The sequence below is a fragment of the Paenimyroides aestuarii genome, assembly GCF_024628805.1.
GTDB classification, from domain to species: Bacteria; Bacteroidota; Bacteroidia; order Flavobacteriales; family Flavobacteriaceae; genus Flavobacterium; species Flavobacterium aestuarii_A.
The window spans coordinates 1,497,858-1,613,200 of the sequence record NZ_CP102382.1 but is presented as its reverse complement, the minus strand read 5'-3'; the positions used below and the strand labels follow the sequence as shown (position 1 = coordinate 1,613,200).

Genomic DNA, 115,343 nt, shown 5'->3' with positions numbered 1-115,343 from the left:
TTTTAACGATGCAAATATACGAATATGACTACTTTAATTAAAGTTTATTCGCAAATTTGCCAAATATATTTTTATTTTTAACTAAATTTCTTTTTTTAATAATTTTATATGGATGTAATTACTTATTTTTCAACTAATCAACACAATCTAAGCACCAACAGTAGAACGTTAGCAATGAATTATATTTTAAACGAGCAAATTGCTGCTGCTGCTTTTTTGAACGTGATTTACAGTGTGGATGCTAAGCAAAAAATTGTATTGTATCATGCATTGGATATGTTGGTGGAACGCCATATTGATTATTTGGATCAAGCTTTGGATTTGTATTTGCAACGGGCTTTAGCCGAAACCCATGAATCGAACAAACGCTGTATATCGCGGACCATTTTTCATCAATTAAAAAACAACAAAAACCTTTATAATACCGCACAAAAAAAGCAAATTATCCACACCATGTTCGATTGGATTATTCTGCCATCAGCCGTGGCAACAAGGGTAAATGCCATTCATATTCTTTATTTTTTGGTGGATGAAGAAGATTGGGTTAAAGAACAGTTAATCGCACTTATTGAACAAAATTTGCTGTTGCAAGAACCCTCTTTTTTAAGCAGAGGCAGAAAAATACTAAAGCTGTTGCAGAAGAAAAAAACGCGTATTTAGCATTTTTGCTGCTATTGATTTAAAATTTTTTTGAAAGCAAAAATCCTTTCCGTGCCACTATTTTGCAACTAGCAATGTACCATTTTCTCCAAAAAAGCACGAATTTTACAGCATGTACAGCAACTTTGCTATCAAAAAATCTTAGCAAACCTTTTTTAAAACCGCACACACAAAGAAAAGTAAAGAAAAAACAAACCAAAAATAAAAAATACTTTTTCCTACTCTTTTTTTTATATTTTTGTATGTACATTAAAAGCTCAATAAAAAAATTTAACTAGAGTTTTTTTTATTTAATATGGATGCAATACCCCTGAGTACCTTATCAATGGTTATGGCTGACAGTTTATCTGATGAAGTATCGGTCTGGAAGCTTATTTTAACTTTATTTTTAGTTTTTTTAAACGGATTTTTCGTTGCAGCAGAGTTCGCAATTGTTAAAGTTCGCGCTTCACAAATCGAAGTTTACAAAGGCATTAAATCTTCTTCTGCAAACGCAGCAAAAAAAATACTTACTCATTTAGATTCATACTTAGCTGCCACCCAATTAGGAATCACCTTAGCATCGCTTGGCTTGGGTTGGGTTGGTGAAAGTTCGCTTACACCGCTTATTTTAAAATTGTTTAATGTTCTTGGTTTTTCTGGGCCGGAATATGCAGCGGTGGCACACAATATTTCGTTCCCGATTGCTTTTGCCATTATCACCATTTTGCATATTGTTTTCGGAGAATTAGCTCCTAAATCATTGGCTATTCAATATCCCACACAAACAACTTTTGCTGTTTCTTGGCCATTGCGTATTTTCTATACGGTTTTTAAACCCGTAATCTGGACCATGAATGGTTTGGCAAACGTAATTCTTAGGGCCATTGGTATCACGCCGGTTCACGGGGGCGATATTCACACCGAAGAAGAACTAAAAATGATCATCTCTGAAAGTCAGGAAGGCGGTGCTATTGAACAAACCGAACGCGATTTGATTCAAAATGTGTTCGATTTTGACGACCGCCGCGTTATAAATGTATATACCTTAAAGAAAAACGTTTCTAGTTTAGATGTGCACACACCTATTAAAGAAGCGGTTGATTTTTGTATTTCCGAAGGATACTCGCGCTATCCGGTTTACGATGAAACGAAAGAAAACATTTTAGGTTTACTTTATACAAAAGATTTGTTTAGAGAGTTTACAAAAAATGGAGAAAATTTTACAATAGCCACTATCTTAAGGGAACCCATTTTCGTTTCGGAAACTACTTTGATTAAAAACCTTTTAAAGAAATTTCAGTTAGAACATTCGCAGGTTGCTATTGTAACAAACGAGGTGGGCGAATTTTCTGGCTTGGTAACTTTAGAAGATATCTTAGAAGAATTGGTGGGTGAAATTCAAGACGAATACGACAATGAAGAGCCGATTGTAAACAACATCGCCGACGGTATTTTTATTGTGAATTCGCACGAAAATATTTCAGACATCAATCGTTTCCTTCCTTATTTATTTGAAGAAAGCGAGCATTACGACACATTGGCCGGATTGATCTCGGAAACCCGAAACAACACTTCGGAAGAAGACATTCAAGAAGGCGATCATATTGATTTTGAATACTACACAGGAACTGTTTTAAAAATGTACCGCAATTCGGTGGAATCAATACAATTAGTCGTTAAACCAGAATTTATGGAAGAAAATCCTGTTAATGACAGCGAATTAGAATAAAACAAAAAAGCATCTCATTGAGGTGCTTTTCTATTTAAAATTTTTCTTCTTTTATTTGAATATGGAAACAGTATCTTTGTAGATTACGAATAAACAACTCAACAATTAAACAATAAAACAACAATGAATTATTTTTCATCGGATTTTAAATTAGGAATTTTAGGTGGTGGACAGTTAGGCAAAATGATGCTTACAGAAACCCGAAAATTTGATATTCAAACCTATGTTGTCGATCCAAGTACAGAAGCACCTTGCCAATTTGGAGCCACAAAATTTTTTCAAGGTTCGCTAACCGATTACGATACCGTGATGCATTTAGGAAATCAGGTTGATGTTTTAACCATCGAAATTGAAAATGTAAATCTAGAAGCTTTAGAAACCTTAGAAAACCAAGGCAAAAAAGTATATCCGTCGCCAAAAACCTTGCGATTGATTAAAAACAAAGGCAATCAGAAAGATTTTTATACTCAAAACAATATTCCAACTGCGCCTTACAAACGTTACAAAACACTACCCGCATTAAGAATAGATGTGGAAAACGGCGTAATACAACTTCCTTTTGTATGGAAAGCAACCGAAGGTGGTTACGATGGAAATGGTGTAAAAGTGGTGCGCCAAGCCATTGATTTGGAACATTTACCAGAAACCGAATGCATTGCCGAAACCATGATTCCGTTTAAAAACGAATTGGCGGTGATTGTGGCACGTTCGGCATCGGGCGAAATAAAAACCTATCCGGTGGTAGAAATGGAGTTTCACCCAGAAGCCAATCAGGTAGAATATGTGATTTGTCCGGCACGTATCGATGAAACTGTTGCAAACAAAGCCCGTGAAATTGCTTTGAAAGTTTCAGAAAGTTTCAACCATGTAGGCTTGTTGGCAGTAGAAATGTTTCAAAGGGCCGATGACGAAATTTTAGTAAACGAAGTAGCTCCGCGTCCGCACAATTCAGGTCATTATTCCATTGAAGCGAGTTATACTTCGCAATTTGAACAACACATTCGTGCTGTTTTAGATTTACCTTTGGGAAATACCGACAGTAAAGTAGCCGGAATCATGGTAAATTTAGTGGGCGAAGAAGGTTTTACAGGCGACGTTGTTTATGAAAACATCGAAAAAATCATGGCGATTGATGGGGTTACACCGCATATTTACGGAAAACGTGAAACACGTCCGTTCCGTAAAATGGGACACGTAACCATTGTCAACGAAAACATGGCCGAAGCCCGCAAAGTAGCCCAACAAGTGAAAGAAACTATCCGAGTGATTTCGAAGTAGTATTAAGATGGCTGTATTAAGTATTAAGACAAATCAGCATATTTTTAATTTGCTGCAAGGTTTCCAAAACCTTGTAGCTATTTCAAAATAAAGTGACACCTACAAGGTCTGTAAGACCTTGCAGGATAATCGTAAAGAATAAACAACGAAACAAATTGGAACAAGAACCACTTTATTTGATAGCTAGCCGTAAAAGACAATCGCCACATTTTTTATTGATCATTTTATAATGACCTTTTTAATAGTTTCGCTAGTTGTTATTTTTTTAGGTTCTAATTTTATGGAAGAAGATAATCCAGGTAAATTCATAATTACTTTATTTTCAATTTTGATTCCGGGTATGTTTTTATATTTTTCTAAAGATTCCATAAAAGGTAATAGCATAGGAAAATGGGCTATGGGAATTATGATTCGTGATGAAAGAAATCCTGATATAGTTCCATCATACAGCAAATTATTATTAAGAAACTTATTGCTTATTATTTAGCCTATTGAATTCATTGTACTTGCTACAAATAACAAAAAGAAAAGATTAGGTGATAAAATTGCACACACAATTGTTTTAAGAAGTACTAATAAGCTTTCAAAATTACCAAGAATCTTAATTATCATTGGTGCGATAATATCCTTCTTATTTCTTCTATTTTTTATCGTTGGTAATACCATGAAAAACTCTGGAGCATATAAAGTTTCTGTTGCAGAAATAGAAAAAAGCGAAAGAATAATATATGAAACCGGAGGAATAAAAGGTTATGGAATGATTCCTACAGGTAACATAAAATCTGTAAATGGTTTTGGACAAGCACAATTTGAAATTAAAGTTTTAGGAAACAAGCAAGATGTCATCGTAAGTGTTTATTTGGAAAAAGAACCTAATGAAGATTGGAAAATAATAGAAATGCAATAATGTCTGATTTTTTATTAACTTTAATGAAAATTTAATTTAAAATGAGTACTTCAGACTTACAACTAAAGCTAGAGATAATCAGCAGAATTACAGAATTAAAAGAAGTTCGTGTAATTAAGGAAATTAAAAAACTTTTAGATTTTGAACTAGAAGAAAGTCTGTATGAATTATCTACAGATCAAAAAAATCGCGTTGCAGAAGCAAGAAAGGAATATAGAAATGGCGATTACATTACTAATGAAGAAGCTGATAATGAAATTGACCAATGGCTAAAAGTAGATTTACAAGTTTTTAATGTATAAACTTTATATTTGCTGCAAGGTTTCAAAAACCTTGTAGCTATAGATTTCAAAATAAAGCGATACCTACAAGGTCTTAAAGACCTTGCAGGATGAAATAAAATATTAAAAAACAAATGAAAAAAAAGATTCTTAAAATAAGTTTATATGCTTTTATTTCACTATGTTCAGTAAACTTTTTGTTTCTATTATTTGAATTTTATGTTTATTCTCAGATTAAAGAATACCTTGAACTTTCAATAGGGTTTCCTTTTAAAATTTATTATCAATTTCAAGTAACTTGTTGTGATAGCTGTTATACATTACACCATAATTTTGAATTATTTAATTTAATGTATAATTATCTATTCTTTTGGATTATTGTATCTTTATATTTCTTTAAAAAAAAACAACAACAAAACCCTACCACTAGTAGGAATTCCCTTATGAGAAATAGGGGCTCAATATGAAAGCAGCGGTAGTAATGGGCAGAATTATAAATTTTAATTCGCTGCAAGGTTTCCAAAACCTTGTAGCTATCAGATTTAAAAAAAGTGATACCTACAAGGTCTTGCAGACCTTGCAGGATAATTGAAAAAAAGAAATTAAAAAAAGTAATAATAGGCAGCATTTCGCATGTGTCGTTAATGAAACAAGCCATAAGCATATTAAAAATGGTCAAAAAAATAGCACTTTTATTGGTTTTTATTTCATGTTCCGTTTGTGGGCAACAATCTAGATTAGATACTTTTAAAATCTATAGTACCGCTTTAAATGAAGATAGAGAAATAAGTATTTATCTCCCTAAGCACTTTAATGAAAATATAAACTATAATGTAATCTATTCTACAGATGGTCAGTTCATAAATGAACAGTATAAAAATAAACTGGATCATTTAATCGATTTAAAAAAAATAGAACCTGTCGTTATTATTGGTGTTCATTCTAACGAAACAGAAATTCCCAATAGTTATTTTGAATATCGAAATTATGAGTATTTAGAGAGTATGGGAATTGGAGAAACTAATACAGATTTATCTAATCGATTTAAGAATCATCTTTCTTTTTTTACTGCTGAAGTTCCGAAAGAAATAGAAGAAAAGTATCATTTAAAAGTGAAAAATAAATATTTCTACGGTGTTTCGAATGGAGCTGGATTTGGTTTTTATTTGGCGTGTAATTACCCCGATTTCTTTCAAAAATACATTTTATATTCGATAGCAGGAGCTGAATATCAAAATTTAAATTGGGAGTTAAAAAACTATCCAAATCTGACCCTTGCATACGGAGATAAAGAAAACAAACGATTAATAGAAAACATTAAGAATCTTTCTACTTTTTTAAATACCAAAGGATATAATCATACAATAAGAATGTATAATGGTGGTCATAATAGAAGTGATTGGTTAAATCAATTTAGTGAGGATTTAAAAGCATTATAAAACAACACCTACAAGGTTGCAAATACCTTGCAGAATAATAGAAAATAATAAACTAAACAAAAAATGAAAGTAGCAGTAGTAATGGGCAGCATTTCGGATATGCCAGTAATGCAGCAAGCAATAGACATATTAAAAGAATTTGGTGTGGAAACGCATGTGGATATTGTATCAGCACACAGAACACCAGAAAAACTAGTCGATTTTTCGAACAATGCACACAAAAACGGCATCAATATAATCATTGCAGGTGCAGGCGGTGCAGCGCATTTACCGGGAATGGTAGCCAGTATGAGTCCATTGCCAGTGATTGGCGTTCCAGTAAAATCGAGTAATTCTATTGACGGTTGGGATTCGGTTTTATCAATTTTGCAAATGCCAGGCGGCGTTCCTGTGGCAACTGTGGCATTGAACGGAGCAAAAAATGCAGGTTTGTTGGCCGTGCAAATTTTGGCAAGTCAAAATGCAACGTTATTACAAAAAATGATGGATTATAAATTAGGTTTAAAAGAAGCGGTTTTAAAAGCAGCTGAAGACTTAAAATAAAATAGAACTGCCTCAACGATTGAGGCGGTTTTTCACTTTTCTTCAAGAAGAAATAACTATTTTATCTGCACATTAGTCAAACGATCCCATTTTAAATTATTGAAAGATCCGGCGGTTTGTTTTACTTTGTTCAAGTGATAGGTTTTACCATTATCTTTCACAACAATTTCTTTTTCTGAAACGATATAGCCAGTGTTTTTATTCTGAAACGATACCGTTTTATGGGCTTTGTTGTATGTAAAACCTTCATCAATAAAAAGTTCCACCACATCTTCTGCATTGGTAAAAATATATGCCAAATGTTCGTCGCCATAAATACCCATTAAGTGCATTTTTTTGCCGTTTTCAAAAATCATAGTAAATTCAGGTTCATTTCCTTCGGCAAATTTCTGATAACCGCTAGTAACCATTTTACCATTTATGCGTTTTTGAACAGAATAATCTACCAAAAAACCCGAATATGATTCTTCAATAATCTCGATAGGAACCACCTGATTATTTTCTACTACATACGTTGAAAACTGATGCCAACAACAGCCACTTTTTGTCATGGTTTGCAATTGTTTTTTTTCATTGTCAACTGTAAACATTCCGCAGTAATTTGATCCTAATTCGGTAAAACTTTCATTGTACACAAAACCGTTTTTATCAGCCAGATAAATCTCATACGATGGTCCACCATAACAGCTATAATTTCCAACTCGTAATGCAATATCTTCTTTTCCGTCGAAATTAAAATCTTCGTAAATTAAAATGCTTTGTTCGCCATAAGGAATTTGTTGAACGTTTGATTTTACCTTAGAATATTCTACATCATATTCCGAATAAAAAGCAGGTTTAGAGAAGAACAACTTTCCACTTTTCTTTTGGTAGATATTCAATGTGCAATTGGTTTCCAGCTCCGAATTTTCTTGATGGTCATCAACAATAATTTTTCCGGAAAAATCATCCGAAAAATCAATCAAATCAAACGATTGTTGTGCCGTTGCAAAAAAGGGCATCAACAGAACTAAAAACAACATTTTTTTCATTTTTTCTTATATATAATTGAATAAAACAACCAGCAAAAACCACAATATCGGCACACTTTCCACCCAAAAAAGCGTATAATATTTCGTTCGATTGGGATGAGCAAAATAGGTAAAAAAAACAATTACGAATACCAAAATTAAATTAATCAACCATTGGTTTCCATAATAATTCACTTTTAAAAATTCTAGAAAATAAAACGGAATCAGCAATAAAACAATCAAATATTTAGTTTTTAAAACACCTATGGTTTGCGGAACGGTTTTCAAGCGAATATCATCGTATTTTAAATCGTTTATTTCAAAAATCAATATCAATATCAATGTAAGAATAAAGCGTTGCGAAAACTTAAAAACCACATCGGTTCCTATCATTTGGTCAGCGTTTACAATGGGCAGCAACGTTGTTACACCCGCCCAACACAACGACACGATATAAATTTTGATACCCGCTAAATTTCGCAAATTAGTTTTCGACTTTGCCACCGGAATTACATACAACACACATAAAAAAGCAAAGAATACTGTGAGCATTTGGGCATTAAAATTCAAATAGAAAAAGCTAATAGCTGCAATCAGCATACTTATTGCGCTTATTGCAATCACACTTTTTAAAAAAGGTGTCAACCGTTTTCTTTTGACAATTATTGGTGCATATTTAATAAAATTATAACTAAAAACAGTACCAAAAAAAACCAATGCAGTGACGGTAGCACTAAAAGAAAGGTAGCAAAAATAAAAAGTCATTTGCACCAAAGCAGTGGTTGCCAGCGCCACATGAAAACTTGCCTGCAAATACCAGTCAAAAAAACGCGTGAAATTTATAGTACTCTGTTGCTGCATAACTTGTTGCTGTTCACAAACTTTATTTCAATCTGCCGTAAAATTAATCAAATATTAGTTGTAATTTTGCTTTCTTTAAACACAACTCTAATTTTATTACTAGCAGATGAAGACAAATGCTTTTGCTTTGAGACACATTGGCCCCAGAGCAACCGACTTACAACACATGTTTAGCACGGTGGGTGTGAAAGATATGGATCAATTGTTATACGAAACATTTCCAGACAAAATTCGCTTAGAAAAAGACCTGGTTTTAGATCCTGCCATGACCGAATATGATTATTTGGCACACGCAACCGCTTTAGGAGCTGAAAATAAAGTATTCAAATCGATGATTGGTTTGGGTTATAACGAAGCAATTGTTCCAGCGGTAATTCAACGAAATATATTCGAAAACCCAGGCTGGTACACAGCTTACACACCTTATCAGGCAGAAATCGCACAAGGACGTTTAGAGGCTTTATTAAATTTTCAAACCACTGTTATTGAACTATCGGGAATGGAAATTGCAAATGCTTCTTTATTAGACGAATCTACTGCTGCTGCAGAAGCTATGGCTTTGTTGTTTGATGTTCGTACAAGAGATCAAAAGAAAAACAATGCCAATAAATTCTTTGTTTCTGAAGAAATTTTACCGCAAACGTTATCGGTTTTGCAAACACGTTCTACCCCAATTGGTATTGAAGTGGTGGTGGGCAATCATGAAAACTTTGATTTTTCAGACGATTTCTTTGCTGCCATGTTACAGTATCCGGGTAAATACGGTCAGGTACACGATTACGAAGATTTCATCAACCAAGCACATTCAAAAGATATAAAAGTGGCAGTTGCTGCTGATATTTTATCATTAGCGCGTCTAAAATCTCCAGGTGAGATGGGTGCCGATGTGGTCGTGGGAACCACACAGCGTTTTGGAATTCCATTAGGTTTTGGCGGTCCACACGCTGGTTTCTTTGCTACTAAAGAAGAATATAAACGATCAATGCCGGGTAGAATCATTGGTGTTTCGCAAGATACCAACGGAAACCGTGCATTGCGTATGGCGTTACAAACCCGTGAGCAACATATTAAACGCGAAAAAGCAACATCAAACATTTGTACTGCACAAGTTTTATTGGCTGTTATGGCAGGAATGTATGCGGTTTATCACGGACCAAAAGGATTGCGCCGCATTGCTAACGAAACGCACGCTAAAGCAGTTACTATTGAAACCGAATTAACCAAATTAGGTTTTGAGCAATTGAACGATGCATACTTTGATACGATTTTAGTAAAAGCAGATGCAGCAAAAGTGAAAGCAGCTGCCGAAGCAAAAGAATTCAATTTCTATTATGTTGATGCAAATACGGTTTCAATTTCTGTAAACGAAACGATTTCAATCAATGATATCAATACGGTGATCGGTATTTTTGCCGAAGTAGCCGGAAAATCATTCACAGCAGTTACCGAACTTTCTCAAGAAGCTTTGATTCCTGTGAAATTAGAAAGAACCTCAGCATTTTTAGAGCATGAAGTGTTCAACACCTATCATTCAGAATCACAGTTGATGCGTTATATCAAAAAACTAGAGCGCAAAGACTTAGCATTGAATCACTCTATGATTTCTTTGGGTTCTTGTACCATGAAGTTGAATGCAGCAGCAGAAATGTTGCCTTTAAGCAACCCTAGCTGGAATAACATTCACCCATTTGCTCCGGCAGATCAAACCAAAGGTTATTTAAAAATGTTGCATAAATTAGAGCAACAATTAAATGTAATTACTGGTTTTGCTGGTACTACGTTACAACCAAACTCTGGTGCGCAAGGTGAATACGCTGGTTTAATGGTTATTCGCGCGTATCATGAATCTCGTGGCGAAGGTCACAGAAACATTGCGTTAATTCCTGCTTCGGCTCACGGAACAAACCCTGCATCGGCAGCAATGGCAGGTATGAAAGTGGTTGTTACCAAAACCACCGCAGAAGGAAATATCGACGTGGAAGATTTAAGAGCGAAAGCAGAATTGCACAAAGACAATTTATCTTGTGTAATGATTACCTACCCTTCTACTCATGGTGTTTATGAATCATCGATTATTGAAATTACAAGTTTGATCCACGAAAACGGCGGGCAAGTTTATATGGACGGTGCCAACATGAACGCACAAGTTGGTTTGACAAACCCAGCACGTATTGGAGCAGATGTGTGTCACTTAAATCTACACAAAACCTTTGCAATTCCTCACGGAGGTGGTGGTCCGGGTGTTGGTCCAATCTGTGTGGCAAAACATTTAGTACCATTTTTACCAACCAACCCGGTTATTACAGTAGGTGGCGACCAGGCTATATCGGCTATATCGGCGGCGCCTTATGGTTCGGCTTTGGTTTGTTTAATTTCTTATGGATATATCTGTATGTTGGGTGCCGATGGTTTAAAAGAATCTACCATGACAGCTATCTTGAATGCGAACTACATGAAAGCACGTTTAAGCGAAGGTTATGAAGTATTGTATTCTGGAGAACGCGGACGTGCAGCGCACGAAATGATTATTGATTGCCGTATGTTTAAAGCAAAAGGTATTGAAGTAACCGATATCGCCAAACGTTTGATGGATTATGGTTTCCACGCACCTACGGTTTCTTTCCCTGTGGCAGGAACGTTGATGATTGAACCAACAGAATCGGAAGATTTAGCAGAATTGGATCGTTTTTGTGATGCCATGCTATCAATCCGTAAGGAAATAGAAGCGGTAACCGCTGAAGACACCAACAACGTGTTGAAAAATGCACCGCATACATTGGCGATGTTAACTGCCGAAACGTGGGAATTCCCTTATTCTCGTGAAAAAGCAGCCTATCCGTTAGAATATGTAGCAGAAAACAAATTCTGGCCAAGTGTTCGTAGAGTGGATGATGCTTACGGTGACAGAAACCTTGTTTGCTCGTGTGCACCTATTGAAGCGTATATGGAAGCGTAAGTTGTGTACAATGTAAATTGTAGAACAGTATATTGTAAACCCCTGTTTTTTATGGATATGCTGTTTTGATTATATATGATAAAAAACTCCTGAAGCAATTCGGGAGTTTTTTTTGTTTATAATCTATCTGTATCTTTTCGAAAGCTATCTATGAATTCTGTATTCCTTACAAAGGATAAAAAAACATTATTTGTTTGTTCATTTAAAGTCAAGACTTGTACTTCTCCTGAATAGTGAATACAAAAAAGAAAGTTTTGACCATCGTCTGAAAAATAATGATCCCAGAAATATGCTTCAAACTTTGTTAGCGTAAAAAAATGCGTTAAAAACTCTTTAAAGTCTTTCTGTTCAACTTTTACGGCTCCGTTAAAATTTTTCCAAATACCATTTTTTTTGAAAAACCGTATAGCTTTGTTATAAATTGCTAAACTAAACCTTTTAGCCATCGGTTTTGAAACCCAAGGCTTATCAATCTGACCTAGAAATATTAAATCTTTAGTGTTAAAGAAATTCAATAATTTCAACAACTCTTCTATTAAAACGTTATTATTTTCCTCTTTCAACTTAATCCAATAAAAGCTTACATAATCTGGACAATAAAAAATATCTTCGTCTAAAGTTTCATCGTATGCTAACAAAGGAAATTTTCGGTATTTAACTAAAGCTAAATCTCTGCTTATTAATTTTATCATTTAAAACTTCTCAATATTTTTTTAAAAATGACAATATTTTTTCTGGGTTTGGATAATGCGTTACATAGTCTTCATTGTCTTTCTGATGCTTAAAATAAGAAAGACAATCATTAATATTATATAAAGAATTTAAATCTATTATAATCTTATCTAATTCATTTTCTGAAAATTTCTTAAGTGTTTTTTTTAAGAAAAATTCGTTCCAAAGTGAAATATCACTATTTTTAAAATATACACTTGAGTACTCAAAAAGATGGAATTTAAATCTGCTTAACAATTCCTTTTCCAAAGATTTATCCTTACAAATTGTATCAAAATTTAATCCAAAAACTATATTTCCTTCTACACCTCTATTTGTGAATTTTATTATTTTTCTAATACCACATTTATTGTAATTTGATATCCAGAGGTTATCTGATTTTCTTATATAATCTGCCTTTAAAAGCTTATTATCTAAGTATTTATTTAAAAAACCACCAATAATCTTCTTGTTTGGAAGATTAAAATTTGAAGAGTGCTTTATATTTAGAAAGTTATAAAACCACATTTGTATAAACTACTTCTTACTCTCATTCAACAAACGTTTCATAATTGCCCATTGTTTCAGGGTATCGCGTGCTTCTAACGCCGGATAGCCCAACATGGTTTTGCCGGCTGCTACATCGCCCGTTACACCAGATCCTGCACCAATCACGGCACGGTCGCCAATGGTGGTGTGGTCTTTAATAGAAGCACTGCCGCCAATAATCACCCCATTGCCCAGTTTAACCGAACCTGCCAAACCGCTGTTGCCCGCCATAATACAAAACATCCCCAATTCGCTGTTATGCCCAATTTGCACCAGATTGTCTATTTTACAACCATCGCCAATGATGGTAGAACTGAATTTACCACGATCTACACAGGCATTTGCACCGATTTCGACCTGATTGCCAATGACTACATCGCCTATTTGCGGAATTTTCACCAAACCACGTTCGGCACACGGGCGAAACCCAAAACCATCGGCACCAATAGTTGCATTTGGATGTATGATGCACTGATGCCCAATTTTACTGCGTTCGCGAATAACCACTCCCGACCAAATGGTGGTTTGTTTACCAATAATACAATCATCTAAAACGGTAACATTTGGATACAAGATGGTTCCGTCGCCAATTTCGGTACGCGGCCCCACATAACAACCTGCACCTATTTTTACTCCGTTGCCTATTTTTGCAGAATCGTCGATTACCGCTGTTGGGTGAATGTCAACCGCAAACTCGGGCATAGGCGAAGCAAATAACTCTAAAACTTGACTCATCGCCAAATCGGCATCGGCTACTTGTATAAACGCTCTGTTTTCGCCGGGTTCAATAGAAATATCTTTGTTTACCACAGCTACACTTGCTGCAGATTTTTCCCATAGTTTCTCGTATTTTTTGTTGCCAATAAAAGAAATGTGGGATTCTTTTGCGCGGGTTAGTTCTTCGGTATAGGTAATATTTTGTGTGGTAGATCCAATAATGGTTCCTTTTAAAATATCATTAATTTCTGTAACAGTGTACGATTTCATTATAATTTGTTGGTTTATTGCGTTTGTAGATCAAATAAAGCATAATAACTTTAAAATTCCTATTTTATTTTAAAAAACGATACAAATCTATGCAATCTATTTACCACAGATGCACAGATTTTTATTAAACTGATAATAAAATTATTATTGTGTGACGCTGCACTTCGACGGAGCTCTGTGACCAATTCAGCATGACATTAACCGCTGAAAAAGTTCTCGACAAGCTCGAACTGACGGCACTTCCACGAGCTCAGTGACCGGTTTAATGACAGTAACTACTGAAAAGAATTACTAAAAAACGACACTCAAAATCTAAAAATTTACTCCAAATAAATCTTTCCTTCAATAATTTTAAGGTATTCTTGTTTTTCCAAGTGTTTTATGGTTCTAATAACGGTTTCTACGCGCAAGCCAGTTAAATCGGCTAATTGTTGGCGCGATAATTCCACCTGAAAAAGTTCTAATTTGACCGGAGTTTGTTGTTTAAGATAATGCAAAAGTTTCAGCAAACGTTTTTCTGGACTTTGCGATGACAATTCAGGTGCCATGATGGATTTATAATACAAACGACGAGCAAGACTTCGGTTTATTTCAACAGAAACCTCGGGATATTTGTACAACATCTCATCAAACAATGATTTCTTTATTTGCACAACAACGCCTTTTGAAATTGCTATGGCATTTGCGGGATAAGGCTCGTTTATAAACAAAGGCGGTTCACCAAAACTGCGTCCGGCTGTAAAAATTTCCTGAATAAACTCTTTACCGTCGTCGCTGTAATTGTTCATCTTCACCTTGCCTTCAACCACCTGATAATAATACGACGGAAAATGTCCTGCCTTAAAAATCAGTTCGTTTTTAGAAACATCGCGCAACGTTCCGCCACAGCTTAATATTAAATCAACACGAATCATAGTATTTTAAATGAAAAACAAAGATAATGAGTTCTTGCCCTATTTTACTTTTTCAATGCCAAGGTATAAACCGTGTAGGGAAATATCTTTTTTGAAATAAAAAAACTAACAAAAATTAAAATTGCCATAGGCAGCCACAACGCATACGAATTAAAAATACCAAAGGTTAAAAACAATGCCGTAAACGGTGCGTGCAATGTTGCTGCGACGGTTAAAGCTACACCCAAAACTACAAAATTAATCAGTTGGGCATCGGCAAAAAAATATTTCTGAACAATGAATCCAATCAATGCTCCCATAATGGCACCTGCAAAAATACTTGGAGCAAAAACACCGCCATCGCCACCCAATTTCAAGGTAAACCCGGTTGCAAAAGGTTTCAACAATAACGCGCCCAACAACAACCAAAAACTCACCGCAACAATGGTATTATGATGAATGATTGATTGGATTGCATGATAACCATCGCCGTATAATTGCGGAAAAATGAACAAGGCGCTACCCAACAACAAGCCTCCCGCAACTAATTGCAAATACGGATTAAAATCGATAAAGTTTCTTTTCTTTACAAATGTTACGATCTTGGTCATGTAAACGCCGTAACAGCCCGCTAAAACGCTTAACGCAATAAAAAACGGAATTGCCTGATAATGAAAAATTGTTTCGTGATTTCCTAAATTAAAAACCGGTGTAACATTCATTAAGAAAATGATCAATGTAGCAAAACCAACGCTTACCAGATGGGTTACCCAAAAAACTTTTGTTTTTTGCCTGCCAATGGTTTCATACGAAAAAAACAAACCTGCCAACGGACTACAAAACAAAAGTGTAACACCGCATGCAATTGCCGAGCCTATAAATTCTTTGCGGTATTTTTTAAAGATGGGATCTTTTCGCGATGCCATATCGCCCAAAGCTGCTGTTGCCACCACGGTTGATACTTCGATACCGGTGCTTCCGCCAAAGATAACCGTTAAAAATCCGTTGAAAAAATGCGATGGCACTTTATAGGGCGGTAGTTTTTTGGCTTCGCGCACGGCTTCCAACACTTCGGAAATTCCTTTGTTCTTTTTATTACTAAAAACGTAGGTTCTTAAAAAATAAATAATCAGCAAACCGATCAACGGAAAAACGAAGAAAAAAAGTTTAAAATGCTGTGCTTTGTTAAAAAGCAAATGTTCGTATTCTTCGACTAGATTTTTAAACATTAAGGTTATTAACCCAACGACAATTCCCACTAAAGCAGCACAATACACAATACGGCTCCACTTTACCCAGACAATATTTTTCTTTGTAACGATACTGTTGTTCATATACGCAAAAAGAGAAGCAATGCTTCTCTGATTTTAAATTATAAATTTTATTAGATCGATTTGGGTCCAAACTCTTCAAAGAAAATATACTTTTCATTGATTTTGTTATCGGTGAGTTCTTTCACTGCTTTTTCAATAAAAGGCTTTGGTCCGCAAATATAATATTCGGCTTCTGGATCAAACTGCCATTTTTCAATTTTAGAAAAATCGAGCATGCCTTCGTAAACCTCTTTTCCAGCCAAGGTTTCATTTACCACTTCATAAAACTGATGCTGTTTTAGCTTTTGATCTTCTTTAGCGATCGATTCGATTTGGTCTGCAAATGCACGAACTTCGGCATTTCTGCAAGCATGAATCCAAACCAATTCATTACTTTTGGTTGATTGATTTAAAGATTCTAACATAGACATTAAAGGTGTTTGACCAATTCCGCCACTGATAAATACTTTTTTAGGGAACAAATTCTGCAACGTAAAGTTTCCTGCCGGTGCACTGATCGCCACAACGTTTCCTTGGTGAACCTCATCGTGCAAAAAGTTGCTGATCATTCCGTTGATATCCAACTTTTCGTTACGTTCACGCTTTACCGAAATTCGTAAATAGTCCTTATTCGGTGCACATGAAATACTGTACTGTCTTATTTGATGCAGGTTGATGTTTGGAAGAAAAACCTGAACGCTTATGTATTGCCCCGGAGTAAAATCTGGAACCGCACTTCCATCTTCTGCAACCAAGTAAAACGATGTTATTTCTGTAGATTCCTGTACTTTCTTAAGAACTTTAAAATTTTTCCAACCAACCCACTGTCCGTTTGTCTGCTTCTTGCTTTCGTACATTTTCGCTTCATGACCAATCATCAGTTCGGCTAGTTGACCATAAGCCGCTTTCCAAGCGTCTAAAACGTCGTCGGTAGCCAAATCTTGTAAAACTTCTTTGATTGATGCCAGTAAATGTGTACCAACAATATGGTATTGTTCTGGCTGAATATTTAAACTGGTATGCTTGTGTCCGATTAAATCAACCGCAGGCATTAAAACCGCCGGATTGGATATATTTTCTGCATACGCCAAAACCGCCATAGCCAAAGCTGTTTGTTGTTTACCCGACTGCTGGTTTCCCATATTAAACAGATTTTTTAATTCGGGATGATGCGTAAACATTCGGCTGTAAAAGTGTGTAGTTAAAGCCACTCCGCCGGCACGCAACAACGGCACGGTGCTTAGTATAATTTCTTTTTGTTTATCTGAAAGCATTGTTGTAAATTTTATTTTAAACAAAATTACCCCTACATTCTCATCAATTCTTATGATTACAATCATAAAAAGCATGTTTTATTAAAAAATATGCAAAAAAAAAAATCCACCAACCTGTTATGGTGAGTGGATTGTATTTTGAAGCGTTATAAAGCTGATAATTATTTTGCGGCTTTCAACTCCAAATTATCAATGTAAACCGCTTGATGTATTCCGTTTAAAAGAACTTTAAAACCTAAATGTGTATCGTTTTTCAGGTTGATCGTGTACGATTTTTTAGTACCTGTAATTGCCGATGGTTTTGAAATGGACACATACGATTTAGCATCAGAAACAGAACCGATAGAGAACAATTCTAAGGAAGCATCACCCGAATTTTTAGAAATATCAAGCGTTAATTTATACGTTCCTGCTTTCATTTTTGGGGTTGACAAGATCATTCTTTCACCCGAACTCATCATAGAATAAAAAGTGATTTTTCCTTCGCTGCTATAAAGCATTGATTTACCTGATTCGGCATTCCAACATTTGTCGATTTTTTTCCAAGCATCAAAGTTTTCATTCAAACTTGTTAAGGTGGTACACTGTGCGTTAGCGGCAAAAGATGCAACTAAAGCTAAGGATGCTAATATTTTCTTCATATTTTTATTTAGATTAAATATAAATTAAAAAAAACAAAAATAGTCAAAAAAGCCTTTGTTTGAAAGTGTTTTTACAGTTGATTTTATAAACCTGAGTTCGATTATTATTTAGGATAAATATATTGTATAAAAAAAGAAATAGTTGTATATTTAATTATCTGATTGTTAAATATTTAAACAACTATTTCTTATGGTTAATTTCGATAAAATTACAGAAATTTTTTGTCTTGTTGATGAATTTTGCCAGCAATTTTTTCCTTTTCTTGAAAAAAACAGTATTGGAAACAAATCTAAAAGACCCCCAATGATGTCACCCAGTGAAATAATAAGTATTATGATTCTTTTTCATTTGAGCGGTTTCAGATGCTTTAAGCACTTTTACATTTTCTATATTCAAAAACATATGCAAGCTGAGTTTCCTAAAACAGTGTCTTACAATAGATTTACAGAGCTTATGCAATCCAACATACTTCCGCTCACAATGTTTTTAAAAACCTGCTGTATGGGCAATTGTACAGGTATTTCATTTGTTGATTCCACTCCAGTAAGGGTTTGTAAAAACAAGCGAATCAAAAACAATAAAGTGTTCAAAGATATAGCTACCGTAGGCAAGTCCACTATGGGGTGGTTCTATGGGTTCAAGCTTCACTTAATTATCAATGAAAAGGGTGAAATTCTAAGCTTTACTATTACACAAGCCAATGTAGATGACCGTGAACCTCTTAAAAATGAAGGATTTCTCAAAGGGATTTTCGGAAAACTCTTTGCAGATAAAGGGTATATCTCTAAAAAAATTGCAGACATATTATTTGTTGATGGTGTTCATCTAATCACACAACTTAAAAACAATATGAAAAACTGTTTAATGACCTTGTCTGACAAAATACTATTGAGAAAACGTTCTGTTATTGAAACAGTTAACGATGAATTGAAAAATATGTGTCAAATTGAACATTCAAGACATAGATCTATTGGAAACTTTCTTACAAACCTTATTTCGGGTCTAATTGCTTATTCATTTTTTCCTAAAAAACCTTCAATACAATATAATGAACTAAAAACAAATCAGTTAACAATGTTCTGATTAATCGAACTCAGGTTATAAGGTCAATCTATTAAATTATTTATTTAATTTTAGGATGTTTAATCATTCGTCCTACATACACGAACAAATCTGGAAAGTATTGTTTAAAAACCGTTTCCTTTTCAAAAAACAATTCAACTAAAACCGAAACCAATTCCAACCGATCGGTAAAAGCATAATCGCGTATAAAACCCATTCGGATAGTTTGATTTCTATTCTGTGGCACTTCCATCCATTCATGAATCAATCGAAATCCTTTTTTAAAACATTCTGCATCAGGATGCCTTGCATGGATCTGTAACATTTCAAAGCACAGTGCATGGGTAAATTCGTGCAAAGCAACATCTTTACCATCATCATTAAAATGAATATCGCGTTCAAATGCATCTAATGCCAGCATCACGGCGTTCATTTTAGGATTAAAATGTCCGGTATGGGTTTGATCTAAATGCGGAAAATATTGAGCAGTAGGATAAACCACTATTTTGTTAAAAGTATTGATTAAATAGTTTTTATAACCCAATGTAAGCTTTACATAACTTGCTGCAATGGCAACTTTGTGCGCGTTGGTCAACGGGGCGTTTTCTTTGGTAACAAATGCGTACTGATGTAAAAAGTTTAAAATTCGTTTGCAAAAATTAAGTTTAAACTTATGAGGCAGTTGGTTAAACAGCGGAAACACCTTTGCAACATCACCCGCAAACTGATAAATCACCTGTTCTGAAGTGAGTTTCAAATTGAAATTTCCGTTTGGTGCATTTAAGCGATAGCGGTCGTAAAACAGTCGGGAACCGGTAAAAAACATATTTTTTGTTTAAGATACGATAAAACCAATAATAATACAACTTAAATGATTTTGGATGTATTTGATGATACGCTTACGCTTGATTCAATTTTTTGTAGATTTACAGAACAGAATTACAACCAATACACGCTGTATTATAAATTAAAGTATGTTGTGAATTCCTTTATCTCATGCTTGCTATTTTTGAAAGTATTCGATGATACGCTTACGCTTGATTCAATTTTTTGTAGATTTACAGAACAGAATTACAACTGGTTTTACCGCTGTGTATGATGCTGCGGCGTTGTGAATTCCTTTATCTCATGTTTGCTGTTTTTGAAAGTATTCGATGATACGCTTACGCTTGATTCAATTTTTTGTAGATTTACAGAACAGAATTACAACTTTCTTTACCATTATCTTTTGTCCTTATATGTTGTGAATTCCTTTATCTCATGCTTGCTATTTTTGAAAGTATTCGATGATACGCTTACGCTTGATTCAATTTTTTGTAGATTTACAGAACAGAATTACAACACAGCCTTTTGGCATAGTCTTTATCCAGTTGTTGTGAATTCCTTTCAATTTTTTGTAGATTTACAGAACAGAATTACAACCCAGACTACATGTATCTTTTGGTGGATGCAGTTGTGAATTCCTTTCAATTTTTTGTAGATTTACAGAACAGAATTACAACGCCATTTCTTCCGCAAAATCTTCATCGCTGGTTGTGAATTCCTTTCAATTTTTTGTAGATTTACAGAACAGAATTACAACTATAATCGTAAGAACCTTCTAATTTACCCAGTTGTGAATTCCTTTCAATTTTTTGTAGATTTACAGAACAGAATTACAACAACGTAACAAATTCGACTTAAGTCACGACAGTTGTGAATTCCTTTCAATTTTTTGTAGATTTACAGAACAGAATTACAACCTGCCCTTTGTTGGAGCAATTAGAAATACAGTTGTGAATTCCTTTCAATTTTTTGTAGATTTACAGAACAGAATTACAACTACTGTTAATACGTTAGATGCGCAGAATGTGTTGTGAATTCCTTTCAATTTTTTGTAGATTTACAGAACAGAATTACAACTCTTTTCTTTTTCCTTTGTAAGTTGAGAACGTTGTGAATTCCTTTCAATTTTTTGTAGATTTACAGAACAGAATTACAACTAGGATTTAAATGTTATGGAAAGGGTTGTAGTTGTGAATTCCTTTCAATTTTTTGTAGATTTACAGAACAGAATTACAACCAGCGGACGCAAAGGCGGACGATGCAAAAAGTTGTGAATTCCTTTCAATTTTTTGTAGATTTACAGAACAGAATTACAACTTTCACTATATAATGAATCTGGGAATCCTTGTTGTGAATTCCTTTCAATTTTTTGTAGATTTACAGAACAGAATTACAACTTTTTATATTTGAATCTATAACGTAGAAATGTTGTGAATTCCTTTCAATTTTTTGTAGATTTACAGAACAGAATTACAACCAATTCGGAATTTACACCGAAGCAAATCATGTTGTGAATTCCTTTCAATTTTTTGTAGATTTACAGAACAGAATTACAACCTACGACCGAATTAAAAGCGATGGTTACGAGTTGTGAATTCCTTTCAATTTTTTGTAGATTTACAGAACAGAATTACAACAATAGAACCCTACTACTTAAACTGCTGTAAGTTGTGAATTCCTTTCAATTTTTTGTAGATTTACAGAACAGAATTACAACCATTTATATAAACACCATTTCCTAATGGGTGTTGTGAATTCCTTTCAATTTTTTGTAGATTTACAGAACAGAATTACAACTAAATTATCGCTTAATTAGTAGATAATACAGTTGTGAATTCCTTTCAATTTTTTGTAGATTTACAGAACAGAATTACAACCGCCTAAAATATTGCGTTCAACTTGTTGTGGTTGTGAATTCCTTTCAATTTTTTGTAGATTTACAGAACAGAATTACAACTTTTTCGGCTGCCGAAATGGCAAAATATCTGTTGTGAATTCCTTTCAATTTTTTGTAGATTTACAGAACAGAATTACAACCTTTTATCAGTCGATTCAAATAACTTATCGGTTGTGAATTCCTTTCAATTTTTTGTAGATTTACAGAACAGAATTACAACATAGCTGGGAGATTGGGGCTGTATAAGATGGTTGTGAATTCCTTTCAATTTTTTGTAGATTTACAGAACAGAATTACAACAATGTAAACAATAACTCTATATTATAGAGAGTTGTGAATTCCTTTCAATTTTTTGTAGATTTACAGAACAGAATTACAACTTTTTTAAAGAGGTTAAGACACAAAGAACCGTTGTGAATTCCTTTCAATTTTTTGTAGATTTACAGAACAGAATTACAACTCAAATGAGTAGCGAAAGATTGCGCCAAGAGTTGTGAATTCCTTTCAATTTTTTGTAGATTTACAGAACAGAATTACAACAATGAAATATGGGCCATATCCAATGTATCAGTTGTGAATTCCTTTCAATTTTTTGTAGATTTACAGAACAGAATTACAACCCATCAACACCTCCACTTGGTAAGTGTATCGTTGTGAATTCCTTTCAATTTTTTGTAGATTTACAGAACAGAATTACAACATGGCTTATTTAATTATGCAAGTGGCTTTAGTTGTGAATTCCTTTCAATTTTTTGTAGATTTACAGAACAGAATTACAACTTAGCTAAAAGAAGTGAACAACAACAAGCTGTTGTGAATTCCTTTCAATTTTTTGTAGATTTACAGAACAGAATTACAACTGTTATCACCTTAACTCCATCAACTTCTGTGTTGTGAATTCCTTTCAATTTTTTGTAGATTTACAGAACAGAATTACAACAGTTATATTTCCACCATTACTAATATTCGCGTTGTGAATTCCTTTCAATTTTTTGTAGATTTACAGAACAGAATTACAACCTTTTTTATTTCGAGATGTTTCAAATCCAAGTTGTGAATTCCTTTCAATTTTTTGTAGATTTACAGAACAGAATTACAACCAGAGAGCGTTTTAAGGCAAGTGAAATCGCGTTGTGAATTCCTTTCAATTTTTTGTAGATTTACAGAACAGAATTACAACAAAGAAAGCTTCAATTTAACGTTTGATGTAGTTGTGAATTCCTTTCAATTTTTTGTAGATTTACAGAACAGAATTACAACATAATCGTTTTCGAAACTATGCGGCGGTCCGTTGTGAATTCCTTTCAATTTTTTGTAGATTTACAGAACAGAATTACAACTAAGCCGTTTGTGGAATATTCCACACGTTGGTTGTGAATTCCTTTCAATTTTTTGTAGATTTACAGAACAGAATTACAACTCAAGTGCCTAATTATCATTTTGCTTATGGGTTGTGAATTCCTTTCAATTTTTTGTAGATTTACAGAACAGAATTACAACTTATTAGTTTAACACCACGTATAGACTATAGTTGTGAATTCCTTTCAATTTTTTGTAGATTTACAGAACAGAATTACAACATGGGTATGAATGGATGTCACCCGCAGAGAGTTGTGAATTCCTTTCAATTTTTTGTAGATTTACAGAACAGAATTACAACAAAACCCTAAGAACATAGAAACTGAATGGGGTTGTGAATTCCTTTCAATTTTTTGTAGATTTACAGAACAGAATTACAACAATTGACATAAGCGGGACACACTACACTAGGTTGTGAATTCCTTTCAATTTTTTGTAGATTTACAGAACAGAATTACAACTACGCTAAACGTTGGAAGGCTACAAAACCAGTTGTGAATTCCTTTCAATTTTTTGTAGATTTACAGAACAGAATTACAACAAAGACATCAATAATTTAATTAACAAAGCGGTTGTGAATTCCTTTCAATTTTTTGTAGATTTACAGAACAGAATTACAACTATTTAAGTCTTTAAGCTTTTCACCGCCCCGTTGTGAATTCCTTTCAATTTTTTGTAGATTTACAGAACAGAATTACAACAGAGGGATTGTAAAATAGTTAAATAAATGTGTTGTGAATTCCTTTCAATTTTTTGTAGATTTACAGAACAGAATTACAACTTGAGTTTTCAAATAATAAAGAACTAACCTGTTGTGAATTCCTTTCAATTTTTTGTAGATTTACAGAACAGAATTACAACTTAAAATCTGCCGAAAAGAGGGCGAAATCAGTTGTGAATTCCTTTCAATTTTTTGTAGATTTACAGAACAGAATTACAACGAATGCTAATCGTCTAATACTATTGTATGTGTTGTGAATTCCTTTCAATTTTTTGTAGATTTACAGAACAGAATTACAACCTCATTTAAACCCCTGTAAAATTAAGGGTTTCAGGAGGGTAAACTACACAAAAAAAATCATAAAAAATGCTTGATTTCATTTCTGAATCAAGCATTTTTTTATTTCTGTTAGAACAATTCCAATTGTTGGGGCATTGCAGGCAAATCGGTTTCTTTTTTTGAAAAAAAGAGCTCCATTTGTCCAAATTGCTTGTCGGTAATGCATAAAATTCCCACTTTTCCTTCTGCCGGTAAACTTTTTTTCACGCGTTTTATGTGTACTTCTGCATTTTCTTTACTGGGACAATGCCGCAAATAAATCGAAAATTGAAACATATTGAATCCGTCGTCAAGCAACGATTTTCGAAATTTTGTTGCAACACTGCGTTGCTTTTTTGTTTCGGTTGGCAAATCAAAAAAAACTAAAACCCACATAATTCGGTATGCATTGTATCTACTAAAACTCATTTACATCATTGGATAGTGAATCACACGGCTTTCTCCCATAAAACATTTACAAAGCGAACTGGTAGTGATGCTTAAGGCAGTCATTAAAGGGCGTTGCAATCCATTTATTATTACATCTTTTGTTGCTAATTGCAACAAATAGGCTTTTGCTTCTTTGTCTAACACATGTGTAGCCTGTGGTTGTTGCATCCAATCAACTACCAATGCATCTACATACGGTCGATAAGGTTCCATCACATCATCTGCCAAGCAATAAGCATTGTATTTATTTCTGTGAAAAATACCAATGGTTGGATGCAAGCCACTAGAAACCAATGCCCGAGCCACCATACTGCGCAAAACCGCATATCCAAAATTTAAAAAATTGTTGGGAGCGTCGCCTTTGCGTTCTCTGGTAAAATCATCAAACAATTGTTTCCAATAGTATTGTGCGGCAATGCCTTCCATATTGGTGCTGTCGCCCGACTTTACTTCGTTCATGTATTTTAGTAACGAATCATGTTCTATGTTCCGTTTGCGCAACACTTCTTTTTGCTGAAAAATTTTTGCTTCAACGGTTTGTTTCCACAACTGTTTTCGTAAAGGTTCCGAACAATTGATTTGATGTTTTAAACGATCCGAATGTTCTACGTGTCCGCTTATCGGAAGCATTAAACCCAACGGCAAATGACTTTCATCGCAACTAATAATGGCTACGTTGTGTTGTTGCAGCAACAATATCACAGGGTGCGACAGGGTGATTTGCGGATGATCTAACACTAAAAACCCCATGTCTTCTATTGGCACCGACCCTTTTAGTTCTTTGCTATCGGGATCAACAATTTGCAACTGGTGGTCTTTCAGTTTTAAATACGCCGGATTGCCTATGTAAATGGTTCGTTTGAGCATATAATAATGTATTACAAATTATTTCTGTATAAATCAATGGTGTCATCTGCTCTTAATTCTTGATTCATCATCACAATCAACTTGTCAGTAGGCACCACTAAATCTGCAAAAACCATGATTGCAATTTGCTTAAAAGATGATTTTAAATCAAGCTTACTGACTTTTGCGGCTAAATGAATATGTTGATCCAGCATATTAGCCAAAACAATGTTTTCATACGCGGCTATATATCCGAGTTTAACATGCTGAAAATAAACTTCAATTGCAAAAGAATCATGCAGGTTTTCGGTATCTCTTTTAAGAAAAACCTCATCGCCTTCTTTTATTGCTTTGCTGATCTCTGTAAACTTATAAAATTGCAAGCCTCTTATGTAATTATCATAAATCTTCACTTTTTTGGTTTCAAAAAAAGAAGTTTGTGGTAAAATAATCCCTCCAAATCCTAATCCGAGGGATTTTAAAAAATCAGAACGTTTCATTTTTTATGCTATTGAAATCTTTCCTAAATGGTCAACTTTTAATTTTATACAATTTTCCTTAATCATTGTACCGTCAACCGCTCGTTCCATTTTATTTAAAGTTGAAAATTCAGCTTTATTAACAATTGACGTTGCGATTTCTTGCCTTATAAAGAAAATTTGACTTCCTGAAAAACTTACTACTTTGTAAATTCTTTCATTTTTTTCTTTTGCTAAATTTTTGAAGTCAATATTATTTATATTTTCCAATTCGTCATCAGAAGGAATGTAAACCAAATCATTAGGACTAAGATAGAAATCTTTCGCATCTTTTAAGTCAACCGCAGTCAATCCTTGTTTTTGTCTTTCGATGACTTCATTCAAAGGAATGGTTTCATAACTTCTCTTACCGTTTTTATCTTCGTACACTGCAAAAAATAGATTGGTACCTTTTGCAGCTTCTACATATTTATCTTTTTTATTTCCGGTTTGTCCTACCTGAAATTTACTTCCCAGTTCAAAAACTCTTACTTTGTTGATCGGTTGATGAGGTTTTCCATCATTATACTTCTCAATATTTTTATTCAGATCTTCAATTCCTTCCGGAGAAAAGGCAAGTTCCGAACTGCCTTTAAATTCCAAATAATTTTTAAGAATTTTCTGAATCCCTGTATCAGTAATAGATCCTATTGATTTTAAATCAAATGAAGTATCAAGGCTTTTTCTTGTAGCAGTTAATATTTTTCCTTTTGGAACTTTTACCCAAGGTAAATCTACTTTACCAGAAACCGTATCTTTATGCATTGGTTTTCTAATTGCCCAATTTGTTCCGGTCTGCTCTACTCTTTCCTTATTTTTTGCACCGTCTTTCTCTACATATTTTTCATAGTAATTAGTAGCTTTGTTAATGACACGAAGGTTTTGTTTGAAGCTGACAATTATTTTTTCTAAAGAATTTTTGGCATCAACAGTGAAGTTTTCCCAAGGTTTAAAAAAATATTTCGGAACGTCTCTTTCAATTCTTTCGCCTGTTTGCGGATGTTTATAAACTACTTTTTCAAACTTCATCAGTTTCTTTTTCAAATCGTAACGTTTCGTGTCCGATTTTGCTGATTGATTATTCAATAAATTCACGTGATCTTTTGTAGCACAAGCAATCACCAAAGCATCCAAAGCATGATGACGATGATCAATCCTTTTCTTTGAAAATCCTTTGGAAAACTCAATTGGAACAGTTGGCAAAAACTTTTGATGGTTTTCATTCCAAGCGGTAAAATCAGTGGAATTAGTCAGTTGATTCATTCTCTCAAAACGTGGTAAAATCAAATCATTCCAAACATCATTCAATCCCCAATCTTGTTTTAATTGGGTGGTGATTTTTCCGTTGCCGGGAACGATGTTTTTGGAATTCACGCCTTCATCTGAACCGTCTTCTACTCGCACGATGTTTGACAAAACACCCGAAATGTATTTACTGATGTAACGAGTATCATTCATTTGCCTTTCAATCATTTTTTCTGGAATATCTTCCATCAAAAGTTTGTTTCTTTTACCTCGATTATTGGCGTAATGTTTTTTGACAAAATCTTCGTATTCATTTTGTTTTAAAACCGTTACCGATTTTCCGTTTCCGCATTCTACAATTGTTCCGCCCAGTTTTTTAATAAATTCTAAACCAATCAAATTATCCTTCAATTTATTAACTGCTGCTTCACAAATCACTTTATTGCTAAAACTATCATCAAAATATCGGCTTTGCGGTATAATGTGTTCAATTTCGTATTCTGGTGTAAACAGTTTATTTAATGGAATAATTTGCCCTGTATAAGGCGATTTGTATTTCTGTTCCAACCAAAGTTTGTATCTTTTTAAATCTGACGAAGAAGGTTGAGCGGTTTTACTAATTTTTAGAATTTCGTCTTCAATTTCTATGTCCGAATTCAAAACACCATCTTCATAAATTTTCAAAATCTCTTGTTGCATCGGCGAAAACGGACGCACATTTTCTACCGAACTATCATTCATCATTTCTGCCAATAGAGCTTTGATACGAAGATTGGTATTTTCGTTTTCAGTAATTTGGTTCGTTAGTTTTTTTCGATCATCAGCGGGAAGTTTCATTTCTCTTCCCAACTCGATATGAATTTCATTGAAGAAATCTTTTGCTCCGTTTCCATATTTTAGCCAAATATCTTTGACTACTCGAAGCGTTTCTGTAATCACCTGTTCTACGATTGGGTTACGAAGTGAATGTTGTTTAAATTCTTTTAAAAATTCTTCCAAATCCTCTGCTGAATTCCATTTTCCAATTAACGAAGCTTCCGAATGTCGTCCGTAAACTATGTATTGAGCCAACCACAATTGCAAACCTTGAAAGTGACTTTCAGTTGTGAGATTTATTGCCTTCTCTCTTACTTTATCTTTAATATTTTCATCAAATTCTCCTGTAATAATTTTCTGAATTCTGTCTTTTGAATGTTCATTGATATTTTTGTAACTCCAATATTTTCCCGTTCGCATCAAAGGCAACAATTTTTTAATTGCTTTTTCCGAAAATGAACCGTAATCGGATTCCAAAATCTTTACATTTTTTAGCTTGCTAATTTCATCTTCATTGAAACCAATTTCTCGAATAATATTATTAATTTCGAACTGATTTTTATTTTTCTTTTTTTGAGTCCTATTAATTTTTTCCTTAAATACTTCATCAATTTCAGCTTTTGTGCTAATTGAATATAAAAGATGCCAAATTTTAATTTCGTTTTCTTTACTTAAATTTATAGAATGTCCTTTTTGTATGCAGTTTAATATTGACCATCTGGTTTTATTACAAGGGTAAATTTTATCTTCTACAAAATTCCAACGATGCGTCTTATCATTGAGTTTAAAATGTTTTAGCAATGCTTTTTGGTCAACTTCTTTTCTATTATTTAAAAATTCAAACAGATTTTCAAAATTTTCTGTTGTGTTTAAAAATTCTTTGGTAACATTTGCTTCATCGTCTTTTCGATAAATATTCAGATTATACATCCATTGCCAAAGACGAAATTCCTGATAATAAGGATTGGATTTTGGAATGGCTTTTAAGAACTCTTTAAATTTTTTATCCTCTCCATTTTCATCTTTTTCGTAAAGGAATTTTCCATTTTCATCTTTAACTTTGTTTCCTTTCTCATCTAACTTATATTTTTTATATTCTCTAAATTCCAAAGTACAGTTGGAAATAGACGATTTCTGACTTCTCAAAGGTCTTTGGTAAAAGATAAGATCATCCATCAAAAGATGCACAAAATCTTTTTTACTCAAAGTTAGTTGGTGTGCTTCGTTGTTTCGGTACAACTCACGAATACAGTCATTGTACATATCATCATTTTGTAATTCCTGATGAAACTCCTTTTGCTTTTCTAAAATCTGTTTAAGTTCTTCTTTATAAAATTTTCTTTCAATGGTACGAACCAATTTTCCCTTTATTTTTTGTTTGGGATTACCAAGAAGTGCTTCGTAAATGTAGTTTCCAACGGTTTTATGAGATTGGTCGATTTCTTGTTCCGTTTTAGTTTTTATTGCAATCCAATCTTTTTCAGAATCAACAGCTTTAAAAGTTCGTTTAGTTTCTCCACTTTTTAAAATGGATTCACTTACAATAAATTCTTTTGTACGATCAATCCAATCTTCAGTTTTTACAATCTGCTTATCATATTTCCATCCATTTTCAAAATAAACATCGTAAAGAATTTTTCCTTTTACATTTTCTCCTGAATCAACTATCCTATCAACTTTTAATCTTACAAAAGTTTTATCTTTTTCTTCTTCAAAATCTTCTCCACGTAATTGATAGTATCCACGTTTCTGATTAAAGTTTAAAAGAATCCAAGCTAATTCTTCCTTTTCAATTTTTTTGGAAAGTGCTTTTTTTCGGAGATAATAAATTGTCCAGTCGTAAGGAATTTTTAAATCTTGTCCAGCTGCTTTAAAATCTTCAAGCATTTCATTAAAAGAGTTTTGGAAAAGGAATGAAAACTGTCCGTCAATGTTTTTCCAAGCCAATTTTGGCTCGGTTTCAGATTTAAACTTCCCAAAACGTTTTTCAAAATCTATTTGCGAAGTATAATGCTCGGGAAGAAAATTCAAAACATTTAAAACCCTATGAAGTCTTTCTCTTCTTAAAAGAAATCGTTCGCGTAATCGTCGCACACTTCTGTATTTTGTACGTTCTGCAGTTTGCGATACAGAATTTCCTTTTCCAAAATCGCCCAGAATATCCTGTGACATTGGAATGATCCTGCTTCCCATCCCAAGAATTTCTCCTTGTTTATTTTCAAAATCTTGTTTTATCAACGCCCAACCAATAGAGTTGGTTCCTAAGTCTAATCCAAGTACATTTTTCTTCATAATGCTTTTGTGTATTTTATTAATTCCATAAATATATTAAGAAAAAAATTATTCATTTTACGGGTTTCCACATTGCGGAGATATTTTTTTATTATTATATTTGCTTATTGAAAGGAATTCACAATAAGGATTATTCCGTTGTGAAAACATTTAGCGCCTCGACTATCTTCGGGGCTTTTTTTATGCCCAAATGTTTCGTGAATACCACTCATCAGTAAAAAATAATGATCAAAACATTCAAGGAGGGGCAACTCGCCTTTTTTTATTTTAAAAGATTTGGTGGTAACTAACCTAAAGTGTAGTGTAGCTATTTAATTTTTAAAAATATTTTCTTTATTTTCTCCACATTGTTATTGAATTCTTGCACCCAACCGGTTTGGTAGATCAACACCATAAAGGCAAGAGCAAAAAAGCCGCAACGGGCTACAAAGGCGAAATTTCCTAAGAAATTGAAGGGTAAAAAATATGCTATCAGCAGTAAAACCAAACTACTTGCTATGGTTTTTGTGTAATGGGCGTTTATGGGCAGCATTTTAAAGTGTTTGTAAATAAACGCCATTTTTAGCAGATTAAAAACGGTCATGGAAAAAAACGATGCCCAAGCCACACCAATGATTCCGTAATTGGTCTGTGTTAGCACGTAATAATTTAAACCTACATTTAAAACCGCCAGTACCACAATCGCTATTAAATTGAATCGGTAGAATTTTGAATAGGCAATGATTTCGGTATTAAAACCGGTTGCCATGTTCAGCACTACATTGCCACCTAAAATGTACAACACGGGCAAAACAGGAATTAATTGATCGGCCGTTGACAGCAGCTCAAAAAAATCGTTCATTCCCAACAGCACACAGCCGTATAGTAAAATACCTATAAAAAAGAGGTTTTTGGAAACATCGGCATATTTTATTTTTAAAACCGATAAATCGTTTTTCTTTAATGCTTCCGAAATAAACGGACTGTACAATGCAAAAACGCCTGTTGCAGGAATCATGAGTGTATTTGCTAAATTTACGCCCAATTTAAAATCGCCATTGGCTGCGTTCGACAAAAACTCGGGGATCATTAAAGAATCAATCCGAAAAGCAAAAAACGATCCTAAACTTGCCGAAAAGGCGTACAAACTGTATTGGTAATACTGCTTTTTGGGTATTTCTTGAAAAAGATCTTTATAGTTGAATGTACCAACGGGTTTAAAATATTTGAAGAGATAAAAGCCTATTGCAAACAGCATCACAGCAAAAGAAGCGGTGTAAAAAATCAATCCTTTTGTTGCAGTAAAACCAAAATATAAAATCAACGCAAAAGCAAAGGGCAAACTGATTTTAGGGATGATTTTTTCATAAAAAGTTGGAACAGAAAGCTTTTGCAAATTGGTAGCTTGCCTTTTAAACAAATCTACAAACGCCAAGCAAATGGCAATTGCAAATCCGTAAATAAAATACTGTTTGTTTTCCAGCCAATTGAACCAATAAATCAATAACACGGATAGGGCACAGAAAAAAATCATTCCGATTATAGAAACCATGCTGTATGAAAACAATTTTCGTTGCAAGTATTCGTTTAATTTGGGTTGAAAATTCAGCAAGGCAGTCGATGCACCCAAAACCATAACAGGATATAAAACTTGTGCAAAACCATCAATAAAACCAATAATTCCCAGTAATTCCTTATCGTTTGGATATATAAACAATGTGGAAACCGTGCCAATGAGCACACCGAAATAATTGATCAGTGTGAACCATAAAGCTTGTTTGCTGGAGAAGCGGTTGTTCATTGTAGTTTTTTTACAAATATAATCGTTAATCTTTAAATTGATTTTAATTACTTTTACGAATCTAAATTTTCAATTATGTACGAAAAAACCTATCCAAAAGAACGTTTTCAAATCACCATGGATTTTTTGAAGCAACATGTTTCAAAAGATGCCAAAATTTTAGATTTGGGAGTGGAAAATCCGCTGTCTGTGTTGATGAAGAAAGAAGGTTTTAAGGTGCAAAACACCACAGGAGAAGATTTGGATGAAAACCAAAAAGCATTGCAACAAACAGATTATGAGGTGCTAACGGCTTTTGAAATTTTTGAACATTTACTGAATCCATACACGGTTTTAAAAAGTTGCAAGGCGCAAAAAATTGTTATTTCGGTGCCGTTGCGTTTGTGGTTTTCACCGGCTTATCGGAGTAAAACAGATCCGCGCGACCGCCATTACCACGAGTTTGAAGATTGGCAGTTGGATTGGCTGATTGAAAAGTGTGGCTATAAAATTACGGCTCGAAAGAAATGGGCACATGCGGTGAAAAAGATAGGTATTCGCCCTTTGTTGCGAAAGTTTACCCCGCGTTATTACATGATTTTAGCAGAAAAAATTTAACATGAAGGTTTATTGTGTTATCCCAACATATAATGAAGAAGCTTTTATTGCCCAAACCTTGCAATCACTAGTGCAGCAGACTGTTGTGCCCGATAAAATGGTGGTGGTAAACGATCATTCTACCGATAAAACTTCTGAAATCATTGCCGATTTTGAAAAAAAACACGAAAATATTTCGCAGGTTTTTAATGCTTCTGAAAACAAACATTTACCGGGAAGCAAAGTAGTTCGTGCATTTCAGAAAGGTTTTGAAACACTGGACGATTCCTTTGATATTATTGTGAAATTAGATGCCGATTTGATTCTTCCGCATAATTATTTTGAACGAATTATCGAAACATTTCATCAAGACCCCCGAATTGGAATGGTGGGCGGTTTTGCCTATATCGAAAAAAACAACGAATGGGTTTTAGAAAGTTTAACCGATAAAGACCATATCCGCGGAGCTTTTAAGGCGTATCGCAAAGCTTGTTTTGCAGAAATTGGCGGTTTGCGACCTGCAATGGGTTGGGATACGGTTGATGAATTGCTGTGCCGTTTTTACAATTGGAAGATTGTTACTTTAGAAGATTTAAAAGTAAAACATTTAAAACCAACTGGTGCCATTTACGATCAATCGGCACGATACAAACAAGGCGAAGCTTTTTACAGATTGGGTTACGGTTTTTGGATTACGGCAATTGCAGGCTTAAAACTGGCTTTGCGCAAACAAAAACCATTGCTTTTTATAGATTATTTAAAAGGATTTTTTAAAGCCAAAAACAATAAAACTCCTTTATTGGTTACAAAAGAACAAGCCCAATTTATTCGAAACTACCGCTGGAAAAAGATGAAAGAAAAAGTGTTTGGATAATCAGATAAAAAAAAGGAAAACGTAATGGTTTTCCTTTTCTTGATTTATAATTTTATCACTGTTTTTAAATCTTCGCTAATTTTTTTAAACAAGGCGGCAGTTCCTACTTCTTTGCTTAACCTTGTAAAAATAGGTTCGATCTTTTTACGATCCTCTTTAAGAACCAGCTCTAATTTTTCCATTTTTGCTAACAAAGTATTTGCTTCTTCAATGGATTTAAAATTTGTTTTCTTTATATTTTTTTCCAACCATTTATCCATTGATAAACCAGAAGCACTCATTTCTTGGAAACTACTTTGTCCAAATTTGTTTAAATATTCCTTTCGCAATAAATCAAGTTCCAATTGTTTCCCAGACTCCATCGTTTGCTTGTAAAAAAGCAACAACTCTTTGTAATCTTTAGAATCCTCAAAAGTGATTTGCTTGTCTTGTGCCACACTCACAGTGGATACTGCAAGCATCAATAGTACAATTATTTTTTTCATAATTATAAACGATTCTTTATTAAATAGGCTTTCTAATTTTCTAATAGCCTTAAATTAAACATTATAAAAATAAATTATAAAAATAAATTATAAAAATAAATTTTAAAAATAATTAACTTTTTTTAACATAAACCTATTGTTTATCTCTTAATCTTCATTGTCAAAATCTAAAATGGCTACATCGTGTTTCAAACGCAAGGTGTAGTAAATATTTCGGTCTATAATGGGATAATCGTTGATATTTTTTAGAATTTCCTCGCGTCTTTCTCCTCCAATATATTCGCTTGCGATGTTGTTAAACTTGTTTACCCGAATAATTCCCCAGCCCCAATCTTTGTTTTCGTACACAGGTGCCAATTTATTTACAAACGGTAAGGTGGTGGTGTTTACACTATTGTTGCGATGGGCTCTTTTAATGGTTCCTTTGATAACCAGTTTTATACGTTGATGTTCGGTTACTTTCACACGTTCATAAGCGATTAATTGAGGCGACACTAAATTGATAATAAAATCTGAAAATTCGTCTTGGTTTTTTAAATAAACACCTAATTGTGAGGAAATAATAAAGGAATAGTACATAATGGGCAGAAAAGCAATCACTAAACGAACGTTCTTCCAAAAAGTTTCTTTATTGATGATCAACACAAAATAAAAAGCATACATAGCAAACCCCCAGCCAATCATACCTCTGGGAACCCATCGCGGCTCATAGACCACCATGTTTATCCCAGCAACAAAAGCAATTATACAGACAGCTAAAAACAACACAGCCAACAGTTTAAATGGCAAATATTTATTCCAGTGGGCTTTTATGTTCGTTGCTACATACATAATCGCTGCAACCGCCGTAAAAACAAATAAAAAATAAAGAGTGTATTTATACGACGAATCAATTAAAGATGCTATCAGCTCTTTTAATCCGGCAAGGTGGTATTCAAACACCATTCGCAAATTTTCATCTTTAAAAACAAATGCTCCTCTGCCGTCTTGCAGCATTTGCATATCGAGTATATTCACCACAAGCTGGTACCCTGCAAAGCCTAAAATAAAAGCAAAAAAGGCTATGAAACCACTTATAAGTGCGGTTTTAAAAAGGTTGTTCCATATATCTTTAATAAGGGAAAAACACAGAATGATGCAGTACGAAAGGGCTGTTGTTTGGTAAAAACCTAAACTTAATAGAATACCAACTAGCGATATCAAGAAGAATACTTTTTTGTTTTGGTAAAAAAGAAAGGGAACAGTGATGCACAAAAATGATAAACTGATGGGAATACAATCAAACCGATAAACTAAAATTTCTAATATAAACGGACAAGTTGTTAAAAGTAAACTTCCAATGAACAATTGTATTTTGTTGCGAACACCTATTGCATAGCAAAAGATAAAGCCAGAAAGCGAGATAATCAATACACTTGCAATATTTGAAAACGGAAATAAACTAAAAACCACTGTTCGCTGAAAAGACAGTAAGTGCATGATGAACGAACTGCTAAACCTGCCGTCGTGTTCCCAATCATAACCTTCAACCATACGGTTGAGGTCATCTACGTATAAGGTGTTGGTTAAAAGTATCGGCAAAATATAAAGTATAGAAACAGCCGCTACTAAAAAAATAAAGGTCTTGTTCTTTTGAATGGTTTTTAGAAAATCATCAAACTTTTTTATAAAAAAACTATTTTCAAGTGTCATTTATTGTTGTTTTTTAATTGATTTTTAAGAATGTATCGGGGGCGGCGTTTGGTTTCCAAATAAGTTCTTCCTAAATATTCTCCCAACACACCAATACCGATTAATTGTACACCTCCAAAAAACAGAACGGCCACCATTAGCGATGCATAACCCGACGCCGCAATTCCAAAAAACAATTTTTCTATAATGATTTTTAATCCATATAAAAAGGATATCAAAGCGATAAAAGTGCCGAAATAGGTCCACACCTTTAAAGGCAATGTAGAAAAAGATGTGATGCCATCTAAAGCCAAATTCCATAGCTTTCTGTAGTTGAATTTGGTGGTTCCTTTTAATCTTGCCGGGCGTGCGTAATGAATTGTGGTGGTTTTAAAACCCACCCAACTCATCAAACCTTTCATAAACAATTGATTTTCTTGCAATTGAACAATTTCTTGCACCACTTGTTGGGTCATTAATCTAAAATCACCTACATTTTCCTGCAGTTTTAATGCCGACATTTTATTGTTTAACTTATAAAACCATTGTGCAGAAAAACGTTTAAAAAAGCTGTCTGTGTCGCGGTTACTGCGCTGTGCCAGCACCACATCGGCACCTTTTTCATAAGCCGAAAGCATATCTAAAATCAAATGAAACGGATCTTGTAAATCAACATCCATCGGCACCACCAAATCACCTTTCGCATGTTCCAATCCTGCGAAAAGTGCAGCTTCTTTTCCAAAATTACGAGAAAAAAACAAAGCTTCACAATGGGGCGTGGTTTTGATTAATTCAGTTAAAATTTCTTCTGTTCCATCGGTGCTACCATCGTTCACAAACAAAACATTTGCGGAATAATTACGGGCAAGCAATACATTTTCAAACTTTAAAAACTCTTTTAAAAAAGCAGGTATATTCAGCTCTTCATTGAAAACAGGAACAATTATAGCGATTTCTTTCATAAGCTCTTATTAAAGCACGTTCAAAAATACGTTTTTTAATTACAATTATTTTTATTAAAGTCAATAAGCAACGTTTCATTATCAACTTGAGTAATAGTATATAATTCGTTTTCTTCAATTATCAACCCTTGACATAGAAGATTACTCCCATCAATTACCTCTATACTATTTAACCTACCATTATAATTTAGAGCCTCCTTAGTCCATGCTGAATATTGCCCAATCGGGCTGCTCAATAAGTTTGTAAACAATGGAAATTTGTTATATATGAATTCATTTCTACTAGCAATTCTTAATGTTCCTATAAATGCTACTTTTTTTATATCTTTCTCTTTAAAGAAGGTATTTAATTCGATTGCAATATTATTTTGAAATTCAGTTTGATTTTTTAACACTCTCCCAAATTGAGCCATTAAAACGAATGAAAAGAAAATAATTACAAAGGAAGATATTCTTGCTAAATCAATGAATTTACTCTTTAAATACTTTTGAAAAAAACTTACATTAAGCAAAAAGAAGCCTAAACCACAAAAGGTTCTTAAATCCCAATATGTATTCTTCAGGAGAATATTTACACCAGAAATTAGACATACATTAATTACTAAAATTGCAAGTACAGAAAGTATAATAAAAAGTTTTTTAAAGCTAGTATTGAAATAATAAACTATACCTATTAAATTTGTTATGATAAAAAATGAGATTAAATACCTATAGTTACCAGTGTATAACAATGTTACTAAACGCTCAGTAAAGAGATTTTTATTAGCAACTAGTGAATCAAAAAATAATGTTCCAAAAATAGTTTCTGTTCTATCCGACATTTGCAAATCACCTAATTTCAAAATTAGTATATAACACAAAAAAGCAATGATAAAACTAACCATCATAAGAAAAAAACGATAAAAAAACAACTTCCATGCGTTTGCAAGTATTTCTCTAATTAAAAATATAGATCCAACCATAAAGTAACATGTAGCACTACTTTGATAAAGACCAAAAGATAAAAAAACACCAATTATTGATATTACAAAAAAAACTTTCCAAGAATTATAAAACACAAATGGGAAAACAATCAGAAATAATGAAAGTGCCATTGGTAAACAATCAAATTTAAAAACTAAATTTCCTAAAAAAGTTGGCATCGTAAGTATTAATAAAGGAGTCCATCTTATCAACTTACCCTTTTCTATTTCCAAAAGTTCGCTTAGGATATAACCCGTAAAGCCCAAAATCAGTGCACTTAAAATAGTTGAAAATGGAAAAATTGAAAAAATACTTGAGTTTACTGACCAAATTTTTCCCAAAAACGTGGCGAGGTATCTGCCGTCATGTTGCCATCCATAACCGTGCAAATTTCTACCATAGTCATCTAAATATTCATAATTTGCTACAATAAGTGGTAGTATATAGCAAATTGACAAAATCAATGTTAAATACAAAGATTTTTTGTCTTTCAAAAGCCCTTCTAATTCTTTTACTCTTCTCATTAAAAAAATTTAATCATCTAAATATATAAATAAACTTAGATTCAACTAATAAATGCAACATCATAAAAAAAACAGGGGGAACATTTTAGCCCCGCGGGGCTAAAATGTTCCCCCTGTTGGCGAAAAAATACCTTACTTTGTGGTTTCGACACTACAAAATAAAGATGGGACATTTAACGCTTGAACAAAGATACAAAATTGAAACTTACCACAGCTTAGGTAAACGAATTATTGAAATTGCCGACTATATCGGGAAAGACAAATCGGTTGTTTCCAGAGAAATCAAGAGAAATTCTGATGGCAGAAACGGCATCTATAAAGCCAGTTTAGCACATCGAAAAGCCCAAAAAAGGCATCAAATCAAGCCTAAAAAACTTACATTCACTCCAGAGGTTATAAGCAATGTAAAACAGTATTTAGCACAATATTTCAGTCCAGAGCAAATGGTGGGCGGTTTTGCCTATATCGAAAAAAACAACGAATGGGTTTTAGAAAGTTTAACCGATAAAGACCATATCCGCGGAGCGTTTAAAGCCTACCGCAAAGCTTGTTTTGCAGAAATTGGCGGTTTGCGACCTGCGATGGGTTGGGATACGGTTGATGAATTGCTGTGCCGTTTTTACAATTGGCAGATTGTTACTTTAGAAGATTTAAAAGTAAAACATTTAAAACCAACTGGTGCCATTTACGATCAATCGGCACGATACAAACAAGGCGAAGCTTTTTACAGATTGGGATACGGTTTTTGGATTACGGCGATTGCAGGCTTAAAACTGGCTTTGCGCAAACAAAAACCATTGCTTTTTATAGATTATTTAAAAGGATTTTTTAAAGCCAAAAACAATAAAACTCCTTTATTGGTTACAAAAGAACAAGCCCAATTTATACGAAACTACCGCTGGAAAAAGATGAAAGAAAAAATGTTTGGATAATCAGATAAAAAAAAGGAAAACGTGATGGTTTTCCTTTTCTTGATTTATAATTTTATCACTGTTTTTAAATCTCTTAAATTCCATTAACAAGTGTAAGATTAAAAGTTTATTTTAGTAATTTAGCAGATTAAAAATGTGTTATGATTAAAATGTTAAGCAACATTGGTAAGTACTTCATTATGTTGGGCGAAATCTTTCGACGACCAACCAAATGGCGTCTTATGAAAAACTTGATCTTTAAAGAGATCGATGAGCTCATCATAGGCTCATTGGGTATTGTAGCTTTTTTGTCATTCTTTATTGGCGCAGTTGTTACCATACAAACCGCATTAAACTTAAACAACCCAATCATCCCTAAATATTTAATAGGATTTACAGCAAGACAATCTATTATTTTAGAGTTCTCGCCCACGTTTATCTCCATTATCATGGCCGGACGTATGGGTTCTTATATCACATCGAGTATCGGAACCATGCGTGTTACCGAGCAAATAGATGCCTTGGAAGTAATGGGAATTAATCCTTTAAACTACTTGGTTTTTCCTAAATTAATTGCTTCTATCACCTACCCTTTTGTGATTGCTTTAAGTATGTTTATTGGTATTTTGGGCGGATATGTTGCGGGGTCTTTAGGCGGATATTTAGCTCCAGAAGAATTTATAAAAGGTTTGCAAGACGATTTTATACCTTTTCACATTGTATATGCCTTTATTAAAACAGCCGTATTTGGTTTTATTTTGGCAACAGTTCCTTCTTTTTACGGATACTACATGGAAGGCGGCGCCTTGGAAGTGGGAAAAGCCTCAACCAAAGCATTCGTGTGGACATCGATTGCCATTATTATTTGTAACTATGTGTTAACCCAAATGTTATTAACCTAATGATTGAAGTAAAAAACTTAAAAAAATCGTTCGACGAAAAAGAGGTTTTAAAAGGAATTACCACTACCTACGAACCCGGAAAAACCAATTTGATTATTGGACAATCAGGGTCGGGAAAAACGGTGATGCTAAAAACATTATTGGGTGTGCATTTGCCAGATAGCGGAACTATTTTGTTTGATGGTAGAGATTTTTCTACCTTAGATCCGAACGAAAAACGCACATTGAGAACCGAGATGGGAATGGTTTTTCAAGGTAGTGCTTTGTTTGATTCTATGACTGTGGAAGAAAATATTGGTTTTCCGCTAAAAATGTTTACCAACAAAACCAATGCAGAAATTCGCGACCGTGTGCAGGAAGTAATTGATCGCGTGAAACTGATTGATGCCAACACAAAAATGCCTTCGGAAATTTCGGGTGGTATGCAAAAACGTGTTGCCATTGCTCGTGCCATTGTAAACAATCCTAAATATCTGTTTTGCGATGAACCAAACTCAGGTTTAGACCCAAAAACATCGATTGTTATTGATGAATTAATTCAGGAAATTACCCACGAATACAATATTACAACCGTTATTAATACCCACGATATGAACTCGGTTCTGCAAATTGGGGAACATATTTGTTTTTTGAAGGATGGAAAATTAGTTTGGGAAGGAAACAGTACCGAAATCATGAAAACCGATAATGAAGACATCGTTGATTTTGTTTATTCATCTGAATTATTAAAAGAAATTCGTAAATTTCATACAGGTAAAAAATAACCTTTTTTTGTTTGATTTAAAAATGATACACCATGTTTTGGTTTTTTAAAAGCGCAATAGAAAAAGACCTGATTCAATTGGGATTTGGGGAATTGGTTCGGCAATACAAACAAAAATTAAAGAACAAAGAATTTACCAAGCAACAGTTTCATGCGGCTTTAAAAGAATTGCATAACAAGCACCAATCCAAACTTTCTAATATCAAGAATGTGAATGTGGCTACCCGACAAACATTTGATGATGATGAAATTTTGGTTCCTTTAAATCTGCAAAATATTCAACAAGAATTTATAGATTATGACTATCTATACAGCACACTGCTTTTTGAATTCAATAACAACAACCGAATTCATACCAAAGCTTTACAGCAATTAGACAAATTATTGCACGAAAATTATCCCGATGCTGTTATTGAACCTGCAGACAAAGAAAAAGTAAACCAACTTTCATTAAAAGAGCTCATAAACGATGCTACTTTACCTTTTAGCCAAACGCATAAAAATTATTTAAAAGCGGTTTTTCACCAACTTAAGATGCACCATTGAACGATTTAATTGATAATGGATAGCACCTTATTATAATTACTTTTTGCAATTAATTTTTATCTAAATTGTTCCAATAATCTTTAAATTCTTTGAAAACAGCTGCTGGTAAATCTTCCGGATTAAAATCGTAGGTATCAAACATAGGTTCGTAATTGTTTTCTGCCGAACTTTCCATTCGGTAGAACTTATTTTTGTAGATCAACAGCAAAACTACGCTCAACTGTTCATCCATATTTTCTTTTGGATGTTTAGAATAAACAAACAACACATCTGCTTGCCCGTCTTTATCGGCATCGAAAAAAGCTTTGCGGGCATTCCAAACCGATGTAACAATTCCAGGTTCGGCAACTTTGTCTTCTGCAACAACTTTCCATTCGTTATTTACCTTTTTAAACTGCTGTATGTACAACTCGTCTTGCAAACTGCCGCGTTCGTTTTTAGAAAACACATAATAGTTTTCTTCTTTTGGTGTAGCAATTTTTTCGACCTGCAAAACACGTGTACCCAAAAACGGAAAGCCCGATGCTTCGAAATTTTCTTTGTTAACCACCGTGCTTGTAATTTGAGAAAATCCTAAACTAAAACACAACAGGTTTAGTGCTAAAATAATCTTTTTCATTTGGAAATATGATGTATTTTAAATCTCTTTAAAAGAAAAAGCGAGAAACCAAAATGATTTCTCGCGATAACTACAAACAATAATTATTCTTCTTTTTCAATTCCCTAACATTTTTTTTGTAAAATATCTTTTTTTGAACAACAGCATTTGCCCAAACTGCTGTTCTATGATTTTATTTACATGACAAAATTACGCTGCTGCGCCAAAAACCTTTGTAGTACGTTTCTGTCAATTTATGTAGAATTTGTTCTACAACAATAAATTAGTACCTGCGTGTTTGTGCTACGATACCTTCTTCTAATGGTTTTTGAGTATTTTAAAAATATGGCGGAAACCAGCGATTGATTGGCTTTTACAAAGACCATAACTTTGAAATACAAACATTTAATTATTTATCATATGAAAAAATTAGTACTAAGTGCTGCAGTAGCTTTCTTTGTAACAGCGGCAGCATCAGCGCAAACAAATGTAGATTACTCTTCACAAACAGGAAGCGGAAATACAGGTACTACAACTCAAACAGGTAGTGCAAATTTTAACGAATTAACCCAAAACGGAAACGGAAACGGTTCTATTGTAGCACAGTTAGGCGAAGGAAACGAAGCTACAACTTCACAAACAGGTAACGGAAACCAAAGCGAAGCTGAGCAATCTGGTGACTACAACTTTGCAAGTGTAATGCAAGATGGTACAACCAACGAAAGTGAATTGGCACAAGATGGTGACGACAACACGGCAATGGTTTCTTCAACAGGTACAAGTAACACTTCTTGGATCAGTCAAGAGGGAGATGACAACAGTGCTACTTTAACTCAGTGGGGCGAAGGAAACGCATCTACTTTGGCGCAAGATGGTGATGCAAACACTGCTAGTATCACACAATCTACCGGCACACGTGTATCTGACTTCAACACTTCAACAGCTGAACAAACGGGTGACCGTAATGCTTTAACTGTTTTACAAGTAAACGATGGTTACAACTCTTCTGAAACTTCACAAGATGGTGATGATAACTACATCCGCGTACGCCAAAATGGTATAAGTAATGATGCAGAAGTTGCACAAGTGGGTAACGATAACTGGACAGATACTTATCAAAGAGGTAGAGACAATGAAGTTTCTGTAAGTCAGGTAGGTAACGACAATTCTGCTAAAGAATACACCATTGGTAGAGACAACAGCACAGAAATCACACAGTTTTTTGGAAATAACAACTCTGCTGATGTAAACCGAAATGGAGACGACAACAGCGCAACCATTACACAAATGTTTGGAAGCAACAACATGGCAGATGTGGATCAATTTGGTGATGCAAACGAAGCAGACATTATGTCTATGGGTTCATCAAACGAAGCAGTAGCTTACCAAGATGGTGATATGAACATCGCTGGAATTACCCAAGCAGGAAACAGCAACTGGGCAGATATCATGCAAGAAGGCGATTCAAACGAAGCAATGGCTTTACAAACTGGAAGTAATAACGATGCAGAATTTGACCAAATTGGAAACAACAACGAAGGTTCGGCAATGCAAATTGGTAATGGAAACATGGTTGATTTAATGCAATCAGGCGATGGCAATATGTCTTCTAGCATGCAAATGGGTACTTCTCATTCAGCTACGATTTCGCAATCAGGTATGGATCACTTCCACCAAGGTATACAAATGGGTTCTGGAAACACACTTTCTATAACACAAAGCAACTAAACTATTTGATCACAATTTATATTGTTTAATTGTAAAAACTGCTCATAATCAATTTCAAGTTCACTTAAAATTTATTATTGGGCAGTTTTCGTTTAAAAATCTATTAATCTTAACACCAATCCGTATGAAAAATAGACTGGCTGTATATTTTTCGCTTTTTGGATGTATCACATTAAGTGCACAGCAAACCCAACAATCCTCTATTTCTTCTGATATAAAAGAAATACAAAACCAGCAAATGTTTACCGAAAGTATGCTGCTAAACAGTATGTATCAAACCGTGGGTACACAAATCACCCAAATTGGCAACAACAATATTGCGCAACTAGAAACCCAGCAAATGCAGGTAAACCAAACAGGCGACCAACAATTGCTTTTTTATACCGAGACATCAAAACTACAACCTTCCAACATGAACATTCAAATGCAAGGCACCAACAATTACATGGAAATTTATGGCAACAATAGCATTATGGAAAACATGTCGGTGAAAGTTTCAGGAAACGACCGAAGTATCATTATAAGAAATTACCAATGAAAAAAATCTACCCTATTTTAGTTTTTATCTACTGCTTTGTTTCTGCTTCTTATGCACAAGAATTCAGAGACAGCTTAATTGTGGCTAAAATAGATGTGGTGCAATCAGAAAACACTTTAACATTTAGACCAACGGTTCAAAACAACGGCAGTTATCATTATGAATTGGATTATTTGCTTTTGATAAAGAAAACCGATGCCAACAAAAATTTATCTGTAAATCAACAAAAAGGAAAGTTTACCTTAAAACCCAACCAAATTGAAAGCTTATCATCAACAACTATTAATCAAACATCAAAACAAAAAATAACGGCTATTCTTTTTATCAGAGATGAAGTGGAAAACCGTTTAATTACCAAAGATTCGGTGCAGTTTATCACCAAAGAACTAATCCCAATAAAAGAAACCGCACTGATTGGTGTGCAAGGAATTGTGGTAGATGACTCTAAAACCAAAATTGGTAGAGATTACTACGATTTTTTCTATGCCGCTTATACGCAATATCCCACAAAATTTGATTTTATCATCAATATTTCCGAATTGCCTTACCGCGGTTTATCTAGTATTGTGCAAGTAAAAGTGGATCAAGACCTCATCATTGAATTTTTCACCAATCCCGATGAAGAATACCTAAAAGAACAAGTTGCTGCAACTTTTAAAAGATTGGTAGCTTATTCTAACAATCGGGGCAAGTTAAAAAACGAATTCACTTATTAAAATATAGTAAAAATGAAAAAATTAGTACCAACCATATTGCTTTTAATTGTTTGTGCTGTTAGCAACGCACAGCAATTGGTTTACACACCCGTAAACCCCAACTTTGGCGGAAATCCGCTTAATTACAATGGCTTATTGGCTTCTGCCAACGCCCAAAACCAATTCGATGACAATAAAAATTCAAACAAAACAAGTTTATTAGATAGCTTTTCAGAAACTGTAAAACGGCAAATTTTATCGCAATTATCACGCGGATTATTTGAAGAAAACGAAGATTTAGGAAGTTTAGAAGAGGGCACATTTGAAATTGGTGATTTAATTATTTCTATTGATGAAACGCGTACCGGCACCGTGATTAGAATTATTGACAACCAGACCGGAGAAGTTACCGAAATTATTTTATAAAAATTTGCCTTTACAGTTATGAAATTATCTACAAAAAATATACTGTTGCTGCTTTGCCTTGGTGGTCTTTTTCAGGCTTGTGGGGTATTTTTCTCGCCGCCCGCCGGTGTGGAATACCAATCGGTAATTGGTGAGGTTACAGCAACCGAAAAAGATTTTAAAAAACTGCCCAAACCACAAGAACCAATTGTCGTAGGGGTTTACAAGTTTAGAGATCAAACCGGGCAGTATAAAGCATCGGCCACCGGAGCCAACTGGAGTACAGCTGTTCCGCAGGGTTTAACCACTATCCTCATAAAATCGTTAGAAGACAGCAAGTGGTTTGCCCCAATTGAACGCGAAAACATTGGCAACCTTTTAAACGAACGCCAAATTATTAGAACCACCCGCCAGGAATATACCAACGGGCAAGCCAAAGAAACATTGGCACCACTGCTCTTTGCAGGCATTTTGCTAGAAGGCGGCGTGATTTCGTATGACACCAACATTTTAACAGGCGGTGCAGGTGCGCGGTATTTTGGTATAGGCGGATCTACTGAATACCGCCAAGACCGTATCACGGTTTATTTGCGTGCGGTTTCAACCAATTCGGGTAAAATTCTAAAAACCATTTACACTTCTAAAACCATTCTTTCGCAATCGGTTAATGCCAGCATGTTTCGATATGTGGATACCGAGCGTTTAATGGAAGCAGAAGTGGGCGTGACCAACAATGAACCCGTGCAAATGGCTGTGAGCGAAGCCATAAACAAAGCCGTTTATTTATTGATTTTAGAAGGAATTAAAGACAATGTATGGAACGCCACCAACCAAGACAAATCGAAAGCAGATGCTTTGTTGGCAGAATATACCAAAGAAGTGGCAGAAAGCACTAAAAGAATTCCCGGAAAAGGAGATTGGGACTCCAACCGCCGTGCAAAATTTTCGATAGGCGCATCGGTTACGGCAAACTCTTTGCGGGGTGATTATGCACCCTCTACTTCCCAGTTTGGTGCAAGCGGCAATTTTAAATACCTCTTTTCGGATCATTTTAGTTTAAACGCAGCTTATGGCTATCAAAATTTAAGTTCAGACCGCTATTTCAAGGCGCAATTCACTTCTTTGGAACTTGATTTGGAATATTTAATGTTGCCTTTCAACAATTTTACACCTTACTTTTCTGCTGGTTTGGGTTCTTTTGAAAATATCACATCCAAGAAAGGAAAAATACAATTAAAATCCCAATTCGGCGCAGGTTTGGAATATATGGTTTCGCCATCGGTTGGTATTCGCGGCTTTGGAAAATACCATGTGGGCTTTACTGATGATTGGGACGAAGTAATTTCGGGCAAAAGAAACGATCATTTTTTACAATTTGGAATGGGCGTGCAGGTTTATCTTGGAAAATAACTATTAGCATTTAAAATATGAAATCTATCTACTACTACATAATTATCGCTTTTTCACTCATCTTTGCAAGTTGTAGCGAAGATACCATCGATGGAAATGCACAAGCAACATTAACGGGAAGTGTTCGTTTAGAAGCCTCTAATGAACCTTTAAAGAATGTAAAAATATCCACAACACCCGCTTCTACAACCGTTTTTACGGATGAAGACGGAAACTTTGCTATTGAAGGAACTTTGCCAATGGGAACTTTCTCGGTTCGTGCGGAATTAAAGGGATATGTTACCGAATACCAATCGATTACAATTAGTGAATTTGAACAAAAAGTGCATCTTGTTTTTGAAATGGTGACCGATGAATCACTGAACAACCCTCCTACTGTTCCCGTGCTTGTATCGCCTAAAAATTTGGCTACCAATTTAACCAACAATGTGGAATTGGAATGGGAATGTTCGGATCCTGATTTGGATACGTTGACTTATAAATTGATTTTTACCAACAACCGAACCAACAACCGTGTTGAAATTCCGAATATAAGTACCAAAAAAATCACTATGACCCAATTAGATTTTGGAACTACTTACACCTGGCAAGTGGTGGCTTCAGACAGTATTAACAGCGATGTTTTCAGTGAGGCTTATCAATTTACCGTGCGAAAAAACCCAGAATACCGCTATCATTTTGTGCGAAAAAATTTAGGCAGTTACTCTATATTGGCTACCGATTTGCAAGAAGAAATATCGATTACCGCTTGGAGCAATGCTACTTGGAAACCGAGAAAAAACAATGTGGCAAACAAATTGGCTTATCTGCAAACCTATAACGGACAAACCCATTTATTTACTGCAGATTTAGACGGGCAAAACGAGCTGAAAATAAGTCAAACCCCTTTAAACGGTTTTAGAAGCGATCAATTATCTTTTGCATGGAAAGCCGATGGCAGCCAATTTATCTTTCCAAGTTTTGACAAACTGTATCAAGTGAACAGCAATGGCACCGGGCAAACCCAGATATATCAAACGCTCAACGGACATTTTATTACAAAGTGTGCATGGAGCAACGATGGTTCAAAAATAGCTATTACTACGAACGATATAAATGGCTATCAAGCAAAAATAATAATCTTAGACAGCAATGGAAATGTATTGCATACGGTTTTAGAAAACGTATCCGGAGCCGTGGGTGGACTTGATTTTGATGTGACCGGCAATCAATTGCTTTATACACACGATGTTTCTGGAAACGAAGATTGGCAATACAAACAACTTGATACACGCATGTATATTTACAACATTACGAACAACACCCACACCGATATTTCAGCTGTGAGCTTTAAACCAATGGGGTCTGTTGATATTGACCCAATATTTTCACCAAATAGTTCGGAAATTATTTTCACGAATACCTCTAACGATATGATTTCGCAACGCAACATTTATAAAATTGATTTGAATGACAATGATGTGCGCACATTGATTATCGCAAATGCAGAAATGGCTGATTATGAATAAGCAAAATGGGGATTGCCATTCCCCATTTTTTTCCATAAAAAAAACCGCTGCAAAGCGGTTTTTGTTTTTCTATAAAGCGTATAAATTGCACTTTATGGCCATTTTTACCATCGCGGCGGTGTTTTTCACACCCATTTTATGCAGTATTTTTCGTCGATGGGTTTCCACTGTGTGCAAACTCAAAAATAAATCTTCAGATATTTCGCGGGTGCTTTTACCATCGCAAATGTATCCTAAAATTTCTTTCTCTCTCGAAGTTAATTCTGCCAATAGCAAAACATCGTTGTTGTTGTCACTTGTTTTTTTTTCATTAATTAAACTCAAATTCTCTACCGAATGAAAGAAATAATCTACAATTAAATCCCAATATTCGCGAGAAAGTACTTTTTTACCGTTGATTACTTTGGTAAGGTTCTCTACAAATTGATCGGGCTGAACATTATTATTGATAATCCCCATCACACCAATTTCAAATAGTAATTTCACATCGCTTATGTTGATATTTGATGTGATGATAAGTACCTTAAAATGGGCATTTAAAGACATTAATTGCAGTATTTGATTAAAATCTTTATTTGAAAACTTAGTTACATCATAAATAAGCAACTCGGTGGTTTTATCATTCTTTTTTAATTCGGTATAATTTGATAAAGGTAAACTGTCTTGATGATTGATAATTGCACTAGGAGCAATTTTAGTTTTTATTAAATTTTCTATTCCTTCTAAAAAAATAGGATTGTTAATAATTGTATAAACATGTAATTTTCCACTCATAACTTTCCGTTTTTAGTTGATTTTTAGTTGTTTACAAACTTTCAACATTGCATACCATTTTTGAGCTATTATGCTGAAGCGTGTGCTTAAAAAAATTAAATTTCTTTTATCAAAAATGTTAAAATAAACTAAAAAAATCAAGGTAGAAATTACCTGAAATAAAAAAATAGGTAATATTACCTATTAGTGTATATTTAGTGAAGGGCCAATTCTTCAAGGGTTACAATTTGTTTTTGCAAAGCATATATAATTAAACCGGCCACATTGCGAACGCCTATCTTAGAAAAAACATTGTTTTTATGACCTTCAACCGTGCGTTGGGTAATAAAAAGCAGTTCGCCAATTTCTTTGGCCGTTTTTTGATGGCAAAGCAGTTTAACGATTTCAATTTCGCGCTCTGTAAGTGCATCCTCTGATTCAAGGCAAGGTTTTGCAACTTTGGGAGAAATTTGTTCTCGCAAAACATCCATTTGGTCTTTGTTTAAATAAAAACCATTTTTGTGAACGTGCTGAATAATTTCTGTTAATTCAAACGGGGATATTCCTTTTGGTAAAAACCCCGCCACTCCTTCTTTGGTCATAAATCCAATGGTATGATCTTGATAATGTGACGATACCACTATAACTTTTATATCGGGGCAATGTGTTTTCACATGTTTTAAAACTTCTAAACCATCAATAGTTTTCATTTTTAAATCGAGCAGCAACACATCAATCGCTGCAGGAGATTTTTCTAAAAAAGTAAACAATTCATAGCCATCGGTTGTATCAAACACTACCTGCAAACGGGGGTGTTGTTCAAAAAAACTTTTCAGTAAAGTTACAATTAAGTAATCATCATCTAATAATGCTAGTTTTATCTTCTCCATGGGTGACAAATAAAATAAATCGTGTTCCTTTTTCTTTAACGCTTTTGTATTTGTATTGGGCATGTAGGTTTTCTGCTCTCGAATCTATATTTTTTAAGCCGATGCCTTTTCTGATACAATTGGTATCAAAGCCCATACCGTTGTCTTTTACAAGCATTACCACGCAATAGTCTGTAATGCGAAGCATTAAATGGATATGTGTAGCTTTGGCATGCTTGTGAATGTTGTTGAGCAGTTCTTGCAAAATACGCACGGTTTGCAGTTTGATGGATTTATCGATCAATTTTTCCGTGCGCACATCAATCGTATGCTTGATGCTGTACACTTTTATCCAACTTTTAAATACTGTGAGAAGGATATCGTCTAAAGATTTTTCTTCATACAATGGGGGTAATAACTCGTGGGATATACGCCTTGATTCATCAATGGCTGTTCCCAGCAATTGATCTAATTCTTGCAAACGAGAACCCATAACAGCCTTCAAGCGAATGATGGTAAGCTTGCTGATGATGTTGTCGTGTAAATCGGCTGCGATACGCATACGTTCGTTTTCTTGTGCTTCTAAACTTACTTTTAAAAGCGAACGCTGGTATTCCATTTTTGCTTTCAGTTCTTCGTCTTTTGACCGAAGTACTTTCTTATATGATATGTAAAAAACCCCAATTAGTGTTCCTACAAGCAGTATCATTACCCCAATAATGATAACTACCCAAATAAGCAGCGTGTCTGAATTCTGCCATTTTTCCATAAAAAGTGCCCATTAAAATATTTCGTAAATTTTAATTGTGTTTTTTAAGGTTTTTAAATAGTATAAACGCTAACGCGAAATAGTAAGCAATGTGCAATACCACATAGCTGGAATAGAACAACACAAAACTTTTATCACTGAACGACTGGTTGATGATAAAATTTTGAATGACCGTGTAAATAAGGTGTATGGAAAAATAAGCCAGAAACACCATGCTAAGCATTTGATTGGTAACTGTGAATGTTTGATTTGACCGCAGCTGCTTTAATAGGTTTACTGCAATTAAAATCATTAGTAACAAGTTGGCTACTGTTTGGGCATTGGCTTCGTAATTTAAAATACCATTTGCCTTGTAGGTGCATAAATCATAGAGTAAATAAACACTGCTGCCGGCGATTAAATACCAAACAACAGTGCTTTTTAACCAATATTTGTTAATGAGATAGCCAATGATGAGTAATTCGACTACTCTAAAAAGAATTCTTATAAATACAAAAGTACCTGTATCGCTAACTATTTCATTAAAAAAAGTAATAAAAAATCTACTTAACGTATCAAAAAAGCAACTAGCTAATAAATAAAATGCTATTACTCTTTGTATATTATTTTTATTTCTTTTAAGCACGACAAATGCCAAAATGCTATAAACTATAAGTAAAATAGAATTTATATATGCAAAAGAATCAAATATAAAAAAGTAGCTTTTCATTTATTTATAATAAATCTAACAAATAATTTTTAGTACGATCGCGGTAGGGTGGTTGTAAAAGCACCGTATCATAAAATGAATCACTGTTTTTTAAAACCAAATCGGCTACTTTAACATTAGGTTGGCTCTCACTATCTTTCAAACCTAAATACACCGTATAGTTTTGGGGTGCTAAACTATGGGTGGGTATATAAAACAATTGATACATTGGCAAACTGGTACCAATCCAAGAACGATAATTTGTGTTCCAAGTTGTAATTCTGTTTAATGCATCGGTTGCTTGGATATATTGTGAAGGCAATGAATAGGTATAAGCTGGATAGATTGCCTGATTTAAATTAGAAACATCAGAATATACCACATCAAACACATGAATGTACTTGCTTAAACTATCGGCATACGAAACATTGTCATACACTTCAGAAATTACTGCAAATTTTAATTGTCCTTCTAAAACACAAGCATACGCATGTAAGGCATTACCCTCTGGAAACAATTGCATATTTACATTTAAACTATTTGCATTATTAAACAAAGTTAAGAGCTGGTTGGTATTATTGCGTAAGGTATCCCATACACGCATCCCTTTAATCACTTCTTCCAAAGTATAACCATTGCTTGGTCGTTGCTGTGTCGTTAATTCAGGTTTTGCAGAACCTTCAGTTGTATAATCAGATGTGCATCCAAAAAAAGCAACACTAAAAGTTAATAAGGCAAGTTTAAAAATTTTCATAGCATCAATAATTTACAATAAATCTAAAATATAATAGCTGGAACGATCTCTGTAAGGAGGTTCGCCTAGAACAGTATCATAATATACACCTGCGCCGTTGTTTAAAATAAGGTCGGCTATTTTCCCACTTGGATTGACTGCATCGGCTTTTAAAGCAAAAGACACACTATATGTTTGTGGCTGTAAATCTTCTGTAGGTATAAAAAATGTTTCATAAATACCAAAAGGTGTAGTCACAACCTCAGGAATCCATTCCGGGTAATCGGTTTGCCATAAATCAATACGTGCTAAAGCAACTGCTTCAGTTATTTCCTGACTCTTCAACCCTTCGCAACCACACCAAAAACAATTGGCGCTTAACACTTCATCTGGTGAATTTACATCGTTTACTTGAGAAATCACATAAAAACCAAACTCTCCATTGTCTTTCACCGCTGCATATGCGTGCAAGGGTTGGTGTTGGGGAAATAGGCTCATGTCTAGTTCAAACCCTGATGAATGATTAAACAATTCTACTAATTGGTCTGGTTGCGACCGCAAAGCCATCCAATTTTGTATAGAGGTAATAATTTCTTGCATATTTGTGTAGTTTTTTAAAATGTTAGTAACACAAATATAGTATTTTGATGTAAATAATTTCTAAATTTTACATAAATAAATCATCTTTTTTCTATAACAGAAGGTACATCGTTAAGTATCAGCAACCACAATTCACATTTTTAACAAATAAAAAAACGGACTAAGTGTCCGCTTTGTTTTCGTTTATTTTTGCTACTATTTGTTTTATATCTTGTTCTTTCTTTTTAGGATAAATCAACAAAACATCATCTTTATCTACAATAATAAAATCGTCTAAACCACCTATTACCACCAATTTGTTTGAATTGGTCCGTACGATATTATTGGTAGCGTTTTCCACAAACAAATTTCCGTTTACCACTGCGTTGTCGCAAGTATCCTTTGGCAACTTGTCGTATAAAGAACCCCATGTACCTAAATCGTTCCAATCAAAAGTGGCAGGTAATACAAAAACATTATCTGCTTTTTCCATCACGGCATAATCGATAGAAATGTTTGAAGCCTTCTGGTAATTTTCTATAATGAATTCTTGCTCGTTAGAGGTGTTGAACCGTTCATACCCCGATTGAAACAACTGCACCATTTCGGGTTGAAATTTCTCAAAAGCAGTTAAAATAGCTTGCACATTCCAAACGAAAATCCCCGAATTCCACAGAAAATTCCTGCGTTGTATAAACGTTTTAGCCGTTTGATAATCAGGCTTCTCTCGAAATTGCACCACTTTTTTTACTTGGCGGGTATCTAATTTATTGTATTCAATATAACCATAACCGGTATTTGGAAACGTTGGAATAATCCCCAAAGTCATTAACACCTGATCGGCTTCGCACGCATCAAACGCACGTTGCAAATTGGCTGCAAACTGCACTTCATCTTCAATCCAATGGTCAGACGGAGCCACAATCATCACTGCATTGGGGTTTTTCTTTTTAATTTTTAGCGAAGCATATAAAATACACGGTGCGGTATTGCGCATTTCGGGTTCTAAAACAATTTGCTCATTGGTAATCATGGGCAATTGTTCTTTTAAAATGTCGCAGTATTTATCGTTGGTTAATATTAAAATATTTTCTTTTGGTATTAAACGGCTTAAACGGGTAAATGTTTTCTGCACCAAGGTTTCGCCCGTTCCCAACATATCGTGGAACTGTTTAGGAAATTCGGGGGTACTTACAGGCCAAAAACGCGATCCCACGCCACCTGCCATTAATACGGCGTAATAATTTTTATTCATTGATTAGCTATTCAAAAGTTCAACCTGCATATTCGGTTTAAACAAATATACTTTGTTATTTTCTAAATCGGTACATTCAAACAGTTTTACACGCAATTTTCCTTTTTTAAACATACGTCCGTTTTCGATTTGAAACACACTTCCCAAAGGCAATTCATCTACAAAAACCTTATTAGTGGGTGCATCGTATTTTTTCAATTGCATAGACAAAAGCGCATCTGTGTCGCTGCTTGCTGAAGGATTTTTAAAATGATTTGCCAAAAAAGGCAATACTTCAACAGGAAAAACCAATGGATTGATAAAAGGAATCATTAGCAAACGAAAAGTGTGTTTCCATTCCAAACCGTGTGGTTTAATGAATCGTCCGTATTTTTGAAATGCGACTAAATGGGCAATTTCGTGTATGGTTGTTATTAAAAAACGATACTTATTCAGCGTTGCATTTACCGTAATTTGGTGTGATCCATCGGGATTTTTTCTATAATCTCCATGACGGGTAACGCGCTCATTTACAATTTTAAAATGCACACGATAGGTTTTTATTAATTCATATACCGCGTCAACGGCATTTTCGGGGATATATTTCGTTAAAACTTCTTTCAATTATGGGGTAGTTGATGAAACTTGTAAAACTTTTCCATTAAAAAAACGATTTCCGTTTAAGGCAAAATCTTTAATGTACGCACCCATTTCGTTGGGATTAATTGGTGCTTGATAGCCCGGGAATGCTTCTTGAAGCATCTCGGTTTGTACGGCACCCAACGCTAAAACATTAAACGCAACACCTTGCTCTTTGTATTCCTCGGCCAATAATTCGCTTAAGGTAATTACTGCTCCTTTGCTGGAACTATATGCGGCCAAACCAGGAAATTTAGAGCTGCCTTGCACACCGCCCATGCTGCTAATGGTAACTACATGGCTGCCTTTATTCATTAAAGGTAAAACCGCTTTAGTTAGCGCTGCAACGCCAAAAACATTTACTTTGTAAATATATTCAAAATCGGCAGAAGAAATTTCAGCGAATGGTTTGTTGATAATGGCACCTGCATTGTGAATTAAAATATCAATGTTTTTAAACTGCTTTTTCAATGCTACTGCAAATGCACTTACAGATGCATCATTACTTAAATCGACCGATTGGTAATGCACATTCGGCAGGTTTTCTAGTTCCGGATTGCTGTTTCGTGAAAGGGAAATAACCGTATGACCTTCGGCAGCGAATTGCTTTACCAACTCTGCTCCTATTCCACGGCTTGTTCCTGTAATTATGATAGTTTTCATTTTTTTGTTCGATTGTTAATGTGTTTAATCGTTTATTTGTTTAGATTCCTCACTTCGTTTGGAATGACAACTACTATATATTTTCATTATAAAGTTTTGACTTTACGACTTTTGACATTTAACTTTATGACTTATCAGCCTAATTCATTTTTATTTCTCTGGTTTCTGCGTTGATCATTTTTGATACCACCGGAAGCATATCTTGGGCAATGGTGGTCATAAATGCGGTATCCATCGCTTGAAATTCATCTTTTGGATGATGGTAATAATTGAAGTTTGAAAAATCGAATGCAGAAACGGTATGCGCAGGAATTTTAAATTCTTCATAGAACGGATAATTGTCTGATGCTGCAAACAAATTGTATTGCTCTGCCCCGTCTGACATTCCCACAATCATACTGCTTGCGTATTCATTTAACTTTGCCGCCATGTTTGATTTGGTATATCCTGTTAAAAACAATTTGAAATCATAACTCATTGGAACACCTACCATTTCAAAATTCAACATGCTGTAAATATTCATGTTTTGTTTTTTTAACTTTTTAGCCAAATGTTTCGATCCCAGCAAACCTTTTTCTTCGGCAGAAAAGAACACAATCAACACGCTGCGTTTACAGTTTTTTGATGCAGCCAGATATTTTGCCACTTCCGATAAAACAGTAGTTCCCGAAGCATTGTCATTAGCGCCATTATTGATATAATCACCTTCAAAACCTTTTTCTGTAATGCCGATATGATCATAATGCGCACCCAAAATCACAAACTCATTTTTCAGTTTTGGATCGTTTCCTTCGATATATCCTACCACATTAAACGAATTGTCATAGTTGGAAAGGGTATCTTTATAAGTAGAAAAATAGGGTTTGATTACTGATTTTTCCAATATCTCTTCTAAATAATTCGCTGCTTTTAAAATTCCTTCAGAGTTTGAATCTCTTCCTTCTAATTCATCAGAAGTTAAATATTTTAAAGTGGCAACCACATCTGCTTCTTTCACTTGATAAGCTGAACCTGGGGCCTTTTGATTCGATTTACAGGCAACTAACGATAATGATAAAGCTGTAAACAAAAGAATTTTTTTCATTTTTGTATGTTTTAAACAAAAATACAAAAAAACCCGTTCTGAAAAATCAAAACGGGTTTATATAAATGCAATTCTATGAAGAATGTTTTGTAGTTCTTTTCGTATTTGTTATCCAGCTTTCGTGCAAACTATATTAAGGATATAAACAACTTCTTCCTTTTCTCTGTACAAAATTTTATAATCTCTTATGATAATTCTTCGATATTCAGAAAAAATTTCATCTGTTTGGGGCTCCTATGTTTGCGCAGTGGCGGATTTCAGAGCAAAAAACTGTCAATACACCACAAAAGTTGATGCGAGGTAGAATGTTTAATTAACCACGTCACAATCCATTGAGCCAAACGCCTGTTTGGTGCTGGCCTTCTGTCCACCGTCCTTGTAAACCATTGTCAGTATTAAGCTTCCGTGTCATTGTCGTGTCGGCTGTGCGTTGGTTTATTTTTTTTTGAAGGGGTCGGGAAATTTTTAAAAAAAAATTTTCTTTGCGATGGCTTTGGCAATGTGCTTGCAAATAGCGTGGGCATTAAATCGGTTTCAATCCTAACTCTTTCAAATATTCGTTGTGCTTTTCTGTGTTTACTTTTATGCTTTTGTTTATTTCAGTCAACTTCGAGTTTACATCTTCCAAGTCAATTTGTATTTCGTCTTCTGAAGTACTCACATATCTTGAAATGTTCAGATTGTAGTCGTTCTTCTTGATTTCGTCCATTGAAACCCTGCGAGAATAACGCTCTCTTTCATTTCTGAATTTGTACGTTTCGACGATGTTTTCCAGATGCTTTTCGGAAAGTTCGTTTTGGCGTTTTCCTTTTACAAATTGTTCACTAGCATTAATAAACAGAACATCATCTTGTTTTTTACATCTTTTCAAAACCAAAATGCAAACAGGAATTCCTGTCGAGTAAAATAAATTAGAAGGTAAACCAATTACCGTATCAATGTGGTTATCTTTCAATAACTTTTCTCTGATACGTGCTTCTGCACCACCACGGAAAAGAACTCCGTGAGGCAGAATAATAGCCATCGTTCCATCATCTGACAAGTTATCCGTACCCAAAAAATGAAAACCGTGTAAAAGAAAAGCAAAGTCTGCTGCTGATTTTGGTGCTAGACCATAACCCTTGAAACGAAAATCTTCTGCTAAAGTATCGTTAGGCTCCCAACGCAAACTAAATGGAGGATTAGCTACAATGGCATCAAACTTAATCTTTTTGCTTGGATTCATTTGATTAAATTCATCCCATTGGTTTAGCAATGTGTCTCCGTGGAATATCTCAAACTCGGTATCTTTCATCCCGTGCAAAAGCATATTCATTCGGGCAAGATTGTAGGTGGTTATATTTTTTTCTTGTCCGTATATTTTACCAATTGTACCTTTCCCTTCTGTTTCTTTTTTCAACTGGTTTCTAACATTCAATAACAAAGAACCCGAACCACAAGTAAAATCCAAGACCTTATTTAGTTTATCCTTATAGCCTTCTTTTGGGTCGTGAGGGTCTAGTAAAACGATTCGGGAAAGAATGGTTGAAATTTGTTGGGGTGTATAAAATTCTCCGGCTTTTTTACCAGATCCCGCAGCAAATTTACCTATCAAATATTCGTAAGCATCGCCAAGTGTATCTGTATCAGTTGAAAATTCTGCTATACCTTCTGCTATTTTTCTGATAATTTTACAAAGTTTATCATTTCTTTCTTTCTCGGTTTTACCAAGTTTCTCTGAATTCAAATTAATTTCAGAGAATAATCCTTTAAAAGTAGTTCCAAATGATTCGTCTTCAATATGGCGAAATCCTTCTCGAAGTGTTTGCAACAATTCATCGTTTTGCTTGCTGGCTAGATGGGTAATGTTGCTCCACAAATATTTAGGTTTGATAACGTAATGCACTTTTTTACGCATACTGTCTTCAAAAAAGGGGACATCTTCTTTATTGTCATTGTACCAATCTTCCAAAGGCGGAGGAACAGTAAAATCAAATCTGCTATCTGTTGATCTACTTGGCGGATAATCCTTACCTAATTCTTTTTTTGCGGCTTCTTCATAGTTGAAGGATAAATAACGAAGGAATAGGAAAGAAAGCATATAATCACGGAAATCATCCGCATTCATAACGCCTCTCAAATCATTGGCAATGTCCCAAAGGGTGTCGCCTAATTTTTTATGTTGTTCTTTTTGTGTCATTATGATGCTGTTTCTGTTTGAGTATTGTTATTAAATATTTGTGGAAAATAAAAATCATACTTGGTTGTAAAACCTTTAAAGATTCTTATAAACAGGTCTTTATTGTCATCACCCATTTCTACTGGGTCAAAAATTGAATATTTACCGTGGCTAAATAATTGTAATGCCCTTTCAAAAAGTACTTCATCCTCTAAACCATCAATACATTTATCTATTTTGTCGTAGCCAAAAAATGTTGCAGTTTTTTCTAAAATGCTTCTAAGAGCATTAAAATGATAGGTGTAGATTTTTGGTGGATTTTCTATATCTTGATTTTCAACAATATATTTTAAATCGCTTAGAGTTGCGATGTGATGAAAAAAAGGCGTATCGTTGGTGTCTTGCAATGCATATCCATTTACTCCTTTACTATGCAAAAAATATTTTTTGTTTTTTACTTTTCTTCCAAATTCATTATACAGCACATTAAAAAATAAACTATGGTGTGTAGATATTACTGTTTCAATTAACATTTCGAATTTACCTTCGTTATTTTCTTTTGTAAGTAAATTTGCTAAATCACAGGCTATTGCAATAGCATTATTTTCATCTAGTGATGATATAGGGTCATCTATATAAATATATTTTACCCAATTGTAAGCAGGATCTTTATCTATGGCTAACTGACAAATGGCTAGAAAAAAACACCAAATAAATAATGTTTCTTCTCCTCTAGATATTTTTATATTTGGAATGTCTTGTTCATTGCCTTCAACAATAATCCTTCTTGAAAAAGTTACAGTTGATGTGTCGTAATCTATATCAAATTTCAAATCAACATAGTTGTTTAGAAAAGATTCAATTTTTGAATTCAAATTTAATTCGCGTAATCCATTAAAAAAGGCAGAATCGGAATTTAGTTTTAGCTCTCTTTCAGTATCGTTTTCTAAATCATTATTCCAAGAAAACAAATCTTCTGTAAAAGCATTAAAGTAAAGTGTATCTCGACTTATTAAATTACCCTCGTCATCTAAATTTTTCCCAATTTGTTTAAACTCCATCGATAATCTAGTTTTTCCACTTGCATTATGAGCAAAAAGTAATACTAAATCTTTCTTTGGTCGGTGGTCGCCCATTAAGTCTTTTCGGAAATGTTGAGCTATCTCAGTAAGATTTGAATATTTAGTTATTGTACTCATCTTTTAATCATTCATTTTTGGAAACAAACCCTGCATCAATCCCTTTTTGTGTTGTTTCAATTGCTCTATCTTCTCCGCCTGTGCAGTAATAAGAGCATCCAAAGACGAAAGACAAGAAGCTATTTTTTGTTGTTCTTCAACTGATGGAATAAATAATTCAAATTCTCGAAGCCAAGTAGAATTCAAATTGTCCTTAGCACCGCCAGCAACTTTTTGATTTACTTGTTTCCAGAATAAGTCTGATTCCATCCAATACTTCATATAAAAGTTATTTGCTTTCTTATTTACTCGGAAAGCTCCCAAACTAACAAAGATTCCAAATTCTATATCTTGCTCTAAAACGATTGGGTTACCCAAGTTTGAACCTACTCGGGTAAAAAGGATGTCACCCAATTTCGGTTTTGTACTTTCAGGCATACTTTCAAATTTCTCACGACTTATGTACTGAACATTGGTAAAATCAATGTAGCCGTTAGAAATATTTTTTGATGATAGGAAAGGAACTCCAGAATTGATGTAGTCAGGTTTATGTGTTAATCCAATTTTTATATCGCCTAAATCTGCAAAGCCAACTTTAACTAATGGACTATGAAATTCAGGGAACCGAACCTTCGGCACTTTCTCGCCCTCTTGCGGAAAAAGGTTTTGCATCAAGCCTTTTTTGTGGTCTTTGAGTAAATCCAGCTTTTGGTTGTGGGCGGCTATCACTTCATCTAAAGAAGAAAGACAGGATGCGATTTTTTGTTGTTCCTTTTTGTTGTTAGGAAAGTGTATTGGCAGTAGCTTAATTATATCCGCATTCAAGTTCTTTACTGCTGCACCTGCTGCATTTGAGTTGAAATATGATTGACTTGATTCAGAAGAAATGAAGTAGTATAAATAATCTTCAAAAGTTACTTTTGATATTTTACGAATAGCAATCCAACCATCGTGAATACAAGTCCTGATTTTTAGAATATAAGGACGTCCAAAACTCATAGAGTTAGAGAGAATCAAATCACCAATATTGACTTCTCTGGTACTGCTTAAAGCTTCCTTTATCACTTTTTCCTTTGTTCCAGTAATGTATTTAGAATCAGATGGAACATCTGCTATTTTCAGCCAATTCAAACCATCATCACTAGTTGTAAGATAATCTTGAATTGGTCTTGGAGAACCACCACGAACAATTTCAGAAACTTTTCCAAGCTCTTCATATTCCCATTCCCCTTCATTTTTAAACTCAGGAAAACGCAATTCGGGTATTAATTTATTTTTACTCATACCGCAATTTCATTTAAAATGTTAGCCACCGAGTTTTTATCCATTTTAGAAAAAGCAAACCACTTTTTGCCTAAATCTTTCAAAGAAGCACCTAAATGATACACATCTGTATGGTCAATAATCAGAAAACGGTCGTGGCTTTTGGTAAAGGTTTTGAGTTCAAAATTGCTGTATTGTTCGTTAGCTTTTTTTACATCTAAGGTCAATTGCTTAGAAATGGTTTTAGTCAATAAAAGCACCTTTACCGCTTTAGTTTTTTTGGATAAATGTGTTAAGGTGCTTTCGTCTATGTAATTATCAATCAAAACAATATTTTTCTTGGCAGAGCGGATGATTTTGGAAGCCAATTCGTAAGCATCAAATACCTGTCCGTCAAAAAATACGCCTTGGTTGGGAATAAGGTGTGTGTTTATCTGCAAATCAATTTCATTAATTTTATTGCTCAAACTATCAACCTTATCTTCTATTCGGTTCATTCGGTTGTTGATGGCGTAGCCTTTGAGTAAATAGTCTTTCAGCACTCGGTTTGCCCAAATACGAAATTGAGTAGCACGAACAGAATTCACTCTATATCCGACCGATAACACCGCATCAATGTTATAATACTTTACTTTAACATTTTGTGTTTTTCCTTTAATGGCTCCGTGTGGAGTGGTATGTTCCAAAATGGAACTAACCACATTTTCTTTAAGTTCACCCGACTTAAAAATATTGCCTAAATGTTTTGTAATAGCCGGACGCTGTGTGCCAAATAAGTCGGCTATTTGCTGTTGTGTAAGCCAAATAGTTTCTGTTTTTTCGTCAATTCTTACCTCAATGTGTTCGGCAAGTTCATCCGGTCTATATAAAATAATTTCGTCTTTCATTTTTATATTGATCTCTTTTTAGAATCTGATTTGTTCAAGGTTACAATTTGTGATCTTGAAGTCACATTCATTGAGTCCAAAAACCAGAACCAGTCACAATTTGTGACCCGTTCCATCTTTTCATTGTCAGTAAGTTGAAAACGAAACTGTTGTGGGAATCTTTCTATATTCCGCTTGACGGCTTGATTTAATACTTTAGTCTCTACCTGATACCTTTCTGCTAAATCACGGTCAAGCATTATTTGGGATTCTCGAAAAACGAAAATTCGGTTTTCAATTTCCTTTTGTGATATAGTTAGTTCTTTACTCATACGCTGCTAGTCCAGAAATTTCACGCCCTTGGGCCAATTTTTTTAATTGTGGCACTAAGTCTTCCATCAATGCCAATTCTCTTACTCTGCGTTCTTTCCAGTTCAAATCTAATGGAGCTAAAAGGTCAGTCAATTTTTCACCGTCAAAAATCATTCGGCTCATTATCTTTTCTATAAACTTTTTCAAGTCTGTCGTTTGAATTCCGTGTTTGTTCGCAATAGAAGCTATTTCCTTGTTGTATTTATCGTCTTTGAACGTGTCATAACCCTTGCGAAGCGTTTCAACATCTTGTCCGCTCTCCCAATCCAAACTATTGATGTACTCGGTTAAATCTTCTTCCTCATCCATTAAATTGGAATTTGATTTTAACAAGCTAATCACTTGTGATTTGGTCATTTTTTGCTTGGCAGGTTTCTTCTGTGTGCTGTCTGCAATCAGATTCATTATGTAGTCATAATCAATCACGGCAGAAGCAAACAACACAAATTCAAAATCGAGTTGTTGAATTTCGGGCGGTGCATTTTCACCTTCCTTTTGCTGTATCTCTCGTAATTGTTTGGCTGTTTCTATATATGAACTGCGGAACTCTTGCAAGGTATCATCAGGCAAAATGGCTTCAATTTTTTCTTTTTGTTCTTCGTTTAAGTCGGTGTATTGGTCAAGCTGCGTTTTGAGGCGTTGTACTTCCTTAAAGTTTTGTACAAAAGCAATTCTTGCGGCATCACCTTTCAAATTGTAAACTTCTTGTGGCTCGTTTACCAAATTATGCTCCTGCATAAACACCCCTAATTTCTCAACGGCTTCTTTGTATTTATCAATCATTACAGGGGCTGGGTCAACCAACCAAATTTCTCTTGCCTTGCCGTTGTCTTCTCCTGAGAACAATGCAATAGCTTGATTTACGCTTTCTTGTTGCGAACGAAAATCTAAAATGTTACCGTAAGGCTTGGTGTCGTTCAATACACGATTGGTGCGTGAAAATGCCTGAATTAATCCGTGGTATTTCAGATTTTTGTCCACATACAAAGTATTCAGGTATTTGCTGTCAAAACCAGTAAGTAACATATCTACCACTATGGTAATGTCAATTTTGTTTTCGTGCGGATAATCTTTGTTGCTGTATTGTTGGTCTTTTATTCGTCTTTGAACATCCTGATAGTACAAATCAAATTCGTTAATGCTATGATTGGTATTGAATTGCTTGTTGTAATCTTCAATAATTTCAGTCAGAGCTTTTTTCTTTTCTTCTGGATTTTGTTTGTTGTCTTCACGCTCTTGCGTCAAATCTTCCTGCAATTGTTTGATGTCGGCTGCATTTTTTTGGCTCTGTTGGTCACCTTGTTTTGCAATAAGTTGAGATGGTGGAGAAAACACACACGCAATATTTAGCGGAACATATTCAGGATTTTCCGTTTGTTTTTTCTTTTGTAATTCTTTGAAAAGTTCATAGTACTCAATGGCATTATTGATTGAAGCCGTAGCCAAAACTGCATTGAACTTTCTTGAATTTGTCGCAGCATTGTGTTTATTCAAAATGGCTTCAACTACTGCCTGCCTTGAAATTGCTTCGCCAGGTTTTTGGTTTTTATTACCCTTGAAATAATCAATATGAAATCGCAAAACGTTTTTGTCGTCTATTGCGTGGGTAATAGTATAAGCGTGCAGCCTTTGTTGAAAAATGTCCTCCGTTGTTTTGTATGAGGCATATTCTCCTTCTCTGATACTATAAGTCGCATTTTCATCAAAAATGGGTGTACCTGTAAAACCAAATAATTGAGCATTAGGAAAAAACTCCTTAATCGCTTTGTGATTCTCTCCAAATTGGGAACGGTGGCACTCGTCAAAGATGAAAACCACACGTTTTTTGCTTAATGGCTCTAATCGTTCTTTATAGTTTTTCTTGTAAGTACCATCTAAAGCCAAGCCTAATTTTTGAATGGTAGTAACAATCACCTTGTCGGCATAATCTGAGGAAAGCAAACGTCTTACTAAAGTTTCGGTATCGGTATTTGCCTCCACACTTCCTTCCTGAAATTTATTGAATTCCTCTCGGGTTTGTCGGTCAAGGTCTTTACGGTCAACCACAAACAAACATTTTTCAATTTCGGGATTGTCCTTTAAAAGGGTAGAAGCTTTAAAAGAGGTCAAAGTTTTACCGCTACCTGTAGTGTGCCAGATATATCCGTTTCCTCTGTTTTGTTTCACACATTCTTCAATTGCTTTTACTGCATAAATCTGATACGGTCGCATTACGAGCAACTTTTGTTCGCTTTCTACCAAAACCATATACTTGCTAATCATTTCACCAAGTGTGCATTTGCTCAGAAACTTTTCAGCGAATAAATCAAGGTGCGTAATTTTCTTATTTTTTTCGTCTGCTAATTGGTAAATCGGCAAAAACTGTTCGTCTGCATTAAATTGAAAATGCTGTATTTTGTTGTTGGCAAAATAATATGTGTTTGTTCTGTTGCTCACAATAAACAACTGCATAAAGCAAAGCAATGAATTTCCGTAACCGTTGCCAGGTTCGTTTTTGTAATCCACAATTTGTTGCATTGCTTTTCTTGGTGAAATATCAAGGTTCTTCAACTCAATTTGCACTACTGGCAATCCGTTTATCAATAAAATGATGTCGTAGCGTTGATGACTGTTTTCTGTATTGATGCGTAACTGACTAATAACTTCAAAGTCATTTTTGCACCAATCTTTGATGTTTACTAAAGTGTAATGTAAAGGCGTTCCGTCTTCACGTTGAAAGTATTGTCTTTCACGCAATTTTTTTGATGCAAGGAAAACATCTGAATTGATAATTTCCTCTCTAAGTTTCAAAAACTCATTATCTGATAAATGAACACGGTTGAGAGCTTCAAATTTTGCTTTGAAATTCTGCTCAAGCGTTTTCCTGTCAACTATGTCAGGGCGGTAAATGTATTTTAGCCCCTTTAGTTGCTCTATGAGGTTTAGTTCTATTTGATTCTCTTTGCTCATTCTTCTTTCAATAAATCTTTGGCGTTAACGTCCAAAATTTTTGCAATTCCATTTATTGAAGCTTAATTAAGCTTCAACTGGTCAAAGATAGTAAAATCACATTGTCCAATAGTGTAAAAGTCCACAATATTGTCGTGGGTTGGTAAGGGCAAGCTTTTTTGTTTCTTTTTTAGCGTTGGCTTTTCCGTTGAAAAAAATCAAATGTGCTTGACCGAGCGGCTGGCTAAAATTGTTTTTAAAAAATGTGCGGTGGAAAAAAAATAAAAAACATAGGGGTCTGTCAGCGTGTCGGATTAATTGCTGTCCGTTTGTAATATCGTTTCTCTGTCTTTGGTTACATGTCAAAATGGTTTACTCTTTTTCTTGTTATAGTCAGTCGTTTTGTTGTTGCATGGTCGTCTTTTACACTTGCTGCCTTCTTCCTGATATCGTTCAGAAAAAAAATACTTTTAGAGGCACTTATAATTTCTTTTCTAACTATTTTATAAGCTGAAGGTATGCTGGAATATCTATAATCTAAAATTTCAGAAAGAGCTTCTCTTGCTTGCCTAACCCAAACAATTCGCTTTACTTTTACTGTCATTTTTTATTCCATCTCTTCAACATCAATAAAATCTCCTTCGGAAATCTGTTTTTCAGCATTTAAAAGGGCTTCTTTATATTCTTCTCTTGTCATTGGCTTTCCATCTGGATGATAAGCAACAATGTCTTTATTGTAATAGTTTTCAAAAACACTGTTTACAATAGACAAAATTCGTTCATCTGCTTTTTCTACAAAAGAATGTATTCTATTTTTTAAAACAATTGTGTCCATAAATTTAACTTTTACTATAACAAATATACAAAAAAACCCGTTCTGAAAAATCAAAACGGGTTTATATAAATGCAATTCTATGGATTAAGCCAGCATGGTCACCGGATTTTCAATAAAATGTTTCAATGTTTGTAAAAATTCTGCTCCTGTAGCACCATCAACCGTTCTGTGGTCGCATGCCAAAGTAACTTTCATAGTATTACCCACTACAATTTGACCATTCTTCACAACAGGTTTTTCAATAATTGCACCTACCGATAAGATAGCCGAATTGGGCTGATTGATGATCGATGTAAATTCTTCGATACCAAACATTCCTAAATTAGAAACGGTAAAGGTTGAACCTTCCATTTCTTTAGGTTGCAATTTCTTGCTACGTGCTTTGCCTGCCAAATCTTTAATTGAACTACCAATTTGGGTTAAGCTCAACAAATCGGTATGGTTTACAACCGGCACTACCAATCCGTCTTCCACAGCAACTGCCACGCCTATATTGACATGGTGGTTAACGATTGTTGCCGCTTCGGTCCATTGTGAATTTACTTTTGGATGCTTTTTCAACGCCATTGCACAAGCCTTCACCACCATATCGTTGAACGAAACTTTGGTATCTGGCAATGCATTGATCAACGTACGAGATTGCATGGCATTGTCCATATTCACTTCAATGGTTAAATAATAATGCGGTGCCGTGAATTTAGATTCAGCCAAACGACGCGCGATGGTCTTACGCATTTGAGAGTTTTTAATTTCTTCTGCGTGTACCTCGCCTGCCGGAACAAATGTTTGCGCACTTGCTTTTGGAGTTTCGGTTTTAGAATCGGCTTTTGCAGTTGGAGTAAAATGTTCCACATCGCTTTTAACGATACGTCCGTTTTCTCCAGAACCTTTCACTTCTGAAAGATTGATGCCTTTATCTTGTGCAATTTTTTTAGCCAATGGCGATGCAAAAATACGGTTTGAATCATTTGTAGATGAAGAAGTTTCTGTTTTTGTAGAAGTTTCTTTATCTATGTTTGATTCTTTTTTATCTGAGGTATCTTCAGATGATTCTGCTTTTTTAGCTTCAGGTTTTGCTTTTGGTTTTGATCCGCCAGACAATATACCAGAAACATCTGTTCCTGCAGGACCTATAATGGCTAACACACTATCAACAGGCGCCGATTCGCCTTCTTGAATTCCAATATGCAATAATGTTCCTGCATAGAAAGACTCAAATTCCATTGTGGCTTTATCTGTTTCGATTTCAGCCAAAATATCACCTTCTTTTATTTCGTCACCAACCTTTTTCAACCACGATGCAACAGTACCTTCTGTCATTGTATCACTTAAACGAGGCATAGTAACAACGCTCACATTGTCTGGAATTTCTGAAGCAGTTTCCTCTTCTTTTACTTCCTCTTTATCAGATGTATCAGCTTTTGAATCAGATTCTGCTGGCTTTTCTTCTTTAGTATCAGATGGTTCATTTTTTTCCCCCTCAGAAGTAGATCCTTCTAATAAAGATTTGTAATCTTCACCTTCTTTCCCGATAATTGCCAACACACTATCAACAGCAGCAGTTTCGCCTTCTTGAACACCAATATACAAAAGGGTTCCTTCGTGAAACGACTCAAATTCCATTGTAGCTTTGTCGGTTTCAATCTCTGCTAAAATATCACCTTCAGAAATTTTATCTCCCACTTTTTTTAACCAAGATGCCACGGTACCTTCTGTCATGGTATCGCTTAAACGAGGCATTGTAATAATTTCAGCCATTTTTTATAATTTATGAGGAATGAACGGATAATTTTCTTGATCGTAAACTACATCATACATTACGTTTGTTTCAGGATATGGAGATTCTTCTGCAAATTTTTCACATTCTGAAACTAAATCACGTACGCGATTGTCTATTGTTTCGATTTCTTCGTCGGTTGCCCAATTGTTCTCTTTAATAACGTTTAAAACTTGAGTAATTGGATCTATTTTTTTGTATTCTTCTACTTCTTCTTTTGTGCGGTAATGTTGCGCATCACTCATTGAGTGTCCGCGGTAGCGATAGGTTTTCATTTCTAAGAAAGTTGGTCCTTCGCCTCTACGTGCTCTTTCCATAGCATCGAACATTGCTTCGGCTACTTTTACAGGGTTCATACCGTCAACTGCATAAGAAGGCATTTCGTATCCTAAACCTAATTTCCAAACATCGGTATGGTTTGCAGTACGCTCAACTGATGTTCCCATTGCATAACCATTATTCTCACAGATAAAAACTACTGGAAGTTTCCAAAGCATTGCCATATTAAATGCTTCGTGCAATGATCCTTGACGTGCGGCACCATCTCCAAAATAAGTTAATGATACACCGCCGGTTTCTAGATATTTTTCTGCAAACGCCATACCTGCACCAACGGGAATCTGTGCACCTACAATTCCGTGACCTCCGTAAAAACCATGCTCTTTTGAAAAAATGTGCATAGAACCACCTAAACCTTGTGAGGTTCCGGTTGCTTTTCCTAATAGTTCGGCCATTACTCTGCGAGGGTCAACTCCCATGCCAATTGGTTGCACGTGGTTGCGGTATGCAGTTATCATTTTATCTTTTGATAAATCCATTGCGTGTAAGGCACCAGCCAAAACTCCTTCCTGCCCATTGTATAGGTGCAAAAAACCGCGTACTTTTTGCTGAATGTATAAAGCTGCTAATTTATCTTCGAACTTGCGCCAAAACTGCATGTCTTCATACCACTTTAAATATACTTCTTTAGTAATTTCTTTCATAACGTTAGATAATTAATTACCAATTGCTGATTTTGTTAATTTGGCAATAAGCAAAAATAAGACAACAAACGTATATCTGAAAATAAATTGAGTTATTTTTAGTTAAAGTCTAAAAATTATTAAACCCCAAAACAGAACGATGTCCTCTTTTGGGGTTAAAAAAACGAGGAGCAATTGCCCCTCGTTTAGAAAAATTTATTTTTTGATGATTTTAATAAATTGTGAACCGGTGTTTGTATGAACTTTTATCATATAGGTTCCGGCTGAAAGATTAGATACATCTATCTTCACATCGTTTGCATCAAATTTTTGTGTTTTGATTTGTTTACCTAACAAATCGTAAACCTCTACTGACTGAATCGCCTCTTTGTAAGATATATTCAACTCTGAATCTACAGGGTTTGGATAGTATCTCAATGACGCTAAGTCTAGATCATTTAATCCTACACTAATTTTAACCTTTACAGGAAGTGGTAAACTTGGACAGTTTGCTGGTCCAACAAGCACTCCGTAATACGTTTTGTTATCTTGTAATGGTTGATAAGTTGGTAAAGGGTTTGTAAAGTTGATTGCATCATTATACGAATCAAACCAAACCACATTCGGCTCATTTGCTTTTAAATCTTTTACTTCCGCATAATTAGGGAATGTTTGATTGATGTTACCAGTTGGAGCATTAGGTCGAGCATTTACAGTTATATAAACTGTTGCTTTAGCTGATTCACAACCATTATCAATTTTAGAAATGTAATAAGTACCTGTTGTAATTACATCATTCTGACCCATTTCTGTAGTTGCAAATGCATTGTCAAATACTTTATAACTAATTCCAGTACCAGAACTTAAAGGTAAAGATGAAACAGTAGCATCACCACAAATAGTAATTGGGTTGATGACCGGTGCATTAACACTTAAAATCTTAACACTCACAGCACGTTTAGGAGAGTCACAGTCACCAACTGACTGACCCACGTAGTAAGTACCTGTTACCAATGGTGTGGTATTAGATAATGGTGTGTCTGATGTACTAAAGCCATACCAGTAAACATTTGCTCCCACGGTTGTTGGTGAAGCCATTAAACTTCCAACTGTTGCGTTTCCACAAAATGTTTGCGTTGTATTTGCTGTTGGCATAGTCAGGTTTTGCACTGTTGACACCACTACCGCAGATCTAGAAGACTCACAGTTCCCTATTTTTTGTGCAATATAGTAGGTACCAGTTGTTAATACTGTTGAATTCGCGAGCGGTGTAACATCATTCACATTTTGATACCAATTCACTGTTGCTCCTGGCGAAGATGTAACAGCAATGCTAGCTATTGTTGAAGTACCGCATATATATACATTACTTAAAGAAATAGCCGAAGGAGTAACTCCCACTGATACATTTACAGCTACACGAGCTGATGAAGTACAAGGTCCGCTTGTAAACTCACCATAATAAATGCCGTTATTAATTGGTGTTGTACTTGCTAATGGTGTTCCTCCTGCTTGAGTTGTGTACCATTGGATATTTAATCCATTAATAGAGTTGTACGTTAAATTACTAACGGTAGCTGATCCGCAGAATGCTTGATTTGCAGGTGCCACAGGTACAGTTGCCGGTGGATTGATAACTACAGTAAACGGCACTCTTGCAGATTTACAACCGGAGATTACTTGGTCAACATAATATACGCCAGAATTTGTGATTTGAGTAATTGGCAAACTAGAATTTTGACTACTATAATATGTTAATACGCCGTTTGGATTTTTACCAAAGTTTGTACTAGCTACATTAACGGGACCACAACTAGTAATATTATTTACGACTGGAGCTTCTTTCAAACCAATACTAACTGTAAAGTTTTTCTCAACAGTACATCCATACTGATTTTCAATTTCCACCTTATATGGCACATTTAAACTATTAGTTGTACCTTTCAAATAAAGTGTTCCAGTATTAATTAAACCATCATAAGGAACTGTTGCGTTTTGATCATAATACAAATTAGCAATTGGTGTCCATGTTACTTGGTAATTACTAATAGGTGTAATTCTTACATTATCAATATACCATCCTGCAAATTGCGTATTACCATCTGCTCCCATTCTAAAGCGAACTTGGAATGTTCCAGCTCCAGTAAAATCATCTGCTGGAACAGTAAACTTCTCAGATTTCCACGCCGTATTAGTAGGAATTGTTGCTTGTTGGAAACTTACCCAATCAGCATAAGATGTTTTAGTAAAGAACATAGCTTGCAAACTTGTGTTACCAACAGGTTTTGGGAGAGTGGTACTAGCAGAACCAGTATAATGCTCCGGTAAAAATGGTTTCCAAGTTGCTCCATTATCAGTTGTATATTCTAAATACGCGTAATCTTGAACATTTATTGTACCAGCTTGTAAAGCAGCAATATGATCAAACTCAACCGTGATAGATTTAAGGTTATTCATATTCACTGATGTAGCTAAGTTAACAATTGCATTTGTTTGTGCTGCATGTGTAATTTTTAAACTACCATTACCTTCAGAAAAAAGTGCTGTTTCATTAGAAATTGCATCTCCTGATACGGTATTGCTAATAGTTACACCATTAATGTTTCCATTAAATAAATTTCTTATAGGTGTTTCATTAACTAAATTATCTACTTTTAACTCTTGGATATCATTAAAACATAGACTGTAACTATTTAACAGTTGCAACATTTGAGGAGAAGGATTGTTTTCTACTGAAACCGTTTTTTCAATTACACATCTATCCCCACCTACATTAGAAGCTCTTAACACATAGGTCATGTTCATCGTTGTATTGAAAGTCCAACCAACATTCTCATCACCAAGAATTGCGTTTGCTGGGTTATTTGGGTCATTTGGATCATTTGCTGGATCATTTGGATCGTTTGGATCAACAGTTGTCCACTCATAGGTATCATAATCACTAACACCTGTTAAAATATACAATTTTGTTAAAGGTTTTCCAGAACAATTATTAACAATATCAGCAGAAAGGTTGAGAGTTGGTGCATCAGAGAAATTCAGTTCATAAGTTCTCATCGCTCCAAAACAACCATCTATAATTTTAAAATAGCCATTCATGCGAATTGTGTTTCTAGTACCAGATACTTCGGCATACATTTGCGCTAAAGATAATGTAGCATTTCCGCTATACAAACTTCTTTGCTCGTTTAGAGGCGAACAAACAACTGGTGTTGCGCTAGGAGCTGGTCCGGCTATATCACTATATGTAAATTGGACTACAATATTAGAATATCCGTCCCAAATAAACGGCTCATCAAGCTTAAACCAATTTATCTGGTCAGCAACAAGTGTTTCATTAGCTTCGTATTTCGCAATTTTTAATTCATTTGTAGGTATAAAATCATTTGACGGGAATTCTTCTAGTTTTGTATGACCCATATGAATCGCCAGATTGTTGCGTAATAATGTTCCAGCTGTTAAACCTGTTCTAAAACCAAAATTTTTAATTATGCCCTTGTTAAAGCCTGCACCTTTTAACTCGCTGGCTAGGTAAATATATTGCGCTTTATTTGCTTTGGATCCTGTAAGAGGTGTTACAGTAGTACTTGTTGCAACTCCATTTCCAATCAATAACTCTTGTTGATCAGTAGCTGTTGTTTGTGTACCTGAAAAAACGACATACTTTCTAGATTCCGTTATTTCAGGAGTTGTAAATGTATTTACACCTTGCTCTACAAGATTATCATCCTCATCAAACCAAAATTTAGTTCCTGGGACATTATAATCCAAATCTACTTCTTGAATTCCACATACATTTACTTGCTGTGTATCGATATCGAATTCATTACAGTAAGTAATATCATCTATTCCGATCCAAGAACTTGCATTTGTTGCGCTACAACTTGTCTTCAAATAGATTTTATAAACTGTTTCAGGTGATAGGTTTGCAGCAGGTGCATCAATATCAACCGAAGTTGATGTACCAGGCTCTGAACCACTTCCTATTAAACCATTAGGTCCAGAACCAGGTAAACCTGAAGTTCGAACCTCCCAATCAATAGATGAAGCACTTTGTCCTGTTGGGTTTTCCCAACGCACCTCAAAACTTGAATCTGTTTTATCTATAACCCGAACATTTAAAGGCATATAGCAAGTTGGCGGAACTAAATCTTCGGTTGCATTTATATTATCAATATACAAGTAATTGTTTCCATTTGCTGATTTATTTGTTATACTTACTCTTAAATATAAATCTTTACCAGAATATCCAGAAAAAGTAACTGTCCTTGTCGTACAAAAAGCTGAGACAGTATGATTATTACTATCAACAACATCAAAGGTATACCAAGGACCACCTTGATTACTTGCCCACTGCCATTCTAGGTTAATACTATTTAGTGTAGCCCCAATGGGATTACCGCTTATATTTCCATTATCAGCCAACCATTTATAGTCGTACGAAAATGTTATAAGTGCTCCTGAAGTTATTCCCAAACTAGGGGATCTTAGAACAGCTTTACTCAAAGTACCGACACCTTGTACTTTTGCTCTTATCGAATTTAACCCTTGACAAGGTGCTTCTGGTGTCACATTGAAAGCGCCCACAACTTGTGTCCAACCAAGTTGGGTAGTATTTTCCCAATCCTTTACATAAGGATTTGGAGAAATTGGTTGGGCCCAATTAATGAAAGGCAACAACAATGTTAGAATTATTAAATACTTTCTCATCATATTATTATATTTTAATGATAAATTTAGCCAAGGGCAGAAATGCCCTTTGGCTAATTTAAAACTATTTTTTTACAATTTTAATAAATTGGCTGTTTTCCTTAGTTTTAACATTCAACATATAAGTTCCTGAACTTAATCTGCTAAAATCTAATTGAACTGTTTCTTTATCAAAACTATTTTTCATTACCAATCGTCCATTCAAATCAAATACTTCCACATTGGTGATTACTTCACTGTAAGTGATGGTTAACTGATCGTTTACTGGGTTTGGATAGTAATTTAATTTACTTAAATCAAAATCGTTTACTCCTAATAAAATACGAACTTCTATAGGGGTTGGTAAACTTGGACATCCGTTCGAACCAATAATTACTGCGTAATAAGTTGTTTGATCAACCAATGGCATATTTTGGTTCAATGGGTTTAATCCTTTCATAGCATCATCGTATGTTGCATACCAAACCACATTTGGCTGGGTCATAATCAAACTGCTTATTTGTGCATTGTCTGTATCGTTAAATGTTTGAGGCGATGCACCTGTTGGGCTGTTTGGTCTGCTATTGATGGTGATTTGAACTTGTGTACGTGCTGACTCACATCCGTTTTCAACGCGTGTCACAAAGTAATACCCCGATTGTAAAACATCTGTTGATGGTAAAACTACTGTTGAAGTACTGTTTACATACCATCTGTAAGATACTCCTGATGGTGTTGGTAAGGTGATACTTCCTACTGTAGAGCCCGCACATAATGTTATTGGAGCTACTGCCGGAGCAGCTGTACTTATTAAACGAACTGCTACTGGCACTTTTACCGATACGCAGTTGCCTACTCTTTGAGAAACATAGTAAGTTCCATTTGTTAATGGCGTATTGGCTGCCAATGGTGTTACCGCTGTTGCATTACTATACCACTCTGCTGTTGCATTTGGTAAAATTTGTGCATTTAATTGCGCTACTGTACCTGCTCCACAAATATTCTGGATTGTTGCAGTTGGTGCCGGAACACTTCCTTGAGAAGTTGCAATAACCTGAACACGTAATGATTCACATCCGTTTACACGTTGAGAAACATAATAGGTTCCGTTTACTATTTGTCCATTGTTTGGTATTGGTGTTGTAGAAGTAGCTGATGGATACCATACTAATTCTGCACCCGGTATTTGATTTAAATTAACGTTACCGTAATTTAACGTACCACATATTGAAATGGTTTGTGGTGTTAATGATGCTGGTGCCGCGTTAATATCAACCAATACAGCTATTCTACCTGACTCACATGCTCCTAACATTTGCGAAGCATAATAAGTGGTGTTATCAACCAACGGAGTGGTAGATGCCAATGGAGTAGTAGATGTTGCTGAACTATACCATCTGATTTGAGAGCCGCTTACACCTGAAGCCATTAAGGCTGATACTGTTCCGCCGCCACAAACTACTTGTGTAAATTGCGCAGTTGGCAGTGCCAATGGTGTTACCGTTGCTGTAAATGGCACACGTACCGATTTACAATTACCTTGGGTTGCTTCTACATAGTACGTACCTGTTTGGGTAATGTTGGTGATAGGTGTTGTTGCTGTTGCTGAACTATAAAATTCAAAAGTTGCATTTGCACCACCTGTTACAACTACATTACTTACCGGTGTTGCCTGACAAAAAGTTTGATTTTGTACCACTGGAGTAACCACGTCTGCTACGTTTATGGTAATTGCTTTTGTGGTTTCACAACCCGATGGTGCTGTTAACAATGCATTATACACTTGATTCATGGCTACACCCGATGTGGTGTAAACCGTTAAAGCATTTGTACCTGCTGTGTATGGAACAGTTGCTGCCGCATCCACATATAAATTGTTTATTGGCGACCATGTTACGCTTGATTGTTCTAAACCAAATTGAACATCTAAACGATCGGTTGTACGTGTTCCTGCAGTAGGGTTTGGATCAGTAGCACTTGTTGCATACATACCTACATTGGAACCTGGTGTGGTTGTAAAATAGGTTTGTGCGTTGTTACCTGAACCCATACCTTCTTGGGTGATTTCTACCAATATGTTTGATTGTCCATCCCAATAGAAAGGACTGTCAAACTGTATAGTTTGCATACCTTGGAAGGTGTGTGTATGATTCACTTCTGAATATACGGTTGATAAATTACCCGTAGCAAAGTTAGTCGTACCAAATGTAGCATTTGGTGTTAACATCATTTTCACAGTGTACATTGGGTTGCTAAAACTTGCTCCTGAATTAATGGTTTCAAATGACAAGCTGTTAATATATCCTGATGTATTTACACCTTGTGCAATCAATTCTGCTGCCGTATAAATATATTGTTGTTTAGAGTACATTGCACTTTGTACAAAAGCAGACACTTCGCTTGTTGCAGCTGTGGTAGTTAATTTACTACCTATTGATGCCATAGCAGGTATGCTTTCTAAAGCTTCTAACTCTTGAATTTCGTTTTTACAAATGTCGTAAGAACTAGCTAATGTGGTTAATGCTTCCGGTTTTTTACCTGCATATACGCGAACTGTTTTAATGTGCTCACAAATACCGTTTGATTGTGTAGCAGATAATACATATTCTTGTTCCACGTTGGTAGCGAAAGTCCAACCATTTACTGCGTCACCGCTTACTCCCGCACTTGGTGTCCATACAAATGTATCGTAGTTACCCAAGTTGGTGGTAATGGTTACAGGATCTGATACTCCGCCCTCACATGAGGTAATGCTCGCTGTGGAAAGTTCAAATGCCGGTTTTAATGAAACCGTTACCGGAATTTCTATCGCTGGGGATATACAGCCTGCGTTTCCTTTGAAAACAATATTTGGACGTGCGGTTTTAGTTAAAGTACTACCACTACCACTAACACTACCTGAAATAGTTGCTAGAAAGTCCGCAGCTGATCTATTATCAGCATAGCTATAAGTTGTCATACTTGGACTAGTAGTGTGGTAACGCACGGATCCGCTTGTTCCACCTGTATTTTGATTAGTCCAAACAATTTGAACCACAATATTACTTACACCGTCCCATGCATAAGGTGTGGTTAAAGTAAATGTTTTTGTACCAACTGCAAAAGTTTCACTAGGATTTGCATAAACTTGCGTTAAGGTACTATTTGCAATATGTGATGATGTAGCAGATGATTGAGTCGTAGCCCCCATCGCTATACTAAAGTCATTTCTGTTTGAGGTACCTGAAGTAACAACATTAAAATCTAGTGATGTAATATTTCCAGCTGTTAATCCAGCAGCGGATAACTCTTTAGCAGTATAAATATGTTGAAACTTCATACCTCCCCATCCATGATACAAGAATGTTTCAGACGTTGAGGAAGATGTACCTGTACCAATTGTAATTGGCGTATTTGGCACCACTTTTTGGCTGCGTAACCAGAAACTTCTGTTTTGCGTTACATCGTCTTCCGAAACAAAATTAGATCCAACAAATAATGGCTCTACATCTGTTGCGCTGTCAAACCACGCTGCTTCAAAAGTAGTATCTACTAAAGTGGCGTCTAACACCGCTTTTTGTGGTCCACACAATGCCAACGAAGGCGTGTAAGTTACAAAGTCAGAGTAGTTACACAAAGTAGTTGCCGATGGTCCTTTTGCCCAAACACTTTGATCTGTTGCCGAACATACCGCACGTACATAAACTGTATAGTCTGTTGAAGGTGCTAATCCAGGTACAGTAATATTGGTTACACCAACAGCTGTTACCGTGCTATAAATTGCTCCTGGTGTTCCTGGATTGCCACTTGTGCGCACTTCCACTTCGTAAGCCATTTGGTTCAGGTTGTATATATCCTGCCAAGAAACATCAAATGAGTTTTTGCTTACATTCGAAATTGTAATAGTACTCTCTTCAATTGGTCTACAGCTTGGTGCATCTTCGTAATAAATATCATCTATAAAGATGTATTTTGTCATATTTTCTTCATCAAAGCTAAATGCAAAGTAATCGTCTGTAGTATTTATCGGTAAATAAACAATATATTCATTGTATGCAGTTGACGAAACATTAACGGTTTTAATCAATGTTTTTGTTGCACTTGCTGTATTTCCATCCATACTGTAAATACTCAATTTTTCACCATAACTACCTGTGAAATACATACGAGCTGAGAAACGTAAACGTTTGGTTCCATTACCTAAATTATCGGTCTCAGGTGAAACAAGTAACGATTCACCCGCATGGCTAGATGCTCTATAGGTGTAAAAATGTTTTGATCCGGTTTTAGGCCCTGTTGTAGCAACATAACCATTAGGATAATTCAAAGTTGGTCCTGTTTTAATGTATGTCCAACAATTTGGAACAGTGTTATTATTAAAAGCACCTATATCTGCATTTTCAAAACCTTCAAAGAATGAACCAGTTATCACGCCACATAAAGTGTTGAATTTAATAGGGAATGATGTCCAAAGTCCATCTGTGGTTCCACATTTACTGCGTATATATACCGTATAACTTGTAGAATGATCTAACCCTGAAATATTAACAGAAGTTGTCGGCGCATTTACGGTGCCTGTTTGAACCAATCCAGTTGCGCCTGAACCAGCAGCACCTGATGTACGAATTTCATATTCATAACCTGTTACCCCTGCTGCCAATGATGCATCCCATAAAATAGTAGCCGATGTTTGGGTAATATTTGCCGCTTGCAAGTTCATAGGGAAAATACATGGAGACAAGTCTTCGTAATAAACATCATCTAAGTAGATATTTGGATATTGACTTGCTGGTCCGTAAAATGAAAATGCAAAATAATCATCGGTCGTAGCCGGTAAAGGAACAATATACTCAATCCACCCAGTTGCTGTTAGCGGAATACTTTGAATTAAAGTTTTAGTAGCAGTTGAAGTAGTACCATTCATACTATATACTTCCACTTTTGTCCCTATATATCCTGAAAAAGGAAGATTTACTGAGAAACGAAGCTGCTTTGTACCGTTTCCTAAATTTACTGTTTCTGGTGAAATTAAAAAGAATTCGGTATTATTATAAGGATATGTATAAAAACCTTTAGAACCGTTTCTTGCAGCTGATGTACTAACATATCCATAACCAGAACCATTACCAAAAAGGTAAGTCCAACACACCGGAACAGTATTGTTATTAGAAGAACCTGTTGGAGTCGTTTCAAACCCTTCAAAGAAATTGGCTGTAACAGCAGCAACCTGAGAAACTAAAACGACATTTGAGTTGGATGTCCCCCCACTAGTGTTACAAGTAGCTACAAAACGGTAATACGTATTAGCTGTTTGGTTTGTTACTGTATGCGACAAACCATTTGCATTGTTAATATTTGTCCACGGACCTGTTGCTGAAGAAGCACTTTGCCAAATATAAGTCATATTACCTGCAACTGTAGCACCTGTCACAGAAAGGGTAAAAGGTTGACTGTTACAACTACGCGAAGTGGCAGAAGCTGTACCAGCTGTTGGTGTTCCTGAACATGCAGGTAAAGACAGAATATTTACATTATAATCATGCGTTTCACCCCATGAGGCAGATCCACAAGCATTAAACCCTCCAGAAGAGCCATATACTAAACGTACACGCATTCTATGAATACCTGTTGCTGCGTTTACCGGAATGGTAATGTTACCAGTAGCTAAAGAAGGACTTTGAACCATTGGCAAATCAGACAACAATTTTTCTGTTGTATTGTTGAAAGTACCATCATCGTCAAAATCAATCCAAATACTTACCAACTCTGAAGAAGGAAAACTATAAGTGGTATTTAATTGCACTTGATAGGTTTGCGACTGCATTAAATCTACAGCCGTAAAAACACTCGTCTTATTGGAATATCCTGTAGCTGTGGTATTTGTACAACCTGTATTTAAGTCGCTAAGTACTGAAGTACCGTGACCATTTATAATAACAGTGTTCAAATCATCGCCAAAACTACAACCTGTTGAGTAAGCAGGTGTACAATAAGTCTGACCTTGAACCTGAAGGTTCGGCAAAAACATACCGAGTAACATTAATATCAAGGTCTTAGTGGTTAACCACCGCACTTTAAACCTGGATAATTGTGTAATTTTTTTCATAAATTATACTATATTTACAATTAGTCATTTGAACGATAAACTTAATTATTTTTTTTTAATTCTTTAATACTTAATTGTATTTTTTTTAACTTTTAACACAATTACATTAAAATAATTATTTGTAAAAAATTATATAAATAACAAAACCCGCCTTAATTAAAGCGGGTTTGTAGTATAATCATCAACCGAAATAAACTTTTTTTATCTATATATTAAAAATTCAAGTCTATTTCTTGTTTTGACTCTTTTGAACCTACAACAATGGCATCGTATTTACGCATACCTGTTCCTGCAGGAATTCTATGACCAACAATTACATTTTCTTTTAAGCCTGATAAATTGTCAATTTTTCCTGCTACTGCTGCTTCGTTCAACACTTTGGTTGTTTCTTGGAACGATGCCGCTGAAATGAATGACTTGGTTTGTAACGACGCTCTTGTGATACCTTGCAATACTGGAGTTGCGGTTGCTGGAATTACATCGCGGGCTACTACTAAGTTTTTGTCTTCACGACGCAAGATGGAATTTTCATCTCTTAATTCGCGCACAGAAATAATCTGTCCTTCTTTTAATGTGGATGAATCTCCGGCATCTTCTACAACTTTCATTCCGAATAAACGATCGTTTTCACGGATGAAATCGTCTTTGTGAATTAATTGCTCTTCTAAGAATAAGGTATCACCTGAATCTTGGATTTGTACTTTACGCATCATTTGGCGGATTACTACTTCAAAGTGTTTATCTGAAATTTTCACCCCTTGTAAACGATATACTTCTTGAATTTCGTTTACTAAATATTGCTGTACTGCAGATGGTCCTTGTATTCTTAAAATATCATCTGGCGTAATGGCACCATCTGATAAAGAGGTTCCTGCTTTAACGAAATCGTTTTCTTGAACCAAAATTTGGTTTGATAATTTCACTAAATACTTGCGTTGATCATCTTCACCAGTTTTTGGTGTCACAATGATTTCGCGGTTACCACGTTTGATTTTCCCGAAAGAAACCACACCGTCTATCTCTGCAACTACTGCCGGGTTTGATGGATTACGTGCTTCTAACAACTCGGTAATACGAGGTAAACCTCCGGTGATATCACCTGTTTTTGATGACTTACGAGGGATTTTAACTAAAACTTTACCTGCTTTAATTTTCTCTCCATCGTTTACCATTAAGTGTGCCCCAACCGGTAAGTTGTACGAACGGATCAATTCCCCTTCTTTATTATAAATCAATAAAGTAGGAACTAATTTTTTGTTTCTTGATTCTGTAATTACTTTTTCTTGGAAACCTGTTTGCTCATCGATCTCCACCATAAATGTTTGGTTTTGTTCAATGTCTTCATAGGCAACCTTACCTGTAAATTCAGAAATAATAACTCCGTTATACGGGTCCCATTTACAAATTACGGTTCCTTCTTCCACCACTTGTTTGTCTTTCACATAAATGGTTGATCCATAAGGAATGTAATGTGTGTTTAAAACAATACCTGTATTTAAATCTACTAATTTTAACTCTGTTGAACGAGAAATTACAATGTCGATTTCTTTACCATCGGCATCTTCTCCTTTTACAACTTTTAAGTCTTCTATTTCTAAACGACCTTTGAATTTTGTTGTAATGGTAGAAACCTCGGAAATGTTACCTGCCGTACCCCCCACGTGGAATGTACGAAGCGTTAACTGTGTTCCTGGCTCACCAATTGACTGTGCTGCAATTACACCAACTGCCTCACCCAATTGTGCCATACGGTTTGATGCTAAGTTACGACCGTAACATTTCACACAAATTCCGTGATCTGCCTCACAGGTTAATGCCGAACGAACTTCTAATCGCTCTAATGGAGATGCATTGATTTTTGCAACGTGTGCTTCATTAATCATTTCACCTGCCGGAACAATTACTTCGTTGGTTAATGGATTGATAACATCATCGATTGTGATACGTCCTAAAACGCGCTCGCCTAATGATTCTACTATTTCTTCGTTTTTCTTTAATGCTTCAAATTCAATACCTCTCAATGTGCCGCAATCCTCTGAATTAACGATTACATCTTGTGCCACATCGTGTAAACGACGGGTTAAGTATCCTGCATCGGCAGTTTTCAATGCGGTATCGGCCAAACCTTTACGCGCACCGTGGGTTGAAATGAAGTATTCTAAGATTGATAAACCTTCTTTAAAGTTCGAAAGAATCGGGTTTTCGATGATATCTCCACCAGAAGCTGTCGATTTTTTAGGTTTTGCCATCAATCCACGCATACCTGTTAACTGACGAATTTGCTCTTTTGATCCACGGGCTCCAGAATCAAGCATCATATATACTGAGTTGAATCCTTGTTGGTCTTCGCGAATGTTTTTCATTGCCAATTCGGTTAACATGGCATTGGTAGATGTCCAAACATCAATCACCTGATTGTAACGCTCGTTATTGGTAATAAGACCCATGTTATAGTTCATGGTGATTCCTTCTACTTGATTGTTAGCGTCATCAATCATTCCTTGTTTTTGATCTGGGATTTTGATATCACCTAAAGAGAATGATAAACCACCTCTAAATGCGTATCCGTAACCCATATCTTTCATATCGTCTAAGAATTTTGCAGTTGTTGGAACATCTGTTACTGCTAAAATCTTTCCGATAATATCTCTTAAAGATTTTTTGGTTAATACCTCATTGATATAACCCGCAGCTTCTGGAACTACCTCGTTAAACAAGATACGACCTGCCGATGTTTCGATAATTTGGTAAACCAATTCTCCTTCTGCATTAAAATCTTTTGCACGAACTTTAACGGGTGCGTTCAAATCTAAACGTCCTTCGTTAATTGCAATATGCACTTCTTCTACTGAATAAAATGTTAAACCTTCTCCTTTCACAATATGATCTGGAGTAGATTTGCGGATTTTGGTCATATAATAAAGACCCAAAACCATATCCTGAGAAGGTACTGTGATTGGTGCACCATTCGCCGGGTTTAAGATATTGTGCGATGCCAACATTAACAACTGAGCTTCTAAAATAGCTTCTGGTCCTAATGGTAAATGCACCGCCATTTGATCCCCATCGAAATCGGCGTTGAATGCCGTACATACTAACGGGTGCAAACGAATTGCTTTTCCTTCGATTAATTTAGGCTGGAATGCCTGAATACCTAAACGGTGAAGCGTAGGAGCACGGTTTAACAATACCGGGTGTCCTTTGATTACGTTTTCTAAAATATCCCAAACTACTGGCTCTTTTTTATCGATGATCTTTTTCGCAGACTTTACCGTTTTTACAATTCCACGCTCAATTAATTTACGAATTACGAATGGTTTGTATAGTTCTGCAGCCATATCTTTTGGAAGACCACACTCATATAGTTTTAATTCAGGACCAACGACAATTACCGAACGCGCAGAGTAATCAACACGTTTACCTAATAAGTTTTGACGGAAACGACCTTGTTTTCCTTTTAACGAATCAGATAATGATTTTAACGGACGTTGAGATTCTGTTTTTACTGCTGTTGCTTTACGTGTGTTATCGAACAATGAATCTACCGCTTCTTGTAACATACGTTTTTCATTACGCAAGATTACTTCAGGCGCTTTGATTTCCATTAATCGTTTTAAACGATTGTTACGGATAATTACACGGCGGTATAAATCGTTCAAATCTGATGTTGCAAAACGACCACCATCTAACGGCACTAACGGACGCAATTCTGGCGGAATTACCGGAACTACTTTCAAAATCATCCATTCCGGACGGTTTTCGCGGTTTTCGTTTGATTCGCGGAATGCTTCAACAACTTGTAAACGTTTTAAAGCTTCTGTTTTACGTTGTTTAGATGTTTCATTGTTTGCAGCATGACGCAATTCATAAGACAAAGTGTCTAAATCGGTACGCTGTAATAAATCCATGATACATTCTGCACCCATTTTGGCGATGAATTTATTTGGATCTGAATCATCTAAATATTGATTTTCCATTGGAAGGGTATCCAAAATATCTAAATACTCATTCTCTGTAAGGAAATCTAAACGTTTTAGTTCTTCACCATCTGGGCGTTTTGCAACACCTGTTTGGATCACAACATATTTTTCATAATAGATAATTTCGTCTAACTTTTTAGATGGCAAACCTAAAATGTAACCAATTTTGTTTGGCAACGAACGGAAATACCAAATATGAGCGATAGGCACCACCAAGTTGATATGCCCTACTCTGTCGCGACGCACTTTCTTTTCTGTTACTTCAACCCCACAACGGTCGCAAACGATACCTTTGTAACGGATTCTTTTATATTTTCCACAAGCACATTCGTAATCTTTCACAGGTCCGAAGATACGCTCACAGAACAAACCATCGCGCTCTGGTTTGTGCGTACGATAGTTAATGGTTTCTGGTTTTAAAACCTCTCCTCTTGATTCTGCAAGAATTGACTCTGGCGATGCTAATCCGATCGAGATTTTGTTAAACCTTTTTACAGTATTTTTATCTTTACTGTTGTTTCTATTATTCATCATAGTTTTTACTATTGATTTATTTGCAATTAAAAATTGATTCTTATTTGAAGCTATATGCACTAGGCTGTAAGCTTTACGCATGTTCTTACGGCTTATAGCTTAAGACTTATGGCATTCAAACACTACCTCGGATTACTTCTCTAAACTTCAGATGCTTATCTTGAAGTGCTAATTATAAAATATCTTTTATAAAAAATCGGAACGGTTTACGGGTATAAATCTTAAAAACTTATTAATAATCTATTTTAAGCTTCAGGTTTCAGTTTTGCAAGTTGCTTTCTGAAACCTGAAGCAAAAAATTATTCTTCTAATCTGATATCTAAACCAAGACCTTTCAATTCATGCATTAATACATTGAATGATTCTGGTAGTCCTGGTTCTGGCATTGGTTCACCTTTCACGATTGCTTCGTATGTTTTAGCTCTACCAATAACATCATCCGATTTAACAGTCAAGATCTCGCGTAATGTTGAAGATGCACCATAAGCTTCAAGAGCCCAAACCTCCATCTCTCCAAAACGCTGACCACCAAATAACGCCTTACCTCCTAATGGCTGTTGCGTAATTAATGAATACGGTCCAATAGAACGTGCGTGCATTTTATCATCAACCATGTGGCCTAATTTCAACATGTAAATCACACCCACTGTTGCTTTTTGATCAAAACGTTCACCTGTTCCACCATCGTATAAATAGGTGTGTCCGAAACGTGGAACACCGGCTTCATCTGTCAACGCGTTGATTTCTTCTAATGAAGCTCCGTCGAAGATTGGTGTGGCATATTTTCTACCTAATTTCTTACCTGCCCATCCAAGAACGGTTTCGTAAATCTGACCAATGTTCATACGAGATGGTACCCCTAGTGGATTCAACACAATATCTACAGGTGTTCCGTCTTCTAAGAATGGCATATCTTCATCGCGAACAATTTTTGCAACGATACCTTTGTTACCGTGACGACCTGCCATTTTATCACCCACACGTAATTTACGTTTTTTAGCGATATATACTTTAGCCAATTTTAAGATACCTGATGGTAACTCGTCACCCACAGTAATCATGAATTTTTCACGACGCAATACTCCTTGAATATCATTCAATTTAATTTTATAGTTGTGAATTAAATCGGTGATCATTGCATTGGTTTGGTCGTCTGTTGTCCATTGTCCTTTTGTTAAATGTGTAAAATCTTCAACAGCGTGTAACATTTTTAAGGTGAATTTTTTACCTTTTGGCAATACTTCTTCCCCTAAATCGTTCATTACACCTTGCGATGTTTTTCCATTTACTAATTGGAACAATTTATCTACTAAACGCTCTTTCAATTCGTTGAATTTCACTTCAAACTGTGTATCCAACAAAGCAATATCTTCTTTGTCTTTAGAACGTTTGCGTTTATCTTTTACCGCACGGGCAAATAATTTTTTATCTAAAACCACTCCGCGTAATGATGGAGAAGCTTTTAATGATGCATCTTTCACATCACCTGCTTTATCGCCAAAGATTGCGCGTAATAATTTTTCTTCAGGTGTTGGATCTGACTCTCCTTTTGGTGTAATTTTACCAATTAAGATATCGCCAGGTTTTACTTCTGCACCAATACGGATCATTCCGTTTTCATCCAAATCTTTAGTAGCTTCTTCTGAAACGTTTGGAATATCGTTCGTTAATTCTTCTGAACCTAACTTGGTATCACGAACTTCTAACGTGTAATCATCAATATGGATTGATGTAAAAATATCGTCGCGTACCACACGCTCAGAAATCACAATTGCATCCTCGAAGTTGTATCCTTTCCAAGGCATGAAAGCTACTTGTAAGTTACGCCCTAAAGCCAATTCCCCGTTTTGGGTAGCATATCCTTCACATAAAACTTGTCCTTTGGTAACACGGTCGCCTGTACGAACAATTGGTTTTAAGTTGATAGATGTACTTTGGTTGGTTTTGCGGAACTTGATCAGGTTGTATGTTTTTTCGTCTGTGTCAAAACTCACTAAACGTTCTTCATCGGTACGATCATATTTAATGGTGATTTTTTGAGCATCAACATATACAACTTCTCCTTCACCTTCTGCATTAATCAACACACGAGAATCGGTAGCCACTTGTTTTTCTAATCCGGTACCAACAATTGGCGATTCCGGACGCAATAAAGGTACTGCCTGACGCATCATGTTTGATCCCATCAATGCACGGTTTGCATCATCGTGCTCTAAGAACGGAATTAACGATGCTGAGATAGATGCAATTTGGTTCGGTGCAACGTCGGCATAGTTTAACTCTTTTGGCTCAACTACTGGGAAATCGGCATCTTGTTTTGCAACTACTCTTTCGTCTTCAATGGTTCCGTCTTTGGCAACATTTACAGTTGCTTGTGCAATTAATTTTTCTTCTTCTTCTTCTGCTGATAAATAAATTGGTTCTTCATTTACTTGCAACACACCGTTTTCTACTCTTCGGTATGGTGTTTCGATAAAGCCCATATTGTTTACTTTTGCATAAACAGCCAATGAAGATATCAAACCAATGTTTGGACCCTCTGGTGTTTCAATCGGACATAAACGACCATAGTGCGTATAGTGAACGTCACGAACCTCGAAACCTGCTCTTTCACGAGAAAGACCACCTGGTCCTAAGGCTGACAAACGACGCTTGTGCGTGATCTCTGCTAATGGATTGGTTTGATCCATAAACTGAGACAACTGGTTGGTTCCGAAGAAGGAATTGATAACCGATGACAATGTTTTTGCATTGATCAAATCGATTGGGGTAAACACTTCGTTATCACGAACATTCATACGCTCGCGAATGGTGCGTGCCATACGAGCCAAACCAACACCAAATTGTGCTGATAACTGCTCACCTACTGTACGCACACGACGGTTAGACAAGTGGTCAATATCATCGATCTCTGCTTTTGAGTTGATCAATTCAATTAGATATTTAACAATAGTGATGATATCTTCTTTTGTTAAAACTTGCTTGTCTATAGGTGTGTCTAAACCTAATTTTTTATTCATTCTATAACGACCCACATCACCTAAATTGTAACGTTGGTCAGAGAAGAATAATTTATCTATAATACCTCTTGCGGTTTCTTCATCCGGAGGTAATGCGTTTCTTAATTGACGGTATATATATTCAACAGCTTCTTTTTCAGAGTTGGTTGGGTCTTTTTGAAGCGTATTGTGAATAATGGTATAATCGGCAAGATTACTATCTTCTTTGTGCAATAAGATGGTTTTAACATCTGCCTCTATAATTTCTTCTACATTGTCTTTATCAAGCACAATGTCACGGTCTAAAATAATTTCGGTACGCGGAATCGTTACAACCTCACCTGTATCTTCATCAACGAAATCTTCGTGCCATACATTTAACACACGAGCAGCTAAGCGGCGGCCAATGTATTTTTTTAATCCTGTTTTTGATACTTTAACTTCTTCTGCAAGGTCAAAAATCTCTAAGATATCTTTATCTCTTTCAAAACCAATTGCGCGGAATAAAGTTGTAACAGGTAATTTTTTCTTACGGTCGATATATGCATACATTACACTGTTGATATCTGTAGCAAATTCGATCCAAGAACCTTTGAATGGAATGATACGAGCAGAATACAATTTGGTACCGTTTGCGTGGAACGATTGTCCGAAGAAAACTCCAGGCGAACGGTGTAATTGTGAAACAACCACACGCTCTGCACCATTAATCACGAAAGTTCCGCTTGGTGTCATGTACGGAATAGTTCCCAAGTACACATCTTGAACGATTGTTTCAAAATCTTCGTGCTCGGGATCGGTACAATACAATTTTAAACGCGCTTTTAAAGGCACGCTGTACGTTAAACCTCTGTCAATACATTCTTCAATGGAATAACGTGGTGGATCTACGAAATAGTCTAAAAATTCCAAAACGAATTGGTTACGGGTATCCGTAATTGGGAAATTTTCCATGAAGGTTTTGTATAAACCTTCGTTACCTCTTTCATCAGATTTGGTTTCTAATTGAAAAAAATCTTTAAACGATTTTACCTGAATATCCAAGAAATCTGGATAAGAAGGAATATTTTTTGTAGAGGCAAAATTTAACCTTTCAGTATGATTTGTAATCATTAATGAACAAAATTTTGGTTTAAAAAAGTAATTCTTTTGTGTGTAAAACACATTTATTTATCTACTTCCTAGGGTAATTAACCAACACATCTTAAAAACAAATCAGGAAAGCTATTTGCTTTTTTCTTCGTTATTGATTATTTTTTATATGCAAAATGGTTTAGGCCATTGGAACAATTTCCAAGGCCTAAACCGTAAAATTTTATATGTGTGAGATTATTTTAACTCAACAACAGCACCAGCTTCTTCTAATGCTTTTTTCAATCCTTCTGCTTCGTCTTTAGAAACACCTTCTTTAACGTTTGCAGGAGTACCGTCAACTAAATCTTTAGCTTCTTTTAATCCTAAACCTGTTAATTCTTTAACAGCTTTAACTACAGCTAATTTAGAAGCACCAGCCTCTTTCAATACTACTGTGAATTCTGTTTGCTCTTCAGCACCAGCACCAGCATCACCACCACCAGCAACAACTACTGCTGCAGCAGCTGGTTCGATACCATACTCATCTTTTAATATAGTTGCTAATTCGTTAACTTCTTTAACTGTTAAGTTAACCAATTGTTCTGCGAATTGTTTCAAATCTGCCATTTTTCTATCTTTTTAATTTGAATTTGTAATAATATAATTTATTTGTGTGCGTTCTCTTTTGAACATTAAAAACGATGGTAGCTTATGCCTATTCTTCGTCTTTGTTTTGATTTGTAAGAGCAGAAATAACTCTTTGAGCAGGCGATTGTAACAATCCAATGATTTCTCCAATCATCTCCTCTTTAGACTTAATAGCTACTAATGATTCTAATTGGTTGTCGCCAATATAAACTTCTTCATTAATATAAGCTCCTTTTAAGATGGGTTTATCACCTTTTTTGCGGAATTCTTTAATGATTTTTGCTGGGCCGTTTGCAGCTTCGCCAATCATTATAGCGCTATTTCCTTTTAAAATAGAAGGTAAATCACCATACTCGTTTTCTGATGTTTCCATTGCTTTAGCAAGCAATGTGTTCTTTACTACTTCTAACTTGATACCTGCTTTGAAACAAGCTCTACGTAGATCTGAAGTAGTAGATGCATTTAATCCAGAAATATCTGCAACATAAATAACTTTAGTGTCAGCTAACTGTGCAGTTAAATCTTGAATCGCAATTGATTTGTCTTCTCTAGTCATACTAAATAATTTTAACTACCAATTAAACTGCTTTTGGATCTAAAGCAATCGCAGGACTCATTGTACTTGATATATGAATAGACTTGATATAAGTACCTTTTGCTGCAGTTGGTTTTAATTTAATTAATGTTTGAATGATTTCAGCAGCGTTCTCTGTGATTTGGTCAGCACCGAAAGATACTTTACCGATACCTGCGTGAACGATACCTGTTTTATCAACTTTGAAATCGATTTTACCAGCTTTAACTTCTTGTACAGCTTTAGCAACATCCATTGTTACTGTACCTGTTTTTGGGTTAGGCATTAATCCGCGTGGTCCTAAAACACGACCCAACGGTCCTAATTTACCCATTACTGCAGGCATTGTGATGATTACATCGATATCTGTCCAACCATCTTTAATTTTTTGTAGATAGTCGTCTAAACCAACGTGATCTGCACCAGCTGCTTTAGCTTCTGCTTCTTTGTCTGGAGTAACTAATGCTAGCACTCTTACATCTTTACCTGTACCGTGTGGTAATGTTACAACCCCACGTACCATTTGATTTGCTTTACGAGGATCTACTCCTAAACGTACTGCAATATCAACAGACTCATCAAATTTTGCAGAAGCAACTTCTTTAATTAATGCAGATGCATCTTTTAAAGAGTATAATTTGTTCTTCTCAATTTTTGCTGCAGCCTCTTTTTGCTTTTTTGTTAATTTTGCCATTTCTTCTTTTCTTTAAGATTAAAAAGGAGCGTTTCCTGATACCGTGATTCCCATAGAACGTGCAGTTCCGGCAACCATAGACATTGCTTTTTCGATTGTGAATGCATTCAAATCGGCCATTTTGTCTTCAGCGATTGCTTTTACTTGATCCCATGTTATAGATGCTACTTTTTTACGGTTTGGTTGCCCAGAACCTGATTTTAATTTAGCAGCTTCTAATAATTGAACAGCAGCAGGTGGCGTTTTAACAACAAAGTCAAAAGATTTGTCTTTGTAAACTGTAATTTGTACTGGTAATACTTTTCCTGGTTTATCCTGTGTTCTTGCATTGAATTGCTTACAGAATTCCATGATGTTAACTCCAGCAGCCCCCAAAGCAGGTCCAACCGGTGGCGAAGGATTCGCAGCACCTCCCTTAACTTGTAGTTTAACTACTTTACTAATTTCTTTTGCCATTTTTAAAAAAATTTAGCACATCTTTCAATTGGAAGCGATTGATGTGTATGTAACAATTATATTTTTTCTACTTGTGTGAAGCTTAATTCTAAAGGTGTTTTTCTTCCGAAAATTTTCACCATTACTTCAAGCTTGCGTTTGTCTTCGTTCACTTTTTCTATGGTTCCGTTGAAACCATTAAAAGGACCATCGACAACTTTTACTGTTTCTCCTATTTCATAAGGAATTAATCCGCTATCTACAGAAACAGCTAATTCATCTACTTTTCCTAGCATGCGGTTTACTTCGCTTTGTCTTAAAGGCACAGGATCTCCTCCACGAGTTTCTCCTAAGAAACCAATTACGCCGGATATAGATTTTATTATGTGGGGTAATTCACCTGTAAGGTTTGCTTCGATCATTACATAACCCGGAAAATAAATACGCTCTTTTGTTATTTTTTTTCCATCGCGTTGTGAAACTACTTTTTCGGTTGGAACCAACACTTGAGACAAGTAATCTTCCATTCCCAAACGTACGATTTCACTTTCTATGTAACCTTTTACTTTATTTTCTTGCCCGCTTACGGCTCTTACTACATACCATTTTTTTATACTACTTTCTGTCATGTTCTTTTAAATTTACGAATTTAAAAGGTTAAAGAAACCAGCTAAAGCTTCAGAAAACAATGTATCTACGCCCCATGTAGCTAATGAAAGTACTACTGTAAAGATAGCAACAATAATTGTGTAGCGTTGCACCTCTGCCCATGGTGTCCATGTAACATTTGCTTTTAATTCGGTAAACGCATCAGATATATAATTAACTACTTTTGCCATTGTGATTTGTTTTTGCACGGGTGGAGGGATTCGAACCCCCATCAACGGTTTTGGAGACCGCTATTCTACCCTTGAACTACACCCGTTTGTTAAAAAGTTGGCAGAATAGTCTGCCAACTTATAAAATATTTTAAAACTGTAATTAGTCTAAAATTTCAGTTACCTGACCAGCACCTACTGTACGACCACCTTCGCGGATAGCGAAACGTAAACCTACTGATAATGCGATTGGTTGTAATAAATCAACAGTGATTGTTAAGTTATCTCCAGGCATAACCATATCCGTTCCTTCTGGTAACATGATTGTTCCTGTTACGTCAGTTGTACGAACGTAGAACTGTGGACGGTAGTTATTGTGGAATGGAGTGTGACGTCCACCTTCTTCTTTTTTCAAGATATAAACCTCTGCTTTGAATTTAGCGTGTGGCTTAACTGAACCTGGCTTAACGATAACCATACCACGACGGATATCAGCTTTATCGATACCACGTAATAATAAACCTACGTTATCACCTGCTTCACCACGGTCTAAGATTTTACGGAACATTTCAACCCCTGTAATTGTAGAAGTTAATTTATCTGCACCCATACCAATGATTTCAACCGGATCACCTGTGTTTGCAACACCTGTTTCGATACGACCTGTAGCAACAGTTCCACGACCTGTAATTGTGAAAACGTCTTCGATTGGCATTAAGAATGGTTTTTCAGTATCACGAACTGGCTCTTCGATCCACTCATCTACTGCAGCCATTAAGCTCATTACTGTATCAACCCATTTTTGCTCACCATTTAACGCTCCTAAAGCAGAACCTTGGATAACTGGACCATTATCACCATCATATTGATAGAAAGATAATAAATCACGGATTTCCATTTCTACTAATTCTAATAATTCAGCATCATCAACCATATCCACTTTGTTCATGAATACAACCATACGAGGAATACCTACCTGACGGCCTAATAAGATGTGCTCGCGAGTTTGTGGCATTGGACCATCTGTAGCAGCAACTACAAGGATAGCACCATCCATTTGTGCAGCACCAGTAACCATGTTCTTAACGTAATCCGCGTGACCTGGACAGTCAACGTGCGCATAGTGACGGTTAGCTGTTGCATATTCTACGTGAGATGTATTAATAGTAATACCTCTTTCTTTTTCTTCTGGAGCATTATCAATTTGATCAAATGATTTTGCTTCTGATAAACCTGCATCTGATAATACTTTTGTAATAGCAGCTGTCAATGTTGTTTTACCGTGATCAACGTGTCCGATAGTACCGATGTTTAAATGGGGTTTCGAACGATCAAAACTTTCTTTTGCCATGATTTAATTAATTTAATCTTAGTTATATAATTAGTGTTAACTTTAATTCACATTTGAGCCAACGACGGGATTTGAACCCGTGACCTCTTCCTTACCAAGGAAGCACTCTACCCCTGAGCTACGCCGGCAAAAAAAGAACTTTGTTGTGGGGAGAGCAGGATTCGAACCTGCGAAGGTTTCCCAACGGATTTACAGTCCGTCCTCGTTGGCCGCTTGAGTATCTCCCCTAACCTGTTTATTTTTACAACTTTGTTTGTTGATGAGCCTTTGGAGGGACTCGAACCCACGACCTGCTGATTACAAATCAGCTGCTCTAGCCAGCTGAGCTACAAAGGCATTTAAAAAAGTCCGCTATTTCTAACGGACTGCAAATATATATACTTATTTAAAAAAATAAAAGCTTTTTTAATTTTTTTTATTCTTTTAATGTGCTTTTACTTTTTCTTTGCGTTTTATCAATAAACGTTCTAAAGCCGCAGCGCCTGAATCTGTTGCTTCTTCAAATGATTTTGCTGTTTTTTTAACCACTAAATCATCGCCCGGTATTTTTACAATGATATCTACAGACTTGTTTTCTTTATCACTTGTATTTTCAGTATGCAAAGATACATCAATTCCAACAATTTTATCATAGTATTGTTGTAATTTTTCTAAACGAATGTTTATAAAGTCAACTAATTTTCTGTCAACATTGAAGTTAACTGCCTGAATATTCACTTTCATAATTCTATATTTTAAAGGGTTTATAAATCGTCATCATCGGTTTTTGAGCGGGGATGTGTTTGGTTATACATTTTTTTTAACGATGCTAAACTGGTATGCGTGTAAATTTGAGTGGACGACAAACTGGCATGTCCCAGCAATTCTTTTATTGTATTCAAATTGGCTCCTGCGTTTAGCATGTGTGTAGCAAATGTATGACGCAACACATGGGGGCTTTTTTTTCCTTTTGATGTAACACCTCTAAAATAATTATTTATTAAACGATAAACAAATGTTTGATTCAAATTTTGTTTATTTTTTAACAGAAATATATTTTTATCAAAATCGCTACCAAATTGCTCGTTTCTTTTTTGTAAAAACTCGGTTAAAAGCCCAACCACTGAAGATAATATAGGAACTATGCGTTCTTTGGATCTTTTTCCTAAAACTTTTATTTCGCGCTTTTGAAGATCCACATCGTGCAGCTGCAGATTGATTAACTCGGTTTTCCGAATTCCCAAGGTGTAAAACAGGGTGATGATGATATAGTTTTGCAATCCGAAATAATCATCAGGAAAAGCTGAGCGGTCTATTTGCTGCATTTCGTTTTCGGAAAAAGGCACTTGCAACACTTTTTTGATACGCAACGATTTGTGTGCCTGCAGCGGATACGCTTCGATTGTTTTGGTGATATACAAAAATTTAAAGTAGCTTTTTAGGGAAGCTATCTTGCGGTTGATGGAATTATTGCTCAATTTTTTTTCGGATAAATGCGCAATCCACAACCGAATATGCTGGTATTTTAGTTCGTTTACAGTGGCAACGGTGTTTTTTGTGAAGTTGAAAAAGGCTTCCACATCTTTCACATACGCATTTACGGTATGCAATGAAAAATGTTTTTCTTTTAAAAGATAGTCAAAGTAAGGTTTTAAATGTTTTTCCATAAAAAAATCGCTAACCAAAGTTACCTTTAATTAGCGATTTAAAAAAATTGTTTCGACGATTAAATTTCAACTGAATCTTTTAAACGTTGAATGTATTGAGCTTTTTGATTTTGCGCACGTTTTGATACAGAAGGTTTCGTAAAGTTTTTACGAGATCTTAACTGACGTAACGTTCCTGTTTTGTCAAATTTTCTTTTGTAACGTTTTAACGCTCTATCAATATTTTCTCCGTCTTTAATTGGAATGATCAACATAATTTATACACCTCCTTTCGTTATGGGTGCAAAAGTAGAAATAATTTTTGAATTACGAATGATTAATTTGGAATTATTTATTTTGATTTTGAAAATCTAAACTATTACTCATTACCAAACACCTCAATATATCCTAAAAAAGAACGTTTACCTATTTTATACTCTTCCAAATCAAAAATAAAAAAAATATCATTTCCTGAATATCCATAAACCACTTCAACAGATTCTCCTACACTAACGCCATTACTAAAACTAATTTGCTTGTTGTATAGTTCTGTTCCTTTTATAAAAAAAATATTTTTTTTATAATCACCTAACATTGCTAATTTTAGATCAAAAGTATTTTTATTTAAATTTGTGAAATAATAAATTTCATCTTTTTGCAAATCTAAATAGGTTATATTTTCAGATCCATTTGAATCTTTAAATTCCTTTATAATGTAGGTTGGATAAATATAATATTTTTGATAGACTTCATATAATTCTTGACCTGTACCTTTAACAGGATTGTATCTATAATTTAATTCTGAATACCAATACCCCATCTTCTTTTTAAAAACTCTCTTCGTTTCTTCTCCTTTTAGCATAACATTCAATACAACAATATCATTATCAACAAGAACAGAATCAACCCAAGCAGTTTTATCCAAAACTGTTTCAGATTTCACAATCCGCATACTTTTATAATCAAAGGTTTTATATTCATATACCTTATCAGCACAGCTAATCAAATAAAGAGAGAAAAAAAATATAGTTATAAGTCTTATCATCTTAAAAAACATCTATCATCAAACGTTATTAATAAATTTATGAAAGTTACCTAAAACAAAAACAGGAAAAACCATTACAGTCTTTGCTGTTTTAATTATGTTTAGCTCCATTTTTCAATTTCAGCAATTAAATCATCTGAATTTGTCTATTGTCATTTGCTTAAAATCATTATTCCTTGTCTTACTTGCTCGCAAAAGATTTTCAAGACGAGTAATTAATTCTTCGTCTTGAAGTTTAAAAATTCTTGTAATGACTCTTTTTTTTGCTTGAATATCCATCTTATCAAGCTTTTGCATTATTCAAATTTACAAAAACGTTTTAAATCAAATTCGATTAATTGATTACTTAATTCTATAACGTTGTTTAGAGTGCTGCAAGGTTTTAAGAACCTTGTAGCTTTTTTCTAAAGTTACACCTACAAGGTTCGAAAAAACCTTGCAGGATAAGTAGTGTTAAAAAAAAACAGTTTAATTAAATTAAGGTTGTATTGTTAGAAAAGTTTGTTTAAAATATGAAACAAAAAAAAGGAAAAACCACTACAGTCTTTCCTCTTTATTCTATTTTTTATCTTCTAAAAACTACTCTTTTAAAAGATTTCTAGAGATAACCAATTTTTGAATTTCGGTTGTTCCTTCGCCAATTGTACATAATTTAGAATCGCGGAAGAATTTTTCTACAGGGAAATCTTTGGTGTAACCGTATCCGCCATGAATTTGAATTGCCTCGGTTGCTACTTTTACACATACTTCTGACGCATACATTTTTGCCATTGCACCTGCTGTTGTAACTGGTTTATGGTTGTTTTTAAGGTATGCTGCTTTGTGCAACAACAATTCAGATGCTTCGATTTCGGTTGCCATATCTGCCAATTTAAAACCTACTGCTTGAAATTGAGAAATTGGTTTTCCAAACTGCACGCGCTCTTTTGAGTATTTCAACGCTGCTTCGTATGCTCCTTTTGCTATTCCTAAAGACAATGCACCGATTGAGATACGGCCACCATCTAAAATTTTCATTGCTTGTATGAATCCTTCGCCTACTTCGCCTAAACGGTTTGCATCAGAAACGCGGCAGTTGTCAAAGATTAATTCTGCTGTTTCAGAAGCACGCATTCCCAATTTGTTTTCTTTTTTACCTGAAGTGAACCCTGGTGTGCCTTTTTCAATCACAAAAGCGGTCATTCCACGAGAATCACCTTTTTCGCCTGTACGAACAATTACAACAGCTACATCACCAGAAATGGCATGCGTGATAAAATTTTTGGCTCCGTTAATGATCCAGTCGTTTCCGTCTTTAACAGCTGTTGTTGCCATACCGCCGGCGTCAGAACCTGTGTTGTGCTCGGTTAATCCCCAAGCGCCGATCCACTCGCCTGTTGCTAGCTTTGGAATCCATTTTTTCTTTTGCTCGTCGTTTGCGAATGTTAAAATATGATTGGTACACAATGAGTTGTGAGCAGCTACCGACAAACCTATTGAAGAATCTACTTTAGAAATTTCTTCTACAACGGTAATGTACTCGTGATAACCCAAGCCAGATCCGTCTAATTCTTCAGGAACCAAAACCCCCATAAACCCCATTTCTCCTAACTTTTTGAATAATTCAACAGGGAAAATTTGCTCTTCGTCCCATTTCATTATATTTGGTCGGATTTCTTTTTCTGCAAAATCTCTAATCGATTGTGCAATCATTGCTTGTGTTTCGTTATACTCAAAGTTCATTTTATTCCTTTTTTTTATTATATTTTGCTTATTTTTCTAAAAAGCCAAATATAGCCCAATTATCTCTAATTTGTCAAGCGGGAAGTTATTAATTTTTCTTAAATCTTCCATTTTTAACGGTTCGTTTTGTTTGCTGCGCAATACCACTATTTCTCGAGCCACATAAGTGGATATGTAAGGAATGGTAGCCAATTGCTCTTTACTTGCGGTATTCACATTTATTTTGTTGATGTTTTTAAGCGGCGTTACAAAAACTTGCTGTTTTAATAATTTTACCGTTTCGGGTCGTAAACCTTTTATAAAATCGATTTGATTGATATGCACAAAACCGTTTAATTTCTCACGTTCGGCAATTAAAACATTTGCATAGTAATCGCCAATCCCTTTTAACGCAACTAACTCTTGGCTACTTGCTTTGTTGAGATCGATTTTCTTAAACACTTCTTTTTGCGTATTCTGAACAATGGTTTGTTTTTTCTGCGTCCATTCCGGAAATTTAAAATAGGGTGCCATTTTGCCAAGTAATTCATTTGAAACACCTGTAACTTGCTGAAATTCTGCAGCCGAATTTACATATTTACCTTGTGCCCGAATAGCCACTAATTTATCAATCTCTGCGGTGGTCATTCCCAGTTTAAATCCTTTATAATCATTGATGTAATTTGGGTTAAAAGGTTGTTGCTCGTATTTCTTTAAGGCAATAGCTTTTAAGCTATCAATGCTTTTCTGCGTGGTTTCATCTATTTCATATTTCACCGTATCTTTCTTTGAAAAATAATTGGGTAAAATAGATAAAACAACCTGCAACAACACAATAAGAAGTGCAAAAACAAAAATTGTTATACGCTGTTTATTATTTAAATAAGGTAATTGAAATTTCATTTATCGATTCATTAACTTAATGCCCACTTCACAACTTAAGCAGCGCCGTGCATCGCAGTAATTTTTCTTTAAATGCAATAACGCTTGACTGTCTAAAGATGATTCTACCGATACTTTTAACTTTTTAAATAAATCAATTGTGCTGTTTTTTTCGGCTGCTATTGATTGATAATGTTGCAAAACTTCTTCCAACACATCGGTTCCTAATTGTTGATGATATACATATTGAAAAGGCAAAATGGTATTTACCAACAATAAATTATAAAACGATTCCGAAATGGTTTTGTTGCGCGCTACATGTTCTTTTCCAAACACGTAATGTGTTTTCCAATAATCAGACACACTTGCCCCTAAGAGATGATTGTTGGTGCAAATGGTTTCTGGGTTGCGAATTAAATTAAACAAAAAAGGTTGATTAAACAAAAATGCAACAAACTGAACCAGCCGTATTGTTGGAAAATTATCGGGCCGCAACTTAAAAAAAGTAGGCGGTATTGCGGTTTGCTTTAAATGATATTTTTGCTTTAAAAAATGATATGTTTTTTGCAACGTTTGCAAGTAAAAATCTTCCGTATCAACCGACAATAAATTGGCCGTTCCCAAAAACAAAGCTTCTAAATGAATGGGATGTGTTTGTTCTTTCCGAATGATTTTTAATGGTAAATTTTGGGCAATCTCGTAAAAATTTTCATTGTTTACATTTAATCCAAAGTTCCGAAGCAGCAAGCGGTAAAAAGCTTCTTCCCAATTGTTATTTGTTTGCTTTAATTCTGCAACAATACGGTTAGAGAATTGCTCTAAACGATCCACCATCAATTTTTCTTTCCAAATAATCCAATCAAAGCTATTGAAATGATGCAGATAATCTTCGCAAAAAACATATTGCGGATTGGCATTGAATTGATGGTATGCTTTGAAAACATCCTCGTTCACATAATCTTTCAAAACCAAAGTAGGCAGTTCTTTTCCTGCTTTGTTTACCACAGAAATATCGTTGTTCCAAACCACATGAAGAATCACATTTTGATACGCCGGATCGATTTCATGATGATGCACATACCAATCCGATGCATTTACATGCATTTCTATATTTCCTGCCCATAATTGCCCATCAATATACACTTGTGAATTAAAAAAATCGGGGCCTTCTGTTCCTAAATACAATCCGAAATTTTTAATGACAATATTGTTGTTTTGTACCGTTTTTAGTGACGTAATATGTAGCTTTTTGAACCTCCACACATAATGTAAAAAGTCTTCTTTCATAATAAAAAGCTTTTTATAAATATAGTAGATTAATTTGGAAACTCCTAATTATCAACACATAAAAAATAAAAAAAGGAACTGCCTGAAACAGTTCCTTTGAGGGTTTTTATTATTGAATGGAATTAATGATATCGTATTTGGTGATGATATGGTGCTTTCCGTTTTCAAGAGCTACCAAAACTGCTTGATGGTCTTGGTTGATTAATTTTGATACCTCGTGAATTGTTGTGTCTTTTGAAACAACTTTGTAAGGCTTGCCCATAATTTCTTTAATGGGTTTTTCTGCAATTTCAGGGTTTTCAACATACGCTTGCAACAAATCAGAATCGTTTAACGAGCCTACAAAACCAGTAGTATCAATTACCGGAATTTGTGCTATTCTATGCGTTCGCATTCTGTCAACTGCATGGCTGACTAATTCTTCGGTACGCACCACTACAAATGGTTTGTCGTTTTTGTTAACTAAATCTTCTGCCGTTTTCAACTGCTTATCAAGATAACCGCGTTCCTGCATCCAATCATCGTTAAAAATCTTAGCAATATATCTAGAACCTGAATCATGAAACAAAACCACCACCACATCATCTGGTTTTAACTGATCTTTCATCTGCAGCAAGCCTTTAATTGCCGAACCTGACGACATTCCCACAAAAATTCCTTCCTCTAAAGCTAGTTTTCTGCAATATACAGCTGCGTCTTTATCGGTTACTTTTGTAAAATGGTCAATTACTGAGAAATTTACGTTTTTAGGCAAAATATCTTCACCTATACCTTCTGTAACATACGAATACACCTCATTTTCGTCGAAAATTCCGGTTTCGTGGTATTTTTTAAAAACCGAACCATAGGTATCCACACCCCAAACTTTCACATTCGGATTTTGCTCTTTCAAATACTTCCCAACTCCCGAAATAGTTCCTCCAGTACCAACACCTACAATAAAATGGGTGATTTTTCCATTGGTTTGATTCCAAATTTCAGGACCAGTTTGCGTGTAATTTGCTTTTGTGTTCGATGGATTATCGTATTGGTTTACATACCAAGAGTTTGGTGTTTCTTCTGATAAGCGTTTAGAAACGGAATAATAAGAGCGCGGATCGGTTGGTTCCACATCGGTAGGGCAAACCACCACCTTTGCACCAACAGCACGCAAAATATCCATCTTTTCTTTTGATTGCTTATCAGTAATCACACAAATTAGCTTGTATCCCTTTACAATAGCTGCCAAAGCCAAGCCCATTCCGGTGTTTCCAGAAGTACCTTCAATAATGGTTCCGCCCGGTTTTAAACGTCCATCTGCTTCTGCGTCTTCCACCATTTGCAATGCCATACGGTCTTTACATGAATGCCCCGGATTGAAATATTCTACTTTTGCAAAAACCTTGCACGGCAAATCTTTCACAATGTGGTTTAACTGTACCAAAGGCGTGTTTCCAATGGTTTCTAATATATTTTTTGCGTAATTCATCATCAATTATTTGTGCAAAGATACAACAATGCTTAGAAACGAAAAAAGTGGTATTGCTACAACTTTTTAATTAAAGAAATTCCATTTCATGCCCAATCTAAAAGTTAAATCGCGGTAAGGATATGTGGGTGTATTGTAATAGTTGTAACCAGTTAGCGCCGAATTGAAATGATCAATGTTGATATAAATCTGTGCGGTTTTTATTTTGGCATTTAAGAAAAAATCAAACATGGGAAAATTACCCACTTTTACTTGGTTCTGCACTACAAAATCACCTAAAACCGGATGGTATTCATTGGCATAATATTTTGTAAAATAGCTAAAAGTGATACCTGTTTGAAAAAACAATGCTTTTTTAAACGCAAAATCTTGAAAATATACGGTGTTTCGGGTAACTATTTGCGGAATATTCAAAATGGCATCTTCTTGAATTACTTGCTGAAACATAACAGTGTTGTCTAATGCCCATTTGCCAAGTGCAAATTCCTTTTGCCCTTTAATCATAAAGTAATTAATCGTTTTACCGTATTGTTTGGGCGAAACTAACAATTGTTGAAACCTTCCGTTTTGATTTAAAGTCAACGCATCATTACTAAAATATAATTTATCGGTAGTGAGCTGATAAGTTCCTTCGATATCAATCCAAGGCGAATGAATTTTGGCGTTCAATGTACTGATTTTTTCATTCGAAAAATCATTCAACCAGTTCAAACCAATATATCCACTTTGAAAAAACTGGTAAGTATAATCGGGAATCCTGCTTTCTAAACGATAATATGCTTGTATTCCGTAGTTTTCATTCAAATTAAAGGCTGCATTGATTTTAAAATCGGTTAAAGATCTTCCTACTACTGCTTGTTTAAAAGAAGCATCGGCTACTACTTTTTCTTTATTCAACAAATACGAGCCGCCGACCGTGATAATATCATCAATTAATTGATTGGGAATTTTATTGTTAAATTCATCAAAAACGATTGATTGGTACCTATGATTAAAATGATAAACACCTGCGCTTACAGCAAACAGACCTATTTTTTTTGAATCAAATGCTAAATCAAAGGTGTTTTCAAACCGAGTGTGGCGTACTTTATCATAGATGCTTGATGCAAAAGAAGAACCAAAATAAGGAGTGTTGCTATTAAAAGGATTGGTATTAACCTGTTGGTAGGTATTTGAAAAATATTCATAAGTAAGTTGGTGACGCAATAACGCTTTGTTGTTTTCTGATTTATTAAATTGAAAACTATGGTCGAAATATCCTCGTAAACCTTTAAAAAGAGATTTTCCATCAGCAATCTGCACCCGAAGCGTTTCTCGGTTGTTAAAAGGATCATTAGAAGATTCAAAATCATTAACAAAAACCAAACCGCCATTTTCTTCATTAGAAATATCCTGAAAAGTGATATGATTTTTAAATTGGTAGCGTTTATTTTTTGTAAAATAGCTCGATCCGATTCTAAAATTACCGTTTGATGTAAGTTGGTTTACATATCTACCTTGTGAGCGCAGACCTCGGTAGCCTAAAAAGAAATTCAACTGTTCTGAAACATTCATAGTGATTAATGCATCTAAGTTTTGTCCTTTTCCTGTAACGCTACGATACATTAATTCAGAGGCAGGTGTTGGCACCCTATAATAGCTTATATCTTCTTTGTTAAGGTACGAAAATCGTCGAGCGTTAAAACCCATATTGATGATATTATTAACCGATAAAAGGTTGGGGTTTAATTCTTGAAAAGTTTGACCGTCGTTATTAAATTGTAACAATCCAAAAAGATCTTTACGCAAATAGTTGAATTGATATTGCTTTTTAATGTTAAGGATGGTATCAAAATTAGAAGTACCATTTATTTCATTGAAAATTTTGTATTGATCGATAGGTGCAACCGTATCACCAGTTTTAGTAATGATTTTTTTAATCTTTATAGAATCATTTGCCGGTAAATTCATGGAAGAAAACCTACCCACAGAAGTATTATCTATTTTATTGGTACGCAAAGTAGTACCCGATTTTATTTTTTTATCGAATTTTCGCACTTGTGCATTGCAGTGTACCGAAAAAAAGATCATAAAAACCAAAAGAAAACGCATAATGCAAATTTTACACAAAAGTACATTTTTTTAGCAACTATCATAACAAAAAAAGAGATGCAAAAGCATCTCTTTTTAAATTTAGTATAAAAACTACTGATTAATAACCAGGGTTTTGAACCATATTAGGATTTGAAACCATTTCCGATCTAGGAATTGGCATTGTTAACTTCGTGCTAGTTGCAGGTAAGTTACAAGCATTTGTAGATGCACAATCTTGTGGATCACGTACAAATCCAGGAGAACCTGCACGAACACCCAAACGCTTCATGTCTAAGTAGCGATGTCCTTCAAAAGCAAACTCTACTCTACGCTCTTCTAAAATACGAGCGAAAGCCGCTTGTTGTGTTGAAAAATTTGTAGGCATAGACAAAGGTGTACTATCCATACTTAAATTTCTATTTACACGAATGTTGTAGATAATTGACTCCACATTACTGAAATCATTAAGAGCAACTGTACCTGTAAGCTGTCCTTCAAAAGCACGCTTTTCCGCTAGAGACAACAACATATCAGTAAAACGGAACATCCAAATACTATTCATTAAAGGTCTGTTAGGAATTCCAGAATACTTGCCAATATATAGTAAATCGTTTGCTCTATATTGATCTTGTGATAAAGAAGCGTAATTAGTTGCCACCTGAGAAGTATTAAATACGTTAACTAAATAACGTGCTTCTAATCTATCAGAACTATATGGTGTTCCTTGTTTTGATGGCTCTAATTTATCCAATTCATTATATAACGAACGTCCCATTTCCATATATGGAGCTTCTCCAACTTCTGCAGGATACCATGCAGCAGCTACACCCGATTGCACTGTTCCTTGAGTTGAAACCCTATTTAATTTAAAAATTCCTTCATTAAAATCAGCACCTGATGCACTCTCACCAAACATACCGATATAAGTAATTACATCTGCTATAGATTTGTTAGCGGCTACCTTGTTGAAAGATATTTCTAATTTATTATAAGAGTCAGCAGTTTGCAACATCGAATACATCTTTATCAAAATAGATTCAACCATTTCATTAGTTACATAACCACTACCTGACATGTTTCCACCAGGAGAAATATTTCCCGGAGTACCATCAGTATTTACAACAAGTGCTTTAGCATCTGCAATATCTTTTTCAATAAAAGCAACGATTTCTGCTACAGTAGATCGTTTTTCAAAACGCGTATAATCATCTGTTTGTAAAAAGTCAAACTTTATTACAGACAAACCATTAGGATTGGTATAGTCAGGAGTAAAAAATGCAAATAACTTATAATGACAGTACGCTCTAAGAACTAATGCGTGTGCCTTATGCTGTTTAAGCTCAGTAGTTTCAGCATCAGGGAGTAACAGCATTTCATCGATACGACTAAGTATTCTGTTTACACGGTTAACTACTCCGTAATAACTTCCCCAAATCGCTTGGGCATCGTCATTTCCGGCTTGTAATAAAAATGTATAGCTACCGTCGTTAATACCTTGTCCGGCATTTCCAACACCCACACCTAATTCATCTGTAAAATAAGAATCAAAATTTATTTCAGACTCGCCAGGAAATTGTGCGTATACATATCTTAAACCCTTACCAATATCATTTGCATCTCTAAAAACATCGCTTTCTTCAGTAACAACTCCAGCCTGCTCTATATCGTAAGCATCGGAACAACCTGCTAAAAAAGCAGATGCTAACAATGCAGTTAAAAATATTTTTCTCATAATCATTTATTATTAAAATTGAACTTCTACACCGAAAGAAACTGTTCTTGGTGTTGGATATTGTCCATAATCAACAGATCTTGAACTTTCAGCATCCCATCCTCTCCATTTAGTCCAAGTGTATAAGTTCTCAGCTTGTGCAAAAACTCTTAAACCACTCAACTTCATAAAACCAAGATCTTTAGGATTAAAGTTGTAACCTAACGTTACGAATCTTAATCTTAGGTAAGATGCATCTTGTAAATAGAATGATGAACCTGAACCGTAAGAGAAATTCGATCCTGTTAAAGCAGGGAAGCTTGCGTCTCTATTATCTGGTGTCCAATAATCACGTAAATCATTCGTTAAATTATTTTGTTTAATCAAAGTAGGTGCTGTAAAGAAATAATACTCATTATCGTATCTCCATGCATCTAGTGCATAAGTAAAGTCAGCTGTTAAGAACCAGCCCTTATGTGTAAAGTCTAATCCAAAACCACCTTGATAAATTGGCATTGAAGATTTATTTAACCATTGGAAATCTCCATCATTTGGCTCTTCTGTAACACCACCATCTCTACTACGGAACATCATGTTACCGTTATCAGGATTAATTCCTAGATATTCTGCCATATAAAATTCATTAACCATGTGTCCTTCTCGGTAACCTACTAGACTTCCGTCCCAATAAGTACCATCTTCAGTTGGAATGTCTAACACTTCATTTTTGTTATAAGCACCCACTAATCTCAAAGTTAACTTAGTATTAGTTTCATCTTTACGAATCAAATCCCCAGCAATGTTTACTTCAACACCATCATTTTTCATAGAACCAAAGTTTGCATTGATTGTAGAAGAACCGTTAATCGCAGAAATTGGTGTATCAAGATACAAATCATCTGTCTGTTTTCTATACACATCTACACTACCTCTTAAACGATTATTCCATACACCAAAATCTACACCAATATTTGCTTGTGTAATAACTTCCCATTGTAAGTTTCTATTAGGTAAACCAGTTAAAGCTAAGCCTAACTCTTCATTATAGCCAACACCTGAAGCATAACGTGTGTCATATAAATGAGCAGCACCAAATAAACCAGTATTCAAGATATCTTGGTTACCAGATGTACCATATGAACCTCTTAATTTTAGAGTATTGATAGCAGAATCTTTCATAAAAGCTTCATTGCTAATATTCCAACGTCCTGCCACTGACCAGAAGGTTCCCCAACGGTTATCATCCGTAAAACGGAAAGAAGCATCACGACGAATTGTAGCATCTAAACCATAACGTCTGTCATAGTCATAACTTGCCGTTCCAAAATATGAGAACAAACCTGCATCTTGTCTAGATAAACCAGCTGTCGGGGCATATAATTGATAATTAACTGCACTACCTACCCAACCGGTATAACCACCATCTGACCAAAAGATCGGATCAAAACCTTGTTTACTGATACTACTTGATCTAAAGTGTGCTTTTACATATTCTACAAATGCTGCAGCTGTTACTTTATGTACCTCATTAAAGGTATTTTCATAACGTAAATTTGTATTTGTTGTAAAAATCATACGCTCTTCTTTGATATCACCAACACGTCCAAAAAACTCTCTATTCTGTGGGACACCAAATAAATACTCATTAAAAGCATCATATCTCGTCCAACTGTTTTGATTGATATTTTGGTAATCTACACCTGATTGATTAGATAATTTAAAGTGATCGCTTAATTTATAAGAAATATTACCATTAACTAATAATTTTAACTCATTTTGACCAAAACCAGTAGTATTTAATTTATCTAACAAGAATAAAGGCATACCGTCAGATATACCGACACGTCCATTTCTATAGTCATCATACAAATTAAAGCCATTTGAGTAGTTGTTTGGATTCAAATATGGTAAAGATTGAAATGCACCTAAAAAGTAATTTTGGTTTACACCATTACTACCTGCAGAATTTTCCATGTTAGATTTGGAATAATTTGCATTAAAAGTAGTACCATAAGTTAATCTTCCTGAATTATTCTTACCATCTAAATTCGTTCTTAAGTTGAAACGCTTTAAATCAGTATTTTTCAAAATACCTCCAAATTCAGAGTAACCTACTGATGTAAACGTTGAAAGGTTTTTAGCACCAGCACTAAAAGTAACAGTATGCGTTTGTTGAATTGCATCGTTAAAGAATACATCCGTCCATTTAGTATCGATAGCTCGCTGAGCAGCTGTTAAATTAGAACCGATACCTGGATAATAACCTCTTGCAGTACGAACGAAATCATCATACTCTGCAGTATTCATCAAGTTATACTGGTTTCTTTGAATAGATGAAACCCCAGTAGTTCCGATATATCGGATACTTAAATCAGATTCAAAAGAACCTCTTTTAGTGGTAATAACAATTACACCATTTGCTCCACGGTTACCGTAGATAGCCGTTGCACCAGCATCCTTCAAAATATCCACACGATCAATTTCGTTAGGGTTCAATGAACGGAAACGATTTGATGACATTGGAATACCATCGATTACATACAAAGGTTCTGTTGAACCATTAATAGATCCAGGCCCACGTAATGTAACCTGACTCGTTGCACCCGGTTGACCAGAACCTGTCATAATGTTCAAACCAGGCACCTGTCCTTGTAATGTTTGAATAATCGAAGCATTAGGACGACCTTCAATTGTTTTAGAAGTCACCGAAGATACAGCCGTAGCGTTTTCTTCTTTAGATGTTGTTCTATAAACATCAACAATCACTCCATCTCCTAAGTCGATAAAATCGGCTTCAATTAAAGTTACGTTTAAGATGTTTGAATCTGAAACGGTAATAGTTGCGGGCTTATATCCTTCGTAATTCACTTGGATTCTATCGCCCTTTTTAAGTGATAATGTATATTCCCCTTCTAAATTTGTATCAGTACCTAATTTAGTACCAACTATCATTACAGTAGCCCCGGGAATTGGGTCACCGTATTCTGTCCTTACAACTCCAGTCACTTGCTTTTGTGCAAAACCTACTTGCATCATTAAAGCAAAGAACAGAGTTAAAATCCAAGTAAACTTTGATCTCATATTAATTTAATTTGAATTAGTTTAAGTACAAAACTAATCCTTTTTTATATAATAACAAATTTTTAACACATAAAAAAGAGAGAATTGTAACAACAATCCTCTCTTTTATTTAAAACAATAGCTAATAATTATTTTTTAATGAACTTATAGCTTTGTTGTACATTTTCTTTTGAAATCTTAATCATATAAATTCCAGTGTTCAATTCAGATACATCTAGATTTACGTTATTTGCATTAAATTCCATATTAAATTCTTTCACTTTTTTACCACTTACATCAAATATAGCAATATTAGCATTTTTAAGCGTTTGCAAATCACCTTCAATATTTAATTGTGTATTAACAGGGTTTGGATAAAGCGTCAGGTTATTCAATACTTCATTTTCTAAAGAAACTGTACCATCAGTTGCAGGCATAATTCCTCCAGCTCCAGAAATAATTAATGAGTACTCTTGCATACCTCCTTGTAGTGTACCTTTATGCGAAACAATTAATTTGTAATTACCTGCTGCTGCATTTTGTGGTTCAATTTTTTCAATATTATCTCTAGCATTATCCACAAGACGAGTTGCTATATTAGATGACGTATGCGAAATCCCCATGTTTTGAACTAATGACCAAGGATAATAGGTTTGATTTGTATCCATATTAATTAATCGCAAATCCAAATCATTCACTAGTTTTTTTATGTTTAAATTAGATGTTGAACTTGGCGTTACCGTACCTGCAGGATCATTCCATGCAATTGTAGCAACCAATGGTTCTACTCCATCATAAGAAAACTCATACTCAAAAGTTGTTCCTTGCGCAATCTCAAACTCTTCAAATATAGCGGTACCAGCTTTTGCTTCATCTATAATCTCTACGCCTTTTGCCGCATCAATCAGCCCCCAACCAAACATAAAATCAGGTCCTGCAGACGGCCCTGTCTCTCTGGCAGTATGCGCCATCAACGCTCGAACAGATGCCGATTTCATATACTTAGTTGTCACTTGATTATGATAACCTTGCCACAAAGTAAACACACCCGTAACTGATGGAGCCGCCATTGATGTACCACTCTTAAAAGAAGTATCAGCTAACCCTGAAACATCAACAGACTTCACATTTACACCTTTTGCCGAAATATCAGGTTTAATTCTAAAATCATCTGTTGGACCGTAGTTACTAAAACTAGACATAAATGGCCCTACGCCTGCTACACTAACAACAGACGTTGCCCCCGTAATTCCTGAAAAATCTTCTGTACCTTGAGTAGCAGCAACTACAACAACATTTTTAGAAACCCCTGCTTGACTTAATAAATCTTTACCACTTGGTTGAGATGGATTAAAATTAGCATCTCTATCATTTCCTGCTGCAAAAACTATTGTATAATATTTTGCATTATTAGCTAATTCATCATAATCTCTAGTTCGTGAACTATATTGACCAAAAATTGATGCCGATGCACCTGATTGTGAAAAATTAAGACCGTAAGAGTGATTAGACACATAGATAGGATTAACCAATGTAGTTGCAGCAGTAGTCATAGCAGGGATATCATTAACATTTATGCCGTTATATGCATGAATTATCGCCTCGTATGCAAATCCTTTTGCTGTATTATCTCCAAATTCTCCTGCAGCAACAGTACCTGCTACGTGAGCAGCATGAGATCTTCCCTCTGCACTAGATCCATTATTGGCGTTATTCTTTATTTGATAACGCCCCCCTGTGAAAGCTACGTGATTTGTTAAGCCAGCACCACCGTCCCAAACTCCAGTAATCATTCCTGCACCTTCAATACCAGCAGCATGTAGCGGCTTAGCATTAGCCGTTTGCAAAGAGCTAGCCACAGCTGAATTGTTAAAATATATATTTTTAGATTCTTCTACATTAAAAGTAGTATTGTAGATCAGCCCTCCTGTTTCTTCATCGTAGCCAAATAAAGCAAAGACATTTCCGTCTTTTTCACCAGAAATAGGCTTTCCTTCACTTCTAGCTATCTCTACTGCCTTTTTATAATTCATCTCATATTCCATTGCTTTTTCCTGAGCAAACTTTTTTAAGTACTCAATATTTGTAGCTTTTAGAACATAATCAGGCATTCTTTGTTCCTCTTGTGCTTGCATTGTTCCGTTACCTAACGAAAATGCTAATAAAGCCAAAAACAACTTTGTAATTTTATTTTTCATTATATTTTAATATTAATCATAATACGTTTAACATCCCAAATTTATGTAATTTTGTTGTAATCTTTTCATTTTTATCAAATTATTATAATATTTAACATTCTGTTATGTTATTAAAAACGTTTAGCGGTTTAAAATACGAAGTTGGAACTGATGAAGCAGGCAGAGGCTGTTTGGCTGGTCCGGTTACTGCTGCTGCCATACTTATCAATCCGGAATTAGAGAGTGGATTAATTAACGACTCTAAGAAGTTATCCATAAAATCTAGAAATCACTTAAGGCATTTTATTGAACAACACAGCGACTGCTTTCGTATCGCGCATGTTTACGAGGATGTTATTGATGAAATTAATATTTTAAATGCATCAATCAAAGCCATGCACATAGCCGTTGGGCAATTACATTTTGATCCCGACTTTATTATTGTTGATGGCAATCGCTTTAAACCGTATAAAGAAATTCCACACGCTACTATTATTAAAGGTGATAGTAAATACTTAAGTATTGCGGCTGCATCTATTTTAGCTAAAACATATCGCGATGAATATATGTTGCAACTGCACGAGGAATTCCCTATGTATGGTTGGGATAAAAATATGGGCTATCCTACAAAAAAACACCGAGAAGCTATTTTGGAATATGGCCCTTGCAAATACCACCGCAAAACATTTCGTTTATTACCAGAACAATTGGTATTGGATTTGAATAAATAAGGAGTAAAATTTCACTCCTTATTATATAAATCTGTATTGCATTATCTATTAAAAAATAACACATTGATATTCAAATATTTGTTTAATTACCACAGATACGGATGTGATTTTGCAAATTAATGCAATTAACAATTAAATTTTTACCTATTTTGAATACAAAGCATTCAATAAAAATGCTTATTTCTAATGATTTGCTTGAAGTATTAGGTAATAATCGATGGATCTATAGGAATTCTGTAACGCACTCCTCGATATATTAAACAAACTCGGCTTCAAAAAGCTCTTTAAAGTAATGCACAATTTTTTGTTTTACTTCTTCTTCATCTACTTTTTCCACACCCAATTCCACGTTTAAAGAAGCTACCGCTTTTCCACGGATGCCACACGGTATGATATGATCAAAATATCCCAAATTGGTATTTACATTCAAAGCAAAACCGTGCATAGTTACCCAACGCGAAGCACGTACGCCCATTGCACAAATTTTGCGGGCAAAAGGAGTACCAACATCTAACCAAACCCCTGTTTCTCCTTCACTGCGTTCGCCTTTCAAACCATAATCGGCAATGGTTTTAATGATCACATCTTCCAAAAAACGCAAATATTTGTGAATGTCGGTAAAAAAATTATCTAAATCTAAAATAGGATACCCCACAATTTGCCCAGGACCGTGGTAAGTGATATCTCCTCCCCTATTTATTTTATAAAACCTAGCATTTTTCTGTGCCAATTGTTCTTCATTTAACAACAAATGCGCTAAATCTCCACTTTTTCCTAAGGTATATACATGCGGATGTTCCACAAACAAAAGGTAATTAGGTGTAGATTGTATAGCATGTTCATTTTTACGGTTTTGCGACTTTAGATTCAGGATATTTTGAAATAATTCCTCTTGGTAGTCCCAAGTATCCTTATAATCTTTTAAACCTAAATCTTGTATTTGAACTTGTTTATTCATTTCGTTGAAAATTTTAGTCAAATTTAATCAAATATAACCAACCTTTATCTTAAAAAAGATTCAAAGAAATTGGTATCAAAAAACAAAAAATAATTAATTTTGCAGATTAAATAAAGAAATTTTAATTTTTATGCAACTTTCAGAACAAGAAATCATCAGAAGAGAAAAATTGAGCAAGTTACGAGCACTTGGCATCAATCCTTATCCCGCTAATTTGTTTCCAGTAAATCATACATCGAAACAGATAAAGGACACTTTTGAAGAAGGCAAGAAGGTTGTAACTGCCGGCAGATTAATGAGTGTACGCGATCAAGGTAAAGCCAGTTTTGCAGAAATTCAAGATCAAGAAGACAGAATACAGTTGTATTTAAACCGCGATGTGATTTGCACCGGCGAAGACAAAACACTGTACAACACCGTTTTTAAAAAATTAACCGATTTGGGTGATTTTATCGGCATTGAAGGCGAGTTGTTCACTACACAAGTAGGTGCAAAATGTATACGTGTGGAAAAATTTTCGATACTTTCTAAAACCTTGCGCCCGTTGCCATTGCCAAAAACCGATGACGAAGGCAACATATTTGACGCCTTTACCGATCCGGAATTGCGTTACCGCATGCGTTATGTAGATTTAATTGTAAACCCACAAAATAAAGAGATTTTTATAAAACGCACCAAATTATACAATGCTATGCGCTCGTTTTTCAACGATCGTGGCTATTTAGAAGTTGACACCCCGGTTTTACAGTCGATTCCTGGTGGTGCAGCAGCGCGTCCGTTTGTAACACATCACAATGCGTTAGACATTCCTTTGTACATGCGTATTGCCAACGAATTGTATTTAAAACGTTTAATTGTAGGTGGATTTGAAGGCGTTTACGAGTTTTCTAAAAATTTCCGAAACGAAGGAATGGACAGAACCCATAATCCGGAATTTACAGCAATGGAAATCTACGTTGCCTATAAAGATTACAACTGGATGATGGATTTTACCGAGCAATTATTGGAACATTGTGCGATTGCTGTGAACGGAACCAGCAAAGCAACTTTCGGAGCACATGAAATCGATTTTAAAGCACCGTACAAACGCGTAACTATGCGCCAAGCGATTATTGATTTTACTGGTTTTGATATTGATGGAAAAACCGAAGACGAAATTCGCGAAGCTGCTAAAAACATGGGAATTGCAGTTGATGATACAATGGGTAAAGGAAAACTGATTGATGAAATTTTTGGTGAGAAATGTGAAGGAAATTATATTCAACCTACATTTATTACCGATTATCCAAAGGAAATGTCGCCTTTAACAAAAGAACATCGTGAAAATCCAGAGTTAACAGAGCGTTTTGAATTGATGGTTTGCGGTAAAGAAATCGCCAATTCGTATTCCGAATTGAACGATCCAATTGATCAGCGTGAGCGTTTTGAAGAGCAATTAAAATTATCTGAAAAAGGCGACGACGAAGCAGGACAATTCATCGACGAAGATTTCTTGCGTGCTTTAGAATTCGGAATGCCCCCAACGGGTGGTTTGGGTATTGGCATGGATCGATTGATTATGTTTTTAACTAATAATCCTTCGATACAAGAAGTGTTGTTTTTCCCGCAAATGCGACCAGAAAAAGCAGCGCCAGCTTATGAATTAACCGATGAAGAAAAAAGTATTCTTGCTATTTTAGAGAAAAACGAAAATAAATTGGCACTAAACTCTTTAAAAGAACAAGCTGCTTTGAGCGGCAAAAAATGGGATAAAGCTATGAAAGCTTTAGCTTCTTACAATTTAACCAAAGTAGTTACAGAAAACGAAGAAAAGTTTGTAACTGTGAATTTATAGAGATAGTTCTGGATATAAAAAAAGCTGCTTTTATTAGCAGCTTCTTTTATATAATTTACTTCACATTCAAAACAAAGTAATTTTTCTTTCCTTTTTGAAGCAGTATAAACTGATTGTTTATTAAATCGTTGGTAGATAAGCTAAAACCTTCTTGCACTTTTTCGCGGTTCACCGAGATTGCGTTTTCTGCTAAAGCGCGTCTTGCTTCTCCGTTTGATTTCATAAAGCCCGATTTTGCGTTTAAAACTTCAACGATATCAATCCCTGCTTTTAAGTCTTCCATTGATAGCTCAGCTTGTGGAACACCATCAAAAACTTCTAAAAATGTTTGGGCATCTAATGTTTTTAAATCGTTAGCCGATGCGTTTCCAAACAAAATATTTGATGCTTTCACTGCATTTTCAAATGCTTCTTCAGAGTGCACAAAAACGGTTACTTCTTTCGCCAAACGTTTTTGCAATGGACGTAAATGAGGTGCTTCATTATGTTCTGCAACTATTTTTTCGATTTCTTCTTTCGATAAAAATGTAAAAATCTTAATGTATTTTTCCGCATCTGCATCCGATGTATTCAACCAAAATTGATAGAATTTATAAACAGAAGTTTTATCTGCTGTCAACCATACATTTCCGCCTTCGCTTTTTCCAAATTTAGAACCGTCTGCTTTTGTAATTAAAGGGCAAGTCATTGCATATGCTTTAGAGCGCTCTTCATTGTCAACATTCATGCGGCGCACCAATTCGGTTCCGGTGGTTATATTTCCCCACTGATCGCTTCCACCCATTTGCAACAAACAGTTGTATTCTTTGTTCAAATGGTAAAAATCATATCCTTGGATTAATTGGTAGGTAAATTCGGTAAAACTCATTCCGGCACCATCGCTTTCAAAACGTTTTTTTACCGAATCTTTTGCCATCATATAGTTTACGGTAATTCGCTTCCCTACATCGCGTGCAAATGCAATGAACGAAAAGTCTTTCATCCAATCATAATTATTCACCAAAACCGGGGCATTTTCATCTTTTGCATCAAAATCTAAAAAACGTGATAATAAAGCTTTAATGCCGTTTACATTTTTTGTAAGCGTAGCTTCATCTAATAAGTTTCTTTCATCTGATTTGCCCGATGGATCACCAATCATTCCGGTTGCTCCGCCCACTAAAGCAATGGGTTTATGACCGAAATCTCGTAAATGTTTCAGCAAAATAATGGGCACTAAGCTTCCAATGTGTAAGGAATCTGATGTTGGGTCGAAACCTATATATGCGGTAGTAGATTCTTTTGTTAATTGTTCTTCTGTTCCAGGCATCATGTCGTGAACCAGTCCTCGCCAACGTAGTTCTTCTACTAAATTTTTCATTTTAAATTATTTTTTTGCAAATATACATTTTTCAAAACTAAAGAAAGCTACAAAAAATGCAGCTTTCTAATTATTGATTTTTCCTTCTTGAAAATGGAATTTCTTTGAAATTCACCACCGGCGCTATTTGTTCTTCTTCTGCAGGCTTTGTTTTTCGCACTTCTTCTAATTGTTTTTGAAGCCGATGAATCACCGAATCGTAAATTGCCGTGTAAAGCTCGGGGGTTTGTTGATAGGCTTTTTGTGCTTTTACAAATTGCAAACTATCAATGCCGTGTTTTTTTAATATTTGTTCATACAATACCACATATTGCAAAGTATCTCTTCGGTTTGCTGTGTTTCGGGCACTTGATGAAACGGTGAGGTCATAAATCACATCGACCATTTTATCTTGTGGAACAACCGCTTGTTCGGTGTTTGAACAGCTAACCAAAAGCATTAATAAAAATATTGAAATTAGATTTTTCATAATTATCTATTGAATAACAATCGTTTACCAAAGCGTTTTTCGCTAATGATACCATTTTCCATTACCACATTACCGTTTAGAATAGTGGATACCACTTTTGTGGTAAACGTTTTTCCTTCTAAAGGCGACCAACCGCATTTTGCTACAACATTTTCTTTGGTAACCATCCATTGGTCTGCGTTAAGATCCACCAAAGCCAAATCGGCAAAAAAGCCTTCTTTTACAAAACCTCTTTTCTCAATTTTGAACAAAATTGCTGGATTATGCATCATTTTTTGAACCACTTTTTCTAATGAAATTTTACCTGCTTTGGCAAATTCAATCATGGTTATCAACGAATGCTGAACCAAAGGTCCACCCGATGGTGCTTGTGCATACTTCTGTGATTTTTCTTCTAAAGTGTGAGGCGCGTGATCCGTTGCAATCACATCGATACGATCGTCTAACAAAGCCTCCCAGATTTTTTCACGGTCTGCTGCCGATTTCACTGCCGGATTCCATTTAATGAAATTGCCTTTGGTTTGGTAA

General features: G+C 35.1%; 91 protein-coding genes, 4 tRNA genes and 1 CRISPR repeat array (1 of these 96 only partly in view). Of the genes, 24 read left to right on the top strand and 71 right to left on the bottom strand.

The genetic code is table 11. From position 1 onward, the window contains the following. Positions 1-108: 108 nt before the first annotated feature. From NPX36_RS07600 to purE, 8 genes are all read left to right on the top strand, one after another. A complete protein-coding gene (locus NPX36_RS07600; protein ID WP_257498138.1) occupies positions 109-660 on the top strand; it encodes a hypothetical protein in 552 nt (183 codons plus the stop codon). Positions 661-955: 295 nt separating this feature from the next. Continuing rightward, on the top strand, positions 956-2,371 hold the full coding sequence (locus NPX36_RS07595; protein ID WP_257498137.1) for a hemolysin family protein: 1,416 nt from the start codon (positions 956-958) through the stop codon (positions 2,369-2,371). Positions 2,372-2,494: 123 nt separating this feature from the next. Further along, the gene (locus NPX36_RS07590) at positions 2,495-3,649 is read left to right on the top strand and encodes a 5-(carboxyamino)imidazole ribonucleotide synthase (protein WP_257498136.1); all 1,155 of its coding nucleotides are present in this window, start codon (positions 2,495-2,497) and stop codon (positions 3,647-3,649) included. A gap of 229 nt (positions 3,650-3,878) precedes the next feature. Next, on the top strand, positions 3,879-4,136 hold the full coding sequence (locus NPX36_RS07585) for an RDD family protein (RefSeq protein WP_257498135.1): 258 nt from the start codon (positions 3,879-3,881) through the stop codon (positions 4,134-4,136). Between the two features lie 177 nt (positions 4,137-4,313). Continuing rightward, positions 4,314-4,556, top strand: coding sequence for a hypothetical protein (locus tag NPX36_RS07580; RefSeq protein ID WP_257498134.1), 243 nt, complete (start codon positions 4,314-4,316; stop codon positions 4,554-4,556). Positions 4,557-4,597: 41 nt separating this feature from the next. Next, positions 4,598-4,858, top strand: coding sequence for a hypothetical protein (locus tag NPX36_RS07575; protein WP_257498133.1), 261 nt, complete (start codon positions 4,598-4,600; stop codon positions 4,856-4,858). Positions 4,859-5,481: 623 nt separating this feature from the next. Next, on the top strand, positions 5,482-6,276 hold the full coding sequence (locus NPX36_RS07570) for an alpha/beta hydrolase (RefSeq protein ID WP_257498132.1): 795 nt from the start codon (positions 5,482-5,484) through the stop codon (positions 6,274-6,276). A 63-nt stretch (positions 6,277-6,339) separates the two neighbouring features. Further along, on the top strand, positions 6,340-6,819 hold the full coding sequence (purE, locus tag NPX36_RS07565; protein ID WP_257498131.1) for a 5-(carboxyamino)imidazole ribonucleotide mutase: 480 nt from the start codon (positions 6,340-6,342) through the stop codon (positions 6,817-6,819). A gap of 56 nt (positions 6,820-6,875) precedes the next feature. Here the strand turns inward: purE and NPX36_RS07560 are convergent, their stop codons facing one another. Together NPX36_RS07560 and NPX36_RS07555 are read right to left on the bottom strand one after the other, a co-directional pair. After that, entirely contained in the window at positions 6,876-7,850 is a 975-nt protein-coding gene (locus tag NPX36_RS07560) for an XAC2610-related protein (protein ID WP_257498130.1), read from the bottom strand. Between the two features lie 6 nt (positions 7,851-7,856). Continuing rightward, positions 7,857-8,690: a UbiA prenyltransferase family protein gene (locus NPX36_RS07555; RefSeq protein WP_257498129.1), complete on the bottom strand. Its 834-nt coding sequence runs from the start codon at positions 8,688-8,690 to the stop codon at positions 7,857-7,859. A gap of 106 nt (positions 8,691-8,796) precedes the next feature. Here NPX36_RS07555 and gcvP point away from each other — a divergent pair, with 106 nt between their 5' ends. Beyond that, positions 8,797-11,646: an aminomethyl-transferring glycine dehydrogenase gene (gcvP, locus tag NPX36_RS07550; protein WP_257498128.1), complete on the top strand. Its 2,850-nt coding sequence runs from the start codon at positions 8,797-8,799 to the stop codon at positions 11,644-11,646. Positions 11,647-11,762: 116 nt separating this feature from the next. Here gcvP and NPX36_RS07545 read toward each other — a convergent pair whose 3' ends face one another. The 7 genes from NPX36_RS07545 to NPX36_RS07515 all read right to left on the bottom strand — a co-directional run bounded on the left by NPX36_RS07545 (position 11,763) and on the right by NPX36_RS07515 (position 18,014). Beyond that, a complete protein-coding gene (locus NPX36_RS07545; protein WP_257498127.1) occupies positions 11,763-12,338 on the bottom strand; it encodes a hypothetical protein in 576 nt (191 codons plus the stop codon). A gap of 10 nt (positions 12,339-12,348) precedes the next feature. Next, positions 12,349-12,885 (bottom strand): hypothetical protein, encoded by a 537-nt coding sequence (locus NPX36_RS07540; RefSeq protein ID WP_257498126.1) that lies wholly within the window; start codon positions 12,883-12,885, stop codon positions 12,349-12,351. A 9-nt stretch (positions 12,886-12,894) separates the two neighbouring features. Further along, complete coding sequence (gene lpxD / locus NPX36_RS07535) at positions 12,895-13,893, bottom strand: UDP-3-O-(3-hydroxymyristoyl)glucosamine N-acyltransferase (protein ID WP_257498125.1); 999 nt, start codon at positions 13,891-13,893, stop codon at positions 12,895-12,897. A gap of 320 nt (positions 13,894-14,213) precedes the next feature. Further along, positions 14,214-14,807, bottom strand: a complete 594-nt coding sequence (locus tag NPX36_RS07530) for a Crp/Fnr family transcriptional regulator (RefSeq protein WP_257498124.1) — start codon at positions 14,805-14,807, stop codon at positions 14,214-14,216. A 44-nt stretch (positions 14,808-14,851) separates the two neighbouring features. After that, positions 14,852-16,015, bottom strand: a complete 1,164-nt coding sequence (locus NPX36_RS07525) for a chloride channel protein (protein ID WP_257498123.1) — start codon at positions 16,013-16,015, stop codon at positions 14,852-14,854. 155 nt (positions 16,016-16,170) lie between these two features. Continuing rightward, positions 16,171-17,439: an NO-inducible flavohemoprotein gene (gene hmpA, locus NPX36_RS07520; protein ID WP_257498122.1), complete on the bottom strand. Its 1,269-nt coding sequence runs from the start codon at positions 17,437-17,439 to the stop codon at positions 16,171-16,173. Between the two features lie 95 nt (positions 17,440-17,534). After that, the gene (locus NPX36_RS07515) at positions 17,535-18,014 is read right to left on the bottom strand and encodes a hypothetical protein (RefSeq protein WP_257498121.1); all 480 of its coding nucleotides are present in this window, start codon (positions 18,012-18,014) and stop codon (positions 17,535-17,537) included. 190 nt (positions 18,015-18,204) lie between these two features. Here NPX36_RS07515 and NPX36_RS07510 point away from each other — a divergent pair, with 190 nt between their 5' ends. Continuing rightward, positions 18,205-19,098 (top strand): IS982 family transposase, encoded by an 894-nt coding sequence (locus NPX36_RS07510; protein WP_257498120.1) that lies wholly within the window; start codon positions 18,205-18,207, stop codon positions 19,096-19,098. A gap of 40 nt (positions 19,099-19,138) precedes the next feature. Here NPX36_RS07510 and NPX36_RS07505 read toward each other — a convergent pair whose 3' ends face one another. The 6 genes from NPX36_RS07505 to NPX36_RS07480 all read right to left on the bottom strand — a co-directional run bounded on the left by NPX36_RS07505 (position 19,139) and on the right by NPX36_RS07480 (position 32,144). After that, positions 19,139-19,903: a zinc-dependent peptidase gene (locus tag NPX36_RS07505; protein ID WP_257498119.1), complete on the bottom strand. Its 765-nt coding sequence runs from the start codon at positions 19,901-19,903 to the stop codon at positions 19,139-19,141. Between the two features lie 546 nt (positions 19,904-20,449). After that, a CRISPR array of direct repeats spans positions 20,450-24,179; the repeat unit is 50 nt; unit sequence GTTGTGAATTCCTTTCAATTTTTTGTAGATTTACAGAACAGAATTACAAC. A gap of 108 nt (positions 24,180-24,287) precedes the next feature. Beyond that, positions 24,288-24,626: a CRISPR-associated endonuclease Cas2 gene (cas2, locus tag NPX36_RS07500; RefSeq protein WP_257498118.1), complete on the bottom strand. Its 339-nt coding sequence runs from the start codon at positions 24,624-24,626 to the stop codon at positions 24,288-24,290. Further along, positions 24,627-25,514: a type II CRISPR-associated endonuclease Cas1 gene (gene cas1 / locus NPX36_RS07495; protein WP_257498117.1), complete on the bottom strand. Its 888-nt coding sequence runs from the start codon at positions 25,512-25,514 to the stop codon at positions 24,627-24,629. An 11-nt stretch (positions 25,515-25,525) separates the two neighbouring features. Next, a complete protein-coding gene (locus NPX36_RS07490; protein WP_257498116.1) occupies positions 25,526-25,993 on the bottom strand; it encodes an HIRAN domain-containing protein in 468 nt (155 codons plus the stop codon). 3 nt (positions 25,994-25,996) lie between these two features. Beyond that, entirely contained in the window at positions 25,997-30,364 is a 4,368-nt protein-coding gene (cas9, locus tag NPX36_RS07485) for a type II CRISPR RNA-guided endonuclease Cas9 (protein WP_257498115.1), read from the bottom strand. Between the two features lie 307 nt (positions 30,365-30,671). Further along, positions 30,672-32,144, bottom strand: coding sequence for a lipopolysaccharide biosynthesis protein (locus NPX36_RS07480; protein WP_257498114.1), 1,473 nt, complete (start codon positions 32,142-32,144; stop codon positions 30,672-30,674). Positions 32,145-32,219: 75 nt separating this feature from the next. Between NPX36_RS07480 and NPX36_RS07475 the strand changes: the two genes are divergently transcribed. Together NPX36_RS07475 and NPX36_RS07470 are read left to right on the top strand one after the other, a co-directional pair. Beyond that, positions 32,220-32,741, top strand: a complete 522-nt coding sequence (locus NPX36_RS07475) for a methyltransferase domain-containing protein (protein ID WP_257498113.1) — start codon at positions 32,220-32,222, stop codon at positions 32,739-32,741. A 1-nt stretch (position 32,742) separates the two neighbouring features. After that, positions 32,743-33,594, top strand: a complete 852-nt coding sequence (locus tag NPX36_RS07470; RefSeq protein ID WP_257498112.1) for a glycosyltransferase — start codon at positions 32,743-32,745, stop codon at positions 33,592-33,594. Positions 33,595-33,638: 44 nt separating this feature from the next. Here NPX36_RS07470 and NPX36_RS07465 read toward each other — a convergent pair whose 3' ends face one another. The 4 genes from NPX36_RS07465 to NPX36_RS07450 form a co-directional block, all read right to left on the bottom strand. After that, the gene (locus tag NPX36_RS07465) at positions 33,639-34,079 is read right to left on the bottom strand and encodes a hypothetical protein (protein WP_257498111.1); all 441 of its coding nucleotides are present in this window, start codon (positions 34,077-34,079) and stop codon (positions 33,639-33,641) included. Between the two features lie 147 nt (positions 34,080-34,226). Continuing rightward, positions 34,227-35,771: a glucosyltransferase domain-containing protein gene (locus tag NPX36_RS07460; protein WP_257498110.1), complete on the bottom strand. Its 1,545-nt coding sequence runs from the start codon at positions 35,769-35,771 to the stop codon at positions 34,227-34,229. Then, positions 35,768-36,712, bottom strand: coding sequence for a glycosyltransferase family 2 protein (locus NPX36_RS07455; RefSeq protein WP_257498109.1), 945 nt, complete (start codon positions 36,710-36,712; stop codon positions 35,768-35,770). Before NPX36_RS07455 ends, NPX36_RS07460 begins: the two co-directional genes overlap by 4 nt. A 35-nt stretch (positions 36,713-36,747) precedes the next feature. Further along, the gene (locus NPX36_RS07450; RefSeq protein ID WP_257498108.1) at positions 36,748-38,199 is read right to left on the bottom strand and encodes a glucosyltransferase domain-containing protein; all 1,452 of its coding nucleotides are present in this window, start codon (positions 38,197-38,199) and stop codon (positions 36,748-36,750) included. 104 nt (positions 38,200-38,303) lie between these two features. Here NPX36_RS07450 and NPX36_RS07445 point away from each other — a divergent pair, with 104 nt between their 5' ends. From NPX36_RS07445 to NPX36_RS07430, 4 genes are all read left to right on the top strand, one after another. After that, on the top strand, positions 38,304-39,131 hold the full coding sequence (locus tag NPX36_RS07445; protein WP_257498107.1) for a helix-turn-helix domain-containing protein: 828 nt from the start codon (positions 38,304-38,306) through the stop codon (positions 39,129-39,131). 140 nt (positions 39,132-39,271) lie between these two features. Further along, positions 39,272-40,012: an MlaE family ABC transporter permease gene (locus NPX36_RS07440; protein WP_257498106.1), complete on the top strand. Its 741-nt coding sequence runs from the start codon at positions 39,272-39,274 to the stop codon at positions 40,010-40,012. Further along, positions 40,012-40,776 (top strand): ABC transporter ATP-binding protein, encoded by a 765-nt coding sequence (locus NPX36_RS07435; RefSeq protein ID WP_257498105.1) that lies wholly within the window; start codon positions 40,012-40,014, stop codon positions 40,774-40,776. The genes NPX36_RS07440 and NPX36_RS07435 overlap by 1 nt, the downstream gene beginning before the upstream one ends. A 32-nt stretch (positions 40,777-40,808) precedes the next feature. Then, positions 40,809-41,321, top strand: coding sequence for a hypothetical protein (locus tag NPX36_RS07430; protein ID WP_257498104.1), 513 nt, complete (start codon positions 40,809-40,811; stop codon positions 41,319-41,321). Between the two features lie 49 nt (positions 41,322-41,370). Here NPX36_RS07430 and NPX36_RS07425 read toward each other — a convergent pair whose 3' ends face one another. Beyond that, positions 41,371-41,940 (bottom strand): hypothetical protein, encoded by a 570-nt coding sequence (locus NPX36_RS07425; RefSeq protein ID WP_257498103.1) that lies wholly within the window; start codon positions 41,938-41,940, stop codon positions 41,371-41,373. A 399-nt stretch (positions 41,941-42,339) separates the two neighbouring features. Here NPX36_RS07425 and NPX36_RS07420 point away from each other — a divergent pair, with 399 nt between their 5' ends. The 6 genes from NPX36_RS07420 to NPX36_RS07395 all read left to right on the top strand — a co-directional run bounded on the left by NPX36_RS07420 (position 42,340) and on the right by NPX36_RS07395 (position 48,203). Then, on the top strand, positions 42,340-43,647 hold the full coding sequence (locus NPX36_RS07420; protein WP_257498102.1) for a hypothetical protein: 1,308 nt from the start codon (positions 42,340-42,342) through the stop codon (positions 43,645-43,647). A gap of 124 nt (positions 43,648-43,771) precedes the next feature. Then, positions 43,772-44,185, top strand: a complete 414-nt coding sequence (locus NPX36_RS07415) for a hypothetical protein (protein ID WP_257498101.1) — start codon at positions 43,772-43,774, stop codon at positions 44,183-44,185. Next, positions 44,182-44,901, top strand: a complete 720-nt coding sequence (locus NPX36_RS07410) for a curli production assembly/transport protein CsgE (protein ID WP_257498100.1) — start codon at positions 44,182-44,184, stop codon at positions 44,899-44,901. Before NPX36_RS07415 ends, NPX36_RS07410 begins: the two co-directional genes overlap by 4 nt. A gap of 12 nt (positions 44,902-44,913) precedes the next feature. After that, a complete protein-coding gene (locus tag NPX36_RS07405; RefSeq protein WP_257498099.1) occupies positions 44,914-45,306 on the top strand; it encodes a curli assembly protein CsgF in 393 nt (130 codons plus the stop codon). An 18-nt stretch (positions 45,307-45,324) separates the two neighbouring features. After that, the gene (locus NPX36_RS07400; protein WP_257498098.1) at positions 45,325-46,695 is read left to right on the top strand and encodes a CsgG/HfaB family protein; all 1,371 of its coding nucleotides are present in this window, start codon (positions 45,325-45,327) and stop codon (positions 46,693-46,695) included. 17 nt (positions 46,696-46,712) lie between these two features. Then, positions 46,713-48,203 (top strand): carboxypeptidase regulatory-like domain-containing protein, encoded by a 1,491-nt coding sequence (locus NPX36_RS07395; RefSeq protein ID WP_257498097.1) that lies wholly within the window; start codon positions 46,713-46,715, stop codon positions 48,201-48,203. Between the two features lie 69 nt (positions 48,204-48,272). On the opposite strand, the gene NPX36_RS07390 is transcribed toward NPX36_RS07395, so the two are convergent. The 47 genes from NPX36_RS07390 to NPX36_RS07160 all read right to left on the bottom strand — a co-directional run bounded on the left by NPX36_RS07390 (position 48,273) and on the right by NPX36_RS07160 (position 109,484). Continuing rightward, on the bottom strand, positions 48,273-48,977 hold the full coding sequence (locus tag NPX36_RS07390) for a response regulator transcription factor (protein ID WP_257498096.1): 705 nt from the start codon (positions 48,975-48,977) through the stop codon (positions 48,273-48,275). 194 nt (positions 48,978-49,171) lie between these two features. Continuing rightward, positions 49,172-49,846: a response regulator gene (locus NPX36_RS07385; protein ID WP_257498095.1), complete on the bottom strand. Its 675-nt coding sequence runs from the start codon at positions 49,844-49,846 to the stop codon at positions 49,172-49,174. Continuing rightward, positions 49,815-50,594: a sensor histidine kinase gene (locus tag NPX36_RS07380; RefSeq protein WP_257498094.1), complete on the bottom strand. Its 780-nt coding sequence runs from the start codon at positions 50,592-50,594 to the stop codon at positions 49,815-49,817. Before NPX36_RS07380 ends, NPX36_RS07385 begins: the two co-directional genes overlap by 32 nt. A 31-nt stretch (positions 50,595-50,625) precedes the next feature. Beyond that, on the bottom strand, positions 50,626-51,303 hold the full coding sequence (locus NPX36_RS07375) for a hypothetical protein (RefSeq protein ID WP_257498093.1): 678 nt from the start codon (positions 51,301-51,303) through the stop codon (positions 50,626-50,628). 4 nt (positions 51,304-51,307) lie between these two features. Continuing rightward, complete coding sequence (locus NPX36_RS07370; RefSeq protein ID WP_257498092.1) at positions 51,308-52,036, bottom strand: hypothetical protein; 729 nt, start codon at positions 52,034-52,036, stop codon at positions 51,308-51,310. A gap of 12 nt (positions 52,037-52,048) precedes the next feature. After that, a complete protein-coding gene (locus NPX36_RS07365) occupies positions 52,049-52,615 on the bottom strand; it encodes a hypothetical protein (RefSeq protein ID WP_257498091.1) in 567 nt (188 codons plus the stop codon). Positions 52,616-52,775: 160 nt separating this feature from the next. Next, complete coding sequence (locus NPX36_RS07360) at positions 52,776-53,849, bottom strand: mannose-1-phosphate guanylyltransferase (RefSeq protein WP_257498090.1); 1,074 nt, start codon at positions 53,847-53,849, stop codon at positions 52,776-52,778. 3 nt (positions 53,850-53,852) lie between these two features. After that, complete coding sequence (locus tag NPX36_RS07355; RefSeq protein WP_257498089.1) at positions 53,853-54,452, bottom strand: SprT-like domain-containing protein; 600 nt, start codon at positions 54,450-54,452, stop codon at positions 53,853-53,855. Continuing rightward, the gene (locus NPX36_RS07350) at positions 54,453-55,130 is read right to left on the bottom strand and encodes an SDR family NAD(P)-dependent oxidoreductase (RefSeq protein WP_257498088.1); all 678 of its coding nucleotides are present in this window, start codon (positions 55,128-55,130) and stop codon (positions 54,453-54,455) included. 139 nt (positions 55,131-55,269) lie between these two features. Continuing rightward, positions 55,270-56,214 (bottom strand): M28 family peptidase, encoded by a 945-nt coding sequence (locus NPX36_RS07345; RefSeq protein ID WP_257498087.1) that lies wholly within the window; start codon positions 56,212-56,214, stop codon positions 55,270-55,272. 523 nt (positions 56,215-56,737) lie between these two features. Then, positions 56,738-58,393 (bottom strand): type I restriction-modification system subunit M, encoded by a 1,656-nt coding sequence (locus tag NPX36_RS07340; RefSeq protein ID WP_257498086.1) that lies wholly within the window; start codon positions 58,391-58,393, stop codon positions 56,738-56,740. Then, positions 58,393-59,571: an AAA family ATPase gene (locus NPX36_RS07335; RefSeq protein WP_257498085.1), complete on the bottom strand. Its 1,179-nt coding sequence runs from the start codon at positions 59,569-59,571 to the stop codon at positions 58,393-58,395. The genes NPX36_RS07340 and NPX36_RS07335 overlap by 1 nt, the downstream gene beginning before the upstream one ends. Before the next feature lie 3 nt (positions 59,572-59,574). Continuing rightward, positions 59,575-60,834: a restriction endonuclease subunit S gene (locus NPX36_RS07330; protein WP_257498084.1), complete on the bottom strand. Its 1,260-nt coding sequence runs from the start codon at positions 60,832-60,834 to the stop codon at positions 59,575-59,577. After that, entirely contained in the window at positions 60,831-61,700 is an 870-nt protein-coding gene (gene rhuM / locus NPX36_RS07325; protein ID WP_257498083.1) for a virulence RhuM family protein, read from the bottom strand. The genes NPX36_RS07330 and rhuM overlap by 4 nt, the downstream gene beginning before the upstream one ends. 2 nt (positions 61,701-61,702) lie before the next feature. Next, a complete protein-coding gene (locus tag NPX36_RS07320; protein WP_257498082.1) occupies positions 61,703-62,011 on the bottom strand; it encodes an ORF6N domain-containing protein in 309 nt (102 codons plus the stop codon). Continuing rightward, positions 62,004-65,000, bottom strand: a complete 2,997-nt coding sequence (locus tag NPX36_RS07315; protein ID WP_257498081.1) for a type I restriction endonuclease subunit R — start codon at positions 64,998-65,000, stop codon at positions 62,004-62,006. Before NPX36_RS07315 ends, NPX36_RS07320 begins: the two co-directional genes overlap by 8 nt. 334 nt (positions 65,001-65,334) lie before the next feature. After that, on the bottom strand, positions 65,335-65,583 hold the full coding sequence (locus NPX36_RS07310) for a hypothetical protein (RefSeq protein ID WP_257498080.1): 249 nt from the start codon (positions 65,581-65,583) through the stop codon (positions 65,335-65,337). Positions 65,584-65,586: 3 nt separating this feature from the next. Beyond that, positions 65,587-65,814, bottom strand: a complete 228-nt coding sequence (locus NPX36_RS07305; RefSeq protein ID WP_257498079.1) for a hypothetical protein — start codon at positions 65,812-65,814, stop codon at positions 65,587-65,589. An 84-nt stretch (positions 65,815-65,898) separates the two neighbouring features. Beyond that, positions 65,899-67,572, bottom strand: a complete 1,674-nt coding sequence (locus NPX36_RS07300; RefSeq protein WP_257498078.1) for a pyruvate dehydrogenase complex dihydrolipoamide acetyltransferase — start codon at positions 67,570-67,572, stop codon at positions 65,899-65,901. A 3-nt stretch (positions 67,573-67,575) separates the two neighbouring features. Continuing rightward, entirely contained in the window at positions 67,576-68,574 is a 999-nt protein-coding gene (gene pdhA, locus NPX36_RS07295; RefSeq protein WP_257498077.1) for a pyruvate dehydrogenase (acetyl-transferring) E1 component subunit alpha, read from the bottom strand. Positions 68,575-68,769: 195 nt separating this feature from the next. After that, positions 68,770-73,266, bottom strand: a complete 4,497-nt coding sequence (locus tag NPX36_RS07290) for an Ig-like domain-containing protein (protein ID WP_257498076.1) — start codon at positions 73,264-73,266, stop codon at positions 68,770-68,772. 61 nt (positions 73,267-73,327) lie between these two features. Then, positions 73,328-79,327 (bottom strand): Ig-like domain-containing protein, encoded by a 6,000-nt coding sequence (locus NPX36_RS07285; RefSeq protein ID WP_257498075.1) that lies wholly within the window; start codon positions 79,325-79,327, stop codon positions 73,328-73,330. Positions 79,328-79,539: 212 nt separating this feature from the next. Continuing rightward, positions 79,540-83,841, bottom strand: coding sequence for a DNA-directed RNA polymerase subunit beta' (rpoC, locus tag NPX36_RS07280; protein ID WP_257498074.1), 4,302 nt, complete (start codon positions 83,839-83,841; stop codon positions 79,540-79,542). Between the two features lie 299 nt (positions 83,842-84,140). After that, entirely contained in the window at positions 84,141-87,953 is a 3,813-nt protein-coding gene (gene rpoB, locus NPX36_RS07275) for a DNA-directed RNA polymerase subunit beta (RefSeq protein WP_257498073.1), read from the bottom strand. A gap of 216 nt (positions 87,954-88,169) precedes the next feature. Beyond that, positions 88,170-88,541 (bottom strand): 50S ribosomal protein L7/L12, encoded by a 372-nt coding sequence (gene rplL / locus NPX36_RS07270; protein WP_257498072.1) that lies wholly within the window; start codon positions 88,539-88,541, stop codon positions 88,170-88,172. 88 nt (positions 88,542-88,629) lie between these two features. Then, positions 88,630-89,118 (bottom strand): 50S ribosomal protein L10, encoded by a 489-nt coding sequence (rplJ, locus tag NPX36_RS07265; RefSeq protein WP_257498071.1) that lies wholly within the window; start codon positions 89,116-89,118, stop codon positions 88,630-88,632. A 22-nt stretch (positions 89,119-89,140) separates the two neighbouring features. After that, the gene (gene rplA, locus NPX36_RS07260; RefSeq protein WP_257498070.1) at positions 89,141-89,830 is read right to left on the bottom strand and encodes a 50S ribosomal protein L1; all 690 of its coding nucleotides are present in this window, start codon (positions 89,828-89,830) and stop codon (positions 89,141-89,143) included. A gap of 18 nt (positions 89,831-89,848) precedes the next feature. Further along, positions 89,849-90,286, bottom strand: coding sequence for a 50S ribosomal protein L11 (gene rplK / locus NPX36_RS07255; RefSeq protein WP_091522720.1), 438 nt, complete (start codon positions 90,284-90,286; stop codon positions 89,849-89,851). Positions 90,287-90,342: 56 nt separating this feature from the next. Continuing rightward, positions 90,343-90,894: a transcription termination/antitermination protein NusG gene (gene nusG / locus NPX36_RS07250; RefSeq protein WP_257498069.1), complete on the bottom strand. Its 552-nt coding sequence runs from the start codon at positions 90,892-90,894 to the stop codon at positions 90,343-90,345. Positions 90,895-90,906: 12 nt separating this feature from the next. Continuing rightward, entirely contained in the window at positions 90,907-91,104 is a 198-nt protein-coding gene (secE, locus tag NPX36_RS07245; protein ID WP_257498068.1) for a preprotein translocase subunit SecE, read from the bottom strand. 15 nt (positions 91,105-91,119) lie between these two features. Then, positions 91,120-91,190 (bottom strand) — tRNA-Trp (locus NPX36_RS07240). Between the two features lie 56 nt (positions 91,191-91,246). Beyond that, positions 91,247-92,434 carry an elongation factor Tu gene (gene tuf / locus NPX36_RS07235; protein WP_257498067.1) on the bottom strand — a complete coding sequence of 396 codons (1,188 nt, stop codon included), beginning with the start codon at positions 92,432-92,434 and terminating at the stop codon, positions 91,247-91,249. Positions 92,435-92,490: 56 nt separating this feature from the next. Beyond that, a tRNA-Thr gene (locus NPX36_RS07230) sits at positions 92,491-92,562 on the bottom strand. 18 nt (positions 92,563-92,580) lie between these two features. Continuing rightward, positions 92,581-92,661 (bottom strand) — tRNA-Tyr (locus NPX36_RS07225). Between the two features lie 35 nt (positions 92,662-92,696). Continuing rightward, positions 92,697-92,770, bottom strand: a tRNA-Thr gene (locus NPX36_RS07220). An 87-nt stretch (positions 92,771-92,857) separates the two neighbouring features. Next, positions 92,858-93,157 carry a ribosome hibernation-promoting factor, HPF/YfiA family gene (gene hpf / locus NPX36_RS07215; protein WP_257498065.1) on the bottom strand — a complete coding sequence of 100 codons (300 nt, stop codon included), beginning with the start codon at positions 93,155-93,157 and terminating at the stop codon, positions 92,858-92,860. Positions 93,158-93,177: 20 nt separating this feature from the next. Beyond that, positions 93,178-94,080 carry a tyrosine-type recombinase/integrase gene (locus NPX36_RS07210; protein WP_257498064.1) on the bottom strand — a complete coding sequence of 301 codons (903 nt, stop codon included), beginning with the start codon at positions 94,078-94,080 and terminating at the stop codon, positions 93,178-93,180. A 59-nt stretch (positions 94,081-94,139) separates the two neighbouring features. After that, the gene (gene rpsU / locus NPX36_RS07205; RefSeq protein ID WP_257498063.1) at positions 94,140-94,334 is read right to left on the bottom strand and encodes a 30S ribosomal protein S21; all 195 of its coding nucleotides are present in this window, start codon (positions 94,332-94,334) and stop codon (positions 94,140-94,142) included. Positions 94,335-94,438: 104 nt separating this feature from the next. Continuing rightward, on the bottom strand, positions 94,439-95,002 hold the full coding sequence (locus tag NPX36_RS07200) for a hypothetical protein (protein ID WP_257498062.1): 564 nt from the start codon (positions 95,000-95,002) through the stop codon (positions 94,439-94,441). A gap of 681 nt (positions 95,003-95,683) precedes the next feature. Further along, positions 95,684-96,826: an acyl-CoA dehydrogenase family protein gene (locus tag NPX36_RS07195; protein ID WP_257498061.1), complete on the bottom strand. Its 1,143-nt coding sequence runs from the start codon at positions 96,824-96,826 to the stop codon at positions 95,684-95,686. 36 nt (positions 96,827-96,862) lie between these two features. Beyond that, the gene (locus NPX36_RS07190) at positions 96,863-97,708 is read right to left on the bottom strand and encodes a ComEA family DNA-binding protein (protein WP_257498060.1); all 846 of its coding nucleotides are present in this window, start codon (positions 97,706-97,708) and stop codon (positions 96,863-96,865) included. After that, on the bottom strand, positions 97,709-98,974 hold the full coding sequence (locus tag NPX36_RS07185) for a DUF2851 family protein (protein ID WP_257498059.1): 1,266 nt from the start codon (positions 98,972-98,974) through the stop codon (positions 97,709-97,711). 109 nt (positions 98,975-99,083) lie between these two features. Then, positions 99,084-100,442, bottom strand: coding sequence for a pyridoxal-phosphate dependent enzyme (locus NPX36_RS07180; protein WP_257498058.1), 1,359 nt, complete (start codon positions 100,440-100,442; stop codon positions 99,084-99,086). Between the two features lie 66 nt (positions 100,443-100,508). Then, positions 100,509-102,533 (bottom strand): putative porin, encoded by a 2,025-nt coding sequence (locus NPX36_RS07175; protein ID WP_257498057.1) that lies wholly within the window; start codon positions 102,531-102,533, stop codon positions 100,509-100,511. Positions 102,534-102,633: 100 nt separating this feature from the next. Then, positions 102,634-104,247 carry a RagB/SusD family nutrient uptake outer membrane protein gene (locus tag NPX36_RS07170; protein WP_257498056.1) on the bottom strand — a complete coding sequence of 538 codons (1,614 nt, stop codon included), beginning with the start codon at positions 104,245-104,247 and terminating at the stop codon, positions 102,634-102,636. 12 nt (positions 104,248-104,259) lie between these two features. Beyond that, positions 104,260-107,307, bottom strand: a complete 3,048-nt coding sequence (locus NPX36_RS07165; protein ID WP_257498055.1) for a SusC/RagA family TonB-linked outer membrane protein — start codon at positions 107,305-107,307, stop codon at positions 104,260-104,262. A 128-nt stretch (positions 107,308-107,435) separates the two neighbouring features. Beyond that, positions 107,436-109,484 carry a S8 family serine peptidase gene (locus tag NPX36_RS07160; protein WP_257498054.1) on the bottom strand — a complete coding sequence of 683 codons (2,049 nt, stop codon included), beginning with the start codon at positions 109,482-109,484 and terminating at the stop codon, positions 107,436-107,438. A gap of 104 nt (positions 109,485-109,588) precedes the next feature. Here NPX36_RS07160 and NPX36_RS07155 point away from each other — a divergent pair, with 104 nt between their 5' ends. After that, positions 109,589-110,194 (top strand): ribonuclease HII, encoded by a 606-nt coding sequence (locus NPX36_RS07155; RefSeq protein ID WP_257498053.1) that lies wholly within the window; start codon positions 109,589-109,591, stop codon positions 110,192-110,194. Between the two features lie 256 nt (positions 110,195-110,450). On the opposite strand, the gene lipB is transcribed toward NPX36_RS07155, so the two are convergent. After that, a complete protein-coding gene (lipB, locus tag NPX36_RS07150; RefSeq protein ID WP_257498052.1) occupies positions 110,451-111,152 on the bottom strand; it encodes a lipoyl(octanoyl) transferase LipB in 702 nt (233 codons plus the stop codon). A gap of 130 nt (positions 111,153-111,282) precedes the next feature. On the opposite strand from lipB, the gene lysS reads away from it, so the two are divergent. Further along, positions 111,283-112,986: a lysine--tRNA ligase gene (gene lysS / locus NPX36_RS07145; protein WP_257498051.1), complete on the top strand. Its 1,704-nt coding sequence runs from the start codon at positions 111,283-111,285 to the stop codon at positions 112,984-112,986. A 55-nt stretch (positions 112,987-113,041) separates the two neighbouring features. Here lysS and tyrS read toward each other — a convergent pair whose 3' ends face one another. The 3 genes from tyrS to NPX36_RS07130 form a co-directional block, all read right to left on the bottom strand. After that, on the bottom strand, positions 113,042-114,346 hold the full coding sequence (tyrS, locus tag NPX36_RS07140) for a tyrosine--tRNA ligase (RefSeq protein WP_257498050.1): 1,305 nt from the start codon (positions 114,344-114,346) through the stop codon (positions 113,042-113,044). 70 nt (positions 114,347-114,416) lie between these two features. Next, positions 114,417-114,815: a DUF4296 domain-containing protein gene (locus NPX36_RS07135; protein WP_257498049.1), complete on the bottom strand. Its 399-nt coding sequence runs from the start codon at positions 114,813-114,815 to the stop codon at positions 114,417-114,419. Between the two features lie 2 nt (positions 114,816-114,817). Continuing rightward, positions 114,818-115,343 carry the final stretch of a dihydroorotase gene (locus NPX36_RS07130; protein ID WP_257498048.1) on the bottom strand. It continues 812 nt past the right edge of the window, so 526 of the gene's 1,338 nt are visible here — the last part of the coding sequence; its start codon lies beyond the right edge, outside the window; the stop codon is at positions 114,818-114,820.

Coding starts and splice junctions, on each gene's coding strand:
- NPX36_RS07600 (WP_257498138.1), top strand. CDS start 109: ATGGATGTAATTACTTATTTTTCAACTAATCAACACAATCTAAGCACC.
- NPX36_RS07595 (WP_257498137.1), top strand. CDS start 956: ATGGATGCAATACCCCTGAGTACCTTATCAATGGTTATGGCTGACAGT.
- NPX36_RS07590 (WP_257498136.1), top strand. CDS start 2,495: ATGAATTATTTTTCATCGGATTTTAAATTAGGAATTTTAGGTGGTGGA.
- NPX36_RS07585 (WP_257498135.1), top strand. CDS start 3,879: ATGACCTTTTTAATAGTTTCGCTAGTTGTTATTTTTTTAGGTTCTAAT.
- NPX36_RS07580 (WP_257498134.1), top strand. CDS start 4,314: ATGAAAAACTCTGGAGCATATAAAGTTTCTGTTGCAGAAATAGAAAAA.
- NPX36_RS07575 (WP_257498133.1), top strand. CDS start 4,598: ATGAGTACTTCAGACTTACAACTAAAGCTAGAGATAATCAGCAGAATT.
- NPX36_RS07570 (WP_257498132.1), top strand. CDS start 5,482: ATGAAACAAGCCATAAGCATATTAAAAATGGTCAAAAAAATAGCACTT.
- purE (WP_257498131.1), top strand. CDS start 6,340: ATGAAAGTAGCAGTAGTAATGGGCAGCATTTCGGATATGCCAGTAATG.
- NPX36_RS07560 (WP_257498130.1), bottom strand. CDS start 7,850: ATGAAAAAAATGTTGTTTTTAGTTCTGTTGATGCCCTTTTTTGCAACG.
- NPX36_RS07555 (WP_257498129.1), bottom strand. CDS start 8,690: ATGCAGCAACAGAGTACTATAAATTTCACGCGTTTTTTTGACTGGTAT.
- gcvP (WP_257498128.1), top strand. CDS start 8,797: ATGAAGACAAATGCTTTTGCTTTGAGACACATTGGCCCCAGAGCAACC.
- NPX36_RS07545 (WP_257498127.1), bottom strand. CDS start 12,338: ATGATAAAATTAATAAGCAGAGATTTAGCTTTAGTTAAATACCGAAAA.
- NPX36_RS07540 (WP_257498126.1), bottom strand. CDS start 12,885: ATGTGGTTTTATAACTTTCTAAATATAAAGCACTCTTCAAATTTTAAT.
- lpxD (WP_257498125.1), bottom strand. CDS start 13,893: ATGAAATCGTACACTGTTACAGAAATTAATGATATTTTAAAAGGAACC.
- NPX36_RS07530 (WP_257498124.1), bottom strand. CDS start 14,807: ATGATTCGTGTTGATTTAATATTAAGCTGTGGCGGAACGTTGCGCGAT.
- NPX36_RS07525 (WP_257498123.1), bottom strand. CDS start 16,015: ATGTTTAAAAATCTAGTCGAAGAATACGAACATTTGCTTTTTAACAAA.
- hmpA (WP_257498122.1), bottom strand. CDS start 17,439: ATGATTGTAATCATAAGAATTGATGAGAATGTAGGGGTAATTTTGTTT.
- NPX36_RS07515 (WP_257498121.1), bottom strand. CDS start 18,014: ATGAAGAAAATATTAGCATCCTTAGCTTTAGTTGCATCTTTTGCCGCT.
- NPX36_RS07510 (WP_257498120.1), top strand. CDS start 18,205: ATGGTTAATTTCGATAAAATTACAGAAATTTTTTGTCTTGTTGATGAA.
- NPX36_RS07505 (WP_257498119.1), bottom strand. CDS start 19,903: ATGTTTTTTACCGGTTCCCGACTGTTTTACGACCGCTATCGCTTAAAT.
- cas2 (WP_257498118.1), bottom strand. CDS start 24,626: ATGAGTTTTAGTAGATACAATGCATACCGAATTATGTGGGTTTTAGTT.
- cas1 (WP_257498117.1), bottom strand. CDS start 25,514: ATGCTCAAACGAACCATTTACATAGGCAATCCGGCGTATTTAAAACTG.
- NPX36_RS07490 (WP_257498116.1), bottom strand. CDS start 25,993: ATGAAACGTTCTGATTTTTTAAAATCCCTCGGATTAGGATTTGGAGGG.
- cas9 (WP_257498115.1), bottom strand. CDS start 30,364: ATGAAGAAAAATGTACTTGGATTAGACTTAGGAACCAACTCTATTGGT.
- NPX36_RS07480 (WP_257498114.1), bottom strand. CDS start 32,144: ATGAACAACCGCTTCTCCAGCAAACAAGCTTTATGGTTCACACTGATC.
- NPX36_RS07475 (WP_257498113.1), top strand. CDS start 32,220: ATGTACGAAAAAACCTATCCAAAAGAACGTTTTCAAATCACCATGGAT.
- NPX36_RS07470 (WP_257498112.1), top strand. CDS start 32,743: ATGAAGGTTTATTGTGTTATCCCAACATATAATGAAGAAGCTTTTATT.
- NPX36_RS07465 (WP_257498111.1), bottom strand. CDS start 34,079: ATGAAAAAAATAATTGTACTATTGATGCTTGCAGTATCCACTGTGAGT.
- NPX36_RS07460 (WP_257498110.1), bottom strand. CDS start 35,771: ATGACACTTGAAAATAGTTTTTTTATAAAAAAGTTTGATGATTTTCTA.
- NPX36_RS07455 (WP_257498109.1), bottom strand. CDS start 36,712: ATGAAAGAAATCGCTATAATTGTTCCTGTTTTCAATGAAGAGCTGAAT.
- NPX36_RS07450 (WP_257498108.1), bottom strand. CDS start 38,199: ATGAGAAGAGTAAAAGAATTAGAAGGGCTTTTGAAAGACAAAAAATCT.
- NPX36_RS07445 (WP_257498107.1), top strand. CDS start 38,304: ATGTTCCCCCTGTTGGCGAAAAAATACCTTACTTTGTGGTTTCGACAC.
- NPX36_RS07440 (WP_257498106.1), top strand. CDS start 39,272: ATGATTAAAATGTTAAGCAACATTGGTAAGTACTTCATTATGTTGGGC.
- NPX36_RS07435 (WP_257498105.1), top strand. CDS start 40,012: ATGATTGAAGTAAAAAACTTAAAAAAATCGTTCGACGAAAAAGAGGTT.
- NPX36_RS07430 (WP_257498104.1), top strand. CDS start 40,809: ATGTTTTGGTTTTTTAAAAGCGCAATAGAAAAAGACCTGATTCAATTG.
- NPX36_RS07425 (WP_257498103.1), bottom strand. CDS start 41,940: ATGAAAAAGATTATTTTAGCACTAAACCTGTTGTGTTTTAGTTTAGGA.
- NPX36_RS07420 (WP_257498102.1), top strand. CDS start 42,340: ATGAAAAAATTAGTACTAAGTGCTGCAGTAGCTTTCTTTGTAACAGCG.
- NPX36_RS07415 (WP_257498101.1), top strand. CDS start 43,772: ATGAAAAATAGACTGGCTGTATATTTTTCGCTTTTTGGATGTATCACA.
- NPX36_RS07410 (WP_257498100.1), top strand. CDS start 44,182: ATGAAAAAAATCTACCCTATTTTAGTTTTTATCTACTGCTTTGTTTCT.
- NPX36_RS07405 (WP_257498099.1), top strand. CDS start 44,914: ATGAAAAAATTAGTACCAACCATATTGCTTTTAATTGTTTGTGCTGTT.
- NPX36_RS07400 (WP_257498098.1), top strand. CDS start 45,325: ATGAAATTATCTACAAAAAATATACTGTTGCTGCTTTGCCTTGGTGGT.
- NPX36_RS07395 (WP_257498097.1), top strand. CDS start 46,713: ATGAAATCTATCTACTACTACATAATTATCGCTTTTTCACTCATCTTT.
- NPX36_RS07390 (WP_257498096.1), bottom strand. CDS start 48,977: ATGAGTGGAAAATTACATGTTTATACAATTATTAACAATCCTATTTTT.
- NPX36_RS07385 (WP_257498095.1), bottom strand. CDS start 49,846: ATGGAGAAGATAAAACTAGCATTATTAGATGATGATTACTTAATTGTA.
- NPX36_RS07380 (WP_257498094.1), bottom strand. CDS start 50,594: ATGGAAAAATGGCAGAATTCAGACACGCTGCTTATTTGGGTAGTTATC.
- NPX36_RS07375 (WP_257498093.1), bottom strand. CDS start 51,303: ATGAAAAGCTACTTTTTTATATTTGATTCTTTTGCATATATAAATTCT.
- NPX36_RS07370 (WP_257498092.1), bottom strand. CDS start 52,036: ATGAAAATTTTTAAACTTGCCTTATTAACTTTTAGTGTTGCTTTTTTT.
- NPX36_RS07365 (WP_257498091.1), bottom strand. CDS start 52,615: ATGCAAGAAATTATTACCTCTATACAAAATTGGATGGCTTTGCGGTCG.
- NPX36_RS07360 (WP_257498090.1), bottom strand. CDS start 53,849: ATGAATAAAAATTATTACGCCGTATTAATGGCAGGTGGCGTGGGATCG.
- NPX36_RS07350 (WP_257498088.1), bottom strand. CDS start 55,130: ATGAAAACTATCATAATTACAGGAACAAGCCGTGGAATAGGAGCAGAG.
- NPX36_RS07345 (WP_257498087.1), bottom strand. CDS start 56,214: ATGAAAAAAATTCTTTTGTTTACAGCTTTATCATTATCGTTAGTTGCC.
- NPX36_RS07340 (WP_257498086.1), bottom strand. CDS start 58,393: ATGACACAAAAAGAACAACATAAAAAATTAGGCGACACCCTTTGGGAC.
- NPX36_RS07335 (WP_257498085.1), bottom strand. CDS start 59,571: ATGAGTACAATAACTAAATATTCAAATCTTACTGAGATAGCTCAACAT.
- NPX36_RS07330 (WP_257498084.1), bottom strand. CDS start 60,834: ATGAGTAAAAATAAATTAATACCCGAATTGCGTTTTCCTGAGTTTAAA.
- rhuM (WP_257498083.1), bottom strand. CDS start 61,700: ATGAAAGACGAAATTATTTTATATAGACCGGATGAACTTGCCGAACAC.
- NPX36_RS07320 (WP_257498082.1), bottom strand. CDS start 62,011: ATGAGTAAAGAACTAACTATATCACAAAAGGAAATTGAAAACCGAATT.
- NPX36_RS07315 (WP_257498081.1), bottom strand. CDS start 65,000: ATGAGCAAAGAGAATCAAATAGAACTAAACCTCATAGAGCAACTAAAG.
- NPX36_RS07310 (WP_257498080.1), bottom strand. CDS start 65,583: ATGACAGTAAAAGTAAAGCGAATTGTTTGGGTTAGGCAAGCAAGAGAA.
- NPX36_RS07305 (WP_257498079.1), bottom strand. CDS start 65,814: ATGGACACAATTGTTTTAAAAAATAGAATACATTCTTTTGTAGAAAAA.
- NPX36_RS07300 (WP_257498078.1), bottom strand. CDS start 67,572: ATGGCTGAAATTATTACAATGCCTCGTTTAAGCGATACCATGACAGAA.
- pdhA (WP_257498077.1), bottom strand. CDS start 68,574: ATGAAAGAAATTACTAAAGAAGTATATTTAAAGTGGTATGAAGACATG.
- NPX36_RS07290 (WP_257498076.1), bottom strand. CDS start 73,266: ATGATGAGAAAGTATTTAATAATTCTAACATTGTTGTTGCCTTTCATT.
- NPX36_RS07285 (WP_257498075.1), bottom strand. CDS start 79,327: ATGAAAAAAATTACACAATTATCCAGGTTTAAAGTGCGGTGGTTAACC.
- rpoC (WP_257498074.1), bottom strand. CDS start 83,841: ATGATGAATAATAGAAACAACAGTAAAGATAAAAATACTGTAAAAAGG.
- rpoB (WP_257498073.1), bottom strand. CDS start 87,953: ATGATTACAAATCATACTGAAAGGTTAAATTTTGCCTCTACAAAAAAT.
- rplL (WP_257498072.1), bottom strand. CDS start 88,541: ATGGCAGATTTGAAACAATTCGCAGAACAATTGGTTAACTTAACAGTT.
- rplJ (WP_257498071.1), bottom strand. CDS start 89,118: ATGACTAGAGAAGACAAATCAATTGCGATTCAAGATTTAACTGCACAG.
- rplA (WP_257498070.1), bottom strand. CDS start 89,830: ATGGCAAAATTAACAAAAAAGCAAAAAGAGGCTGCAGCAAAAATTGAG.
- rplK (WP_091522720.1), bottom strand. CDS start 90,286: ATGGCAAAAGAAATTAGTAAAGTAGTTAAACTACAAGTTAAGGGAGGT.
- nusG (WP_257498069.1), bottom strand. CDS start 90,894: ATGACAGAAAGTAGTATAAAAAAATGGTATGTAGTAAGAGCCGTAAGC.
- secE (WP_257498068.1), bottom strand. CDS start 91,104: ATGGCAAAAGTAGTTAATTATATATCTGATGCGTTTACCGAATTAAAA.
- tuf (WP_257498067.1), bottom strand. CDS start 92,434: ATGGCAAAAGAAAGTTTTGATCGTTCGAAACCCCATTTAAACATCGGT.
- hpf (WP_257498065.1), bottom strand. CDS start 93,157: ATGAAAGTGAATATTCAGGCAGTTAACTTCAATGTTGACAGAAAATTA.
- NPX36_RS07210 (WP_257498064.1), bottom strand. CDS start 94,080: ATGGAAAAACATTTAAAACCTTACTTTGACTATCTTTTAAAAGAAAAA.
- rpsU (WP_257498063.1), bottom strand. CDS start 94,334: ATGTTGATCATTCCAATTAAAGACGGAGAAAATATTGATAGAGCGTTA.
- NPX36_RS07195 (WP_257498061.1), bottom strand. CDS start 96,826: ATGAACTTTGAGTATAACGAAACACAAGCAATGATTGCACAATCGATT.
- NPX36_RS07190 (WP_257498060.1), bottom strand. CDS start 97,708: ATGAAATTTCAATTACCTTATTTAAATAATAAACAGCGTATAACAATT.
- NPX36_RS07185 (WP_257498059.1), bottom strand. CDS start 98,974: ATGAAAGAAGACTTTTTACATTATGTGTGGAGGTTCAAAAAGCTACAT.
- NPX36_RS07180 (WP_257498058.1), bottom strand. CDS start 100,442: ATGAATTACGCAAAAAATATATTAGAAACCATTGGAAACACGCCTTTG.
- NPX36_RS07175 (WP_257498057.1), bottom strand. CDS start 102,533: ATGCGTTTTCTTTTGGTTTTTATGATCTTTTTTTCGGTACACTGCAAT.
- NPX36_RS07170 (WP_257498056.1), bottom strand. CDS start 104,247: ATGAGAAAAATATTTTTAACTGCATTGTTAGCATCTGCTTTTTTAGCA.
- NPX36_RS07165 (WP_257498055.1), bottom strand. CDS start 107,307: ATGAGATCAAAGTTTACTTGGATTTTAACTCTGTTCTTTGCTTTAATG.
- NPX36_RS07160 (WP_257498054.1), bottom strand. CDS start 109,484: ATGAAAAATAAAATTACAAAGTTGTTTTTGGCTTTATTAGCATTTTCG.
- NPX36_RS07155 (WP_257498053.1), top strand. CDS start 109,589: ATGTTATTAAAAACGTTTAGCGGTTTAAAATACGAAGTTGGAACTGAT.
- lipB (WP_257498052.1), bottom strand. CDS start 111,152: ATGAATAAACAAGTTCAAATACAAGATTTAGGTTTAAAAGATTATAAG.
- lysS (WP_257498051.1), top strand. CDS start 111,283: ATGCAACTTTCAGAACAAGAAATCATCAGAAGAGAAAAATTGAGCAAG.
- tyrS (WP_257498050.1), bottom strand. CDS start 114,346: ATGAAAAATTTAGTAGAAGAACTACGTTGGCGAGGACTGGTTCACGAC.
- NPX36_RS07135 (WP_257498049.1), bottom strand. CDS start 114,815: ATGAAAAATCTAATTTCAATATTTTTATTAATGCTTTTGGTTAGCTGT.